We start from the raw sequence: 86058 nt of genomic DNA on the forward strand, positions 1-86058 counted from the left end.
GACCTCGTCCTCTCCGACATGGCGGCCAATACGGTCGGCCATCCGCAGACCGATCACCTGCGCACCATGGCGCTGGTCGAGGCGGCGGTGATGTTCGCCTGCGAAGTGCTGCGTCCCGGCGGCGATTTCGTGGCGAAGGTACTGGCGGGCGGTGCCGACAACGAACTGGTCGCGGAGCTGAAGCGCAATTTCCAGACGGTGAAGCACGCCAAGCCCCCGGCCAGCCGCAAGGATTCGTCGGAATGGTACGTCATTGCGACGAACTTCAAGGGGCGGCGGGAGAGCGAAGAATCGACAAAACGTCCGTCCGACGAATGATGGACGATCCCCTAGCCGTCCGATAGGATGGCGACGGCTTCGGGGGAGGTTGCTCGATGGGCTGGTGGGCGCTTGTGGGCATGGTCGCCATGGCGGGGCAGGCGGGGAGCGACGCCGACCGCGTCCGAGCCGATCCCTATTGCCGCGACATTTTCGGCATCGTCGCCGCCAGCGGGCAGGGTTTCGCGCCGATCAAGGGCGCGTGGCGCACCGATGACGACGAATGGGTCTCGCTCATCACTCTGCCAGGCGCCGATGAATGCAGCATCCGGCCCTGGACCGAACAGGATCTGGAATTCGCTTGCAAATGGGCGGTTGCCGACACCGCGACCGCCAATGCCACCGCCCGCACGATGGCGGACAAGCTGCGATGGTGCGCCTGGCATGGTCTGGATTCGCCGTCCGGTCCGCTGGCCGACATGCGGTCCCCGACCGCGCGCGGCGTGACCTTTCTGTGGGAATTGTGGCTGTCGCGAACCATGACGAAGGTCACCGTCGAGGCGCGCCAGAGCCCGCGTTCCGGCGCGGCCAGCGTGCAGTTCCGCGTGGAGCGGCGGCGATGATCGCGCGGCGGACAGTCGTCGGCGGGCTTGCCCTATGCGGATCGGGACTGGGATGCGCGGTGCATGCGCAATGGCCGAACAGCGGTGCGGGTGCGGCACCCACGACGCGGGTCGACGTGCCGGTCGGTGGCTGCGGCATGAACCTGGCGGAAGCGCGGCAATTCGCTCAACAATGGCGGATCAGCGAGGACCTGGACGCCGACCCCGATGACGAGGCGGCATCGCGTGCCGCGCTCGTGCTGGAGCGATATTTTGCGCAGTGCTCGTTCGCGGGCGAGGACTGGTTCGGGGTGAAGCCGCGCTTCGGCTTCTTCGACGACGGCAAAAGCCCCAATGCGTTCGCCACGCCGTTTCCCTTGTTCGGCAACCGCGCCGATGTCGACGGGACGGTGGTGTTCGGTCGCCGCCTGCTGGCTCAGCAACTCCAGCGCGGCAACGCGGCGTTCGCCGCGATCATGGTCATCGTCGCGCACGAATATGCCCATGCCTACCAGTTCCGCCAGCGTCGTGGCGGCAAATGCCCCGAAATCGAACTGGAAGCCGATTTTCTTGCCGGATGGTCGCTCGCCTGCGAAGCGGGCAAGCGACAGGGGCGGCGGTTGAGCGTCGATCTGGCATCGTCCGCTGCGACGATGTTCGAATTCGGCAGCTATGATTTCAACAATCCGAGTTTTCACGGCACGCCCGAACAACGGCGCGACGCGTTGCTCGCCGGCTATCGCGCCGGTGACTCGGGCATGTCGCTGGCCGACGCCTATCGCACCAGCATCCGTTCGACCGCATAGCAAAAGGGCGGCCCCGCAGGACCGCCCTCTTCGCATCAGAAAGACCCGACAGCCTCAGCCGTCATAATCCCCACCGACATTCTGGTTGCGCGGCGGGGCGGCGGCGGTGAGGCGGAGCGCCTCTGCCGATGCGGCCAGCGAGCCCAGTTCGTCCGGTGCTTCCTCATCGTCGATCTGCACCTTCTGCATCGAGGTGATCACCGCCTCGCGCAGATGGTCCGGCGTGATGTTTTCCTCGGCGATTTCACGCAGCGCCACGACCGGGTTCTTGTCGCGGTCGCGATCGAGGGTGAGTTCGGCACCGCCCGAAATCTGGCGGGCGCGCTGGGCGGCCATCAACACCAGGTCGAAACGGTTGGGGATCTTGTCGACGCAATCCTCGACGGTGACGCGCGCCATGAAACGCCTTCCTTGCAAAACGGAGGGTATCGGAAAGCCCGCTGCCTACGCGGGGACGGGCGGAAAGTCAATGAAACTTGGGTGCCGCCCGGCCGTTACGCCATGGCAACGGATGGGAGCGGGCATGCACGACGGCCAGGAGCCGACCTTCACCGTCGCCGGAAACCGGCTGACGCTGTTGACGGAAGGGCCGGAGCGGCTGTCCGCGCTGCTGGCGCTGATCGACGGCGCGCGCCATTCGCTGCGCTTCCTGTTCTATATCTGGGAAGAGGATGCGTCCGGCGTCCGCGTCCGCGATGCGCTGGTCGATGCCGCCAGGCGCGGGGTACAGGTGTCGCTGATCGTCGACGGGCTGGGTGCGGAGGCGGCAGCCAATCGCCGTTTCTTCGAACCGCTGCGCGCGGCGGGCGGCGATGTCTGCGTGTTCGTGCCGCGCATCGGCCGGCGCTATCTGCTGCGCAATCACCAGAAGCTGGCGCTGGCCGACGACGCACGGGTGATCGTCGGCGGTTTCAATATCGAGGACGCCTATTTCGGCACTATCGAGGATCAGGCGTGGCGCGACCTGGGGCTGATCGTCGAAGATCCCGCCGCCGGGCGGCTGGCCGGTTATTTTGATGCGCTGAAGGCATGGACCGCGCTGCCCGGCGCGCCGCTTCGCAAATTGTCGCGCCTGCTGAACGAATGGAGCGAGGATAGCGGCCCGATCCGCTGGCTGCTCGGCGGGCCGTCGCGGCGGCTGTCGCCCTGGGCGCGAATGGTGAAGTACGAAATCCGCCATAGCGAGCGGATCGACATGATCGCCGCCTATTTCGCGCCCGGCCCGCTGATGACCCGCCGGCTGGACCGGGCGGCGCGGCGGACGCGGCTGCGCATCGTGGTGCCGGCCAAGACCGATCATGCCATCGCGCTGCTGGCGGCGCGCTTCACCTATCGCAGCCTGCTGCGCCATGGCGCCGAACTCTATGAATATCGCCCGACCAAGCTGCACACCAAATTGTTTGTCGCCGACGATGCGGTGCATATCGGATCGGCCAATTTCGACATGCGTTCGATGTTCCTGAACATGGAACTGATGCTGCGGGTCGAGGATGCCGCCTTCGCTGCCCATCTGCGCGCCTATATGGACCGGGAGGTCGCGCAGTCGCAGCGGGTGACGCGCGAATTGAACCGCGCGCGCGCCGGCTGGTGGACGCGGACGAAGCAGGCCGGGGCCTATTTCGTGATGGCGGTGCTCGATCCCGAAATCACCGTCTGGCTCAACCGCGACTGATGCCGCTTGAGGTACGCGCGACGCTGGTCCATCGCGTAGCCGCATGGATATTCCCGCATTATACGCACAGCTGATTCAGGAAATCGGCGATGGCACCGGCATGGCGGACAGCCTGTTGCACGTCCATGCCGGCATGGCGGTGCTGCTGACCACCCGCGTGCTGACCGGGTATCGCCTGTCGACACCGGTGCCGCTGGCGGTGGTGGCGCTGGCCGAACTGGCCAACGAGGTGCTCGACCGGCTGCATTACGGGTCGTGGCGCTGGGACGATACGCTGCTCGATATCGTCAACACGATGTTCTGGCCGACGATGCTGTTCATCGGCCTGCGCCTGCGCAACCGGTTCGAACCGCGGGACGAGCCGGGGAACGCCGGCTGACCCGCAGCGGTTATATTGGCCAAGGAGAACCACCATGGCCGACACCCCCGCGCATCCCCAGGTCGATCCGAAGCGGACCGAGCCGCTCAACGCCTTCGACAACCCGATTGGCTATTCGGGCCAGGAATATGACCGCGAGCGGCAGGCACGACAGGCCGCCGCCGAAGCCGGTGCTCCCGGCTTCGTGCCATCCGACGACGGCCGCGAAATCCCGCCCGAGGCCGGCCACCGCGCCTCGATCGGCCCCGATGGCGAGGTCCATGGCAGCGGCGCCAATGCCGGCGGCGGCGCACAGGGCGAGAATTTCGACGACGACGCACCGGGCGAGGGGGCAGGGGTGCCGCCCGCAGAACGTGCGCCGGATCGGTGAGCAAGCCGCCCTCTAACCGTCACCCCGGACTTGATCCGGGGTCCCGCTTCTTCTGTTGCGGCGGTCAGTAGAAAGCGGGGCCTCGGGTCAAGTCCGGGGTGACGAGATAGGCCGGTAGCTTACCCTCGTGCCTCGCCGATCAGCTTCGCCGCGTTCGCCCCGGCCCAGTCCATCCCCCCGGTGACCCGCCACAATTCCTTGCCCGACGCATCATACAGGATCGTCGTCGGCAGGCTGACGCCCATGCCGGTCGAGAATTGCAGCTCCGGATCACGATAGGCAACCAGGTTCGCCAGCTTTCGCTCGGTCAGGAACGGCTGCACCTTCCCGGGCTCCATGTCCTGCGACACGGTCAGCACGTGCAGCGACGCCTTCTCCCGCGCCGCCAGCGCATCCAGCGTCGGCATCTCGCGCACGCACGGCGCGCACCACGTCGCCCACAGGTTCATCAGCACCGGCTTCCCCCGAAAATCGGCCAGTGTCACCGGCTTGCCTGCGCCGTCCTGAAAGGCGAACGCCGGCATCGCCTCGCCCTTGTGGCTGCGGTCGATCTTGCCCGCCGCTTCGGGCGCGGCGTCGTTGGCGGGCGTATCGACGTCGGGCACGGTGCCGTCGCCTTCCGCAGCCGCTTGCTCCGGCGCGGCCGCTCGCTTATCGCAAGCGCCGACGAACAGGCTCAGTCCAAGGAGAAGCGCGATTACCGGGCGCATGGAAGGCTCCAACAGCATGTGGGGCGGGCGCTTCGCCGAAGGCCCGTCGGCGGTGATGCGTGAGATAAACGCCTCGATCCCCTTCGACAAGCGGATGTGGCGACAGGATATCGCCGGGTCCAAGGCGCACGCAACGATGCTGGGCGCGCAGGGCATCGTCGACCAGGCCGATGTCGCGAAGATCCTCGACGGACTGGACGCGGTCGCGGCGGACTATGCCGAACAGGGCGTGCCCGACGATCTGACGCTCGAAGATATTCACATGCTGACCGAGGCGCGGCTGGCCGAAAAGATCGGTCCGGTCGCCGGGCGGCTGCATACCGCGCGCTCGCGCAACGATCAGGTCGCGACCGATTTCCGCCTGTGGACCCGCGATGCGATCGATGCGGTCGATGCGGCGCTGGGCCAGTTGCAGGCCGCGCTGCTGGTGCGCGCCGAGGAACATGCCGCCACCGTCATGCCCGGCTTCACGCACCTTCAGGTCGCGCAGCCGGTAACGCTCGGCCATCACCTGATGGCCTATCACAGCATGATCGCGCGCGATCGCGGGCGCTTTGCCGATTGCCGCGCGCGGCTCAACTACAACCCGCTCGGATCGGCGGCGCTGGCCGGGACCGGCTTCCCGCTCGATCGCCATGCGACGGCCAAGGCGCTGGGCTTTGCCGGGCCGACGGTTAATTCGCTTGATTCGGTGTCCGACCGCGACTTCGCGATCGAATATCTGACCGCCGCCGTACAATGCTCCCTGCACCTGTCGCGCCTGGCGGAAGAGTTCGTGATCTGGGCGTCGCAGATGTTCGGCTTCGTGTCCTTGAGCGACCAATGGTCGACCGGCAGCTCGATCATGCCGCAAAAGCGCAACCCCGACGCCGCCGAGCTGGTGCGCGGGCATAGCGGGCGGATCATGGGCTGCATGACGTCGCTGATGGTGACGATGAAGGGCCTGCCGCTCGCCTATTCCAAGGACATGCAGGACGACAAGCCGCCGGTGTTCGAGGCGACCGATCTGCTGGCGCTGTCGATCGCGGCGATGACCGGCATGGTCGAAAGCGCGACCTTCCGCCCCGATCGCATGCGCGCGGCGGCCGAAACCGGCTTTTCGACCGCGACCGATCTGGCCGACTGGCTGGTGCGCGAAGCGGGCGTGCCGTTCCGCGAGGCGCATCACATCACCGGCCGCGCGGTCAAGCTGGCTGAGGAAAAGGGCTGTCGCTTGGACGGCCTGACCATCGACGACCTGACCGGCATCGACGACCGCATCCATGCCGGCATCTTCGACGTGCTGAGCGTCGATGCCTCGGTCGCCAGCCGCAAGAGCTTCGGCGGCACCGCGCCCGATCGGGTCCGCGAAGCCATCGCCGCCGCGCGGGGGCAGGGGTGAGCCGCGCGCTCGCCCTCGCCGTCGTCACGCTGGCCCTCGCCGGCTGTGGCCAGCGCAGCGACCTGCGCCCGCGCGAGAATGCGTCGCTGCCGCCCGCGCCCTATGGCGCGACCGCGACGCCGACCCCGGCCGAACTGCTCGACCCGACGACGCAGCAGCGGCCGTCGCGCAGCGACGAATTGCTGACCGAATCGAAGGCGCGCGGCGACGATCCCTTCGCTCTGCCGCCACGCTGACCACGCGCTCCATCGTCACCCCCGCGCAGGCGGGGGTCCATACACGCTACCCGCGCGATGGAGTCGCCAAAGCCTGCGTCTATGGATTCCCGCCTTCGCGGGAATGACGAGCGGGGACCCATTCTCAACCCGCCCCCGTCGTTCTAAAGGGCCAGTCATGGATAATTTCACCCTTCGCGACGGCACGCTCCATGCCGAGGATGTCAGCCTGCCCGCCATCGCAGATGCGGTCGGCACGCCGGTCTATGTCTATTCGACAGCGACGCTCGAACGGCATGTCCATGTGTTCCGCGATGCCGTCGCGGGCCTCGGCAAGGGCGAACCGCTGGTCGCCTTCGCGGTGAAGGCCAATCCGAACAAGGCGGTGCTGGCCACGCTTGCCCGCGCCGGCATGGGCGCGGACGTGGTGTCGGGCGGCGAGCTGTACCGCGCGCTCGACGCCGGCATGGACCCCAACAAGGTCGTATTCTCCGGCGTCGGCAAGACCGCGGACGAAATGGCGCAGGCGCTGAACGCCGGCATCGGCCAGTTCAACATCGAATCCGAACCCGAACTCGACATGCTGTCGGCGGTGGCGACCCGGCTGGGCAAGGTCGCGCAGATCGCCATCCGCGTGAACCCCGACGTGATAGCCGGCACCCATGCGAAGATCTCGACCGGCGGCAAGGAGAACAAGTTCGGCATCGACTATCACGCCGCCCCCGCCGCCTATGCCCATGCCGCATCGCTGCCGGGGATCAGGGTACGCGGCGTCGCGGTGCATATCGGCAGCCAGCTGACCGACCTGCTGCCGCTCGAAGCCGCGTTCGGCCGGGTCGGTGCGCTGATCCGCGACCTTCGCGCCGCGGGGCACGACATCACCCACGCCGATCTCGGTGGTGGCCTCGGCGTCCCCTACGACCCCGCCAGGCCGCTGCCGCCCAGCCCGGCCGAATACGGCGCGATGGTCGCCCGCGCGACCGCCGGCTGGGATGCGCGGCTGATGTTCGAACCCGGCCGGCTGATCGTCGCCAATGCCGGCGTGCTGGTGTCGCGCGTCATCCGCGTGAAGCAGGGCGCGACCGCGCCGTTCGTCGTCGTCGACGCGGCGATGAACGACCTGCTGCGCCCCAGCCTCTACGACGCCTATCACGACATCCGCGCGGTGACCCCGACCGGCGAGCGGGCGGTGACCAACATCGTCGGCCCGGTGTGCGAGACCGGCGATACCTTTGCCCTGGGCCGCGAGATGGACGTGGTGGCCGCCGACGATCTGGTCGCGTTCATGACCGCCGGCGCTTACGGCGCGACCATGGCCTCGACCTACAACTCACGCGCTTTGGTGCCCGAGGTACTGGTGGCCGGCGACCGGTTCGCGGTGGTGCGCGAACGTCCCCCGATCGAGGCGCTGGCCCAGGCCGACCGCCTGCCGCCCTGGTTGTGAACGGGCTGCCGATCCTGCTGCGCACCGCCGGGCGCAGCGTGATCCTGGTGGGGGAGGGTGAGGCGGCCGATGCCAAGCGCCGCCTGCTCGAACGCACCGGCCTGACCGTCGTCGCCGATGCCGCCGACGCCCGCATTGCCGTCGTCGCCGTCGAGGATGACGGCGAAGCGCGCACCGCGATCGATGCGCTGAAGGCCCGCGGCATCCTCGTCAACGCGGTCGATCGCCTGGCCGATTGCGACTTCACCCTGCCGGCGATCGTCGACCGTTCGCCGATCCTGATCGCGATATCGACCGGCGGCGTGTCGGCGGGGCTGGCGGCGGCGATCCGCCAGCGGCTGGAAGCGATCCTGCCCGCCGGGGTCGGGCGACTGGCCGAAGGGCTGGGCGCCGCCCGCGCCGCCCTGCGCACGCGCTTCCCCGACGGAGGCGACCGCCGTCGCGCCATTGGTGCTGCCATCGCCGCAAATGGTCCGCTCGACCCGATGATCCCGCATCCCGACGATGCGGTCGAACGGTGGCTCGACGGCGCCGCCCCGGTCGCCGGCCGCGTCGAGACAATTCGCCTGCGCTCGCCCGATCCCGACGATCTGAGCTTACGCGAAGCCCGCTGGCTGGGGCAGGCCGACCGCATCCACCACACTGCGGACGTTCCCGCAGCGATCCTCGACCGCGCCCGCGCCGATGCGGTGCGGATCATGGGGCCGCTGCCCGCCGATCCGCTTCCCGGCCTGACGATCGACCTCGCATGACCTGTCGCGCGTGGCATATCGAGGGCGGGCGGGCGACGCCGATCGATCCGCTGGCGGCGGTCGATGCGACCGGCGGCTTCACCTGGATCCATCTGCATGGCGAGGGGGAGGTGGTCGCCAAATGGCTGCGCGACCATGCCCATCTGCCCGATTACGTCATCGACCCGCTGACCGCGGTCGAGACCCGCCCGCGCTGCGATGCGATCGGCAAGGGGGCGTTCGTCAACCTGCGCGGCCTGTCCGACGATGTGCTCAGCAGCGCCGATCCGCTCGCCTCGGTCCGCCTCTATGCCAGCGCGGGCCGCGTCCATTCGGTCACCCGGCGCAAGCTGACCGCGTTCCACACCGTCGTCGACCGGGTCGAGCGTGGCGAGGTGGCCGATCCCGGCGACCTGATCGTCGCCTTCGCCAGCGCGATCACCGAACAGCTCGACCCGCTGATCGCCGATCTCGGCGACACGCTCGACGAATGCGAGGAGGCGCTGGACCCCACCCGCATCTTCGAACAGCGCCGTGCCGTCACCCATACCCGCGTCCGCGCGATTGGCTATCGCCGCTTCCTCGTGCCGCAGCGTTCGGCGCTCGAAAAGCTGGGGCAACTGCCCGGCGACTGGCTGCAGGCCGACGACCGCCTCCACCTCGCCGCCGCCGCCGACCGCGCCGCGCGCATGGCAGAGGAGGTCGATTCGATCCGCGAACGCGCCGCGCTGGTCCACGAAACGCTGACCGACCTGCGCGCCGAACAGCTCGACCAGCGCTCGCTCCAGATCGCGATCGTGGCGATGGTGTTCCTGCCGCTGACCTTTCTGACCGGCCTGCTCGGCATGAACGTGAAGGGGATCCCCTTTGCCGACGAACCCTGGGCGTTCGCCGGGGTCGTCGGTCTGTGCGTGGCGATGAGCGCAGGGATCGTGGCGTGGTTCGTCCGGAAACACTGGATCGGGCGGTAGGGCAACCGTTGCGCCACCCACTACGTCACCCCGGACTTGTTCCGGGGTCCACCGGGCGGCTGGGCGATGGCAGGGGTTCGAAGCCCAATCCTATCGCAAGGTCGTTCCAAGCGGGGTTGTCCCGTTCGATCAGGTTGCGCTTCCAGTCCCGCCGCCACCGTTTGACAGTTTTCTCACGATAGATGGCAGCTTCCATCGTGGCGGCGATTTCCCAATAGACGAGCCGTTTGATGTTTTTCTCGGCAGTAAACCCGCCAAAAGTGCCTTCGCGATGCTGCGCTATCCGGCGCACCAAGTCGGACGTGACCTCGGTGTAGAGCGTTCCATTTCGGGCGCTGGCGAGAATATAGACGCAAGGTAGGCGTTCGACCATGAACGACTTCCTTATTCTTGCGGTGGGCCCCGGAACAAGTCCGGGGTAACAAGAAAAAGCGCCCTACCGCGCCACGAAGCCGATCATCTGCTCGACCATCAGCCGCAGCTGCCCGTCGGCCTTGTCGATCGCGCCGTCCTCGACGGTGTTGATCGCCACCCCGACCGGCGTCGGCCAGCCGCGCAGCGCGTGGGCGACGGTGCGCAGGGTGGTCATCGTCGCCACCGCTGCCTGCCACCCGGCCGCCGTCGCGACGATGCCGACCGGCATCCCGTCGAAATAGACGCGGTCGTCGCGGCGCAGCAGTTCGACATGGTCCAGCGCGTTCTTCACCAGCCCCGACAGCGTCCCGTGATAGCCCGGCGACCCGATGATGATCCCGTCGGCATCGCGCAGCGCGCGCAGGAACGACTGGATGCGCGGATTGCCGCCTGCCGCCTCGGGTTCGTAGTTCGGGAAGTCGATCGCCGGCCCGGTCAGCAGCGTGGTGCGCGCGCCCAGCGCCTTGGCATGGGTCAGCGCCCGTTCCAGCGCGGCGGCGGTGCCCGAAGTCGGGCGCAGCGTGCCCCCCAGCGCGACGATATGCGGTTGCTTCATGCGCGCACCGCTAGCGGATCACGGGGCGCGATGCCACCGTTGAGAAGGGGCGGTCGGGGAGGGATGCGAGTGCCACCGCCTGCCAAAACGTCACCCCGGGCTTGACCCGGGGTCCCGCTTCTTCTTCTGCGGGTGACCGATAGCGGGACCCCGGATCAAGTCCGGGGTGACCAAGAACGTTGCGATCCGAGCCGTCCGCCCTATCGCGGCCGGACCGCTTCCCACGCCTCGGCAATGTCGGTCAGCGACGCGGCGGCGTTCAGGAACGGCTGGGCATCCTGCCCGATGCTCGCATTGACGATCTGCTCGCGCAGGCCGGTGTAGAGCCGCGACAGCGTCTGCGACAGGTCGCCGCCCTTTTCGTAATCCAGGCCGGCTTCGAGCGCGAACAGGATCGCGGTCGCGCGGGTCACCCGTTCGCCCTTCATCGCATATTGGCGATTATTGGTCGCCCAGGCGGCGGAGCGCAGCGCGCGGATCGCTTCCTCGTACAGCAGCGACACCAAAGCATGCGGATCGGCGCCGCCGGTGCGGGCGGCCAGGTCGACCGAGCGATAGGTCTGGGCGGGATCGCCCGCCAGAGCGGTGGCATAGCGGGTCATTATTCGCTCCGCGTCCACATCTTGATCTGGTTTTCCATGAAGGTCTGCTGTGCCTTGTACGCGGCGACCCGCGCTTCCGACGCCGCGAATTGCTGCGTCATGCGGGTGGAGGTCGCCTCGGTCTGTTCGGCGACCTTGGCCTGTTCCTTGGCGAGCGCGCCCTGCGCCTCGGCATAGCGCTTGTCGCTGGCGCCCAGCCCCAGCGTGGTGCTCTTGGCGGTGGCCGCGATCCGGTTGAGCGCGGCGGGCAGGCTCTTGCCGGTGGTGCCGTCGCTGCCGGTCGCGGCGGCGAACATCGCCTCGACCGCATCGGGATTGTTGGCGATGGCGGAGGCGAGCAGCGTCTTGTCGACCCGCAGCGTCCCGTCATTGTTCGTCGCCACGCCGATCGCCGCCAGCGTGGTCGGGGTGCCGTCGGTCTTGCCGGTCAGGTCGGCGCTGGTCAGCTTCTGCAACGACCGCTTCATCGCCTGCGCCGCCGGGTCGGCGCGCAGGTCGCCGGTGATCGCATCGGTCGCCTTGTTCACCGACGCCAGCATCTCGTTATATGCCGCGACGACATTGTTCACCGCTTCGGTCAGCGCCTCGGTCGGCTTGGACGAACTCAGCGTCACCGGGCCATCGGTCGTCACCGCCTTCAATTCCAGCGTGACGCCGTCCGCGCCGGTGATCTTGTTGGACGCGCTGACCATCGGCACGCCGTCGATGCTGAACACCGCGTTGCCCGCCCGGGTCACCACTTCGGCACCATCGGTCGTGCTGCTGTCGAAATCGACGTTCAGCCGTTCGAGGCCCGGCGAGACGCTGCCGCTGTCGGGTGTCGCGGTCAGGGTGAATGCCTGGTTCGCGCCATCGGTGCTGCGCAGCACGAGCCGCTGGCCATTGGCGTCGGTCACGACGCTGGCGGTGACGCCCGCCTTGGCGGCGGTGATCTTGTCGGCGACCTTCTGCAGCGACGCCGCGTCGCTCGACGTGATGGTGATCGGCGGGATGGTCGTGCCGTTCGCGGCGAAGGTGCCGTCCTCCTTCACGCTGCCCAGTTTCAGCTGGAGCGTGCCGGTGCCGACCGATCCGGTGGTGCTGAACGATTCCTTGGTCACTGCGACCTGCGGCGTGGCGAGCCGGGCGACGCTGACGCTGGCGTTCAGGCTTGCGACCGTCGCACCCTTGGCGGTCGACACCTTCACCGCCGCGCTGCTGCTGGTCAGCTGGGTGGTCAGCCCGCCGCTTTCGGACAGGGTGGTGAGCGCGCTGGCAAATCCGGTGATGCCCGATTTCAGTTCGGACACGGCGGACACCTGCGCGGTCAGCGTTTCGGCCTGCCGGGTCAGCCGGGCGTTCTTGTTGGCGAACTGCGCCTCGACCAGGCTCTTGACCAGCGCGGCGGTGTCGACGCCCGATCCCGCGCCCAATGCGTTGGCGAGGTTGGGGGTGGTCGCCTTGGTCGTGGTCGTCGTCTTGGCCGTGGTGGCGGTGGCCGTCGCACTGCTCGTCGTGATCGCCATCGTGGGTCCCCGGTCCGTCTCCCCCATCGAACGGCACCGTGGCCTGAATCTTTAGGGGTTTTTTACCGCAAGATTGCCGTTCTCGTCATAGCGCGCCTCGGGCGGCACGGTCACCGGCGGCTGGATGCCGCCCGCCTGCCGGTTGACCCCCATGACGAAGGCGAGGACGGTGGCGATCGCAAGGTACAGGTCGTCGCGGATCTCCTGCCCCTGGCGGCTGGTGTAATAGACGGCGCGGGCGAGCTGCGGATATTCAAGCATCGGCACCTTGGCCTCCGCCGCCAGCTCGCGAATGGCGAGGGCGGTCGCCCCGCGTCCCTTGGCCACCACCACCGGCACCTGGTCGCGGCCATGGTCGTAGCGCAGCGCGACCGCGAAGTGCGTCGGGTTGGTCAGAACGACCTGCGCCTCGCCCACCGCCTGCCGGAAGCCGCCCTTCAGGATCTCGTGGCGGCGTTGGCGGATCTGCGCCTTCACATGCGGATCGCCATCGCTTTCCTTATGCTCGTCGCGCACTTCCTGCTTGGTCATCTGCAGGCGCTGCATCCGCTGGAAGATCGCCAGCGGCACGTCGAGGCCCGCGATCAGCACCAGTCCGCCCGCCATCACGAACAGCAGCGTCAGGAACGTGCCGCCGAGATCGCCGACCGCCTGGTCGACATTCGACGACACGAGGCCCACCGAGCTGACGGCCGCTTTCTTCAGCATGACATAGCCGATGGCGCCGAGCAGGACGACCTTCAGCAGCGACTTGCCGAGTTCGATCCAGCCCTGTGTGCCGAAGATGCGCTTCATCCCCGATGCCGGGTTGATCCGCGATCCCTTGGGCGCCAGCGCGCCGCCGTTGAAGCGGATGCCGGTCAGCCCCGCCTGCGCAAGGATGCTGGCCGAGACGGCGAGCGCGAGGATACCGCCCAGCGACGGCAGCAATTTCCACCCCGCCTCGACCAGCGGGCGCCAGGGCTGGAAATCCTCCACATCGGCGCGGCCGAAACTGAAACTGGCGGTCATGATCGCCTTGCAGGCGCCCACCAGCGAGGGGCCGAGCAGCGCGAGCCATGCACAGCCGGCCAGGATGACGAGCGCCGCGCCCAGTTCCTTGGACTTGAGGATGTCGCCGTCTTCGCGCGCCTTGTCGAGGCGCTTCTGGGTTGGGCTTTCGGTTTTGTCCTCGCTCACCGCACGCCTCCCAGCACCAGCGTATTGGCGGCGTCCAGCGCCTCCTGCACGATGACCAGCATATAGTCGGTCATCGCCGGCAAGGCGACGAACAAGGCGACGACCCCGACGAACAGGCTGGCGGGCAGGCCGACCGCGAACAGGTTGAGCGCGGGCGCCGAGCGCGACAGCATCCCCATGACGAGGTTGAGGCACAGCAGCAGGAAGCCAACGGGCAGGGCGAGGAGCAACCCCGACAGGAACGCATAGCCGCCGAAGATCGCGATATTCTCCAGCTTGGCGGGCGACAGCCACGCGGCACCCGGCGGCAACAGCTCATAGGAGCGCACGATCAGGTCGATCAGCAGCAGATGCCCGTCGAGCGAAAGGAACAGCAGCGTCAGCAGTACCGACAAAAAGGTGCCGAGCGCCGGGCTTTGCGCGCCGTTCTGCGGATCGACCATCGCCGCGAACCCGATGCCCATCGAGATGCCGATGATCTCGGCGGCGATGACGGGTGCGGCGAACGCGATCTGGAGGACGAGGCCGATGGCGAGGCCGACCAGCCCCTCGGCGGCGATGCTGAGGAAGGTGGTCAGCGAAAAGACTTCGGTCGGGATGGCGAAGGGCTGCGCCTTCAGCACCAGCACCGCGATCGCCCCCGACAGCAGCACCCGCACCTGCACCGGCATCGCCACCGCGCCGAACAGCGGCGCGACGATGAACGCCGCCCCGATGCGGACCATGGTGAACAGCAGCGCCCACAGCTGTGGCTCGACGGCGAGGCCGAAGCCTAGCATGGAGAGGATGCCCCCGACGCCATCCAAGCGCGCACCCGTGTCGCCGCGTAGGCGGGGGTACGCCAACGGTAGGTATCGCCCTTGAAGCGCACCCCGGCCTCCGCCGGGGTACGGCTATTTGAGGGCAGGCGAGCCGCCTCACCAAACCCGTCATTCCGGCGACGGCCAGAATCCATTGTGTCCCGCGCCGTCGAGTGACCGCAAACGTCCCTGCATCCATGGATTCCGGCCTCCGCCGGAATGACGGAAGGAGAGCGCGCAAACGTCACCGAACCAGATCCGGAATCCGCTCGAAGATGCTCGTCGTGAAATCGCTGAGCAGCCCGAGGATCATCCCCCCGAACACTGCCAGGCTGATGCCGACCACCGCCAGCTTCGGCACGAACGAAAGCGTCTGTTCGTTGATCGACGTCGCCGCCTGGATCATGCCGAGGATCAGACCCGACAACAGCGCCGGAATCAGGATGGGTGCCGCGACCAGCGCCAGCACCCACATCGCCTCGCGCGCGACGGTCATGAAATAGCCTGCGTCGACCATGGCGTTACGTCCCGAAAGAGGCGGCAAGGCTGCCCATCGTCAGCGCCCAGCCATCGACCAGCACGAACAGCAGCAGTTTGAACGGCAGCGAGATGATCGTCGGCGACAGCATCATCATGCCGAGCGACATGAGCACCGTCGCGACCACCAGATCGATGACGATGAACGGCAGGAAGATCAGGAAGGCGATCTGGAACGCGGTCTTGAGTTCCGATGTGACGAAGGCGGGCAGCAGGATGGTGAACGGCGTGTCGGCCGGCGTCGCGATCGGGCCGATCTTGGCCATCTGCGCGAACATCGTCACGTCCTTGGTCCGGGTCTGCTTCAGCATGAACGAATGGAGCGGCAGGCTGGCCGCCTCGATCATCTGCGTCGATGTGATCTGCCCGGCGGCATAGGGCTTGATCGCCGTCTCGTTGATGCGGCCGATCACCGGCGACATGACGAACAGCGACAGGAACAGCGACAGGCCGATCAGCACCTGGTTGGGCGGCGTCTGTTGCAGGCCCAGCGCCTGGCGCAGCACCGCCAGCACGATGATGATCCGGGTGAAGCTGGTCATCATCAGCAATATGCCGGGCAGGACCGACAACAGCCCCATGATGATGAGGATCTGCAGCGACAGCGCCATCGGCGCGTCGTTCGCCCCGCCCAGTTGCCCCAGCGCCCGGTCGAGCGCATCGGCCGCCCCCGGCGTCGGCGCAGGCGCGGCGGGCGCTCCCTGCGCCATTGCCGGCATGGCGAGGAACAGCATCAGCAAGATGCCCACCACCGCCAGCGCGACTTCGAACCGCCAGTGCGGCAGCGTGCGCGCCGGGCGACGGACCTTCACCGTGTGTGCCGGCACGGTCGCCATCGTCCGCCGGCGCGCGGCGGCGATCGGCGACGGGCGATACCGCATCCGCGCCAGGACCGGCGCGATCTTCCCCCCCGCGAAATTCACTTGTCGCCCCGGTCCAGCAGCGTGACCCCGTTACGGCCGACCGATACCAGCAGCAGCCGGTCGTCGAATTCCAGCACGGCCAGCTTGGTACCGGTCGACACCATCATCGTCTCGCGTACCTTGACCAGCCGTTCGCCCTGATTGCCCGGCATCCGGGCTTCCAGCCGACGCCACAGATACAGACAGCCGATCATCAGCCCGCAGACCAGCGGCAGCAGGATGACCAGCTTCAGGATGTACGACCACATCATCAGCGGCTGACCCGCTTGTCCGGGCTGACCAGTTCGGTCATGCGCACGCCGAAGCGGTCGCCGACGGTCACCACCTCGCCGCGCCCGATCAGCGTGCCGTTGACGAACACGTCGAGCAGTTCGTTGGCGGCGCGGTCCAGCTCGATCACGCTCGATTCGCTCAGCGCCAGCAGTTCGCGCAAGGTGAGCTGCGTCGACCCGATCTCGACGGTCAGGCGGACGTCGACATCCTGCAACAGCTTGAAATTGGCGGCGAGCGACGCTTCGGCGGGGAAGCCGCCGGTCATCTCGTTCATTGGAATTCCTCTTCGAAACCGGGGTCGATGGTGTTGAGCTTGATCGCGGCCTGTCCGTTGGCGGTGCCGACCGTGCCGGTGCCCAGCCGCCGGTTGGATACCCATACCGGCACCTGCGGGCCGAAGCTGATCGGGATGGTGTCGCCTTCCTTCAGCTCCAGCAGCATGGCGAGCGACACGACCGGTTCGGCCAGCACCGATCGCACCGGCAGCTTCACCGACATGACCGCACGGGTCAGGCCCGACAGCCATTTGGGATCGGGCGCGCTCTTGCCATGGACCTTGGTCGACAGCTGCGGCGCATGGGGCTTCAGCGCGGCGACGGGATAGAGGATATCGATGAAGGTCGGCTCCGCATCGCCCGCCGCGATGCCGAACCGGGTCGCGATCACCGCGTCCTCGCCATCGATCGCGCCCATCATCGCCGCGTTCGATTCGGGGTTGCCCGGTTCGAAGCTGATGCCCGCCAGCGGTCCCCACGCCTCGCTCAGCGGCTGGGCGATCGCGCCTGCCAGCCGGCGCAGCATCGCCTCGGCCGCCGGGGAAAACTCGATCGGCAGCGGGGAGGGGGCCTCGCCGAACCCGCCGAAGAAGATATCGAGCACTTCGAGCAGGAACGCGCCGTCCAACACGATGATCGCCGGGCTTCCCCCGGTCGACAGCGTAAGCGGCACCCAGCCGGTCAGCCGGTCCTTGCGCCGCGCGGCGATATAGCCCGCGAATCGATCCACCTCGACCGGCTCGGCCCAGCTGCGCACGCCCCGGCGCAGCAGCGGTTCGAACACCTGCCGCATCGACCGCGCCATCCGCGCCGACAGATGCTCCAGCGCGTGGAGATCGCCGAACGGATTGAGGTTCGCCGCGCCGAGCGTCGGGACGTGCGACGCCGCCGGACTCCGGCGGCTCCGTTCGCGGCGCTCGGGCGCGGAGGTGGATGGCGCGTTAACCATGCGCGTTTACTGAACGACAAATTGGGTAAAATAAACGTTACCGATGCCGCCAAAGCCCTCTTTCTGCTCAAGTGTGTCGTTGATGGCCTTTTTGATCCGCAGCGACAGCTGTTTCTTGCCCTCGGCAGTGAACACCTGATCCTCGGTCGTCTCGCCGAGCGCCAGCAGGATCGCCGAGCGAATCGCGATCTCGTGGGTCTTCAGATTGTCGAGGACCTTGTGATCGTAGGAGGTCGAGATGGCGACGCCGACCTGGATGAAATGCGTGCTGTCCGCCAGGTTGGAGGTGAACTCCTTTTCCATCGCGTAATAGCTCGATGCATAGCGGTCACCGCCTTCCATCTCCGGCGTCGGGCGGCCGCCTTCGCCGTTATTGGCCGCGGCCTCGCCGCCGCCTTCACCGCCCTCGCCGCCGCCATGGCCGCCGCCTTCGCCGCCACCCTCGCCGCCGCCGGCGCTCGCCTTCACTTCCTCGGACTTGGGGACCAGCTTGGGCAGGTCCTTCTTGACCTCCTCATGCTCGCCTTCCTTGCCATGCCCGCCGCCGATCAGGCCAGACGAACTGGCATACAGCCCGGCGCCGACGCCGCCGCCCAGCAGGACGATGACGCCCACCGCCATGACGATGATCTTGCCGAGCTTGCCCTTCTTCTTGGCCGGTTTTTCCTCCGGCGCGTCCTTGTCGCTCATGTCATGCTTCCTCAGGCGATACGATCATCGGATCGGGTGGTTTGCGTGTTTGCTTGTGTGGTGGCGGGGCGTGGCGCGCGGGGGGCGGGATTGCCCTGGTCCTGCGCCTGGCGCTGCGATTGCTGCGATCCGACATCGACCTGCATGCCGCCCAGCTTCAGCCCGCGCGCCTCGGCCATCTGGACCAGGCGCGGCTGCGCTTCGGCCAGCAGGCGTCCGGCATCGGCATTGTCGCTGGCGAAGTGGACATGCAGCTTGCCGTCATCACCCATCCGCACCGCCACCTCGACATCGCCCAGAGCGTCCGGCGACAGGCGGATGCGCGTTTCGCCGCTATTGCTGGCGCTCGATTCGCGCAGCGTCTGGATGCGGTCGATCATCCCCTCGACCCATTGCGGCTGGCAGGTGTCGAGCGTCGGCTGGGCGGCGTGCGACGTGGGCGCGACCGGACGCAGCACGGCGGCGTCGGCGGCTTGCGGCGCGCCGGTCGTCGGAACCGACAGGTCGTCGTCGCGCCGCGGGCGCGGGGCGAGCGTGTCGGCATCGACCGGTGCCACGTCGATCGCTGCCACGGCATCCGGCACCGGAGCGGGGGCGAGGCGGGTGATTGGCGTCGTCGCGGGTGCGGCGGCCGGCGCATCGACGGCATGGCGGACGGTCGTACCGTCGACCTTCGCCTCGACCACCGGAGCGGTATCGCTCGGCTGGGTCCGCGCGACGCGCATGACCGGGGGCGTTGCCGGCGCGACGGTCGGCGCATCGATCGCAGCGTGGACGGTCGTGCCATCGACCGTCACCCCAACCACCGGCGCGGTATCGCTCGGCTGGGCGGGCGCGAGGCGGGTGACCGGCGCGCTGTTCGGGACCGGCTGCGCTGCGGGCGCGGCGACCAGCGTGACCGAGGCGGCGGCTTCGCCGTTGATCGGCGCGCGATCGGCCTGCACGGCTTCGCGCGACGTAACCGGCGTGGCGTCCGGCAGCGATGCCGTTGCCGGCATAGCGGACCTGATCGGCTGCGATTCGGCACGTGCGACCGGCGGCACGGACGCGGGCGTCGTTTCCGCCAACGGGCGGAGGGTTGGGGCAGTGCGTCGGGCTTCAACGGCAATATCGGCGACAACGGCGTCAGTGACCACCGGACGAAGCTCCGGGGCATCCGGCAACGGAACCGATGCCACGATCGCCTCGCCCGCCGCAGTGCCCGCCGGTCGCACGGCTATCGCGATCGGATCAGCGACGAGGGACGGCGTCGGCCGTGGTTGGATCACGTCGCCCGGAACGGCTTGCGGAATGGCGACGGCCTCGCTCGGCAGCACGACCGGGCGAGCCGGGATCGATGCCGAACGCGCAGCCTCGGGCGGGCGACTGCCGTCGGTCGCGACCAACGGACGCGTGCGCGGTGCGGCGAGGTCGGCCGGCGGCTGGCGCAACGGCATCGACTCGACCGCGACCGCGACCATGTCCGCCGCGTCGGAAACGGGGGAGGCAACCGCTTGGGCGTCGGCAGAGGGCGCAGGCGACACGGCAGGCGCCGATGTTGCGGACACGACCGGCGACGCGACCGGTCGGGTATCGACGGCATCGCGCGATGCGACGGATTGCAGGGGCATCTGCGCTGCCGACACGCCCGGCCGCGCAGGCGGTGCGGCATCGCCGGCAACCGGCTTCGCCGCCATCGGTGCGGCGTCGTCGGTTGCTTGCGGCACGACGACATGGACCGGCACGACTCGGTCGGTGTCGAGCGGCGTCACAACGCCCACGGTCGGATCGGCGGTGCCGGTCGGTGGGGCAGGCACCTGCGCCATAGCGGGAGCCGCAGCGGCACCCCGTTTCGCCATCCGCATCGGTGGAGTCGCGGCAGCGGGTTCCGCCGCGACGACCTGCCCCTGTTCGATGACCACCGCCGCCGTTGCGTCCTGCCGCGCCGGCACTGGCCGTTCGGCGATCGGCGGGGCGGGCGGCAGGAGGATTGCCTCCCCCGGCTCGGGCGTCGGCTGGGGCGCGGGCAGAGCCACTTCGCCCTGTGCCGCCGGCTGGTCCGGTTCGTCCGCCTCGTCCTCGCCGGGAAGCGGCACTGCGTCGTGCGGCGGGGTTTCAGACCGCTTCACACGCGGCTGGGGTGCGGCGAAGCGGGTCGGCACCGGCATCGGCAGGGTACGCAGCGCGACATCCTCGGTACGCGGCGGGGCTTCGACCGTCTCTTCCTCAGGCAACACGCTCGCCAGCACGCCGATCGCTGCCGTCGCCGCCAGCACCGGCGCGACCGCCGGCTTGGCGACGGGCGCGTCCGCCTCGACCGGGAGCATCAGCACCGCCTCGGTCGCCGAGGCCGGCAGGGGCGGCGTGACCGCGGGTGCCGCGACGACGGGCATCTCGACCAAGGCGACCGGGGCGGCAATCGCCACCGGCAATCCGTTGCCGCCCAGGGCAGCCGCCTGCCGCTCGACCGGGCCGGTCGCAACTGCCGCATCCCCCGCCGGCACCATGTCCGCGATCAACGCGGCGAAGTCGCCCGCCGGCGATCCGACAAGCGGCATCACCTGCATCGCAAGCGGGGAGGTGGTGCTGGAAAGGGCCGAGAGAAGCTGCATAGGTCGATCCGTCAAGCGTTCGACCGGTCGATCAGCAAGGATCGTGCCGATTGGGCCGACGGACCGGCGGCGCGTTTTCCAGCGCGCGCAATTCCCGCAGCGCGCGGGCGGCATGGGCGCGCTCCAGCAGCTTTTCGACCGCGCTCTGGTCGCGCTTGGCGGCCATCGTCGCCGACCGGGCGCGGGTCAGGCCGTCATCGGCCTGCGCCACGCGATGCTCGACCACCCGCGCGGTCGCATGCAGCTTTTCGCGATAATGGGCGGCGGCGCCCAGCGTCTGTGCGCTGGCGCTCGGCGTCGGCACCGGCGACACCGCCTGCGCCAGATTGAGGATACGGTCGCGCAGCGCGATCTCTTCCGCCACGCGGGCGGCGGCGCGCGCCTCCTCGGCTTGCGTCAGGTTCAGCTGCATGGTGCGCACGCGCAGCACGCGGGCGAGGCGCTTGGCCTTTTCAGCCACCGAACACACCCACCAGCTCGGCGACGGCATCGTCCAGCGACACGACCTCGTCCGAATCCTGCTTCACATATTCCATGACCGCCGGATGCGCCGCCAGCGCCCCGTCGATCGCCGGATCGGTGCCGGGGCGATAGGCGCCCATCAGCACCAGATCGCGATTTTCCTCATACGTCGCCAGATGCCGGCGCAGCACCCGCGCGGCGGCCAGATGCGGCTTGTCGGCAATGTCGGTCATCACCCGGCTGACCGAGGGTCCCAGGTCGATCGCCGGATAGACGCCGCGCTCGGCCAGCTGACGGCTCAGCACGATATGCCCATCGAGGATCGAGCGCGCCGAATCGACCACCGGATCGCTGTTATCGTCGCCATCGGCCAGCACGGTATAGATCGCCGTGATCGACCCGCCGGTGCGCACGCAGGTGCCCGCCCGCTCGATCAGCCCCGGCAGCATCGCGATGGCCGAGGGCGGATAGCCGCGTGCCGACGCCGGCTCGCCCAGCGCCAGCCCGATCTCACGGCCGGCATGGGCGACGCGGGTCAGCGAATCGATGATGAGCAGGACCTTCTTGCCCTGTTCGCGAAACGCCTCGGCAATCGCGGTCGCGCGCAGCGCCCCGCGGATGCGCAGCACGGGCGAATGATTGGCCGGCACCGCGACCACGACCGACCGCGCCCGCGCATCGCCCTTCAGCTTGGTTTCGAGGAAGTCGGACACCTCGCGGCTGCGCTCGCCGATCAGCCCGACGACGATCACGTCGGCCTTGGCGGCGCGGACCATCATGCCCAGCAGCACCGACTTGCCGACGCCGGAGCCAGCCATGATGCCGACGCGCTGGCCCTGACCGATGGTCAGCAGCCCGTTGATCGCGCGCACGCCGACATCCATCGGCTCCAGCACGCGGCCCCGGTCCAGCGGCGACTGGATACGCCCCGCGAGCGGCCAGCGGCCCGCACCCCGGATCGGCCCCTTGCCGTCGATCGGCTTGCCCGCGCCATCGACCACCCGGCCGAGCATCGCGTCGCCGACCTCGGCCTCGCCCGGCTTGTCGCCCGGCCGCACCAGCGCACCGGGCAGCAGCGGTGCCGGGCCGCCCAGGTTCATCATCAGCGTCCGGCCGTTGCGGAAACCGATTGCCTCCGCCTCGACCATGCCGCCATCGCCGGTGCCGACCTGGCACACGGTCCCGACCGGTAGCGACAGCCCGACCGCTTCCATCAACAGCCCGTCATAGCTGGCGAGCTTGCCCGCCACCCGCGCGCGCGGACGGAAGTCGGTCGGGGCCAGCGCGCCCAGATAGTTTTCGGCGAAACGGTTCAGCATCAGCGGGGCACCGGTACGGTTTCGATTTCCGCGCCAAGCTGTTCCAGCCACAGCGACGGGCCATCCTCGACCACGGTCGAGGCGGATTCGAGGATGAAGCCGCCGCGCTCGACATGGGCGTCGGCGACCGGGAACACCGCCTTGGGCAGCTTGCCCTCGACCAGCGGCACATCCGCTTCGTGCATGCGCAGGATCGCGGATTCGGCGCCATCGGCCAGCAGGTCGGCGGCGGCGTCGATCCGTTCGATCAGGTGGTTGGCCGATACGCCGACCTCGCCCACGATCTGCCGCACCAGCGTCAGCACCGTCTCGCGCAGCCGCGCGGCCATCGCCTCGCGGTCGATATGGGTCGCGGCGCCCAGCGCTTCGGCCAGCTTCGCCAGCAGCGCATGGTCGCGCGCCGTGTCGGACTGGCTGGCAGCGGCCGCCGCGGCCAGCCCCTCGGCATAGCCCGCCGCATGCGCCTCTGCGACCGGATCGAGCGCGTGGACGCTGTCGTCCACCACCGCGCTGAACGGGTCCCATCCCTCGGTCGGGTTGGCATCGGGATCGGCCGGGCGGAAATGCTTCGGGCCGACCGGCTGCTGGGCAGCGGCGGTCGCGCCGGAATCGGCCGGACGAACCGGCACGACGCCGGTCGCCGCGAACGGATCGGGCGTACCGAAGGCGCGGGCCAGGATGTCCGCCGCCGCGACATGGCGGCTGGCGAAGCCGGCGACGAAGCCGTTGGCGGGGGCGGGGGAGGCGGCGCTCTCAAACATAATCGTCGTCGCCGCCGCCCATCATGATCGTCCCGTCCTTGGCCAGGTTGCGCGCGACGGTGATGACGCCTTTCTGCGCATCGAGCACCTCGGCCAGCTTCATCGGGCCGCGTGCCTCCATCTCGTCGCGAATGCCGTCGGCGGCGCGCGCCGACATGCAGCCGAGGAAGCGGTTGCGCGCATTCTCGTCCACGCCCTTGAGCGCCCGGACCAGCAGGTCGCTGTCGACGTTGCGGATCAGTACGCCCAGATTCTTGTCGTCCATCTCCAGCAGATTGTCGAAGACGAACAGCTGGTCCTCGATCTGGCGGGCGATGTCGCGGTCGATCTTGGCCAGCTTGGGCATGACCCGCGTCTCGGTCGCCTTGCGGCCCGACGACAGGATTTTCGCGGCATCCTTCGCCCCGCCCAGCTGCACGCCGGTGCCGCTGGTGCGACCGGTCGAGCGGCGCGCGACCATCGACTTCAGCGTATCGATCGCCTCGGGCGTGATCGGGCCCAGCTTGGCGATACGGTGCAGAATCTGCGGCTGCGACGCTTCGGGCAGTCCTTCGAGCACCTGCGCCGCGACGCTCGGGTCGAGGTTGGCGAGCAGGACGGCAGCGATCTGCGGATGCTCGTCCTTGATCAGGCTGACGATCTCGGCCGCATCCATCCAGTCGAGCAGCTCGATCTGGCACGCGGTCTCGACCGGCGTGATCTTGGCCAGCACGCTCTCCGCCTTGTCCTGGCCCAGCGCCTTGTTCATCACCGTTTCGATGTGCGGGCGCGGATCGAAGCCGACCGTGGTGCGCTCGCGCGCCTTCTCGACGAAATCGTCGAGCACCACCGACACCTCGTCCTCGCTGACATCGGCGACGCTGAACATCGCCTTGCCCAGCTGCTGCACCTCTTCGGGTTCCAGCTTCTGCAGGATGGCGGCGGCTTCCTCCTCGCCGACCAGCATCATCAGGACGGCGGCGCGCTCGACGCCGCTCTGGATACGGACGGGGGCGTTCACTGCTTGGTATCCGACTGGATCATGTCACGAATGGCGAGCGCGGCGCGCGTCGGATTGTCGCGCGTGAAGCCACGGACGAGGCCGACCCGGTCGTCGTAATTCTGCGCGGTTTCCAGCATCTCCATGCTGACCGGCGCTGGTCCGGCGGGGGCGTTGAGCGCGGCCTGCGCGGCAGCTTCGGCGGCGGCGACGCGGGCGGTCTCGGCGGCGGCATCGGCCTTGCGCCGCTCGTTGATCGCCTTGACCATCGGGCGGACGCCCATGAAAAGCACCAGCAGCGCGATGATGAGCGCGGTGCCGTTGCGCGCCGCCATCGGCACCCAGTCGGCATCGTACCACGGGCGGGCGACGTCGCCGGCGACCGCCTCGGGCGAGAACTTGCGGCTGATGACCGTCACCGTGTCCTGGCGCTGCTGGTTATAGCCGACCGCCGCCTTCACGAGGTCGTTGATCTGCTGGATTTCGGCCGGGGTACGCGGCTTGGCGCCTTCGGGTTCGCGCAGCAGCACGGCGACCGACAGGCGACGGATCGATCCCGGCGCGGCGCGGGTCACCGACACTTCCTTGCCCAGGTCATAGGCGCGGCTGAAATTCTCGGTGGTCTTGACCGGCGGGGTGGCGCCGGGCGCGGTGCCGGGCTGCACCGTCGCACCCGCCGGACCCGGGGTCGCGGTCGCCAGCGTGGAGGCGGCGGGCGGGGTGTTGCTCAGCGCGCCGGGCACGCCGCCGGGGGCGGTTTCGCCGGGCGTGTTGCCGGCCCAGTTGCCCTGTTCGGCGCGGACGACGCCCTGCTTGTCATAGCTTTCGCGCGTCGCCTGGCTCTGGTCCAGATCGACATCGGCCTGGATCTCGGCCGAGAAATTGCCGGCGCCCAGCAGCGGGGTCAGCAGCGTGTTGAGCTGCGCGCGATACTTGTCCTCGATACGGCGCTGATAATCGATCCGCTCGTCCGACAGGGTCGATCCTTCCGACCCGTCGGTCGGCTTGCTCAGCAGCGCGCCCATCTGGTCGATGATCGTCACCTGATCGGCCTTCATCCCCGGCATCGAGGAGGCGACGAGGTTGACGATCGAACGGACCTGCGCCTGGGTCAGGCTGCGGCCGGGTTCGAGGCGGACGATGACCGAGGCGGAGGGCTGCGCATTGTCGCGCACGAACACCGAGCTTTCGGGCATCGCCAGGTGGACGCGCGCATCCGCCACCGATTCGATCTCGCCGATCGACTTGGCCAGTTCGGTCTCGCGCGCCTGGCGCAGCCGCTCGCCCTCGACGGCGCGCGACACGCCCATCGGCAGCTGGTCGAGGATCGCATAGCCGCCCGGCGCCGCCTTGGGCAGGCCCTGTCCGGCCAGCAAAATCCGCGCGCGGTGATAATCGTCCTCGGCGACGGTGATGCCGCCCGAATCGTCCACGCTGCTGCTGATCTTCGCCGCGCCCAGCGCGTCGACGACCGCCTGCTTGTCGCTGTCGGGCAGCGACGGGAACAACGTGCGCTGCGGCGGAGTGGCGAGCGCCATCCACGCCAGCGCCGCCGACAGCACCAGCCCGACGACGAAGATCATCGGCAGGCTGCGCTTGACGGCGGGTTGCTTCATCAGCCCGCCGATCTGGGTCAGCGGGTTAGCGAATTTGGCGGGCGCTGCGGGGGCGGGGGCGGGAACGCCGCCTGCACCGGTGGTGGCGAGAGCGTTTTCCATATCAGACCGGCATGCTCATGATGTCCTTGTAGGCGGACAAGAGTTTGTTCCTGACCTGCATCGTGGCTTCGAAGCCGACCGATGCCTGCTGGCGCGCCATCATCACCTTGGCGATGTCCACGGTCTCGCCGCGTTCGTACATCGCCGACAATTCGCTCGCCTTGTTCTGCTGCGCGTTCACGCCCTTCAGCGCGTCGCCCATCGCCTCGACGAAGCTGGTCGGCTTCGCCGGTTCGGCCTGCACCGGGGCGGCCGCGACCTGCGCATTCGCCTTGGACAGCGCCTGGTTGCGCTCGAGGATCTGCGCGCGCAGCGCCATCACCCGGTCGACGCCCATCGCGCCGCCGACACCGCCGACGCCGCTCATGCCGACGCCGCCATCGACTGGGTCGCCGAAGCGGCCAGCAGCTCGCCGGCCTCACGCGCCTTGGCGAGGCGGTAGCGCAGCGTACGCTCCGAAATGCCCAGCCGGCGGGCGGTCTCGATCCGGTTGCCGCCGCATTCCTCCAGCGTGCGGCGGATCGCCGCGAACTCGTGGATCTGGACGATGTTGGTCAGCGTCGCCGCCACCGGCTCGACCGCGCGCGGGGCAGCGGCGGCGGCGGAGGTGCTGGCGCGATCGAACACGATATCGTGCGCCTCGATCCGGTCGCCCATGCCCAGCAGCAGCGCGCGCTGGATCACATTTTCCAGCTCGCGGGCATTGCCCGGCCAGTCGTGGCGGCCGAGCATCGCCAGCGCCTCGTCCGAAATCCACGGCAGCGTCGAACGCATGCCCGCATGGCGCACCACCATCGCGGCAGCGAGCGCAGCGATGTCGCCCGGCCGGTCGGCCAGCGCGCGGGTGGTCAGCGGGAAGACGCTGAGGCGGTAGTAAAGATCGGCGCGGAAGCGGCCGGCGGCGACTTCGTCCTGCAGGTCGCGATTGGCGCAGGCGACGACGCGGACATCGACCGCCTCGGCCTGGGTCGCGCCGATCGGCACGACTTCGCGTTCCTGCAACACGCGCAGCAGCTTCGCCTGCAGCGGCAGCGGCATTTCCGCGATCTCGTCGAGCAGCAGCGTGCCGCCATGGGCCGCGCGGAAAAAGCCTTCGCCCGCCGCACCCGCGCCGGTGAACGCGCCCTTCACATGGCCGAACAGCATCGCTTCGAGCATGGTTTCGGGCAGCGCCGCGCAGTTGATCGCGACGAACGGGCCGTCGGCGCGGGCGCTTTCGGCGTGGATGGTGCGGGCCAGCACTTCCTTGCCGGTGCCGGTCGGGCCGTTGACCAGCACGGTGATGTCGGCGCCGGCGACGCGGCGGGCCAGCGCCTGAAGGGCCAGGCTTTCCGGATCGGCGGCGACCGCCTCGTGCCGGCCGCACAGCAGGGCTGCGGCAAAGGCATGGGCCAGTTCGGTATCGGCATGCGAATAGGACAGGCGGGCCGGGCGGCCGTCCGCAAACGGCGTCGCGGCGGCGGGACCATCGGCCAGCACCAGCGTGCGCGCCGCGATCGGCGGCACTTCGCCTTCCATGACCAGGAACACGTCGTTCGGCCCCGGCTTCTGTCCGGCATTGGCCAGGGCGAAGCCCTGCGCACGCAGCGACGAAACCAGCGTGAACTTGGCGCCAAGCACGGCAGCGGATGGATAGATCGAGCGCATCGTTTCGGACATTCCCCCTGAACGGCACCCTTTTGCCGGCAAATGGTTAACGGCCGGTAAAATCCACCCCGATTCGGCTCTGTACTCCGCGTACGCCCTCGTGCGCGCGCGAGGGGCCGCAAAATGCCGGAACTTTTTTCCTTAACCCGGTCCGCTGCGTGCCGTTTCTCCGGGCAGCAGCTTCGATCCCGATCGCTTCAAGGGGGGACGCGGGGCGCTGGAAGTCAGACTGGAGGACACACCCAATGACCGTTATCGGATCCAACATCGGATCGCTCCGCGCCGCCAACGCCTCGTCCGCTGCCAACGACGCCCTGAAGGCTTCGATGGAGCGCCTGTCGACCGGCAAGCGTATCAACTCGGCCAAGGACGACGCCGCCGGCCTCGCCATCGCCAGCCGCATGACCAGCCAGATCAAGACCATGGCAGTCGCCGCACGCAACGCGAACGACGGCATCTCGATGGCGCAGACCGCCGAAGGCGCGCTGGGCGAAGTCACCAACATGCTGCAGCGCATGAAGGAACTGGCTGGGCAGGCGGCCAACGGCACGCTGGGTTCGGCGGAACGCAAGTCGCTCCAATCGGAAGTCGGTCAGCTGACCGCGCAGATCAACGACATCGCGAACAAGACCAACTTCAACGGCATCAACCTGCTCGACGGCACGGTGAAGGCCGTGACGCTGCAGACCGGTTCGCAGGCCGGCCAGACCACTTCGGTCAGCCTCACCAGCACCTCGGCCACCGCGCTCGGCCTGAACGGCTACCGTGTCGAAGGCCAGGCGACCACCGGCCGCATCAACGCCGCGTCCGTCGCGGTCGGCGACGTACAGTTCAACGGCAAGAACGCGCTCGGCACTGCCTTGACCACGGCTGACGCCGAAACGACCGCTGCCAGCATCAATGGCAACACCGGCCAGACCGGCGTGTCGGCCAAGGCATATAACACTCTGTCAGGCGGTCCGATCGCGGCGGGCGGCATCACCGCGACCGGCAGCCTGACCATCAAGGTCGGTGCGAACGCAGCCGTCGACATCACCGGCGCCAACGGCCAGGAACTGGTCGACAAGATCAACCGCGACGTGGGCGGCATCAGCGCGCAGCTCGACAGCGAAGGCAAGATCGTCCTGTCGAACGACACCGGAAAAACGATTGAAATCGCCGGTTCAGCAGCGGGCAAGGCGGGCTTCACCAACGGCACCTATGGCGGCTTCGTCGCCCTGCAGAGCTCGACCGGCGAAGCGATCGACATCAAGCGCAGCGCGACTGGCGCAGCGGCGAGCTTGACCGCGCTCGGCTTGAACGAAACCACCTCGAATGAAGGCGTAAAAGGTACCGCTGTCGGCGATACTGCACTCTCCGTTACCGACGACGTGAAGATCAACGGCGTTGCCGTGGGTGCCTCGAACGACGCATCGGCCGCATCGAAGGCCGCCGCGATCAACGCCGTCAGCGACAAGTCGGGTGTCACCGCAACCGCTACGACCAAGGCGACCGTTGCACTGGCAGCCGGGAAGATCGTTGCCTCCAACACCTTGGTTGTCAACGGTTCGACGGTGACGCTTAGCGACTCGGACGGTGTTAGCGGTATGTCGATGTCGGACGTGGTGAAGAACATCAACGGTGCCGGCATCAGCGGCCTGGTCGCGTCGAGTGACGAGAAGGGCAACCTGATCCTCACCTCGTCGACCGGCAACGACATCACGCTGAAGGACGGCACCGGCGGTACCTCGGCGGGCTTGGTCATCGACATGAAGGGCGATGACGGCGGTGCCTCGACCGGCGCGATCGCCACCGGCCTGACCCTGCGTGGTCGTGTCGAGCTGAAGTCGGACACCGGTGCGGAAATCCGCGTCGAAGGTTCGGGCGGTCCGACCGGCTCGCTCGCCAAGGTCGGCCTGTCGGCCCAGGGCGGCTCGGCCGATACGGTCGGCGGCGCGCTGAACGTCTCGACCCAGGCGAATGCCGCGGTGGCGATGAACGCCATCGACAAGGCGCTCGACAAGGTCTCGGCGATCCGCGGCGACCTCGGTGCGGTGCAGAACCGTCTGCAGGTCACCGTCAACAACCTGACGACCACCTCGTCGAACCTGCAGGAAGCGCGCAGCCGCATCGAAGACACCGACTTCTCGGCGGAATCGACGGCGCTCGCCAAGGCGCAGATCCTCGGCCAGGCCTCGACCGCGATGCTGGCGCAGGCCAACCAGTCGCAGCAGGGCGTGCTGAAGCTGCTCGGCTAATCGGGCTCCGCCGCCGCCGTTCCCCCTTGATGAAGGCGGCGGCGGCGGGACTCCCGGCAACGGGCCAGCCCCCGGTGACCATCACGGTCACCGGGGGTTTCGGCGTTCCGGAGCACGGCCGACAGACTCTATATATAGGGGCATCGACAGACGCGCCGCGGCCTGCACGTCGCGCAACCCCGATCCTCCCCGCTCCGCGGGAGGGGGACCGTCCGCAGGACGGTGGAGGGGGGCGTCCACGAACGCCCCGGCTTCCTTCGTATCCCTGCGAAGGCGCAAATCCGGAATGCAAGGCATTGCCCGTCCGGAAAAGCCTTGTCCGTATCCCCGCGTAGGCGGGGATCCAGAACCTCAAACGCAACGCCGGCGTCCAAAAACCCTGGCCCCCCGCCTGCGCGGGGGTACGTCCCAAGAGCAACGGCAACGGGCTAGCCCACTTTCCTACAACCAACCCGCTACGCTAAACTCAACGTCCCGATCCTTCCCATCCGCCAACCTCCCACGTCACCCCGGGCCAGACCCGGGGTCCCGCTTCTTCTTCTCCGACCATCTCCGACCCACCACCCAACGCCCAACGCAAAACGCGCACGAGTGTGAACTTAGTGAACTTTGGCCACGAAAAAGGGGCCGAACCCCTGGTCCGACCCCGCTCAAGCGTTTGGAAATAAAAGAAAACTACCCCGAAGCTCGCGCCAACGCCCGTTTCAGCTTCTCATGCGCCGCCTTCTTGATCTGGCAGATGCGCGCTGCGCCGACGCCCAGCACCTGCCCGATCTCCTCGAGGTTCAGTTCCTCGACATAATAAAGCTGGATCACCTGCGCCTCCCGCTCGGGCAGCGCGGCGATCGCGGCGATCAGCGTGCTCCGCAACTCACCCTCGGCCAGCGCCTCGAACGCGTCGGGGCCGTCGTCCATGAACCACGGCGCCTCGTCGGTATAGACGTCGTCGATCGAATCGAACTGCACCGACTGGACATCGGCATAATCGACCCGCAGCCGCCCCAGCGGCACGCCCAGCCGGTCGGCGATCTCCGCCGGCACCGGCGCGCGGCCCAGCTCCACCGTCAGGCTCGACACCGCCTTGGCATAGTCGCGCCGCCGCTTCATCGCCCCGCGGCTGATCGTCGCCTGTCGCCTGAGTTCGTCGATCATCGCCCCGCGCAGCCGGGTGGCGAGATACTGCTCGAACGTCACCGTGCCGCGATCCTCGAACATCGGCACCGCCTCGACCAGCGCGACGAGGCCGACCTGCACCAGGTCCTCGACATCGACCATCGTGCTCATGTGACCATGGACGTGCCACGCGATCCGGCGGACCAGCGGCAGGTGGCGGCGGACGATCGCGTCGCCGTCGTTCGGTTTCGCATGCCGGGTATAGACCGGCGTGCTCAGCTCGGGCTGGGGGAAGAAGGGGGCGTTCATGCTGCGATGGCCTCCGGGGCGCCGATGACGGCGACGACTTCGACTGCCTTGTCCTCGGGAACTTCGAAGAAGCTCATGACGGGGGTGTCGGGCAGGTAGGACTTGATCAGCTTGCGGATCGCGACGCGGATCGACGGCTGCACGACCAGCGCGAACGGCTTGGCCTCGGCCATCAGCGGCTGCGCAGCGTTGGTCAGCGCGTCGACGATGCGACGGCCCAGATCGGGTTCGATCGCGTGGCGGCGGCTGGGATCGTTCCGCATCGCCTGGCCCAGCAGCGCCTCCAGCTGCCCCTCGAGCGTCATCACCCGCAGCGGCTCGCGCACCCCGCACAGCTTCTGGATGATGAGGGCGCCCAGTTCCGGCCGGATCAGCTCGACGATCTCGTCGGCATCCTGCGTCCGCTGGGCGACCACGACGATCGCGGCGGCGATACGGCGGAATTCCTTGAGCGTGATATTCTCGGCCAGCAGCGCGCGCAGCACCTGCGTCAGCGTGGTGAGCGTCAGCGGGTTGGGGCACAAAGCCGCCACCAGATTGGCGGCACGGTCCTTGAGGCCGTCGAGCAGCGCCTGCACCTCGTCCGGACCCAGCAGCTCGGTCGCATTGACGGTCAGCACATGGTTCAGGTGCGTGGCGATGACGGTCCCGGCATCGACCACCAGATAGCCGGCACCCGTCGCTGCATCGGCGTCGCCCGGCTGGATCCACACCGCGTCCAATCCGAAGGTCGGGTCCTTGGCGGTTTTGCCGTTCAGCATGCCGACCGCCTGGCCCGTGTCGAGCGCCAGCATCTCGGTCGCCGACGCCATGTCCTCGCCGACGACCACGCCGCCGATCGAGATGCGATAGGTGTAGGGGGCGAGGTTGATATCGTCGCGCACCTTCACCTGCGGCACGACGAAGCCCAGTTCCTTGGACAGCTGGCGGCGGACCCCGGTGATCCGGCTCATCAGCGGCGCGCCCTTGCGCTCGTCGACCAGCGGCACCAGGCCATAGCCGATGTCGAGCATGATGTGGCAGGTGTCGGCCACTTCCTCCCAGCAGATCTTCGACAGGTCGGCTGCTTCGGGCAGCGCCTCGACCGGCGGCGGGGGCGGGGGGGCGTTCTTGATCTTGCCGAGTTTCCACGATGCGAAGCCCGCAATGCCGGCGGCGGGCGCCAGCACGAGGAACGGCATCCCCGGCAGCATCGCCAGCAGCCCCAGGATACCGGCGACCGGCGCCCAGGTGCGGTGCGACGCGAACTGCGTCCCGATCTGGCCGGCCAGATCCTGCGAAGACGTGGAGGTGACGCGGGTAACGATGGCGGCGGCGGCGATAGACAGCAGCAGCGAGGGCACCTGCGCGACCAGCGCGTCGCCGATCGCGAGCAGCACATAGGTCTGCGCCGCTTCGCCGACCGCCATCTGGTGGCTGACGACGCCGAGGATCAGGCCGCCGACGATGTTGATCGCCAGAATGAGCAGGCCGGCGACCGCGTCGCCCTTCACGAACTTCGACGAACCGTCCATCGCGCCGTAGAAATCGGCTTCGGCGCCGGTCTCGATCCGCTTGTTGCGGGCTTCGTCGGGGGTGATCAGGCCGGCGTTCAGGTCGGCGTCGATCGCCATCTGCTTGCCGGGCAGCGCGTCGAGGGTGAAGCGCGCCGACACTTCGGACACGCGGCCCGCACCCTTGGTCACAACGATCATGTTGATGATGATCAGGATCGAGAAGACGAAGAGGCCGACGACATAGTCGCCACCGATCAGGAACGTCCCGAACGCCTCGATGACATGGCCCGCCGCCGCTTCGCCCTCATGCCCGTGGACCAGCACGACGCGGGTCGATGCGACGTTGAGGCCCAGGCGGAACAGCGTCGCGAACAGCAGCACGGTCGGGAAGGCGGAGAAGTCGAGCGGCTTCTGCGCGTTGAGCGCGACCATCAACACCGCGATCGAGATCATGATGTTCATGACGAAGAAGATGTCGAGCATGAACGCCGGGATCGGCACGACCATCAGCAGCACGAGCAGCAGGATCGCGGCGGGCAGCGCCGACCCGCGCATCGCGGGCAACAGGCTCTTGGGATTGCTCAGGATCGCCTGCATCACGCGTTACCCAGATTGGCGAGGATCGAATAGGCGAGGCGCGCCGATTCAGGGGTCGGGCGGTAGAGCGAGGCCATCTGCACCTGCGGCGTCGTCGCGTCGCCGCTGCGGCTGCGCACGACGTTCAGATTGGCCAGCGTCGTCGCCAGCCACGCCTCGTCATTGCCCTGCGCCTCGTTGCCGAGGATGACGTCGCCGTCGAAGCCGTTCATCATTACCGCCGGCTGCATCCGGTTGACCGGAAAGCTGCCCATCATGTCGCCCAGGTCGACGCCGCTGCCGCCGCCGGCCTTCGCGCCGCGGTCCAGCTTGGTCGCCATCTTGTCATAGATTTCGGCGAGCGAGCGCGGCTGGCCGCCGGCGCCGTAGAAGATGGTCCGGTTCGCACGCGCCGCGGCGGGGAACATGGCCGCAGCGGAACGATCGGGATTGCTCTGCATCGTGGTCAGGAACTGGCGCGCACCGCCCAGCCCCAGGAAATGCGCCATGTACAGGTCGGTGCCGGTGGCCGAGCGGCCCAGTGCGGTCTCCAGCGCGGCCTTGTTGTCGGCGGCATGCTCTGCGGCCATCAGCGACGATGCCTGCGGGTCGTTGCGCATCTGCAGGATCGCGCGGCGAGTGCCCGGATCGGCGACATAATAGCGGCCGTTGCTGCCCTGGCGGATGCTGTCGGATGCCCAGCCCATGCCGTGTTCGGCGCCATGCGCCTTCACCACGCCCAGCCAGCTCTGCTCGACGAACTGGTACAGCCCGGTGGCCGACGACGTCCCGGCACGCGCATTGGCCTGCAGGCCGCTTTCGACCTGCGCCTGGCCCAGCAGGTAATTGAAATCGACACCGGTCCGCGCGCTCGCCTTCGCGATCGCGCTATGGACATAGGATCGGGCTTCTACCGGAACGACACTCATCGGGCTGTACTTCGCTTCCCCTGTTCAGGAGCGAGAAAAGCAAGCGGCGTGCCAGTTTGGGATCGGGTGCGCAGTCAGGCTCGCCACGAGCGTCATCCCGGCGAAGGCTGGGATCTCTCGGTTGCAGCGCGGGACAGGAACCGCAGCAGACCCCAGCCTGCGCGGGGGTGACGCTTTGAAGAGCGGGAACGAACCTACCGATACGCCGCCGCAGCCAAGCGCTGCGGGGTGCCGGCAATTCCCGGCCGGTAGGCCGGCAAACCGCCGCCGGCCAGCTGGTCGATCCGCCGGCGGACATTGGCCGCCATCAGGTTGACGTAGATGCGGGCGGTCTCGTTCAGCCGCTGTGCCTCGCGCGCCAACGTCTCCAGCTCGGCGTCAAGCGGCAGGTCGTCATTGGCGGCGACCGCCTCGATCCCCTGCAATTTCATTGCGGTGGCGGTCTCCAGCGCGGTGATGTCGTTGGCCTGCAACGCCGCGATCTCGGCATGCAGGCTGTCGATGATCTGGATCAGCGCATCACGCCGGTTCATTGCTGTTCCAATCGAGTTTCAGGGCGATGAGCCGGTCGGCGATGGTGGCGGGCGACAGGGGGAAGCGTCCTTCGGAAATCGCCTTGCGGATCGTCGCGACGCGGTCGGTATCGACCGGTGGCGACGACGCCATCGCCTGCGCGGTGGTCCCGCCGGACAGCAGCGCCACGCCGCTCTTGGGCGCGCCCGTATCCTGCGGCGCCTGTGCCGTTTCCGTGCGTGCCTGCCCCTCGGTCCGCGCGACACCGCGCCCACCGATCGACGTAACCAGCCTTGATCCGACAGAATCCACCATGTCCCCGTCCTTCACGAACTGCTGACATGAGGAGAAACGGCGGCACCGGCGACTTCTTTAGCAAAAATTACTGGGGGGTTATTTTTTCGGATTTCATGGGGGCGGGAACGCCCACCGGTCCGCATTTGAGCCGTACCCCCGCGCAGGCGGGGGTACGATGCGGATTGGGCGGACGTATCGGCTCAGCCTACCCTACCCCGTAAAACCCGGCAGCGCCGCCCGGCCCGATTCCAGCGCGATTGCCTGGATCGGCGGCCTGGCCGGATCGACCTTCACCATCAACCGACCGCCGACCGGGGCATCGCCCATCGCCACGCCGTCACGCGTGATCGAGAAGCCGGGCGCGCCGGCCTCGACCATGATCGGGTCGCCCCGGCGGATGACCGGTTCGGGCTTGGCGGCGACGACCGCGACCGGCGCTGCCGCCGGGCGTTCGGGGGCGACGCGGGTCATCCGGCGGACCGGCACATAGACTTTCCACGCCGGCGCCATGCAGCTGATGACCACCGCATCCTGCCGGTCGGACAGCCAGCCGAATTGCGGCATAGCACAGCGCGCGAGCTTCAGGCGCGGATCGACGGGCATCTGCGCGCCGCCGTCCATGCCGATGCTGGCACCGGTGAACTGCACCACCGCCTCGTCGAGCTGGGCGGTCGATTGAAAGGTCTGCGCGGTGGCAGGGACCGCGATCAGCATCGCGGCGAACAGGCTGTGGCGGATCATTTCGTCTCTGCTCCATCGGCAGGGGCGGCAAGCGGCGCTTGCCGGTCGGCAACGGCTTGCCGCTCACCGGCAAAGCCCAGATCGATGAATACGCCCCGCCCGCCGGTTCCCGGCGGTGCGAAGGCGATCTGCGCGGGCGTCGCCGCGCCTTCGCGCACCAGCAGCGCGGCGACGGCGCGCGCGCGGTCGGTGGCGAGGATCGCGGCGCTGCCGGTCGTCGGGTCGACGTCCTTGCCGGCTTCGGGGCCGTCGGTCCCGCCGGTCAGCGTGACGGCGATGCGCCGGTCGGCGGCGGCACCGCGTACGAACTCGACGCTGTTGGCGCTGCCGGCGGGCAGGGCGGCCGATCCGGGCGCAAAGCCGTCGATCACCGCGCGTTCCACCGTCATCGGGATCGGTTCGGCATCGAATCCGGCGCGGATGCCGGCAGTCAGCGCGCGTTTGTCGACGGCCTGCGCCGCCTGCAGGAACACGAAGAACCCGACCAGCAGCAGCGACAGGTCGGCCAGGGTGGTCAGCCATAGCGGGCGACCGGGGGCGGGGTCGAAACGTTGGATTCTCATTCTGCGGCCTCCCGGAATTGTGGTCGCTCCCGCCTGGCGAGCGCGACCAGAGGTGCCTCGAAACGGGCACGTTCGAATGCTTCGGCGCGACCCAGCCGGCGCAGCCGTCCGGCGATGGGCATGCCGACCAGCGCGGCCAGCACCGCGCCGTATAGGGTGGACAGCAACGCGACGGCCATCGCCTGCCCGATCGCGGTCGGATCGGTCATCGCCATGAACATCCGCACCAGGCCGACCAGCGTACCGATCATGCCCAGCGCGGGGGCCAGTTCGGCCATCGCCGTCCACATGTCGGCGGCGGCGAGGTGCCGTTCGGCGCGGGCTTCGTTGCGGTGGCGCAGCGTCGCCGCCACGCCGTCGGGGCCGACGCCGTCGACGATCGCTGCGATGGCGTCGGCGATGTCGGGATCGGTGATCCGCGACCGGTCGAGCGTCATCACGCCATGCCGCTTGGCGATGCGGCCCAGCGCGGCAATCTGGCCCAGTCCCTCCTCGGCCGAAAAAGGCGTGCGGCCCAGCGTGCCGAGCGCGCGGATCGCGCGGGCAAGATCGGCCGGCGGCGTGCGGATCAGCAGCGCGACGAAGGTGCCGCCGACCACGAAGGCGGCGGCGACCGGATCGGCATAGGGGGCGAACATGGATGCGTCCATGGCCGCTTCCCTGCAAACACGGTGCCAGTTTTCGTGCCGGCAATGGCTTGCCGGATGCGGTTGCCGCTTGCCGGTCGGCGGCGGCAAAAGCGGCAATTGGACCATGGGTCGCGGGTTTCGCGAAAACTGGCACGCCCTTTGCTGTGTTTCCGCGTGACGCGCAGCTGGCGCGCCGATTTGGGAACCGTCCGATGGCCGACAATGCTCTGTTCGGGATACACGGCGCCGCGCTGCAGGTGCGGGCGCAGCGCATGGGTATGCTCGCATCGAACATCGCCAATGCCTCGACGCCCGGCTTCAAGGCGAAGGACGTCGACTTCCGCGCGGCGCTGGCCGGCGCGCAGCAGAGCGGCAATGTCGACCGCTCGATCGACAGCAACACGCTCTACCGCCGTCCGCTCCAGCCTTCGCTCGACGGAAACACCGTCGAACTGGTCACCGAACAGACCGCCTTCGCCGAAAACGCGGTCGCGTATCAGACGACGCTCGCGTTCCTGAACGGCCGCATTTCCACCATCACCCGCGCGCTGAAGGGGGAATAAGCCCATGCCCGCACCAATGAGCATCTTCGAAGTATCAGGCCGCGCCATGTCCGCGCAGCTGGTGCGGATGAACACCACCGCCTCGAACCTCGCCAATGCCGGCGCGGTGTCGACGACCGAGGCCGGCGCCTATCGCACGATGAAGCCGGTGTTCCGCACCACTTTCGATGCAGCCAGCGGCCTCGCCACGGTCGATGCGGCGCAGGTCGTGACGGCGGGCGAGGCGCCGGCCAAGCGCCACGATCCCGGCAACCCGCTGGCCGATGCCGAAGGCAATGTGTGGGAAGCCGCCGTCGATGAACCGCGCGAGCTGGTCGACATGCTCGATGCCGCCCGCACCTATCAGAACAATGTCGAGGTGATGTCGACCGCCAAGTCGCTCATCACCGAAACGCTGCGCCTGGGACGCTGATCATGACCACCACCGCCATCCAGAACATCCCGACGGTAAAGGGCGCGAACGACGCCGCGGCCAAGGCGAAACTGGGCCAGCGCTCACTGGGGCAGGACGATTTCCTCCGCCTGATGACCGCACAGCTGCAATATCAGGACCCGTTCAACCCGACCGACAACGGCCAGATGGTCGCGCAGATGGCGCAGATGTCGTCGCTGTCGGGCATCACCGAAATGAGCTCGACCCTGAAGACGTTGTCCGCCCGCCTGGCCGGCAGCGGCACGAGCGACGCGGTGTCGTGGATCGGCAAGGCCGTCCTGACCGACAGCGCGACGGCCACCGCCGATACCAAGGGCAATGTCACCGGCGCGGTCGAACTCGACAAGGACGCCGCGCAGGTGAAGGTCGAGATCCGCGATGCCAACGGCAATCTCGCCCGTGCCGTATCGCTGGGTGCGCAGCCTGCCGGCATGGTCGATTACCAGTGGGACGGAAAGACCGAGGACGGCAGCGCCGCCGGCGCCGGCCCCTACACGATCAGCGTCGCGGCCAGCGATGCCAACGGACAGGTGGTGAAGGCTCGCAACCTTGCCTGGGCCGGGGTCTCCTCCGTCATGCCCAATGGCGGAAAACCGATGCTGACGCTGTCCGACGGTCAGCAGGTGCTGGCCGATACCGTTCGCAAGATCGCCTGAAATTCCAACCCTTTCATTTGAATTTTCGCAGGAGCAAATCCCATGTCCTTCTACACTTCGCTCTCCGGTCTGAAGGCTTCGCAGGTCGACATGGCGTCGATCTCGCACAACCTCGCCAACGTCGGCACCACCGGCTTCAAGAAGAGCCGCGCCGAATTCGCCGACGTGATCGCGTCCAACCTGTCGGTCGCGCCGACGCAGATGGTCGGGTCGGGTACCGTGGTGAAGGGCAATCGCCAGCAGTTCGGCGAAGGCAACCTCGTCCAGTCGTCCTCGTCGCTCGACATCGCGATCGCCGGCGACGGCTTCTTCGCGCTGAAGCCCGATCCCACGAAGGACGGCCTGACCTTCACCCGAAACGGCTCGCTGCGCGTCGATTCGAACCAGTTCGTCACCGATGCGCAGGGCGCGCGGCTGCAGGTCTATCCGGTCGACGGGTCGGGCAACGTCGTGTCGACCACCCGCGATTCGCTGGCCGACCTCGTGTTGTTCGAAACCTCGGGCAAGCCGACCGGCACCGAGGATGTGAAGCTCGGCCTCAACATGAACGCCCGCTCGGTCAAGCCGACGACGACCCCGTTCAACCGCTTCGATTCGACCAGCTACAACGAAGCGGTGACCACGACCGTCTATGACGGCGCCGGCAACCCGATGACCATGACCACCTATATGGTCCGCACCACCGCGCCGCAGGCGGACCCGACCGATCTGTCGAGCACCTGGGAAGCCTATAGCTTCGTCGGCGACAAGGCGATGGAAGTGGGCGGCACGCCTGCGACCGGCACGACCCCGGCGGTGCCGGGAACGCAGGCGGTGACGATCACCTTTGATGCCACCGGCAAGTTCACCACCCCGGTCGCGACGACCTTCGACTCGTTCATGCCGGCCAGCGGCGTGGCGCAGCAGCAGATCAAGCTGACCTTCCCGACCACCACCGTCGCGACGACCAAGCCGTTCAAGCTGGAAACGCAGCAGCAGGACGGCGTCGCCGTCGGCCGGTTGCAGGGCGTGACGATCAACGAAAAGGGTATCGTCACCGCCAGCTATTCGAACGGCGATACCAAGGCGCTGGGCCAGGTCGCGATCGTCAACTTCTCGAACTCGGCAGGCCTGCGCCAGATGGGCAACAGCAACTGGCAGGCGACCGGCCTGTCGGGCGACCCCAGCTTCGCCAGCTCGGGTGAGAACGGCGCCGGCTCGCTGATGTCGGGCATGATCGAAGGGTCGAACGTCGACATCACCGAGGAACTGGTCAGTCTGATCGCCGCACAGCGCAACTTCCAGGCGAACTCGAAGGCGCTCGACACCTCGAACCAGATCACGCGGTCGATCCTCGATCTGCGTGCGTAATAAGGCTGTTTGAAAACGCGCGAAAGAGCGCGTTTTGAGGCGGCACCAGCCCGCTCCCCCACCCGACCACCCATCGAGGATACCGTGTGGGTGGCCGGGTGGGGGAGCGGGCTGGTGCCGCAAAATGCGTCTCGACGCATTTTCGAACAGGCATAACCCATGAAACTGGCATGACCCTTGCTGTGTAGCGAGGGTCATACTTGGGAGGTTTCGATGGACCGGCTGGTCTATACCGCAATGTCGGGGTTGCGCGGCCACATGGCGTCGCAGGCGACGATCGCGAACAACATCGCGAACGCCTCGACCATCGGGTATCGCGCGGACAAGGTCGATTTCGAACAGTTGTTGCTGAAGGGCAAGAACGGCGAACTCGAATCCCGCTCGCCCTCGTCAGAGGAAGTGCGCGACATGGACCGGCGGGCCGGCGCGATCCTCGCGACCGGCCGCCCGCTCGACATCGCGATGGAAGGCGACAGCTGGATGGCGGTGCAGGCGCTGGACGGCACCGAAGCCTATACCCGCCGCGGCGACCTGCAGGTTTCTGCCGCCGGCACGCTGGAAACCGGCGATCGCTTGCCGGTCATGGGCGCGACCGGACCGATCACCGTGCCGCCCTACCAGGCGATTTCCGTCACCGCCGATGGCCGGGTGATGATCGTGCCGCAGGGCGCACCCGCCGGCACGCCGGACCAGGAAATCGGCCAGATCAAGCTGGCGAGCACGGCGGGCAGCCAGACGGTCAAGGGTATCGACAATCTGCTGCACGTCCGCGGCGGCGGCGTCCTGCCCGGCGACATGACCGCCAAGGTCCGTTCGGGTTCGCTCGAACAGTCGAACGTCAACATGACGCAGGCGCTGGTCGACATGATCGAGAACCAGCGGTCGTACGAAGTGCAGGCGGGCATGCTGAAGCAGGCGAAGGAGATGGATGAATCCTCCGCCAACCTGATGCGCGTCCAGAGTTAAGGAGAAGACACGATGGCCAATGCCGCACTCCATATCGCCCGCACCGGGCTGGACGCGCAGGACACGCGCATGCGTGTCATCTCGAACAACCTGGCGAACGTCAACACGACCGGGTTCAAGCGCGACCGCGCCTCGTTCGAGGCGCTGAGCTACCAGATCGTGACTGCACAGGGCGCCGCCTCGACCGCGGAATCGCGCTATGCCACCGGCCTGAACCTCGGCACCGGCGTCAAGATCCAGGGCACCGCCAGCATCCAGACGCAGGGATCGCTGTCGTCGACCGGCAACACGCTCGACATGGCACTCGAAGGCGACGGCTTCTTCCAGGTGCAGCTGCCCGGCGGCCAGCTCGGCTATACCCGCGCCGGCAATTTCAGCCGCTCGCCAGAGGGCATGCTGGTCACGACCGAGGGTTATCAGGTGATGCCCGGCATCACCCTGCCCGAGGGGGCGACCTCGATCACCATTGGCGGTGACGGCACGGTCAGCGCGACGATCCCGAACCAGACCGAAGCGACGCCGATCGGCCAGATCCAGGTGTCGACCTTCGCCAATCCGGCCGGTTTGCAGCCGATCGGCGACAATTTCCTGATCGAAACCGGTGCATCGGGTGCGGTGCAGACCGGCGTCGCCGGCCTCGATGGCCGGGCTCGCATCCGCCAGGGGATGCTGGAGGGTTCGAACGTCAACGTCGTCGAGGAACTCGTCGACATGATCGAGACGCAGCGCGCCTATGAGGTCAATTCGAAGATGATCTCGGCCACCGACGAGATGCTGAAATATGTCAACCAGAACATCTGAAGCCGTGCGCAGCCTCGCGCTCGCCGCGGTCGTGCTGGCGGCAATGCCGGCAACCGCCCGCCCCCTGTTCGGCAGGAAATTGCCGCCCGAGGATTATTCGGCATCGCGCCCCGCGCCGCCGGTGGCCACGGTCGTCGCGACCGGTGCGATCTTTCAGGCGGATCAGGGCTATGCCGCCCTGTACGAAGGCTGGCGCGCCAAGAAGGTCGGCGACCCGCTGACGATCGTGCTGGTCGAACGCACCAGCGCGTCCAAGTCGGCCGGTTCGAAGCTGGACAGCGGCGGCGGCTTCGGCATCACGCCGCCATCGGTCGGGCCGCTGTCGTTCGACCCGAACATCGCGTCGGCATCGGGCAAGCGCAACTTCAACGGCGGCGGATCGGCCGACCAGACGAACGCGCTGTCGGGCGAACTGTCGGTGACGATCGCCGAAGTCTATCCTAACGGCACGATGCTGGTGCAGGGCCGCAAGCAGGTGACGCTCAATCGCGGGGACGAATTCGTCGCGATCAGGGGCATCGTCCGCATGGCCGATGTCGATGCCAACAACCGCGTGCCGTCGACCCGCGTCGCCGATGCCCGCATTTCCTACACCGGCAAGGGCGATGTCGCCCGCGCCAGCCGGCAGGGGTGGCTCAGCCGCTTCTTCCAGGTCGTCAGCCCGTTCTAGGACAGCCCATGCGCCTCCTATTCGCCATCCTCGCCGCCGCCTTCCTGATGGTCCAGCCCGCTTCGGCGGAACGGGTCAAGGACCTCGGCCGCTTCCAGGGCATCCGGTCCAACCAGCTGACCGGCTATGGCATCGTCGTCGGGCTTCCCGGCACCGGTGACGACAATCTCGAATACACCGTACAGTCGGTGAAGGCGATCACGTCGCGCATGGGGCTGCAACTGCCGCAGGGGATCAACCCGGGGCTGAAGAATGCCGCGGTGGTGATGATCACCGCCGAACTGCCCGCCTTCGCCAAGCCCGGCCAGCGGATCGACGTCACCGTCGCCTCGATGGGCAAGGCCAAGTCGCTACGCGGCGGTGCGCTGGTGATGACCCCGCTGATGGGTGCCGACGGGCAGATTTATGCGATGGCGCAGGGCAATCTCGCGGTCGGCGGTCTGGGTGCCGAAGGCGCCGACGGGTCGAAGATCGTAGTCAACATCCCCTCGACCGGTCGCATCCCCGACGGGGCGACGGTCGAACGCACGGTCGACACTGGCTTCGCCACCGCGCCGACGCTGACCTTCAACCTGGCGCAGGCCGACTTCACGACGGCGCAGAATGTCGCGAGCGCGATCAACCGCCGCTTCGGCGCCGGCACCGCGACCGCGATCGACGCGGTATCGGTGGCGATGCGCGCGGCGCCGGGTGCCGATACCCGGTCGATGCTGATGAGCGAGGTCGAGAATCTTCCGGTCCAGCCGGCCGAAACGGCGGCACGCGTCATCGTCAACGCCCGTACCGGGACGATCGTCATCAGCTCTGCAGTCCGGCTGGCGCCATCCGCGGTCACGCATGGCAAGCTGACCGTGAAGATCGACGAGAACCAGCGCGTCAGCCAGCCCGCGCCGCTGAGCCAGGGTCAGACCGCGCTCGAACAGAAGAGCGGTGTGACCGTCGAGCAGGAAGTCAAGCCGATGTTCCTGCTGGCACCCGGACCGCAGCTCGCCGACGTCGTGAAGGCGATCAACGCGATCGGCGCGTCGCCGGCCGATCTGGTCGCGATCCTCGAGGCGCTCAAGGAGTCGGGTGCCCTGAAGGCCGAGCTGGTGGTCCTGTGAGCGTGATCGGCGCGACGACCGGCATCGGGGTCGACACCAGCCGCCTGGGCACCGACAGGAACCTGAAGGCCGCAGGCGAACGGTTCGAAGCGGTCTTCACCGGCATGATGCTGAAATCCATGCGGCAGGCGAAGCTCGCCGACGGCCTGTTCGAGAACAAGGCCGGTACCCAGTTCCGCGACATGTGGGACCAGAAGCTCGCCGAGAACATGGCGGTGACGACGCCGATGGGGATCGGGAAGGCGATGACCGAGTTTCTCGCGAAGGCAAACAAGGTTACCGAGGCGGATACCGTCAATTCGACGCAAGCCGCACCGCAATCTGCCGTTAACCCCTCTGAAGGGAAGAGCGGATGAGCGACCTGCTGTCGATCGGGGCGAGCGGCGTCAGGGCCTATCAGTCGGCGCTGACCACCACGTCGGATAACATCGCGAACGCCGGCACCCCCGGCTATGTGCGCCGCACGACCACGCTCGCCGAAATCGGCGTGGGGTCGTCGGTGCAGCTGACCGGCAGCGGCGTGACCGTTGCCGGCATCGCGCGTTCCGCCGATGCCTTCCGATCGGCGGATGTCCGCCAGACGACCTCCGACGTGTCGCGCAGCGATGGCGGCATCGTATGGATGGAACGGATCGAGGATGCGCTGGGCAGCCGCGCGCTGACCACGCGCATGACCTCGTTCTTCAACGCCGCGACGACCCTGTCGTCCGACCCCTCGGCCGATGCACCGCGCCAGGCGATGATGGAGGAGGCCGAAAGCGTCGCTCAGTCCTTTTCCGGCACGATCAAGGCGCTGGACGATGCGGCGACCAATCTCGACGCGATGGCCGGCAACGTCGCCGAAAAGCTTTCGAACAACGCCGCCGCCCTTGCCCGCATCAACGACGGGCTGGCACGCGTCGCGCGCGGATCGGTCGGCGAGGCGCAGCTGCTCGACCAGCGCGACCGGACGCTCGACGAAATGAGCGAGATGATCGACATCGACGTCCAGTTCGATCCGGTCGGCCGCGTCACCGTCCGCGCGGGGGCGGGGGATACCCCGCCACTGGTCCACGGCATCCAGGCATCGACCGTGCGGGTGTGGCGTGACGACGACAGCGGCGTGCCGGTCTTTGCCGCGATGCGCGACGGGAAGGAAACCGTGCTCAGCCCGCGCGGCGGAACGACGGCCGGCATGATCGACGGTGCGCAGCGTATCAAGGAAATGCGCGCCGACGTCCGCGACCTCGCGCAGAAGTTCGTCGATGGCGTGAACGGCGCGCTGACCCAGGGCGAGGACCTCAAGGGCAATACCGGCGACGCCAACAAGATGTTCGCCATCGACGCGGATGGCCGCGTCACTCTGGCGTTCGACGATGCGAGCAGGATCGCGGCGGCACGGGTCGGCAAGGGGCCGCGCGACAGCGGCAACCTGGGCATATTGGCCGAGGCACGGCGCGCGGGTGCCTGGGAAACGCAGCTGGTCGCGTTGCAGTCGAGCAACGGGTCGGCGCTGGCCGCGCGCAAGACCGTGGCGGAGGCGCAGGGGTCGATCCGCGATTCCGCGATCGATGCCCGCGACATGTCGGCGGGCGTCAATCTCGATCAGGAAGCGGTCAACCTGATGAAGTTCCAGCAGGCGTACCAGGCGTCCAGCCGCGTGATCCAGGTCGCGCGCGAGACGCTCGATGCGATTCTCGCGATCCGATAGGACGTAGCATGCAGATCTCCACCGCCAGCTTCTATAACCGCTCCGCCGCGCAGATGTCGCGGCTGAACGCCGATCTGAACCGCTATACGAGCGAACTGGCGACGAAGAAGCTGAACGTCGCGTCGCAGGATTCGACCGCGTGGATGATGCTGGGCGGCATCAAGAAGGACGAGGCGGACGCGACGGCCTTTCGCGCCAACATTACCCTGTCGCGCGGCTTGCTGGCACAGGCCGACACGGCGCTCGGCAATGTCGACGACCGGCTGGTCCGCGTCCGCGAACTGGCGACCCGGGCCGGCACCGAAACGCTGAACGATGCCGATCGTATGTCGATCGCGACCGAACTGGGCCAGCTGCGCGAAGGGCTGCTGGCGCTTTCCAACACGCGCGACGTGCGCGGCCATGCGATTTTCGGCGGCCTGGGCGACGTCGCCTTTGCCAAGGATGCCGACGGCGCGATCAAATATACCGGCATCGATGCGACCGGCGCGACGGTGGTCGATGTCGAATCGACGGCGCAGATCCGCATCGGCGACGCCAGCCAGATCCAGGTCGGCATCGATGGCAGCCGCGTCTTCGGCGGCGCGACCGGCGCGACCGACATCTTCAAGCTGATCGACGACCTGAAGGCGGCGATGGAAATGCCGCTGACCGCCGCCGCCGCCGAAGCCGCCGGATCGACCGGGACGGGTGGGGCCGGCGGCACGACCGGCGGGACGGGTGGCACGGCCGGAGGTACGGGCGGCACGGCCGGAGGTACGGGCGGCACCGGTGGTACGACCGGAGGTGCCGGTACGACCGACCCCGCTACCCCCGTACCGTTCGACGCGGAGGCCGCGCGCAGCAAATATGCGCTGGCGATCAGCTCGGCACTGAACAAGCTCGATTCGGCCGAGGCGCAGGTCACCGCCGCCCGCGCCGCCAACGGCGCCCGCGCGGCGCGGCTGGAGATCGAATCGACTCAGCTGGAAACGGTCGGCATCGACCGCGAAGAGGCGCGCAGCTCGCTGGAGGACGTCGATATCGCGACGATGACGGTGCAGTTCCAGAAGACGCTGACGATCCTCAACGCGACCCAGGCGACCATCTCGAAGCTCGCGAACCTGTCGCTCTTCAACTATCTGAAGTGACCGATTTGCGCCGTGCGACCCCTGAATTCGGGCACGGTAACGATTTCTCGACGTCTCTCGCGCAAAAGGGGTTTCGTATGACGCGCCGCGACCGGCGGGGCGCCATTTAGTAACCCAGGGGCAAGCGCCATATGTTTCCGGCCATCGGCTTCGTCGTCCTTATCGCCATGGTGTTCGGCGGGTTCGCCTTCACCGGCGGTTCGCTCGGTCCCGTGCTGCACGCCCTGCCGCACGAAATGCTCATCATCGGCGGTGCGGCGGTCGGCGCGCTCATCATCGGCAATTCGGGCCGTGAGCTGAAGGGCATGGGCAGCGGCTTCATGAAGGTGCTGAAGGGGCCCAAATACAAGAAGCAGGATTATCTCGACGCGATCTTCCTGGTGTCCAAGCTGATGAAGATGCTGCGCGCCGAAGGGCCGATCGCGCTGGAACCGCATGTCGAGGACCCGAAATCGTCGTCGGTGTTCAGCGAATATCCGCGGCTGATGAAGGACCATACGCTCATCAACCTGATCGCCGACACGCTGCGCCTGATCGTCGTATCGTCGGGCACGCTGGACGTGCACGCTGTCGAGGAGGTCATGGACAACGCCATCAAGACCCACCATCACGAGGAACAGGGCCCGCAGGCGACGCTGCAGGGGCTGGCCGACGCGCTGCCCGCACTCGGCATCGTCGCCGCCGTGCTGGGCGTGGTGAAGACGATGGGGTCGATCGACAAGCCGCCCTCGATCCTGGGCGGCATGATCGGGTCGGCGCTGGTCGGCACCTTCCTCGGGATTCTGCTCGCTTATGGTCTGGTCGGGCCGCTGGCCGGCCGGTTGCAGCAGGTGATCGATGCCGACGCCGCCATCTATCACACCGTCAAGCAGATCATCATCGCCTCGCTCCACGGCCATCCGCAGCCGCTGGTGATCGAAGCGGCGCGCTCGGGCATTCCGCACCACAACCAGCCGGGGTTCGCCGAAGTCTTTGACGGCCTGCGCGGGCGTTGATCCATGGCGAAGGCACCGCACGGCAATAACCAGCCGCCCCCCGTCATCATCGTCAAGAAGATCATCGCCGAGGGCCATGGCGGCCATCACGGCGGTGCATGGAAGGTCGCCTATGCCGACTTCGTGACGGCGATGATGGCGTTCTTTCTGCTGATGTGGCTGCTGGGCGCGACCACCGAGAAGCAGCGCAAGGGGCTGGCCGACTTCTTCGCACCGACCCTGGTCGAGGTGAAGGCGGGCGCCGCCGGATCGAACGGGCTGTTCGGCGGCGAATCGATCGTCGACCAGGACAGCTATCCCCATCGCGCCGCGCAGACCGGCACCCGGTCGCTGACCATTCCCGTCGACGCCAATGGCGGTGCGAAGGAAGGGGCGGGCGACAAGGGCCGGTTGAAGAACAAGTCCGAACTGACCCAGTCCGACAAGAAGGCGTTCGAGCGCGTGAAGCGCGAACTGGCGCGCAAGCTCGCCACCAACGGCGAGTTGCGCAAGCTGGCACGCAACGTCCGCTTCGTGCCGACGCGCGACGGGGTGCGGATCGACCTGGTCGACAATGCCGATTATTCGATGTTCGCGCTGGGCACCACGGCAATGGCGCCCGAAGCGGCCAAGCTGATGGCGTTGATCGCGCAGACGGTCCGCGACCTGCCCAACACGATCATGATCCGGGGGCATACCGATGCCGTCGCCTATGGCCGGCCGCAGGACATGAACAACTGGATGCTGTCGTCGGGCCGGGCGGAGGCGACGCGTCGCCGCCTAGCCATGGGAGGCGTCGGCGAACGCCGCTTCGAACGGATCGAGGGCGTGGCCGACCGCGAGCCGATGATCGCCAAGGACCCGTACGACCCGCGCAACCGCCGCGTGGCAATCACGCTCCTCTATCAGGCGACCGAAGGCTTTGGCGGCTCGCGCATGGCCAGCATCGACAGCGGCCCCGCCGACCGCGCCGACGTGCCGCGGCCGGGCCGGGAGACGCCGGCGCATTGAGGGGGGCGTGCCGGGACAGGAATTTCCTTTAGTAGAACCTGACCCCCGTACCCCGGCGCAGGCGGGGGTCCAGGAGCGTCATAAGCGACGTTTGTCGCGCTTGGCCCTGGCCCCCCGCCTGCGCGGGGGTACGGTCTGTATGTCGACCCGACTTTAGAAGAACAGCTTCCGGAACGTCAGCCGTATGACGCGACCATTGGGGTCGAGATAGCCCGGCTGGTAATTGATCGGCACCACGCCACTGGCATCGGTCACACGCTGCCGCGCATTGAACAGATTGTCGATGCCCAGGCTGATCCGCGACCCCCGCAGCCAGCGATTGTTGCGGACCAATGCGGGCTGCTGGCCCAGATCGGCGAACAGCCGCAGCCCGACCGTGGCGAGGCTGCCGAAGTTCAACCGCTGCGTCGCGCCGGCCGCACCGCCATCGACCTCGGTTCCCGACTGCCAGTTGACCACCAGCCGCGAACCGATGCCATCGCGGGTATAGCCGCTATTGAACTGCACCTGATGGCGCGGCTGGCCACCGGTGTCGCTGATCGCCGATCCGTTGAGCAGGTCCAGCTCGGGCAGGCCCGGCCGGATCAGGATCGTGTTGGTGAGGGCGACCGTATGGTACAGGCTGGCCCAGATCCGCCCGCCGCCACCACCGCCGCCGCGTCCGCCGAAGCCTCCGCCGCCGGGACCGCCAAAGCCGCGTCCGCCACCCGGACCGCGGCCTTCACCACCCGGACCGCGGCCTTCACCACCCGGACCGCGGCCTTCGCCACCGGGGCCGCGACCTTCACCCGGCGGCGGCGGTGGCGGTGCATCGCCCGGCGGCGGCGCGCCATTGGCTTCCGCTGCTTCGCGTGCCGCACGGCGCTGTTCCATCCGCTGCTGGCGCAGTGCCTCGAACTGGCGCGAGCGCGCGGTCGTCACCCGCTTCGAGAAATTGATGCCCCAGCGCAGCTGGCTGCTGTCGGCGCGGGCGAAGTTGATCGGACGCGTGTCTACGCTCAACAGCGTGCCACCGCGCACGAACCGGTCGGGAAACGCCGCCTGGATATCGGCGGTGATCGCCGGGAAGCTCTGGATCGGATTGTCGATCCGGCTGTCGGTATAGTCGAACTGGAGCGAGATATCGCGCTCGGTCCACGGCTTCACGTTCAACCCCAGCTTGATGACCCGGCTGTCGCTCGACACCAGGTCGGGATTGCCGCCGGTGATGGTGGTAACGTCGACCGTCGTGCCGCTGACATAGTCGAACGTCCGGACGAAAGGCGTGGTGATGAGCGGGTTGCCCAGCTGCTGCTGCGTCGGGGCGTTCTCTTCGTGGCTGACCGACGCCAGCAGGCGGATCGCGGTGATCGGCTGCCAGTTGATGCCATAGCCGAGCGTCGTCAGCGTGCCGAAGTCCGACAGCTGCTCGACCTCCGCATTGGCGTTGAGCGACAGCCGGCCGAGCGCCGACAGCACGTCGCGTGCGGCATTGGCGATCGGCAGGTCGATATTGGCGCGGATCGACGCGGTATCGCGGCCGAGGCTGGTCGAATTGGCGATGCCGGCACGCAGCGAATCGCTGGTGAAGTCGGTCGTCGTCGCCGCCACCCGGATGCTGCTATTGGCGTCGCCGGCGGGCAGCGAGAAGGGGGACCCAGCGATCAGCGCGTTCAGCCCGGCCGCGCTCGACACCGATTTCGCGCGGTCGGCGGTGCGGATCAGGTTGCCCAGATCGCCGAACGGGCTGAACGCGCCGGCGGTCACCGCGCTCTGGACGTCCGACACATCGACGCCGCGTTCGGTGCGGGTGCTGGTTTCGGTCCGGTCGTAATTGCCGTTCACCGTCCAGCGCCACCGGCCGATATCGCCGTTCAGCGCCAGCGCGGCATTGGCCGTCGTCGTCTCGGCATTGCGCATCAGCGGATCGGTATCGGCGAAGCGCCGGACGATCACGTCGCTGGCAAAGGGCGAGAAGGGCGTATTGCCCGGCAATGTCAGCGAGACGCCGGGCAGGCCCAGCAGCGATTCCGTGCGGGTATGTTCGACCCGCGTCGTGACGGTCGCGGCGACATTGCCGAAGATGCTGCGCGCATAGACGCCGTTCGCCGAAAGCCGGTCGGTTGCGCCGGTCAGGGTGCGGAACGGCGTGGTGTCGGTGATGTTCGGATTGTTCGCCCCGGCCGCAAAGCCTGCCAGCGTCGGCGTGCCCGTCGGTACTGCCGCGACGATGACCGGCGTGCCCGCCAGCGCGCTGAGTGTCGGATCGACCGGCGCGCCGCTGACCGTCGAGGTCACGTTGCCGCGCAGGTCGAAGGGTGTGCCGCTGGTGTTCGGGATGATCCCGCGTTCGCTTTCCAGCAGGTTGGACGTGGTTTCGGCCTGCAGGTTCAGGTTGAAGCGCTTGTCCTGGTCGATGCGGACCAGACCGCCCTCGACCTCGAAGTTGCTCGACCCGCCATCGGTCGGCGCGCCGCCCTGCAACTCGCCGGTATAGCTGCGGAAGCGCGGGCGCAGCACGAAGTTGATGACCTTCTGGTCCGAGCGATAGCCATATTTGAGCGCGACTTCCTCGGGCAGGATGTCGACGCGCAGGATCGCTTCGGTCGGCAGGTCGCGAATTTCCTGGAAACCGGCCGAGCGGCGGCCATTGACGAGGAACACCGGCTGGCCGCCGCGGACCGACTGCAATTGCGGAGCGAGTTCGGTGACCAGTTCGGCGACCGAGCTGACACCATAGGAGCGGATGTCGGCAGGGGAGAGCTGCAATTCGGGCTTGATGTCGCCCGGCACCGTTCCGGGCGGCAGGCGGCCGGTGACGACGATCTCTTCCGCGTCGCTTTCGGTGTCGGTGCCGCCGGCGCCCCCCGATCCGGGTTCGACCGGTTCGGGGGTCTGGCTCTGCGCGGTTGCGGGGGCGGGGGTGGTGGGCGCGGTCTGTGCCGCCCATGCGCCGGGCGCGGTGCCCAGCGCCAGTATCAGTAACGTCCACCGCGCCATGCGCATTCCTTCCACACCCTGCCCGCCATCTGCGGTAACAGGGCCACTACGGTCCAAATGTCGCACAACTATCGCGGCCGGCGAAAATATCCGGGTAGATTCAGCGCTTCAGCAGATAGTTCAGCCGCGCTCCGGCGATCGGGCGGTCGCGGTCGTCCTGCCATGCGATCGCCGTGACATTGGCGATGCGCCCACCCAGCCGCGTCACCTCGCCGGCGGCGAAGGTCGTCCGCTCGCGCCCGCCGCGCATATAGTCGATGGTGACGTTGATCGGCTTGATGACCGTTTGCTCTTCACCCAGCGCGGCGCGGAGCGTGGCCCATGCCGCCATTTCCAGCATCCCGCCGATCGCGCCGCCATGCAGGAAGCCGGGGCGGCCGAGCAGGTCGTGGGCGAACTCCATCGTCACCAGCGGATGGCCGCGATTATCGGTGCCGAAGGTCAGGCCGAGCAGTTCGGCATAGGGCGACACGGTCATGCGAACGAGTCCAGCAACATGAAGGTGCCCGCGACATGCGCCACCGGATCGTCCGGGTCGCCGTCATGGGCAATGCCGCGCACGAACGCGACCTGCCGCGCGACGCGGTAGCATTCGCCGCGCCCGACGACGGTCCGCTCTGGCGTGGCCGGGCGCAGATAATCGATCCGCAGGTCGAGCGTGGCATGGGGCAGGAACGCGCCACGCTTCAGCCACACCCCGACGCTGGTCGCCATGTCCATCAGCGTCAGGATCGGTCCCGATGCCAGCACGCCGCGCGCCGGATCGCCGATCAGGTTGGGGCGGAACGGCAGCAGCAATTCGCACCAATCGGCGCCATGCGCCTGATATCCGATGCCCAGCCGCGTGCCATGCCCGCCGATCCGTGCGGAAAAGAAGCGGGCCGGATCGAAGCCGGGCGAAGGGGCGGGGGCAGTCATGCTCCGGTCCATAGGGCGGAACGCGGCCGGAATGAAGCGGCCTACCATAACAGCCTTGTAACTATGGCTTGGGCCGGCACGGCCATAGGATCCCGCTCGCGGCGCACGACCGTCGCGTCACGGGGGGAAGAACATGCCGATCGTCACCATCCCACTTGCCGAGATCGTCGATCTGGGAACGCAGGTTGCGACGACCGGCGCGATCCGCGTGGCGGAGGCGTCGGGCGATCAGGTGTTCGAATATATCATCGCCGTCGCGATGCTGGTGTACGAGATGTATCCGAACTGAGATGCCGGCACCGATCGATGGACAGTTGCGCGATGCGATCGCGGCGGCGCGGGAGCGGTCGCTCGCGGTGGCGCGCGACTGGACCGACGATGCGGCGGTTCGGGCGGTAACGGCGCGCTTCGCCGATGTGACGACGCTGGCCGAGGGAGAGGCCGCTGCGTGCGCATTGGTGCAGGATGCCGGCTGGGTCGGTGCCCTGCTCGCCCCGTGGATCGCAAGGCTGCGGGACGATCCCCTGCTTGAACCGCCGTTCAAGAGCCAGCGCGACGCATTGCGCACCGGCATGGTGCTGGTCGAGACGGCGGCTGCCAGCGTGACGATGGCGGTGATCGACCACCTTGCCCCGGCGGCCCGCGTCATGCCCGATACCGTCGTCGTTGGCGGGCGGGTGTCGTGGACGCGCTACCTGCGCGGGGGCGAGGCCCGGCTGTGGCGATGGCGGGCCGACGCGATCGACGATGGCTGGCACGGTGCCATCGCCGCACCGGCGCGGCCATTGGCGGTGCAGCCCCTGGCCGATGGCGCAGTGGTGCGGCTGGACGGACGGACCGACGCGATGTTGCTGGTCGAACCGGTCGGCCCCATCGTGTCGGTGACGATCACGCTGCGCCACGGTGCCGCGCCGTTCATGCGCGAATATGACCGGGCGGGCGGTGGGCTGGTGCGCGTGGCGACGCTGGACGACGCGGCGGCGCGCAGCACGATGCTGCTGACGCTGTTGCGCGAACTGGGACAGGCGGACGAAGAGGTGTTCGACGCGCTGTCGCGCGACCCCGCCTTCTTCGTGCGCTGGGACGCGATGCGCGAATGGCTGGCCTGCGATGCGCGTGCCGCCTTGCCCCGGCTGCGCGCGATGACCGACGATCCGCACCCCGACGTCCGATCAGCGGCCCAGGCGATGCTGCCGGTGGTGGAAGCGCGCATGGGGGCGGCATGGCACGGGTGATCGACCCGGGCAGTGGCGATGCGATCGGGCTGGACGATCTGGTCGACCTGCTCGCCACCGAACCGGTCGATGTGCGCGACGAGGAGGCGTTCGCGTCGCTTGGCCCGGCACTCGCCCGGCTCGGGCGCAACCGGACCTTCCTTGGCGAACTCGCGCTGGCCGAACTCAAACAGCGGTGCCGCGGGCAGGTCGACGGCAATGCCTATGGTGCACAGGTGTTGCTGCTGCGCCCGCCTGATGGCCGCTTCGTTCTGCGTGCGAATTTCTGGCCGGCGGCGCAGGATCGCGCGCTCCGGGCCGGCGGGCGGGGCGCCTATTTCTACGACCTGCCGCACGACCATAATTTCCCGTTCCTGACGGTCGGCTATCATGGGCCGGGCTATTGGAGCGACGATTACCGCTACGACGTCACCGCCATCGACGGCAGCATCGGCGAACCGGCGGGTCTGCGCCATGTCGGGCGCTCGCGGCTCGATCCGGGCAAGGTGCTGCTCTACCGGATGCGCGACGACGTGCATGTCCAGCTGCCGCCCGATGCCTTTTCGGTATCGCTCAACATCCTGGGCTATGACGCGGCTCAGCCCTGGCTCGACCAATATCGCTTCGACATTCGCAGCAACAGCATCGCGCAGGTGCTGACCTCGACGCCGGCGGAGGCGCTGGTGACGCTGGCCGTCGGGGCTGACCTGCCCGACGCGCTCGACCTCGCCGAGAGTTTTGCCACGCGCCACCCGTGCGACCGGATGCGGATCACCGTGCTCGACGCGCTGGTCCGGTCCGGACCCGATCCGCTGGCCGCGCTGGAGCGCGCGGCGGACGACCCGTCGCGGCGGATCGCCGGCCATGCCCGACAGCTGCTGGCACAGATCGATCCGGATCGGACGCGGTTGTCCTAAGCGGCTGGCGATGGGCGGGTAGGGTGTCGTCGATGCATGTCGTCGTCGCCCTTGATCCGGTTCCCGCGCTGGTCGTTCCGGCGCGTCGGCGGGGCATCGTGCTGCGCTCGCTGCCCGAGGCGCCCCATGCCCCGGTCCGGTTGGCGCGCTGGCACCGGGGGGAGGGGTGCGCGCCGGGGCGGCTGCGGACGGTACGTGGCGGCGAACGGTCGGTGCGCGCGATGCTGCTGGTCGAGGATGCCGATGCGCTGGCCGCCGGGCTGGATGCGGGCGCCGACGATGCGGTGCTGGAACGCGCGCACCCGGTCGAGATCGTCGCACGGATGCTGGCGCTGCTGCGCGACAGCCGCCGCGACGGGCTGCTGACCATCGGCGACCTGACTATCGACCGCGCCGCGCACCGGGTGTGGCGCGGAGGCACTAGACTGCATCTGTTGCCGCGCGAATATGCGGTGTTGCTGCATCTGGCCGAACATGCTGGCCGCGCGGTGTCGCGTACGGCGCTGTTGCGTGCGCTATGGGACCGGGATTTCGATCCCGGCACCAATGTCGTGCAGGTGCAGATGTCGCGGCTGCGCGCGAAGCTCGATGCGGCCGGTCCGCCGATGCTGCACACTGATCGCGGCCGGGGCTACCGGCTGGGGGACGTGTCGTGGCAACTATCGCCGGCCGGCGACGATCGATAGCATAGGTCCCGAAACAAAACGGGATGAGGGGTGCCGCATGACGCGGGTGACGATTTCGACGGTCGACGGCATTGCCGATGTGCGGCTGACGCGCGGCGACAGGATGAATGCGATCGATCTGGAAATGTTCGATGCGCTGATCGACGCAATCGATACGCTGCGCGATTCATCGATGCGCTGTGTGGTGTTGTCGGGGGAGGGGCGGGCATTTTGCGCCGGGCTGGACATGGCGAGCATGGCGGCCGGCGCGGCGGGCATCGACCTTGCGACGCGCAGCCATGGCATCGCCAATCGCGTGCAGCAGGTGGCCTGGGGCTGGCGGACGCTGCCCATGCCGGTGATCGCTGCGGTGCATGGCCTCGCCTTCGGCGGCGGGATGCAGATCATGGCCGGCGCCGATATACAGATCGCCGCACCCGACACCCGCTTCTCGATCCTCGAAGCCAAATGGGGCCTGGTCGCCGACATGGCCGGCTTTGCGCTGTGGCGTGACGTGCGGAGCGATCTGCTCAGGGAACTGGCCTTTTCCGCGCGCGAGTTCACGGCGGAAGAGGCGGTGCGTGCCGGCTTCGTCACGCGACTGGCCGACGACCCGCACGGGGCGGCTATAGTCCTCGCCCGCGCGATCGCCGCACGCAGCCCGGATGCGGCACGTGCGGCCAAGCGGATGGCGAACCTGGCCGACGAAGCGGATGCCGCGACGATCCTCGCTGCGGAGAGCGCCGAGCAACAGGCGCTGCTCGGCAAGCCCAATCAGGTGGAGGCGGTGCGCGCCGGCATGGAACGGCGCGCGCCATCGTTCCAGGATTGATCCGACCAAATTCGTCGCCCCAGCGAAGGCTGGGGCCTGGCGCGGCTCTTGTCCCGCCCATTCCCGAGAGATTCTAGCCTTCGCCGGGATGACGTCCAGTCAGACCGGACGGTTCAGATGTCCTGCACCAGCCGCCCGTACAGCTCCGGCCGGCGGTCGCGGAAGAATCCGAACGCCGCACGGTGGCGCTTTACCCGGTCGAGGTCGAAGGTCGCGGTGATGACGCCCTCCTCCTCGCGGTCGAGTTCGGCAACGATGTCGCCGCGCTCATCGGTGATGAACGACGTCCCGTAGAAGGTCTGGCCATGTTCGGTGCCGACCCGGTTGGCGGCGACGACCGGCACGACGTTCGACACGGCGTGGCCGACCATCGCCCGGCGCCACAGCCGCGCGGTGTCGAGGCTGGTGTCGTGCGGTTCGCTGCCGATCGCGGTCGGGAAGAACAGGACCTGCGCCCCCATCAGCATCAGCGCGCGCGCGGTTTCCGGGTACCATTGGTCCCAGCAGATGCCGACGCCCAGCTTCGCCGGGCCGTCCCACACCTTGAACCCGGTATTGCCGGGGCGGAAATAGAATTTTTCCTCGTACCCCGGCCCGTCGGGGATGTGGCTCTTGCGATACACGCCCTGGATGCGGCCATCGGGGTCGATCATCGCCAGGCTGTTGTAATGATGATGGCCGTCCAGTTCGAAGAAGCTGGTCGGGATCGCGATCTTCAGTTCGCCGGCGAGTTCCTGCATCGCGCGCACCGCCTTGTGCTCGGCCACCGGCTTGGCGTTGGCGAACAGCCCTTCGTCTTCGATGCGGCAGAAATATTCGCCTTCGAACAGTTCGGGCGGCAGCACGACCTGCGCGCCCCTGGCCGCGGCTTCGCGGACGAGCGCCGAGACATTGGCGATGTTGCGGTCGATATCGGCGGTGAAGCCGAGCTGGAGCGCGGCAACGGTGATGTCGGTCATGGACGGTCCTAAAGCGTGACGCCGAAACGGGCGGCAACGGGGATAATGGCCAGATACAGCAGGATCGTGACACCGCAACCGGCGACGAGCGCCCACCAGAAGCCGATGCCGTGCCGCAGCAGCGCGGGCACGATCAGGAACATGGGAAGCGAGGGCAGCACATACCAGAAGGTCGCCTCCGCATGGGTCGCCAGCCGCACCGCATCGCCCGTATCGCGCCACAGCCAGATCATGCCGAGCAGCGAGACCAGCGGCAGCGACGCGACCAGCGCCCCCGCCGCCGGACTGCGCCGGGCGATCAGCGCCACGGCGGCGACGATCAGCCCGGACAGCGCGGTGCGGAGCGCAAACGCGATCAAGCCGCCGGAATCTGCTGGCTGATGCAGTGGAAGCTGCCGCCGCCGGTCAGGATATGATCGGCGCGCAGGCCCACGACTTCGTGGTTCGGGAAGAGCTCGGCAAAGGCCGCGACGGCCGCATCGTCGGTCCCGGTGCCGTAGAGCGGTACGACCACCGCGGCATTGCCGATGTAGAAATTCATGTGGCTGCCCGGAATGATCTCCTCATCCGGCGACAGCACGCGGCCGGGCGAGGGAACCAGCACCACCTCCACGCCGAACGCCTTCGCGCGGGCGGCAGCGTCCTGATAGATGCGCCAGTTCGGGTCGTTCTCCGCCGCTTCCGGGATCGCCAGCCGGTTCGGCCCGACGAAGCGGGCGAGATTGTCGACATGGCCATCGGTATGGTCGTTGAGCAACCCGTCGCCCAGCCACAGCACCCGGTCATAGCCCAGATCCTCGCGCAGCCGCGTCTCGGCATCCGTGCGGTGGAAATCGACATTGCGGTTGCGGTTGAGCAGGCATTGTTCGGTCGTCACGACCAGCCCGGTGCCGTCACCGTCCAGCGCGCCGCCTTCGACGATCCAGTCATGCTCGGCGACCGGCAGGCCGCGCTCGCGCGCCAGCCGCAGGCCGATATCATCGTCGCCGGGCAGGTCGTATTTGCCGCCCCAGCCATTGAAGCCGAAGCAGCGCGCGGTGCCCTCGCCATCGATGATCGGGCCGGTATCGCGCAGCCAGATATCGCCGAACGGTTCGATGATGACCTCGGCGAACGGCGCGCGCTGCCGCGCATCGTCGGCGGCTTCGATATCGGCGGCGACCAGCAGCACCTTTTCACCCCGGCCGTCGGCATGGACGGCGCGGGCAAAGGCGACGACTTCGTCGCGGGCGGGGTCGAGGTCCTCCAGCCAGAGTTCGGCATGGCTGGGATAGCCGATCCATACGGCGGCGTGGGGGGCCCATTCGGGTTTCGGCGCGGTCATGCGCGCGCAAATACTGAATCGCGAGCGCTAGGAAAAGGGGCGGGCTCGTGCTGAGATGACACCAGTCGTTTTCGTTACCCCGGATCAAGTCCCGGGTGACGTAGCGTGTCTCCTTGTCATCCCCGGCAAACCTTGCCCCGGCGGCGGCGATGCGCGATGGGGCGCGCATCGCCTCCATCCGCCAGGAACCCGAGTCCCATGAAATTCTTCGTCGACACCGCCGATACCAACGACGTCCGCGAACTGGCCGATACCGGCCTGCTCGACGGCGTCACCACCAACCCGTCGCTGATCCACAAGTCGGGGCGCGACTTCCTCGAAGTGGTCGCCGAAATCTGCTCGATCACCCCCGGGCCGGTATCGGCCGAAGTGGTCGCGCTCGACCATGAAGGCATGATGCGCGAGGCCGAAATCCTGCGCAAGATCGCCGACAATGTCGCGGTGAAGGTGCCGCTGACCATCGATGGCCTGAAGACCTGCAAGGCACTGACCGACGACGGCACGATGGTCAATGTCACCCTGTGCTTCTCGGCCAACCAGGCGTTGCTGGCCGCCAAGGCCGGCGCGACCTTCGTCTCGCCCTTCGTCGGCCGTCACGACGATATCGGCTTCGACGGCATGGGGCTGATCAGCGACATCCGTCTGATCTATGACAATTACGACTTCGGCACCGAAATCCTCGTCGCCAGCGTCCGGCATCCGATCCACGTCCTCGAATCGGCCAAGCTCGGCGCCGATGTGATGACCGCCCCGCCGTCGGTCATCCGCGCGCTGGTCAAGCATCCGCTGACCGACAAGGGCATCGAAGGCTTCATGGCCGATTGGGCCAAGTCGGGCCAGAAGATCGGCTGATCCGGGTTCGACAGCGGCTGCGGCATGGCGCTATCATTCGGCCATGACGCAGCCGCTGCCGCTGGCTTTCGCCACCCATCTCGCCCGCGACCGTCGCCGATCGACGCATACCGTCCGGGCCTATGCCGCGACCGCCGAACGGCTGATCGCCTTCCTGCAGGGGCATTGGGGCGGGGCGGTTGATGCCGCCGCGCTGCATCACCTCACCGCCGCCGACCTGCGCGCCTTCCTCGCCCATCGCCGCGAGCAGGGCTTGGGTAATGCCGCCGCTGCGCGCGAATTGTCGGCGGTGCGGGCCTTCATCGCTTTTACCGGGGGCGAAGCACCGCCGCTGCGTGGTCCCCGCGTCGCGAAGAACGTTCCCCGCCCGATTTCGCCCGACGACGCCGTCGCGCTGGCTGAAGAAGTAGCCGATGCTGCCGCCGAGCCATGGATCGGCGCGCGCGATTGGGCGATCCTGCTGCTGCTCTACGGTGCCGGCCTGCGCATCGGCGAGGCGCTGTCGCTGACCGGTTGCGTGCTGCCGCTCGGCGAGACGCTGGTCGTGACCGGCAAGCGCGACAAGACGCGCATGGTGCCGCTGCTGCCGCCGGTCCGTGCGGCGGTAGAGGCTTATGTCGCGCAGCAACCATGGGGCACCGCGCGCGATGCGCCGCTGTTCCGGGGGGCGAAGGGCGGCCCGCTTGACGCAGGCGTGGTGCGCAAGGCGGTGCGCACCGCGCGCGTCGCGCTGGGGTTGGGCGACCGCACCAGTCCCCACGCGCTGCGCCACAGCTTCGCGACGCATCTGCTAGGGCGCGGCGCGGACCTGCGCTCGCTGCAGGCGTTGCTGGGCCATGCCAGCCTGTCGTCGACGCAGATTTATACGGCGGTCGATGCCGCGCATTTGCTGGACGTGTACCGGAATGCGCATCCGCGTGGGTAGGGCGGTGCGGGAAACCTGACGTCTGACCCATTCTCAACGTCACCCCGGACTTGATCCGGGGTCCCGCTTCTTCTTCGAGCCGCCGCAACAAAGCGGGAGCCCGGGTCAAGCCCGGGGTGACGAAGGGGGGCAATGTGTCCCTCGACCGCTAGCCCAAAACACGAACGCCGCGCCGAACCTCGGTCCGACGCGGCGTCCGCCTTAACCCGATACCGGAAAGCCGTTACCCGGCCTGTTCGGCGAGGATCGTCAGCCCCTTGGCGGTCACCTCCGCAAAGCCGCCACGGATCGCGATGCGTTCCGCCTCGCCCTTTTCGGAGCGCTGGATCAGGACGTCGCCGTCACGGATCGTCGACATGAACGGGGCATGGCCCTCCAGCACGCCGAAGTCGCCTTCGGTGCCCGGTACGGTGACCATATAGACCGATTCCGACCGCACCAGCTTTTCGGGGGTCACGAGTTCGAAGTGCAGCATAGTTAGAACCTCACTCCCTCTCCCCTTCAGGGGAGAGGGCAGGGGAGAGGGGGTTTCGGCCGAGAGGTTCCGACTGCCCCTCTCCCCGACCCTCTCCCCGCAAGCGGGGAGAGGGAGATCGAATTACGCGTCCTGCGCCATCTTCTGCGCCTTGGCGACGACCTCGTCGATGCCGCCGACCATGTAGAAGGCCGATTCCGGCAGATGGTCATATTCACCTTCGACGACCGCCTTGAACGACTTCACCGTGTCTTCCAGCGCGACGAACTTGCCGCTGATGCCGGTGAAGACTTCGGCGACGTGGAACGGCTGGCTGAGGAACTTCTGGATCTTGCGGGCGCGGGCGACCGTGACCTTATCCTCTTCGCTCAGCTCGTCCATGCCGAGGATGGCGATGATGTCCTGCAGCGACTTGTAGCGCTGGAGCAGCGACTGCACGGCGCGCGCCGTGTCGTAATGCTCCTGCCCGACCGTGCGCGGTTCGAGAACGCGGCTGGTCGAATCGAGCGGATCGACCGCCGGATAGATGCCGAGTTCCGAGATCGCGCGGTTGAGCACGGTCGTCGCGTCGAGGTGGGCGAACGAGGTCGCCGGCGCCGGATCGGTCAAATCGTCCGCGGGGACGTAGATCGCCTGCACCGAGGTGATCGAGCCCTTGTTGGTCGAAGTGATGCGTTCCTGCAGCGCGCCCATGTCGGTCGACAGCGTCGGCTGATAGCCCACCGCCGAGGGAATGCGGCCGAGCAGCGCCGACACTTCCGAGCCCGCCTGGGTGAAGCGGAAGATGTTGTCGACGAAGAACAGCACGTCCTGCCCTTCGACGTCGCGGAAATATTCGGCGATCGTCAGGCCCGACAGCGCGACGCGCGCGCGGGCGCCCGGCGGCTCGTTCATCTGGCCGTATACCAGCGCGACCTTCGACCCCTCGCTCGTCGGATTGCCCTCGGCATCCTTGGCGATGACGCCCGCGTCGAGGAATTCATGGTACAGGTCGTTGCCCTCGCGGGTACGCTCACCGACGCCCGCGAATACCGACGTGCCGCCATGGCCCTTGGCGATGTTGTTGATGAGTTCCTGAATGAGAACCGTCTTGCCGACGCCCGCGCCGCCGAACAGGCCGATCTTGCCGCCCTTCGCGTAGGGGGCGAGCAGGTCGATGACCTTGATGCCGGTGACGAGGATCGCGCTCTCGGTCGACTGGTCGACGAATTCCGGCGCCTTGGCATGGATCGGGGCGGTGGTTTCCGCGCCGACGGGCCCGCGCTCGTCGATCGGCTCGCCGACGACGTTCAGGATGCGGCCGAGCGTCTTCGGGCCGACCGGAACGCGGATCTGCGAACCGGTGTCCTTGACCGACTGACCGCGCGTCAGGCCTTCGGTCGCGTCCATCGCGATCGTGCGGACGGTGTTCTCGCCCAGATGCTGCGCGACTTCGAGGACCAGCCGGTTGCCGTTATTGTCGGTTTCGAGCGCCGACAGGATGGCGGGCAGTTCGCCGTCGAACGTCACGTCGACGACCGCGCCGATCACCTGGCTGATGCGGCCGGTATTGTTGGTGCTGCCCTGCGGGGCGTAGGTGTCTGCGGCGGTTGCCATTACGGGTTCCTCGGGTGGCTGTCCCCGGCTTGGCGGCCGGGACGGGTAAAGGTCACGATCAGGCGACGTCCGCCGTCGATCGGTTCACGGGTAACTGTATAGTCCGCGCCGGGCAGGTTGCCCGAGGCGGGGCTTTCGGTACGGATCGCCTTTTCGACGACATCCTGCCCCGGCAGCGCCATCGATGCCAGCGGCCGGTTCACCCAGCGGATGAACTGGTCCTTCGCGAACGGGCTGGAATCGAGGTTCACGATGTCGAGCGTGAAGCGCAATTCGCCGATCCGCTGGGCATCGCCGGTCACGCTCAGGTTGGCGGTATTGACCGGCTTGATCGACGGGTCGGCCATCGGCGTCGGCTGCGCCGTGGCGACGAAGGCGCCGCCCTCCGGCGCATAGGCCGACAGGCGGAAACCCATGCCGTTCAGCAGCTCGATCGTGCGCGGCGCGTCGCCGAGCACCGTCGCCCAGCCGCCGGTGACGAACGGCGTCGGCGTCGCGCGCGGCTTCTCCGCCGCCTTGTCGGCAGCAGGCTGACCGCAGCCGGCCAGCATGGCGACGAGCGCCAGCAGGACGGCACGGCGGATCACAGCGCTTCGGCGCCCGAGATGATCTCGACCAGTTCGGTCGTGATCGCGGCCTGGCGGGTGCGGTTATATTCGATGGTCAGGCGGTTGATGAGGTCGCCCGCATTGCGCGTGGCATTGTCCATGGCCGTCATCTTCGACCCCTGCTCCGACGCCGCATTCTCGCGGATCGCGCGATAGATCTGCACCGCGATGTTGGTCGGCAGCAGGCTGTCGAGAATTGCTTCCTCGCTCGGCTCATATTCGACCACCGCGTCGGCGGCCGGCGCCTTGGTCGCGTCGGGAATCTTGACCGGGATCAGCTGCTGCTCGGTCGGCTCCTGCGTCAGTACCGTCTTGAACGTGGCGTAGAACAGGTGCGCGACGTCGAACTCGCCCGCTTCGTAGCGGCGGATCAGGTCGTCGGCATAGCCCTTCGCATCGGCGAAGGTCAGCTTGCCCAGATCGCCCGGCTCGACCGCATGGACGAACCCGTCGCGGAACTGGCGGGCCAGCACCGCGCGACCCTTGCGACCGATGGTCAGGAACTTGACGGTCTTGCCCTCGGCCTGCAGCTCGAGCGCACGACGACGGGCGAGACGGGCGATGTTCGAATTGAACGCGCCGGCCAGCCCCTTGTCCGACGTCGCGACGACGAACAGGTGAACCTGATCGCGGCCGGTGCCGGCGAGCAGCGGCGAGCTGCCCTCGGTGATCTGCGCGGTGCTCGCCAGGCTGGCGACGACCTGTTCGACCCGCTGGGCATAGGGGCGACCGGCCTCGGCCGCCTCCTGCGCACGGCGCAGCTTGGCGGCGGCGACCATCTTCATCGCCTTGGTGATCTTCTGCGTCGACTTCACCGAGCCGATGCGCAGTTTCAGGGCCTTGAGACTAGCCATTTGTCTTCCCTACTCCCTCTCCCCGCCTGCGGGGAGAGGGTCGGGGAGAGGGGGCTGTCGCAACGACGGTCCCGCTCGCCCCTCTCCCAACCCTCTCCCCTGGAGGGGAGAGGGCCTGATGGTTACGCGAAGGTCTTCGCGAACTGGTCGAGCGCGGCCTTCAGCCCCGACTTCGCCTCGTCGCCCAGATCCTTGGTGTCGCGGATCTTGGCCAGCACCTGCGGGTGGTTCGCCTTCAGATCCGACAGCATCGCCTGTTCGTAGCGGACGACGTCGTTCACCGGAACGGTGTCGAGATAGCCCTGCGTGCCGGCGAAGATCGACGCGACCTGCTCCTCGAACGGCATCGGTGAGAACTGCGCCTGCTTGAGCAGCTCGGTCAGACGCGCACCGCGGTTCAGCAGCTTTTGCGTCGACGCGTCGAGGTCCGAGCCGAACTGCGCGAAGGCGGCCATTTCGCGATACTGGGCCAGCTCCAGCTTGATGCTGCCCGCGACCTTCTTCATCGCCTTGGTCTGCGCGGCCGAACCCACGCGGCTGACCGAGAGGCCGACGTTGATCGCGGGGCGGATGCCGGCGAAGAACAGGTCGGTTTCGAGGAAGATCTGGCCGTCGGTGATCGAGATCACGTTGGTCGGGATATAGGCCGACACGTCGCCCGCCTGGGTTTCGATGATCGGCAGCGCGGTCAGCGAGCCGCCGCCATTGGCGTCCGACATCTTGGCGGCGCGCTCCAGCAGGCGGCTGTGCAGGTAGAACACGTCACCCGGATAGGCTTCGCGACCCGGCGGACGGCGCAGCAACAGCGACATCTGGCGATAGGCGACCGCCTGCTTCGACAGATCGTCGAACACGATCAGGCCGTGCATCCCGTTGTCGCGGAAATATTCGCCCATCGCGGTGCCGGTGTAGGGCGCAAGGTACTGCAGCGGAGCCGGGTCCGACGCGGTTGCGGCGACGACGATCGAATATTCCATCGCGCCGTTTTCTTCGAGCGTGCGCACCAGCTGGGCGACGGTCGAGCGCTTCTGGCCGACCGCGACATAGACGCAGTACAGCTTCTTGGATTCATCCGAGCCGGCATTCGCCGTCTTCTGGTTGATGAAGGTGTCGATCGCGACCGCCGACTTGCCGGTCTGACGATCGCCGATGATGAGTTCGCGCTGGCCACGGCCGACCGGCACGAGGGCGTCGATCGCCTTCAGGCCCGACTGCATCGGTTCGCTGACCGACTGGCGCGGGATGATGCCCGGCGCCTTCACGTCGACGCGGGCGCGCTGTTCCGAAACGATCGGCCCCTTGCCGTCGATCGGGTTACCCAGACCATCGACCACGCGACCCAGCAGGCCCTTGCCGACCGGAACGTCGACGATGGTGCCGGTGCGCTTGACGGTGTCGCCTTCCTTGATCGACGAGTCCGATCCGAAGATCACGACGCCGACGTTATCGGCTTCGAGGTTCAGCGCCATGCCCTGGATGCCGCCGCCGAACTCGACCATTTCGCCCGCCTGGACGTTGTCGAGCCCGTGGATGCGGGCGATGCCGTCACCGACCGACAGCACCTGGCCGACTTCCGAAACCTGCGCTTCGGTGCCGAAATTGGCGATCTGGTCGCGGATGACCTTCGAGATTTCTGCGGCGCGGATATCCATGTTCAGCCTTTCATCGCGTGCGCGAGCGTGTTCAGTCGGGTCTTGATCGAGCTATCGATCATCTGGCTGCCGATCTTCACGACCAGTCCGCCAAGGAGAGTGGGGTCGACCTTCAGGTCGATCGCGACCTCGCGGCCGACGCGGTGACGCAGCTGCTGCTTGAGCGCGTCGACCTGAGAATCGTCCAGCGGGTGGGCCGAAACGACTTCCGCATTGGTCTCGCCCCGCGAACGGGCGGCGAGGTCGCGGAACGCGCGGATGATCGCGGGCAGGTCGCCCAGGCGACGATTCTGCGCCAGTACGCCGAGGAAATTGGCGGTCAGCGGGTCGAGGCCCAGCACCGGGACCAGCGCGGCAATGGCGCGGGCCGCGTCGTCGCGGCCGACCAGCGGGCTTTTCACCAGCGCCGACAGGTCCGCCGACTCGGTCATGGCCGACGACACCGTCTTCAGGCTCGATTCGACAGCCGTCAGCTGGCCCTGCTGCCGGGCGAGGTCAAACAGCGCGGTCGCATAGCGGCCGCCCAGGCTCGCCTGGATCGTACCGCCGCCACCAGTAGTTCCGCCGGATGTCTCCACGCGCGCGTCCTTGTCAGGGGTCAACTTCAAAATCCCATGCATGAAAGGGGGCCGCCATTCCAACCGCCGTCGCGACCGATGTCGCGCCGCTGACCGGCCCATGCGCCCCCGATGGGTCGTGGGGCCGCTAGCATCGGTGTCACGATTTCGCAAGCTTTGTGGGAGGTCGGTTCGCTCAATCCGATTCGAACCCAAGCTGAACGGGGAATGACATGTCCCGATTTCGGGTCAGCTCGTATCCCCGCGCAGGCGGGGATCCAGAGCCGCGACCGGCAGCGCTTGTAACGCTGGACCCCCGCCTACGCGGGGGTACGGTAATGCCCGGAGAAGGTTACTTCGCCGCCGTGCAGCGATACACCAGCCGTTCGTTCACCTGCGCGGGCAACGCCGTCCGAATCGCCGATTGCTGCGTCGCCAGCGCGGCGCGTCCGCCGGTGTCGGCGGCGCAGGCCTTTTGCTGTACCTGTCCGCGCAGCGTCCGCGCCCGCTCCATCGCGTCGGCCGACAACAGGTAACGGCTGTTGGTATAGCTGCCGCTGACCGGATCGAAGCGCAGAACCGACACCGTCGCATCCTCGTTCGGCACGAGAATCCGTTCCCAGCCGCCGCCCGGGGCCTCGGCATATTGGGTGCGGCCGTTCATGCACCCGTCCGCCCGCCAATCGAAGCGGACGGTTTCGACTGGCGGCTGGATGATCCGGCTGCGTTCGGGCACCAGCGCGCATTGCAGCGCGCCCGACAGCGGCGTCGCACGGGTCGCGGCGGTGCTGCCCGATTCGTCGGCGGGGGCAACCGATTCGGGATCGAAATCGGGCCGCAGCACGAACGTCGCGACCGCCGCGACGAAGAACACCCCGCCCGCGATCGCCGCCAGCCGCGCCTGCCGCTTCTGCTTCTTCAGCCGCCGCGTTGCCAGCATCCCGGCATAGCCGGCTGCCAGCACCGACAGCGCCAGCAGTACGGCGGCGATGGCGATCATGTTCTCGCGAGTCTCGGCATTGTCGGCGCGGGCCTTTTCCAGCGCGGCTTCGCGGTCGTCGCGGGCGCGTTCGGCGGCGGCACGGGCGCGCTCGCGATCCTCGATGCTCTGCCGTTCGGCATCGGCTCGGTCGCGCGCATCGGCATCGGCCAGCGTCAGGCAGGGGGTGGTGATGGTCGAGACGGGCTGGCTCGCCTCGCGCAGGAACGCGATTAGTTCGGCGTCCGCAATGGCGAAGGCGAAGCTCGCGTCACCCTCTTCGCCGCGGGTCAGCGCAGAATTGACGCCCAGCACCCGGCCGCACCGGTCGAGCAGCGGCCCGCCAGAATTGCCGCGCGCGATGCTGGCGGTGTGGACCAGCACGGCGGTCCCCTCCAGCGTGCGGTTGCCCGACATCACGCCCTGCGAGCGCACCGGCGCGGTCGGCGTTACGAAATCATCCGCTGACCGGGCGGTGGCGAGATCGACATTCCCCGGATAGCCGAGCGCGATCAGCGGATCGCTCTCGCCCAGCGGCCCGGTATAAAGGGTGAGCGGGGGCAGGCGCACGCCGCCGACCTCGATCAGCGCCAGGTCGCGCGACTTGTCGATGCGCAGCACGCGGCCCTCGAACGACTTGTCGCCCTCCGACGGGACCACGCCGACGACCGCTTCGCCGGGATAGCGTTCCAGCAGTTCGACGACATGCGCGTTGGTGACGATCCGGCCGGGCGCGATGGCGAAGCCGGTGCCGTGTTCGACATCGACCATTTCGCCATCGACGGTCGCGATCACCACGACCCGCACGACGCCGCGCGCCGCCGCCGACACATCGTCGGCGTGGGCCGGTGCGGTGAACACCAGCAACGCGGCCAGCGCCGCCAGCCAGCAGGTCAGCAATCGCATGATCGGCATCCCGTCTTTCCCCATGACGCCGCCGTTTCGGCGAAAGTAGGGCGCGGGGCAAGGGGGGGCTCGTTTCCGTATCCCCGCGCAGGCGGGGATCCAGAGTAACAAAGCGTGACGTGAGTGGCTCTGGACCCCCGCCTGCGCGGGGGCACGGATCACGCAGGAAGCTACACGAAACTATACGGATCGACGTCCACCGCCACCCGCACCTTCGTCCCCCATTCGACCCCGTCCAGCCAGTCGCGGATCACGTCCTGCACGTCGAGGCTGCGGGTGGCATGCACCAGCAGGCGGAAGCGGTGCCGCCCGCGCAGCATGGCGAGCGGCGCGGGGGCGGGGCCATAGACGTGACACCCCTCCACCTGCGGTGCGGCGCGGCCGATCGCGCGGGCGGTCGCCTCCGCCGCGCCCTTGTCCTCCGACGACACGATGATCGCGGCATAGCGGCCGAAGGGGGGCACGCCCGCCTCCTCGCGCGCTTCGGTCTCTGCGGCATAGAAGCTGTCGGCATCGCCCGAGATCAACGCCTGCATCACCGGCGCGCCCGGCTGCGTCGTCTGGATATAGACATGGCCGGGCTTGGTCCCGCGCCCCGCCCGACCCGCCACCTGCGCGATCTGCTGGAACGTCCGCTCCGACGCGCGCAGGTCGCCGCCCTGCAGCCCCAGATCGGCGTCGATCACCCCGACACAGGTCAGGTTGGGAAAATGATAACCCTTGGTCACCAGCTGCGTGCCGACGACGATGTCGATGTCACCCGCCTCCATCCGGCCCACGAACTCCGCCGCCTTGGCCGGGGACCAGATGGTGTCGGAGGTGACGATGGCGATCTTCGCGGTCGGCCACAGCGCCGCCGCCTCGTCCGCGATCCGCTCGACGCCGGGACCGCACGCGACCAGCGCGTCCTCCGCCTGGCATTCGGGGCAGGCGCGCGGCGTCGGAATGACATGCCCGCAATGATGGCACGACAGCCGGTGGATCAGCCGGTGCTCGACCATCCACGCCGTGCAATTGGGACATTGGAAGCGATGCCCGCACGAGCGGCACAAGGTCAGCGGCGCATAGCCGCGCCGGTTGAGGAACAGCAGCGCCTGTTCGTGTCGGCCCAGCGTCTCGTCGATCGCCTTGACCAAAGGTGCCGCGATCCAGCGACCGCGTTCGGGCGGTTGCTCGATCAGGTCGATCGCCTCGATCGTCGGCAGTTGCGCCTTGCCATAGCGACCGGGCAGCTTCACCTCGGTATAGCGGCCCTGCACCACCTGTTGCCGCGTCTCGATCGCCGGCGTGGCGCTGGCAAGGATCACCGGGCATTTCTCGAACAGCCCGCGCATCACCGCCACGTCGCGGGCGTGATAATGCACCCCTTCTTCCTGTTTGAAGCTCGTCTCGTGCGCTTCGTCGACGACGATCAGCCCGAGATTGGCATAGGGCAGGAACAGCGCCGAACGCGCGCCGACCACGACCTTCGCCTGTCCGCTGGCGATGGAGCGCCACGCCCGGCGCCGCTGGGTCGAGCGCAGGTCGCTGTGCCACGGCACCGGCTCGCAGCCGAAGCGCGCGGTGAAGCGCTTGAGGAACGGTTCGGTCAGCGCGATTTCGGGGAGCAGCACCAGCACCTGCCGATCCTGCCGGATCGCCGCCGCGACTGCTTCGAAATACACTTCGGTCTTGCCCGATCCGGTGACGCCGTCGAGCAGGAAGGGGTGGAAGGCGTGCGCATCGACCGCCCCGGTCAGCCGGTCGGCGGCCGCCTGCTGGTCATCGGAAAGTGCCGGCTGGTGATGGTCGGGGTCGGGGGTCGGATAGGGCTGGTCGATATCGACCGACACCGCCTCGATCGCGCCGAGCTTGACCAGCCCCCGAATCACCGCGTCGGACACATCGGCGATGGCAGCCAGTTCGCGCACCAGCCCGCGCCGCTCGCCGATCCGCTCCAGCGCCTGTTCGCGTTGTGCCGTCATGCGGTCGGGCACCACGCCGGTCGCACGATATTCGATGGCGAGCTTCGCCCCCTCCAGCGCCGAGGTGGAGGCAAGGCACATGCGCAGCACCGATGCCGGCGCGGCGAGATAATAGCCCGCCGTCCACTCCACCAACCGGCGAAGCGGCGCCGCGATCGGCGGCACGTCGGCGGCCGCCAGCAGCGGGCGCAGCCGGTTGTCGCCGACCTCTTCCGCCGCCAGCCGCTCGGCATCCCACACCACGCCCAGCAACTGCCGGGGGCCGAGCGGGGCGGTGACGATCGAGCCGGGTTCGACGGTCATGCCATGCGGCACGCGGTAGTCGAGCGGCCCGAGTGCAGCGTTGAGCAGGAGGACGCGGGCGCGGGACATGGACAGGTAGATAGGCGCGCGGCGGCGAATGGGGAACCATCGCCGGACCGTAAAGAGAACGTGCCCCCGCGAAGGCGGGGGCCCAGAGCCCAACCGAGCCGAAGCCTCGTGGCCATAACCCTGGACCCCCGCCTGCGCGGGGGTACGGATCGTTGTTGCCAGGCCTTACAGCGCCAGTCGCGCCGTCACCCGGATATCGCGCCCGGCCAGCGGAGCGAAGTCCTTGAGGAAGCTGGCATGCCGCCGCGCCTCGACGTCGAAGATATTGTTCGCCGACACCATCAGCGTCGTCTTGCTGTCGCGCCCGAACGGCCGCAGCGAGACCGAGGCGTTGACCATCGTATAGGCCGGCGTCACCGTCTCCAGCTCGGCGACACGGTCCTGCGCGGTCACATGCTCGACCTCGCCGCGCACCTGCACCAGCCGGCCCTGCGCCTCGACACCGCCCAGCACGCGCAGCGGCGGGATGCGCGGGGCGGGGCCGCGATCGACGATCGTCGCGCGGGTATAATCGGCCAGGCCGTCGATATTGATCGCCGTCTCGCCGAAGGTCGCGACGCGCGCCGATGCCTCCGCCTCGAACCCCCACAGCCGCGCATCCGCCTGCGAATATTGGAACACCGGCAGGTGATCTTCCTCCTCGCCGGTCGGGTTCTCGTAGATGAAGTTGCGGAACCAGTTGTGATAGGCCGACAACCCGAAGCTGTAGCCGTCGCCCGACCCCTTCAGCGTCGCTTCCAGCCCGTCGCTGATTTCCTTGGCAAAGCCCGGGTTGCCGATTTCGAACGCCTGCGTGCCGGCATGCGGGCCGTTGGCGAACAGTTCCTCGGCCGAGGGCGCACGTTCGGTATGGCTGGCGTTCAGGCCGAAACGGACATTGTCCGCCAGCCCGACACTGGCGCCGAGCGAGCCGGAAAAGCTGTTGAAGCGGCGGCGGATATTGTCGTTGCCGAGATCGATATCGGCCGCGGCGCGGGCGACCGAATATTCATAGCGCCCGCCCGCTTCGGCACGGAACGCGCCTAGGTCGAACGACTGGAGCGTGAACAGGCCGAATTGCTGCGTCTCGCTTTTGGGAATGAATTTCTCTTCGCCGATGATGTTCAGGTCGCGGATATACATCTGCCCGCCGAACGCGCCGCGCCATGCGCCGCGTGCCGCCTGCACCGCCTCGACACGCGCTTCCAGCCCGCGATTGTAGAAGCTGGTGCCGATCTCGCCGGTATCCTCGATCTCGTCATGGCGGTAATCGGCGATGCCGCCGCGCACGCGCAGCTTTTCGATGAAGCCGTCGCCGGTATTCACCTCGGCGCGCATGTCGGCGCGGGTCTGGCGGACGTGCAGCGTCACCTGCTCGTGGCCGTGACCCTCTTCCTCGCCCCCTTCTTCGCCTTCATGGTCGTGGTCATGCTCGGCGACGTCGAACCGCTCGGGCACGCCGTAGCGATTGTCGAGATGGCTGACCGAGAAGCCGAGATTGCCGGTATCGGTCACGATCGCGGCACCGCCGGCCACTTCCCACATCCGCGACTGCGAATTGGGCAGCCGCCCGCGCAGGTCGGCCAGCTCGCGCACCTCCGCCTCGTCGCTCGCCGCCGCCTGCGCCCGCAACGGGCGCGACAACAGGTAGCCGCCGGTGCGCAGGTCGTCGGTCTTGCCATAGGTGCCGTCGAGGTGGAACACGACCTTGTCGGTCACCGGCACGTCGACCGCCGCCGACGCATTGCGCTCGTTCGCGGCGGAGCCATAGGTGGCGATCGCGTCGACATGGATCGGTTCGTCGGGCACCCGGCGCGGGATGCGGCTGTCGATGACGTTGACCACGCCGCCGATCGCCGACGACCCGAACAGCAGCGCCGAGGGGCCACGCAGCACTTCGATCCGGTCGGCGGTCAGCGGATTGATCGCGACGGCGTGGTCGACCGAGGTGTTGGACACGTCGAAGCTGCCGATGCCGTCGGTCAGCACGCGCACGCGCTCGCCCTGCAGGCCGCGCAGCACCGGGCGCGACGCGTTGGGGCCGAAGCTGGTCGCCGATACGCCGGGCTGGCGGGCCAGCGTCTCACCGATGGTCGGGCGCAGTTCGCGGGTCAGATTCTCGCCGCTCAGCACGCTGGTGCCCGACAGGATATCGGCCTGGTTGCGCTGATAGGGGGCAGTGATGATGATCTCGGGCGGGGCCTCGCTATGATAGCCGTCGGTCGTCGTCGCGGTGCCCTGCGCGGTCGTGCTCTGGGCAAAGGCGGCGGCGGGCAGGGCCAGGGCGGTGGTCGACAGCCACAGGGCGGGACGGAACATTGCGAAGCACTCCAGTTTATCGAGACTCGATCCGGTAGCGTAATATGATACAACATACCACGACTTTGTGCATCGCAGCGGTGATGGCGTCGCGCACCCTCGGGTTGCGTACCCTTTCGTTTCCGGCAAAGGTCCGCGCCATGACGAGCAAGACCGCCGCGACGCCCGCCGACACCGCCGATGCCGAAGCCGCCGACGACCGCCGCTACCGCGCGCCCGCGCTGGAAAAGGGGCTCGACATCCTCGAACTGCTGGCCGGGGTGACGACCCCGCTGACGCTGACGCAGATCGTGCAGCGCTTGGGCCGATCGCATGGTGAGCTGTTCCGCATGGTGCAGGTGCTGGAATATCGCGGCTATCTGACGACCGAGGCGGGCGGGGACGGCTATACGCTCAGCGACCGATTGTTCTCGCTCGGCATGAACCAGCCGCGCACCCGCTATCTGATCGAGGTCGCGCTGCCCGAGATGCGGCAGCTGGCGCAGGAAACCGGCCAATCGTGCCATGTCGCGGTGCACACCATGGGCGACATGGCGGTCATCGCGCGGATGGAATCGGCCGACCAGCTCGGCTTCTCGGTCCGGGTCGGCTATCGCCGGCCGCTGTTGCAGGCGGCGTCGGGCGTCGTGCTCTACGCCTTCCAGCCCGACGATGTGCGCGCGCGGTGGGAAGCGATGCTCGACCCCAGGCCGACGCCCGAGGCGCTGGCGACCTTCCGCACCCATGCCGAGGAAGTCCGCGCCGCCGGGATCGAGCGCACCCCCAGCCGCTTCGTCAGCGGCGTGACCGACCTGTCGGCGCCGATCCTGCGCGGCGGCGTCGCGGCGGCGGCGCTGACCATGCCCTATCTGTCGAAACTGGGCGAGGCCGACACGACCGACGCGGCGGCGGCGGCGGTACAGGCGGCCGCAGCACGGATTTCGGAACAACTGGTCGACGATGACCATCATCCCTGAAGGGCGCCGACAACCGTTCCGTACCCCCGCGCAGGCGGGGGTCCAGAGCCGAGCAGAACAACAGGTTGCGTTTGCCGCCCTGGACCCCCGCCTGCGCGGGGGTACGGTCGGGCATAGGGCTATTCTCGCGGGCCAAGCCGTGACTCCTGGCTGCACGGGGGTACGGTGTTTGACGTGTGCCTCCCCGCCCACCACGCTTTCCAGTTGCATGAAAAACTACGTTCAAATATGAAAACACTTCGGCGTCGGGGATGACGACCGGAACGGGGCGGATCGAACATTCACGGGCGGCGCCCCATGGGGGCTGCGTATGACGATCATCACCCGGCTATCGGTCCACGACATCCGGTTTCCGACCTCTGCCTTTCTCGACGGCTCCGACGCGATGAATCCGGAGCCGGACTACTCGGCGGCCTATTGCATCCTCGAAACCGACACGCCGGGGCTGGAGGGGCACGGCCTGACCTTCACCATCGGGCGCGGCAACGACCTGTGCTGCGCGGCGATCGCGACGCTGGCGCCGTTGATCGAGGGGTTGGCGCTCGACGATATTCGCAAAGACGGTGCCGGCTTCTGGCGACGGATCACCGGCGACAGCCAGCTGCGCTGGGTCGGCCCGGAAAAGGGGATCATCCACCTCGCCACCGGCGCGGTCGTCAATGCGGTGTGGGATTTGCTGGCCAAGGCGGCGGGCCTGCCTTTGTGGGACTATATCGGGTCGATGACCCCGGCCGAGATCGTCGGGCTGATCGACTTCCGCTACATGACCGACTGCATCGCCCCCGACGAAGCGGTCGCGCTGCTGGAGGAACGCGCGATCGGCAAGGCGGAACGGCGGGCGACGCTGCTGGCGGAGGGTTATCCCGCCTATACCACCTCGCCCGGCTGGCTCGGCTATTCCGATGAAAAGCTGGTCCGCCTGTGCAAGGAAGCGGTCGCCGAGGGCTTCACCCACATCAAGCTGAAGGTCGGCGGCGATCCCGCCAACGATCGCCGCCGCGTGGCGCTGGCCCGCGAGACGGTCGGGGCGGACATCGACCTGATGATCGACGCCAATCAGGTCTGGGAAGTGTCGGAGGCGATCGCCCGCGTCAACGACCTCGCCTTCGCCAAGCCCCGCTTCATCGAGGAGCCAACTTCACCCGACGATGTCGAGGGGCATCGCGCGATCCGCGAGGGGGTGAAGCCGGTGCAGGTCGCCACCGGCGAGATGTGCCAGAACCGCATCGTCTTCAAACAGTTCATCATGCGCCACGCATTGGACGTGGTGCAGATCGACGCCTGTCGCCTGGGCGGCGTGAACGAGGTGCTGGCGGTGCTGCTGATGGCCGCGCGCTTCAACCTCGCCGTGTGGCCGCATGCCGGGGGCGTGGGGCTGTGCGAATATGTCCAGCACCTCTCGATGATCGACTATCTGTGCTTTTCGGGCGTGAAGCACGACCGCGCCGCCGAGTTCGTCGATCACCTGCACGAACATTTCCTCGACCCCTGCGTGGTCGAAAACGGCGCCTATCGCGCGCCGACGCGGCCGGGCTATTCGATCGAGATGAAGCCGGAATCGATGGCAGCGCATCGCTGGACGGGTTCGCGCTGACCTCAAGTCGTTCGCCGTCACCCCGGCCTTGAGCCGGGGTCCCGATTCTTCTTCTGCTAGGGGTGAAAAGCGGGATCCCGGGTCAGGCCCGGGGTGACGGTGGAGAGCGACACGCTTCTGTCGCAAATCGCGCTTCGTTGCCTGTCCGCGACAAATTGCGACAACCTTCGCATTGCGCCATTCGACGTGGCGCGTATGAAATTGCATCTGAAACTTTCGGATGTGGCGATGGTTGTGCGTCGGCGCACCCGCGCCGCTTTCCTGTCGCAAAGGTTGTCGCCTTGATCCGATCCGCGTCGCCGCGCGTCCGCCCGTTCCTGTTGCTGCCCGTCCTGATCGCGCTGTCTGCCTGCGGCGGTGGAGAGGAAAAGGCGACGAAGAACGGCCGCGGCAACCAGGGACCGGCACAGGTCGGCTTCGTCGTGGTGCAACCCACCAGCGTCGCCCAGACCGCCGATCTCGCCGCGCGGGTCGTCGCGTTCCAGCAGTCGGAGGTCCGTCCGCAGGTCGCCGGGCTGATCCGCAAACGCTATTTCACCGAAGGCGCGTTGGTCCGTGCCGGACAGACGCTCTACCAGATCGATCCGCGCCTCTATCGTGCGCAGGCCAATGAAGCGGTCGCCAACCTCAACAGCGCCCGCGCCAATGCCGAGGCGACCCGCGTCCGCGCCGAACGCTACCGCCCGCTGGCGGAGATCGAGGCGGTCAGCCGCCAGGACTATACCGACGCCGCCGCGCAGGCGCGTCAGGCCGCCGCCGCCGTCGAACAGAGCCGGGCGCAGTTGGAGACGGCGCGCGTGAACCTGTCCTTCACCAACGTCCCCGCACCGATCACCGGACGGATCGGGCGCAGCTATTTCACCGAAGGCGCGCTGGTCACCACCAACCAGGCCGATCCGCTGGCGGTGATCCAGCGGCTCGACCCGATCTTCGTCGATATCCAGCAATCTGCCGCCGACCTCCTTGCGCTGCGTCGCGAGCTGGCCAGCGGCGGGGTGGTCCCGGCATCGGCCGCTGTCCGCCTGAAACTGGAGGACGGCAGCGACTTCGGCCAGACCGGCACGGTCCAGTTCGCCGAGGTGATGGTCAATGCCCAGACCGGCACGGTGACGCTGCGCGCCCGCTTCCCCAATCCCCAGGGCATCTTGCTGCCCGGCATGTTCGTCCGCGCGCAATTCGCGCAAGCGATCGACCAGCGCGCGATCCTCGTGCCCCAACAGGCGGTGAAGCGCGATCCCAAGGGGCAGGCGACCGTCTTCGTCGTCGGCCCGAACGATACCGCCGTGCAAAAGACGGTGCAGGCCGACCGCACCCAGGGCGAATTCTGGGTCGTGACCGGTGGCCTCAACCCCGGCGACAAGGTGATTACGCAGGGGACCGCGAACCTGCGCCCTAACGCGAAGGTCCGGCCGGTCCCGGCCAATACCCCGCAACGCGTTCAACCCAAGCCGCAGGGCGACAAGGCTGCCACGTCACAGAAGGCGGGATAAGCCATGTCACGTATCTTCATCGACCGCCCGATCTTCGCATGGGTGATCGCGATCATCGTGATGCTGGGCGGGCTGGGCGCGATCCTGTCGCTGCCGATCGCCCAATATCCTGACGTCGCCCCGCCACAGGTCAATATCCGCGCGACCTATCCCGGTGCGAATGCGGAAACGATCCAGAACTCGGTCACCCAGATCATCGAACAGCAGCTGACCGGCATCGACGGCCTGCTCTATTTCAGCTCGCAAAGCAGCTCGCGCGGGCAGGTGACGATCAGCGCGACCTTCGACAAGGGCGTCGATCCCGATATCGCGCAGGTGCAGGTGCAGAACCAGGTGCAGCAGGCGCTCAGCCGCCTGCCGCAACAGGTCCAGCAGCAGGGCATCCGCGTCACCAAGTCGAACCCCGACTTCCTGATGATCGTCGGCATCTTCGACGAAACCGACCAACGCACCAATGGCGACGTGTCGGACTATATGGAGGCGAACCTCGTTGAGCCGCTGGCGCGGATCAACGGCGTCGGCGAAACCAATGTGTTCGGGTCGCAATATGCGATGCGCATCTGGCTCGATCCGGCGAAGCTCGCCTCCTTCTCGCTGATGCCCGGCGACGTCATCACCGCGATCCAGAACCAGAATACCGAAGTCGCCGCGGGCGAGCTGGGCGGGCAACCCTCCGGTCCCGAACAGCAGCTGAACGCCACCGTCACCGCCCAGTCGCGGCTCCAGACCCCGGCACAGTTTCAGGCGATCATCCTGAAGACGTTGCCCGACGGCTCGACCGTGCGGCTCGCCGATGTCGCGCGCATCGAACTGGGCCAGGAAAACTACGCGGCGCTGAGCCGGGTCAACGCCCATCCCGGCGCCGGCCTCGCCATCAGCCTCGCGCCCGGCGCCGACGCGCTGGAAACGGCGGAACTGGTCAAGGCGGAAGTCGAACGCCAATCGGCCAAATTCCCCGCCGGGCTGACCTTCGCCTATGCCAACGACACCACCGCCTTCATCAAGCTGTCGATCGAGGAAGTGGTCAAGACGCTGGTCGAGGCGGTGATCCTCGTCGTCATCGTCATGTTCGTGTTCCTGCAGAGCTGGCGCGCGACGCTGATCCCGACGATCGCGGTGCCCGTCGTGCTGCTCGGCACCTTCGGCATCTTCTATCTCTTCGGCTTTTCGATCAACACGCTGACGCTGTTCGGGCTGGTGCTCGCCATCGGCCTGCTGGTCGACGACGCGATTGTCGTGGTCGAGAATGTCGAGCGCCTGCTCGAAGAAAATCCCGACATGTCGCCGCGCGATGCGACGATTCAGTCGATGGAGGAAATCCAGGTCGCGCTGGTCGCGATCGGCATCGTGCTGTCGGCGGTTTTCCTGCCGATGGCGTTCTTCGGCGGGTCGACCGGGGTCATCTATCGCCAGTTTTCGGTGACGATCGTCGCGGCGATGGTGCTGTCGGTGCTGGTCGCGCTGATCCTGTCGCCGGCGCTGACCGCGACCCTGCTCAAGCAAAAGAAGCGCGGCGAGGACGGTAGCCTCGAAGGCGGCTGGCTGGAACGCAAATTCCCGCGCGTCGCACATTTCGGCGAGCGGTTGCGCATCGGCTTCAACACCCGGTTCGACCGGGGCGTGGCGAAATACGAACGCGGCGTCGTCCATGTCATCGACCGCAAATGGCTCTATCTCCTGCTCTATGCGGCGGTGCTCGCCATCCTCGCTTTGCTGTTCTTCCGCCTGCCGACCAGCTTCCTGCCGACCGAGGATCAGGGGGCGGCAACCGTCCGCTTCCAGCTCCCCGCCGGGTCGACGCGCGGCCGTACCGAAGAGGTACAGCGCGCGGTCGAGAAATATCTGCTGACCTATGAGAAGAACAATATCCGCACCATCCTGACCGTCGCGGGCGGCGGCGGCGGCAGTTCGGGGCAGAATACCGGGCAGGGGTTCATCAACTTCACCGATTGGGCGGAACGCAAGGGCAAGGAAAACAGCGCCGACGCGATCGTCGCCCGCGCCTCCGCCGCCTTCGGCGGCTTGCGCGATGCGCAGGTCTTCGCGCTGCTGCCTCCCGCGGTGCGCGGCCTGGGACAGGCGAACGGCTTCACCATGGAGCTGCAGAACGCCAGCGGCATGACCACCGCCGAATTTGCCGAAGCGCGCGACAAGCTGCTCGCCGCCGCCAATGCCGATCCGATGCTGACCGGGGTGCGCCTGTCCGAACTGCCCGACATCGCGACGCTGAACGTCGATATCGACCAGCAGCGGCTCTCCACGCTCGGCCTGACGCAGGGCGATGTGAACAACACGTTGTCGACCGCCTGGGGCGGACGCTACGTGAACGACTTCATCGATCGCGGCCGGGTGAAGCGCGTGTTCGTGCAGGGCGACGCGCCCTATCGCAGCGAACCGACCGACCTCAGCCAATGGTTCGTGCGGGGATCGAACGGGCAGATGGTGCCCTTCTCCTCCTTCTCGCGCACCGGCTGGACCGTCGCCCCGACCACCCTGTCGCGCTTTCAGGGCCTGCCCTCGTTCGAATTTCAGGGGCAGGCGGCACCCGGCGTCAGCTCGGGCGAGGCGATGGAGCGTATCGCCGAACTGGCCGGCCAGATTCCGGGCACCAGCGTCGCCTGGGCCGGGCTGTCGTTCCAGGAACGGCTGTCGTCGGGGCAGGCGCCGATCCTCTACGGCCTGTCGATCCTCGTCGTATTCCTGTGCCTTGCCGCGCTCTACGAAAGCTGGTCGATCCCGATCGCCGTGCTGCTGGTCATCCCGCTCGGGCTGATCGGGGCGATCGCCTTCGTCACGCTGCGTGGGCTGGAGAACGACGTCTATCTCCAGATCGGGTTGCTGACGACGATGGGCCTCGCCGCCAAGAATGCGATCCTGATGATCGAATTCGCCGAGCAGGCGGAAAAGAAGGGCGCACGCGTCATCGATGCCGCGCTGGAGGCGGCGCGCATCCGCCTGCGCCCGATCCTGATGACATCGCTCGCCTTCATCTTCGGTGTGCTGCCGCTCGCCATCTCGACCGGGGCGGGCGCCAACAGCCGCATCGCCATCGGCACGGCGGTGATCGGCGGCATGTTCACCGCGACGGTGCTGGCGATCTTCTACATCCCGCTGTTCTTCGTGCTGGTCCGGCGCGGGGTGCGCGACGGTCTCGCCAAGCTGCGTCACAAGCCGACCAAGGAGGCCGAGGCATGAAGCGGCTGACCATCCCGCTCGCCGCACTGCTCGCCGGCTGTTCGATGACCCCGGCCTATGAACGGCCGGCCGCCGTCGTGCCGCCGTCATGGCCGGTCGGCGACGCCTATCTGCGGCAGAGCGAGGCGAGCCTGCCCGCGCTGACCTTCGAACAGGTCTTCACTGCGCCGGGGCTGCGGACCCTCGTCCAGCAGGCGCTGGTCAACAACCGCGATCTGCGCATCGCCGCCGCCAATATCCGTGCGGCGCGGGCGCAATATCGCATCCAGCGCGCGGACCTGTTGCCGCAGGTCGATGCGTCGGCCCGCTACAGCTATCGCGGCACCGGCGATGGCGCGTCGACCATCACCGTGCCGGGCACCGGGACGGGCGGCGGCGGTACGGGCACCGGGACCGGACAGCCGGGAACCGGCACCGGCGGGACCGGGGGCACCGGCGGTACGGTCGTCACCAGCGGTCGTTCGCCCAGCAGCTTCTCGCTCGACGCCGGCGCGACCGCGTTCGAACTCGATCTGTTCGGCCGCATCCGCTCGCTGACCGAGGCCGAGCAGAATCGCTATTTCGCGACCGAGGCCGGCGCGCGGGCCACCCGCCTGACCTTGGTCGGCGACATTGCCGAAGCATGGGCGACCTATGGCGCCGATCGCAGCCTGATGGCGGTGGCGGAGGCGACGGCGGCCAGCGCGCGGCGCAGCGTCACGCTGACCCGCGCGCGGTTGCAGGGCGGTATCGCGCCGCGCACCGACCTGCGTCAGGCGGAACAGATCCTCGCCACCGCCGAAAGTGACCTCGCCGAACAGCGCACGCAGCTGGCGCAGGACATCAACGCGCTGCAACTGCTGGTCGGTGCGCCGATCGATCCCCGGCTGCTGCCCGCCTCGATCGATGTCGCGCTGCCGACCATCGCGAACCTGCCGGCGGGAATCGACTCCTCGATCCTGCTGCGCCGTCCCGACGTGGTGCAGGCGGAATATGAGCTGCTGGCGGCCAATGCCGATATCGGCGCGGCGCGCGCGGCGCTGTTCCCGCGCCTGTCGCTGACCGGGCTGGTCGGCTTCGCCAGCGACGCGCTGCGCACGCTCTTCACCGGCGGCGCGTTCAACTATTCGGTCGCGCCCTCGCTCAGCTATCCGATCTTCCGCGCCGGCGCCGGCCGGGCAGGGGTCGAGTTCAGCAAGGCGCAGCGCGACGCGCTGCTCGCCACCTATGAACGCACCATCCAGTCGGCGTTCCGCGACGTCGCCGACGCCCTCGCACGACAGGGGACCATCGCCGACCAGACCCGGGCCGAACAGGCCAATCTGGTCGCCGCGCAGGACACGTTCCGCCTGACCGAGGCCAGATACCGGGGCGGCATCGACACCTTCCTCACCAGCCTCGACGCGCAGCGCAGCTATTACAGCGCGCAACGCCGCCTCGTCGCGACGCAGCTGGTCGCGGCGACCAACCGCGTGACGCTGTACCGTTCGCTGGGCGGCGATTCGCTGCTGGAGGCGGGGCCAAACGGCCCGGTGCCGGTGACTCCCGCGACGTCCGCCCAAATGCGTTGACCGTACCCCCGCGTAGGCGGGGGTCCAGGGGCTAGAACGCAACGTCTGTTTGCGGGGCTCTGGACCCCCGCCTGCGCGGGGGTACGAGGTGGGCAGCTAACTTTAAGCCGCCGCCCCCCACCCCGCCGGCTCGTCATCATTCGCGGCCTTCCGCGCCACCCGCACCCGCCGCGTCCGCCGCCGCCGCGACCGGGGCAGCACCCGCGCCACCCACAACTTCACCGAAGCCCCCCGCACGGCGCCCGCCACCGCCAACGCCGCCAGCATCGCATCGAGATAGGCGGCGACATCCACCGCCATCAGCACGCCGGCCAGTTCGGGCGACCCCATCGCCGATACGATAATCATGTCGCCGCCCATCCAGACGATGGTCCCCGCCGCCGCCGACAGCATCGCGAACAGCAGCCAATGCCCCGGCGTCAGCGACGCGAACCGCCGCGCCACCGGCAGCACCAGCAGTCCGGCCAGCACCCGCGCCACCGGCAGCTCCGGCCACAACCGCAGCACGACGATACAGGCGATAAAGGTAGCAGCGACGATCGGCATATGTTTCCCCTCCGCAACGACATGGGGAGCCGACCACCGGCCGTAAAGATCAGCCGCCGTCGACGACCAGGTCGACCGACGTGCCCCGCCCCTCCGGCGACAGGAACACGGCATAGGCGGCGTTGCCGCGCGTACCGCCCAGCACATGCTGGCCGCCCTCGGCCTGATGCTCCGCCGAATAGCCGCCCTTCGTCGCCCGGGTGTAATACCAGTCGACCATGCGATCGACCGGCTGGGCGATGGTGAAGCTGACCACCCGCATCCGGCAGCCATCGGCATCGGTGCCGGCCGCTTCGGACAGCCGCGCATCGGGGTGGAGGGCAAAGGCGGCTGGCAGGCGGTTGGCCCAGACAGCGCTATAGGCGACCTTCGCCGCGCATTGCCGGTTGCCGGCCTTCTGCACCGCGGCCAGTTCCCCCAGCGTCAGCGCCTCGCGCCCGCCCTTGCACGACGGACAGGCGCCGGGCTTCGGCGCGGATTGCAGCGATTCGGCCTGCGCCCCGCTGCCCGACGCGACGTCGGCGGCGGGGGCGGCGGCGCTGTACGGCTTGTCGGCGGGACGCACCGCGCCATTGCCCGATTGCCCGGTCAGGCTGGGGTCAACCATGATCTGGTCCTGCAACGCCGCCCTCACCGCCGGATCGCCGGCATTGCCGCGCAACAGTTCGGCATCGAGCGCGTCGGTATCGTTCGCGCTCGGCGTGCTGCCTAGGTTACAGGCGGCCAGCAGCGTCAGTGGTAACAGGATCGAAACGGCACGGATCATCGACGACGCACTCCGGTGGGACAGGGCTGCGCGACGCTACGCCCGCCCGGTTAAGATTCCACCGTATCGGAAAAATGCGCCGCCGCCATTGCCCGACGCGGCATCCGGGGCCATGTCCTGTCCCACGTTGAACATCGTCTCGATCCTGATCGGTCTCGTCGCGCTGGTGATCGCCATCCCCGCGCTCATCCCCGTCGTCTCGCTGATGAACTGGATCGCCTTTCCGATCGCGCTGGTCGGGTTCGTAGTGGGTCTGCTGTCGTCGAAGAATACCGGCCGCAACCTCAACCTCGTGATCCTGATCGTCGCGGGTCTCCGCCTGTTCCTGACCGGCGGCCTGATCTAATCTCGATGGACGAGGGGGTGGACCGGCGCGGGCTGGCGTTCGGCATCGGCGCCTATGCGCTGTGGGGGCTGTTGCCGCTCTATTTCCGGCTGCTCGGGCCGATCGACGCGGGGGAGATCGTGGCGCAGCGCGTGCTGTGGTCGGCGCTGCTCGTCGCGATCATCGTCGTCGCGGTCGGGCGCGGCGCCCAGCTGCGCGCGGCCTTTGCCGACCGCCGCGCGCTCGCCAACCTCGTCGCCAGTGCGGCATTCATCGCGATCAACTGGCTGGTCTATGTCTGGGCGGTGCTCCACGGCGAAGTGCTCGCCGCCAGCCTCGCCTATTTCCTGAACCCGCTGCTCAACGTGCTGCTGGGCGTCGTTCTGCTCGGCGAACGCATGAACCGGACGCAGGCGGCGGCGGTGGCGCTGGCCGGGGCGGGGGTGGCGCTGTTCGCCTTCGGATCGTCGTGGATCGCGCTCGGCATCAGCCTCAGCCTCGCGATCAGCTTCGCGCTCTATGGCCTGATCCGCAAGACGGTATCGGTCGGCGCGCTCGAAGGGCTAATGGTGGAGACCACGCTGTTGGCACCCGTCGCGCTCGGTTATCTGCTGTTGCTCAGCACCACCCAGCCGCTGGCATTCGATCAGGGCGCGGGCATGGCCGCATTGCTGGTCGTTGCCGGAGCAGTCACCACCGCGCCGCTGCTGCTCTTTTCCGCCGCCGCGCGCCGGTTGCGGCTGGCGACGATGGGAATGCTGCAGTTCCTTGCGCCCTCGCTGCAGTTCCTGATCGCCATCTTCGTGTTCGGCGAAACGCTGACGCCGGTGCGCACGGGCTGTTTCGCGCTGATCTGGGCCGGCCTTGCCGTCTATGTCGTCGGCGGGCGCAGGCCGGGGCGGCGCGATGCCACCCCGACCCGGGCTTGAGGGCTTAGCGGCAGACCACCTGACCGCGATCGACCGAGCGGCCGAGCAGCGCACCCGCACCGCCGCCGATCAACGTGCCCAGCAGGCTCGACTGGCCGCCGGCAATGACATTGCCCAGCACGCCGCCACCCAGGCCACCGATGATGAGTCCAGTGGTGCCGTCGCTGCGGCGGCAATAATAGCGATTGTCCTGCCCGCGATAGATGCGGTCGTTCCGGGTCAGCCGGCGCGGCTGGTAATAGCGGCCGTCGCGATAGTAACGGTCGGCCCAATAGCGGTTCTGGCCCGGTTCGAACCGGTTGTAGTTATAGTTGCGATAGGCGCGCCAGTCGCGCTGGTCGCGACGCAGGTCGCGCCGGGCATCGTTCACGTCGCGGCGGTATTCGCGCTCGGCACGGCGCACGTCGCGGGGCTGTCGGCATTGCGCAGGTCGCGGCGATAGTCGCGGCGGGCGTCGCGCACTTCGTCGCGATATTCCTGGCGCGGGGTCTGCGCCATCGCGGGGGCGGCGGCGATCGTCGGCAGGGTCACGGCCGCAACCATCGCGGCGAGGATCGGGGTACGCATCATTCTACTCCTGTCCAGAGGATGGGCGGTAGAACGACGCGACCTCGATCGCGGTTGCGTGAACGGAAAACTACTTCCCGTTCATTTTCACGTCAGGCGTATTGCTGACCAGGATAGGCGAACAACAGGTCCGAGTCCTCGCTCGCCTGCAACTGCACTTCACCTTCGAAGGTCAGGCAGTCGCCGGCGGTCCATTTCGTACCGTCGGCCGTTCCATTGCCGGTAACGGGAACGAACCAGCCCTTTACGCCTGCCGGAACTTTGACGCTGCGGTCGCCACCGGTCCAGCGTTCCAGCACGAACTTCGGCCCGTTGACCAGGATCGCGCGGTTCTCCGCGATCTGGCCCGGCGCTTCCGGCGCCACGAACGGCCGCGCGTCCGACACCGCGACGCCATCCTCCAGATGCAGCTCGCGCGGGCGGCCATAATCGTACAACCGGTACGTCGTTTCCGAATTCTGCTGGATCTCGATCAGCGTGATGCCGGCGCCGATCGCATGGACCGTGCCCGACTTGGCATAGAAGAAATCGCCGGCCTTCACCGGCTTCCAGTCCAGCTTCTGCTCGATCGACCCGTCGAGCGCCGCATCGCGCAGCTGCTCGGCGGTCATCGGTTCGAGGGTGCCGAGCGCAATGGTCGAATCGGGCTCGGCCGCCAGCAGCGTCCAGCACTCGTCCTTGCCGCGCGGCAGGCCGCGGGCCTGCGCCTGGCGGTCGTCGGGATGGACCTGCACCGACAGTTTTTCCGAGGTGAAGAGATATTTCACCAGCAGGTCGGGGGTGTCGTCGCCCGGCGTCTTGTACCAGATCTCGCCGACCGGATCGGCATCGGCCGGCTGATCGGCGAAACCGAAGCCGAGGGAATGGCGGCCCCACGGCTTTTCGACGCGGTGCATTTCGAGCTTGGTGACGGGCATGGGATCGCTCCGGATCGTCGTTGAACGGGTCCGCGTGCTCATGCGCGAAAGGGACTGTTCGCGCTACCCCTGTGGCAGTAGAAGCATCGCCAATATGCGTACCGTATCGACCCGCGCGTCTGCGCTCATCCTCGTCGCCATCGCCGGTCTCGGCCTGTCCGCCTGCGCCCGTGGCGGCGGCGGCGCGGGCCGCGACCTGCCCTATGTCGCGCGCGACGTGGGCACGCTCTACACCGCCGCGAAGGACCGGCTCGACCGCCATCAGTACAAGGTCGCGGCGGCATTGTTCGACGAGGTCGAGCGCCAGCACCCCTATTCGGTCTGGGCCCGCCGGGCGCAGCTGATGGGCGCGTTCAGCTATTATCTGGACGCCGACTATACGAAGGCGATCGCCGGTGCGCAGCGTTTCCTGTCGGTCCATCCCGGCAACCGCGACGCGCCTTATGCCTATTATCTGATTGCGCTGAGCTATTACGAGCAGATCAGCGACGTGACCCGCGACCAGAAGATCACGATGCAGGCGATGGACGCGCTGGGCGAACTCTCGCGCCGCTATCCCAATACGCCCTATGCCGCCGATGCCCGGCTGAAGCTCGATCTGGTGCGCGATCACTTGGCCGGCAAGGAAATGGAGATCGGCCGCTTCTATCAGCAGCGCGGGCAATGGCTGGCGGCGTCGATGCGCTTCCGCTCGGTCGTCGATCAGTATCAGACGACCACCCACGCACCCGAGGCGCTGATGCGCCTGACCGAAACCTATCTGGCGCTGGGCGTGCCGGCAGAGGCGAAGAAGTCGGCCGCCGTGCTCGGCGCCAACTATCCGGGCACCGACTGGTATCAGCGCGCCTATGACCTGATCAACGACAAGACGCCCCCGCCGCCCAAGCCGATCCCGGTCAAATACGCCC

General features: G+C 67.9%; 88 protein-coding genes and 1 pseudogene (1 of these 89 only partly in view). 40 read left to right on the forward strand and 49 right to left on the reverse strand.

The window, feature by feature from the left end:
* The 3 genes in view from CA237_RS03805 to CA237_RS03815 are tightly spaced (at most 56 nt apart) and all read left to right on the forward strand, a layout consistent with a single transcriptional unit that may run on beyond the window.
* Positions 1-318, forward strand: the 3' end of a protein-coding gene (locus CA237_RS03805) for an RlmE family RNA methyltransferase (protein WP_066693824.1). Its footprint begins 384 nt before the window's first position; only the last 318 of its 702 coding nucleotides appear in the window; its start codon lies beyond the left edge, outside the window; it ends in the stop codon at positions 316-318.
* A 56-nt stretch (positions 319-374) separates the two neighbouring features.
* The gene (locus tag CA237_RS03810; RefSeq protein WP_066693821.1) at positions 375-881 is read left to right on the forward strand and encodes a hypothetical protein; all 507 of its coding nucleotides are present in this window, start codon (positions 375-377) and stop codon (positions 879-881) included.
* The gene (locus CA237_RS03815) at positions 878-1666 is read left to right on the forward strand and encodes a hypothetical protein (RefSeq protein WP_126012990.1); all 789 of its coding nucleotides are present in this window, start codon (positions 878-880) and stop codon (positions 1664-1666) included. Before CA237_RS03810 ends, CA237_RS03815 begins: the two co-directional genes overlap by 4 nt.
* A gap of 54 nt (positions 1667-1720) precedes the next feature.
* Here CA237_RS03815 and rpoZ read toward each other — a convergent pair whose 3' ends face one another.
* Positions 1721-2065: a DNA-directed RNA polymerase subunit omega gene (gene rpoZ / locus CA237_RS03820; protein WP_066693817.1), complete on the reverse strand. Its 345-nt coding sequence runs from the start codon at positions 2063-2065 to the stop codon at positions 1721-1723.
* Between the two features lie 124 nt (positions 2066-2189).
* On the opposite strand from rpoZ, the gene CA237_RS03825 reads away from it, so the two are divergent.
* The 3 genes from CA237_RS03825 to CA237_RS03835 are packed head-to-tail and all read left to right on the forward strand — an operon-like array spanning position 2190 to position 4087.
* A complete protein-coding gene (locus CA237_RS03825) occupies positions 2190-3338 on the forward strand; it encodes a phosphatidylserine/phosphatidylglycerophosphate/cardiolipin synthase family protein (RefSeq protein WP_126012993.1) in 1149 nt (382 codons plus the stop codon).
* A gap of 43 nt (positions 3339-3381) precedes the next feature.
* Positions 3382-3717 (forward strand): hypothetical protein, encoded by a 336-nt coding sequence (locus CA237_RS03830; RefSeq protein ID WP_066693811.1) that lies wholly within the window; start codon positions 3382-3384, stop codon positions 3715-3717.
* A 34-nt stretch (positions 3718-3751) separates the two neighbouring features.
* Complete coding sequence (locus CA237_RS03835) at positions 3752-4087, forward strand: hypothetical protein (RefSeq protein WP_066693809.1); 336 nt, start codon at positions 3752-3754, stop codon at positions 4085-4087.
* A gap of 119 nt (positions 4088-4206) precedes the next feature.
* Here CA237_RS03835 and CA237_RS03840 read toward each other — a convergent pair whose 3' ends face one another.
* Positions 4207-4692, reverse strand: coding sequence for a TlpA disulfide reductase family protein (locus CA237_RS03840; RefSeq protein ID WP_332307362.1), 486 nt, complete (start codon positions 4690-4692; stop codon positions 4207-4209).
* A 121-nt stretch (positions 4693-4813) separates the two neighbouring features.
* Here CA237_RS03840 and argH point away from each other — a divergent pair, with 121 nt between their 5' ends.
* The 5 genes from argH to CA237_RS03865 all read left to right on the forward strand — a co-directional run bounded on the left by argH (position 4814) and on the right by CA237_RS03865 (position 9539).
* Positions 4814-6178, forward strand: a complete 1365-nt coding sequence (gene argH / locus CA237_RS03845) for an argininosuccinate lyase (protein ID WP_066693805.1) — start codon at positions 4814-4816, stop codon at positions 6176-6178.
* The gene (locus CA237_RS03850) at positions 6175-6414 is read left to right on the forward strand and encodes a lipoprotein (protein ID WP_066693803.1); all 240 of its coding nucleotides are present in this window, start codon (positions 6175-6177) and stop codon (positions 6412-6414) included. The genes argH and CA237_RS03850 overlap by 4 nt, the downstream gene beginning before the upstream one ends.
* 157 nt (positions 6415-6571) lie before the next feature.
* A complete protein-coding gene (lysA, locus tag CA237_RS03855) occupies positions 6572-7837 on the forward strand; it encodes a diaminopimelate decarboxylase (RefSeq protein ID WP_066693801.1) in 1266 nt (421 codons plus the stop codon).
* Positions 7828-8589: an NAD(P)-dependent oxidoreductase gene (locus tag CA237_RS03860; protein ID WP_066693975.1), complete on the forward strand. Its 762-nt coding sequence runs from the start codon at positions 7828-7830 to the stop codon at positions 8587-8589. The genes lysA and CA237_RS03860 overlap by 10 nt, the downstream gene beginning before the upstream one ends.
* Complete coding sequence (locus CA237_RS03865) at positions 8586-9539, forward strand: zinc transporter ZntB (protein WP_066693790.1); 954 nt, start codon at positions 8586-8588, stop codon at positions 9537-9539. The genes CA237_RS03860 and CA237_RS03865 overlap by 4 nt, the downstream gene beginning before the upstream one ends.
* 25 nt (positions 9540-9564) lie before the next feature.
* Here the strand turns inward: CA237_RS03865 and CA237_RS03870 are convergent, their stop codons facing one another.
* The 20 genes from CA237_RS03870 to CA237_RS03965 all read right to left on the reverse strand — a co-directional run bounded on the left by CA237_RS03870 (position 9565) and on the right by CA237_RS03965 (position 27719).
* Positions 9565-9912: a GIY-YIG nuclease family protein gene (locus tag CA237_RS03870; RefSeq protein WP_084401807.1), complete on the reverse strand. Its 348-nt coding sequence runs from the start codon at positions 9910-9912 to the stop codon at positions 9565-9567.
* A gap of 63 nt (positions 9913-9975) precedes the next feature.
* On the reverse strand, positions 9976-10509 hold the full coding sequence (locus CA237_RS03875; RefSeq protein WP_066693788.1) for an NADPH-dependent FMN reductase: 534 nt from the start codon (positions 10507-10509) through the stop codon (positions 9976-9978).
* Between the two features lie 200 nt (positions 10510-10709).
* Positions 10710-11111, reverse strand: a complete 402-nt coding sequence (gene fliS / locus CA237_RS03880; protein WP_066693785.1) for a flagellar export chaperone FliS — start codon at positions 11109-11111, stop codon at positions 10710-10712.
* Positions 11111-12616, reverse strand: a complete 1506-nt coding sequence (fliD, locus tag CA237_RS03885; RefSeq protein ID WP_066693782.1) for a flagellar filament capping protein FliD — start codon at positions 12614-12616, stop codon at positions 11111-11113. Before fliD ends, fliS begins: the two co-directional genes overlap by 1 nt.
* A gap of 51 nt (positions 12617-12667) precedes the next feature.
* Entirely contained in the window at positions 12668-13795 is a 1128-nt protein-coding gene (locus CA237_RS03890) for a flagellar type III secretion system protein FlhB (protein WP_126012997.1), read from the reverse strand.
* Positions 13792-14574, reverse strand: coding sequence for a flagellar biosynthetic protein FliR (fliR, locus tag CA237_RS03895; RefSeq protein ID WP_066693777.1), 783 nt, complete (start codon positions 14572-14574; stop codon positions 13792-13794). Before fliR ends, CA237_RS03890 begins: the two co-directional genes overlap by 4 nt.
* 265 nt (positions 14575-14839) lie before the next feature.
* A complete protein-coding gene (fliQ, locus tag CA237_RS03900) occupies positions 14840-15112 on the reverse strand; it encodes a flagellar biosynthesis protein FliQ (RefSeq protein WP_055788675.1) in 273 nt (90 codons plus the stop codon).
* 4 nt (positions 15113-15116) lie between these two features.
* Complete coding sequence (gene fliP, locus CA237_RS03905; RefSeq protein WP_084401817.1) at positions 15117-15968, reverse strand: flagellar type III secretion system pore protein FliP; 852 nt, start codon at positions 15966-15968, stop codon at positions 15117-15119.
* An 83-nt stretch (positions 15969-16051) separates the two neighbouring features.
* Positions 16052-16306: a flagellar biosynthetic protein FliO gene (locus CA237_RS03910; RefSeq protein ID WP_066693775.1), complete on the reverse strand. Its 255-nt coding sequence runs from the start codon at positions 16304-16306 to the stop codon at positions 16052-16054.
* Positions 16306-16602 carry a flagellar motor switch protein FliN gene (gene fliN, locus CA237_RS03915; protein ID WP_055758402.1) on the reverse strand — a complete coding sequence of 99 codons (297 nt, stop codon included), beginning with the start codon at positions 16600-16602 and terminating at the stop codon, positions 16306-16308. Before fliN ends, CA237_RS03910 begins: the two co-directional genes overlap by 1 nt.
* Positions 16599-17552 (reverse strand): flagellar motor switch protein FliM, encoded by a 954-nt coding sequence (locus CA237_RS03920; protein WP_126013000.1) that lies wholly within the window; start codon positions 17550-17552, stop codon positions 16599-16601. Before CA237_RS03920 ends, fliN begins: the two co-directional genes overlap by 4 nt.
* Positions 17553-17558: 6 nt before the next feature.
* A complete protein-coding gene (locus CA237_RS03925; RefSeq protein ID WP_066693771.1) occupies positions 17559-18242 on the reverse strand; it encodes a flagellar basal body-associated FliL family protein in 684 nt (227 codons plus the stop codon).
* A gap of 11 nt (positions 18243-18253) precedes the next feature.
* A complete protein-coding gene (locus CA237_RS03930) occupies positions 18254-20833 on the reverse strand; it encodes a flagellar hook-length control protein FliK (protein ID WP_164523827.1) in 2580 nt (859 codons plus the stop codon).
* Positions 20834-20864: 31 nt separating this feature from the next.
* Entirely contained in the window at positions 20865-21293 is a 429-nt protein-coding gene (locus tag CA237_RS03935; RefSeq protein WP_232308057.1) for a hypothetical protein, read from the reverse strand.
* The gene (locus CA237_RS03940; protein WP_066693764.1) at positions 21286-22614 is read right to left on the reverse strand and encodes a FliI/YscN family ATPase; all 1329 of its coding nucleotides are present in this window, start codon (positions 22612-22614) and stop codon (positions 21286-21288) included. The genes CA237_RS03935 and CA237_RS03940 overlap by 8 nt, the downstream gene beginning before the upstream one ends.
* Complete coding sequence (locus CA237_RS03945) at positions 22614-23375, reverse strand: FliH/SctL family protein (protein ID WP_066693762.1); 762 nt, start codon at positions 23373-23375, stop codon at positions 22614-22616. The genes CA237_RS03940 and CA237_RS03945 overlap by 1 nt, the downstream gene beginning before the upstream one ends.
* The gene (fliG, locus tag CA237_RS03950) at positions 23368-24375 is read right to left on the reverse strand and encodes a flagellar motor switch protein FliG (RefSeq protein WP_066693760.1); all 1008 of its coding nucleotides are present in this window, start codon (positions 24373-24375) and stop codon (positions 23368-23370) included. Before fliG ends, CA237_RS03945 begins: the two co-directional genes overlap by 8 nt.
* A complete protein-coding gene (gene fliF / locus CA237_RS03955) occupies positions 24372-26072 on the reverse strand; it encodes a flagellar basal-body MS-ring/collar protein FliF (protein ID WP_066693758.1) in 1701 nt (566 codons plus the stop codon). Before fliF ends, fliG begins: the two co-directional genes overlap by 4 nt.
* A 1-nt stretch (position 26073) precedes the next feature.
* Positions 26074-26439: a flagellar hook-basal body complex protein FliE gene (gene fliE / locus CA237_RS03960; RefSeq protein WP_066693756.1), complete on the reverse strand. Its 366-nt coding sequence runs from the start codon at positions 26437-26439 to the stop codon at positions 26074-26076.
* Positions 26436-27719 carry a sigma 54-interacting transcriptional regulator gene (locus tag CA237_RS03965; RefSeq protein WP_066693967.1) on the reverse strand — a complete coding sequence of 428 codons (1284 nt, stop codon included), beginning with the start codon at positions 27717-27719 and terminating at the stop codon, positions 26436-26438. The genes fliE and CA237_RS03965 overlap by 4 nt, the downstream gene beginning before the upstream one ends.
* Positions 27720-27964: 245 nt before the next feature.
* Between CA237_RS03965 and CA237_RS03970 the strand changes: the two genes are divergently transcribed.
* On the forward strand, positions 27965-29956 hold the full coding sequence (locus CA237_RS03970) for a flagellin (protein ID WP_066693754.1): 1992 nt from the start codon (positions 27965-27967) through the stop codon (positions 29954-29956).
* Between the two features lie 675 nt (positions 29957-30631).
* On the opposite strand, the gene fliA is transcribed toward CA237_RS03970, so the two are convergent.
* The 8 genes from fliA to CA237_RS04010 all read right to left on the reverse strand — a co-directional run bounded on the left by fliA (position 30632) and on the right by CA237_RS04010 (position 37143).
* Positions 30632-31378 (reverse strand): RNA polymerase sigma factor FliA, encoded by a 747-nt coding sequence (gene fliA / locus CA237_RS03975; protein WP_066688139.1) that lies wholly within the window; start codon positions 31376-31378, stop codon positions 30632-30634.
* Entirely contained in the window at positions 31375-33471 is a 2097-nt protein-coding gene (gene flhA / locus CA237_RS03980) for a flagellar biosynthesis protein FlhA (protein ID WP_198158486.1), read from the reverse strand. Before flhA ends, fliA begins: the two co-directional genes overlap by 4 nt.
* Positions 33471-34379, reverse strand: coding sequence for a lytic transglycosylase domain-containing protein (locus CA237_RS03985; protein ID WP_126013007.1), 909 nt, complete (start codon positions 34377-34379; stop codon positions 33471-33473). The genes flhA and CA237_RS03985 overlap by 1 nt, the downstream gene beginning before the upstream one ends.
* Before the next feature lie 194 nt (positions 34380-34573).
* Entirely contained in the window at positions 34574-34912 is a 339-nt protein-coding gene (locus CA237_RS03990; RefSeq protein ID WP_241215429.1) for a flagellar protein FlgN, read from the reverse strand.
* A complete protein-coding gene (gene flgM, locus CA237_RS03995) occupies positions 34899-35207 on the reverse strand; it encodes a flagellar biosynthesis anti-sigma factor FlgM (RefSeq protein ID WP_066688144.1) in 309 nt (102 codons plus the stop codon). Before flgM ends, CA237_RS03990 begins: the two co-directional genes overlap by 14 nt.
* A 192-nt stretch (positions 35208-35399) precedes the next feature.
* Positions 35400-35930 carry a hypothetical protein gene (locus CA237_RS04000; protein ID WP_066688146.1) on the reverse strand — a complete coding sequence of 177 codons (531 nt, stop codon included), beginning with the start codon at positions 35928-35930 and terminating at the stop codon, positions 35400-35402.
* Positions 35927-36493 carry a flagellar motor protein MotB gene (locus CA237_RS04005; protein WP_126013010.1) on the reverse strand — a complete coding sequence of 189 codons (567 nt, stop codon included), beginning with the start codon at positions 36491-36493 and terminating at the stop codon, positions 35927-35929. The genes CA237_RS04000 and CA237_RS04005 overlap by 4 nt, the downstream gene beginning before the upstream one ends.
* On the reverse strand, positions 36490-37143 hold the full coding sequence (locus CA237_RS04010) for a MotA/TolQ/ExbB proton channel family protein (RefSeq protein ID WP_241215430.1): 654 nt from the start codon (positions 37141-37143) through the stop codon (positions 36490-36492). Before CA237_RS04010 ends, CA237_RS04005 begins: the two co-directional genes overlap by 4 nt.
* A 191-nt stretch (positions 37144-37334) precedes the next feature.
* On the opposite strand from CA237_RS04010, the gene flgB reads away from it, so the two are divergent.
* The 13 genes from flgB to CA237_RS04075 all read left to right on the forward strand — a co-directional run bounded on the left by flgB (position 37335) and on the right by CA237_RS04075 (position 48469).
* Positions 37335-37685 (forward strand): flagellar basal body rod protein FlgB, encoded by a 351-nt coding sequence (flgB, locus tag CA237_RS04015; RefSeq protein ID WP_066688150.1) that lies wholly within the window; start codon positions 37335-37337, stop codon positions 37683-37685.
* A gap of 4 nt (positions 37686-37689) precedes the next feature.
* Entirely contained in the window at positions 37690-38097 is a 408-nt protein-coding gene (gene flgC, locus CA237_RS04020; RefSeq protein ID WP_126013013.1) for a flagellar basal body rod protein FlgC, read from the forward strand.
* Positions 38098-38099: 2 nt separating this feature from the next.
* Positions 38100-38774, forward strand: coding sequence for a flagellar hook capping FlgD N-terminal domain-containing protein (locus tag CA237_RS04025; RefSeq protein WP_126013017.1), 675 nt, complete (start codon positions 38100-38102; stop codon positions 38772-38774).
* A gap of 42 nt (positions 38775-38816) precedes the next feature.
* Positions 38817-40124, forward strand: a complete 1308-nt coding sequence (locus tag CA237_RS04030; RefSeq protein WP_066688153.1) for a flagellar hook protein FlgE — start codon at positions 38817-38819, stop codon at positions 40122-40124.
* 213 nt (positions 40125-40337) lie between these two features.
* Positions 40338-41090 carry a flagellar basal body rod protein FlgF gene (gene flgF / locus CA237_RS04035; RefSeq protein WP_066688154.1) on the forward strand — a complete coding sequence of 251 codons (753 nt, stop codon included), beginning with the start codon at positions 40338-40340 and terminating at the stop codon, positions 41088-41090.
* A gap of 12 nt (positions 41091-41102) precedes the next feature.
* Complete coding sequence (gene flgG, locus CA237_RS04040; RefSeq protein ID WP_066688155.1) at positions 41103-41891, forward strand: flagellar basal-body rod protein FlgG; 789 nt, start codon at positions 41103-41105, stop codon at positions 41889-41891.
* A 43-nt stretch (positions 41892-41934) separates the two neighbouring features.
* Positions 41935-42561: a flagellar basal body L-ring protein FlgH gene (locus CA237_RS04045; RefSeq protein WP_066688318.1), complete on the forward strand. Its 627-nt coding sequence runs from the start codon at positions 41935-41937 to the stop codon at positions 42559-42561.
* A gap of 8 nt (positions 42562-42569) precedes the next feature.
* Complete coding sequence (locus CA237_RS04050; protein ID WP_066688156.1) at positions 42570-43664, forward strand: flagellar basal body P-ring protein FlgI; 1095 nt, start codon at positions 42570-42572, stop codon at positions 43662-43664.
* Between the two features lie 2 nt (positions 43665-43666).
* The gene (locus CA237_RS04055; RefSeq protein ID WP_232307850.1) at positions 43667-44020 is read left to right on the forward strand and encodes a rod-binding protein; all 354 of its coding nucleotides are present in this window, start codon (positions 43667-43669) and stop codon (positions 44018-44020) included.
* Positions 44017-45354 (forward strand): flagellar hook-associated protein FlgK, encoded by a 1338-nt coding sequence (gene flgK, locus CA237_RS04060; RefSeq protein ID WP_066688163.1) that lies wholly within the window; start codon positions 44017-44019, stop codon positions 45352-45354. The genes CA237_RS04055 and flgK overlap by 4 nt, the downstream gene beginning before the upstream one ends.
* Before the next feature lie 8 nt (positions 45355-45362).
* Positions 45363-46484 (forward strand): flagellin, encoded by a 1122-nt coding sequence (locus tag CA237_RS04065; RefSeq protein ID WP_066688165.1) that lies wholly within the window; start codon positions 45363-45365, stop codon positions 46482-46484.
* Between the two features lie 131 nt (positions 46485-46615).
* Positions 46616-47479 (forward strand): flagellar motor stator protein MotA, encoded by an 864-nt coding sequence (motA, locus tag CA237_RS04070; protein WP_066688170.1) that lies wholly within the window; start codon positions 46616-46618, stop codon positions 47477-47479.
* Positions 47480-47482: 3 nt separating this feature from the next.
* Positions 47483-48469 (forward strand): flagellar motor protein MotB, encoded by a 987-nt coding sequence (locus CA237_RS04075; protein ID WP_066688172.1) that lies wholly within the window; start codon positions 47483-47485, stop codon positions 48467-48469.
* A 153-nt stretch (positions 48470-48622) separates the two neighbouring features.
* On the opposite strand, the gene CA237_RS04080 is transcribed toward CA237_RS04075, so the two are convergent.
* The 3 genes from CA237_RS04080 to CA237_RS04090 form a co-directional block, all read right to left on the reverse strand.
* Positions 48623-51448, reverse strand: coding sequence for a TonB-dependent receptor (locus CA237_RS04080; protein ID WP_126013020.1), 2826 nt, complete (start codon positions 51446-51448; stop codon positions 48623-48625).
* Between the two features lie 100 nt (positions 51449-51548).
* On the reverse strand, positions 51549-51926 hold the full coding sequence (locus CA237_RS04085) for a PaaI family thioesterase (RefSeq protein ID WP_066688176.1): 378 nt from the start codon (positions 51924-51926) through the stop codon (positions 51549-51551).
* Positions 51923-52366: a PaaI family thioesterase gene (locus CA237_RS04090; protein WP_066688320.1), complete on the reverse strand. Its 444-nt coding sequence runs from the start codon at positions 52364-52366 to the stop codon at positions 51923-51925. Before CA237_RS04090 ends, CA237_RS04085 begins: the two co-directional genes overlap by 4 nt.
* Positions 52367-52499: 133 nt before the next feature.
* Between CA237_RS04090 and CA237_RS19570 the strand changes: the two genes are divergently transcribed.
* Genes CA237_RS19570 through CA237_RS04110 form a run of 5 tightly spaced genes read left to right on the forward strand, consistent with a single transcriptional unit; the run spans position 52500 to position 55994 of the window.
* Positions 52500-52655: a hypothetical protein gene (locus CA237_RS19570; RefSeq protein WP_157092671.1), complete on the forward strand. Its 156-nt coding sequence runs from the start codon at positions 52500-52502 to the stop codon at positions 52653-52655.
* 1 nt (position 52656) lies between these two features.
* Positions 52657-53601 (forward strand): hypothetical protein, encoded by a 945-nt coding sequence (locus tag CA237_RS04095; RefSeq protein ID WP_066688178.1) that lies wholly within the window; start codon positions 52657-52659, stop codon positions 53599-53601.
* Positions 53589-54497 carry a transposase gene (locus tag CA237_RS04100; protein WP_126013023.1) on the forward strand — a complete coding sequence of 303 codons (909 nt, stop codon included), beginning with the start codon at positions 53589-53591 and terminating at the stop codon, positions 54495-54497. Before CA237_RS04095 ends, CA237_RS04100 begins: the two co-directional genes overlap by 13 nt.
* 32 nt (positions 54498-54529) lie before the next feature.
* Positions 54530-55183, forward strand: coding sequence for a response regulator transcription factor (locus tag CA237_RS04105; protein WP_066688181.1), 654 nt, complete (start codon positions 54530-54532; stop codon positions 55181-55183).
* 37 nt (positions 55184-55220) lie between these two features.
* Complete coding sequence (locus tag CA237_RS04110) at positions 55221-55994, forward strand: crotonase/enoyl-CoA hydratase family protein (RefSeq protein WP_066688182.1); 774 nt, start codon at positions 55221-55223, stop codon at positions 55992-55994.
* A gap of 113 nt (positions 55995-56107) precedes the next feature.
* On the opposite strand, the gene aguB is transcribed toward CA237_RS04110, so the two are convergent.
* Genes aguB through CA237_RS04125 form a run of 3 tightly spaced genes read right to left on the reverse strand, consistent with a single transcriptional unit; the run spans position 56108 to position 58277 of the window.
* The gene (gene aguB, locus CA237_RS04115) at positions 56108-56953 is read right to left on the reverse strand and encodes an N-carbamoylputrescine amidase (protein ID WP_066688183.1); all 846 of its coding nucleotides are present in this window, start codon (positions 56951-56953) and stop codon (positions 56108-56110) included.
* Positions 56954-56961: 8 nt separating this feature from the next.
* Entirely contained in the window at positions 56962-57312 is a 351-nt protein-coding gene (locus CA237_RS04120; RefSeq protein WP_066688186.1) for a DUF3147 family protein, read from the reverse strand.
* On the reverse strand, positions 57309-58277 hold the full coding sequence (locus CA237_RS04125) for an agmatine deiminase family protein (RefSeq protein ID WP_066688191.1): 969 nt from the start codon (positions 58275-58277) through the stop codon (positions 57309-57311). Before CA237_RS04125 ends, CA237_RS04120 begins: the two co-directional genes overlap by 4 nt.
* A 198-nt stretch (positions 58278-58475) precedes the next feature.
* Here CA237_RS04125 and fsa point away from each other — a divergent pair, with 198 nt between their 5' ends.
* Both fsa and CA237_RS04135 read left to right on the forward strand, forming a co-directional pair.
* Positions 58476-59129, forward strand: a complete 654-nt coding sequence (gene fsa, locus CA237_RS04130) for a fructose-6-phosphate aldolase (protein ID WP_066688193.1) — start codon at positions 58476-58478, stop codon at positions 59127-59129.
* Between the two features lie 43 nt (positions 59130-59172).
* On the forward strand, positions 59173-60054 hold the full coding sequence (locus CA237_RS04135) for a tyrosine recombinase XerC (protein ID WP_066688195.1): 882 nt from the start codon (positions 59173-59175) through the stop codon (positions 60052-60054).
* 223 nt (positions 60055-60277) lie between these two features.
* Here the strand turns inward: CA237_RS04135 and CA237_RS04140 are convergent, their stop codons facing one another.
* From CA237_RS04140 to CA237_RS04180, 9 genes are all read right to left on the reverse strand, one after another.
* Positions 60278-60529, reverse strand: a complete 252-nt coding sequence (locus CA237_RS04140; RefSeq protein WP_066688197.1) for an ATP synthase F1 subunit epsilon — start codon at positions 60527-60529, stop codon at positions 60278-60280.
* A 123-nt stretch (positions 60530-60652) separates the two neighbouring features.
* The gene (atpD, locus tag CA237_RS04145; protein ID WP_066688199.1) at positions 60653-62125 is read right to left on the reverse strand and encodes a F0F1 ATP synthase subunit beta; all 1473 of its coding nucleotides are present in this window, start codon (positions 62123-62125) and stop codon (positions 60653-60655) included.
* Positions 62125-62712 (reverse strand): hypothetical protein, encoded by a 588-nt coding sequence (locus CA237_RS04150; protein ID WP_066688201.1) that lies wholly within the window; start codon positions 62710-62712, stop codon positions 62125-62127. Before CA237_RS04150 ends, atpD begins: the two co-directional genes overlap by 1 nt.
* Positions 62709-63587, reverse strand: coding sequence for a F0F1 ATP synthase subunit gamma (locus CA237_RS04155; protein ID WP_066688203.1), 879 nt, complete (start codon positions 63585-63587; stop codon positions 62709-62711). Before CA237_RS04155 ends, CA237_RS04150 begins: the two co-directional genes overlap by 4 nt.
* Positions 63588-63709: 122 nt before the next feature.
* The gene (atpA, locus tag CA237_RS04160) at positions 63710-65239 is read right to left on the reverse strand and encodes a F0F1 ATP synthase subunit alpha (protein ID WP_066688204.1); all 1530 of its coding nucleotides are present in this window, start codon (positions 65237-65239) and stop codon (positions 63710-63712) included.
* 2 nt (positions 65240-65241) lie between these two features.
* Positions 65242-65859 carry a F0F1 ATP synthase subunit delta gene (locus tag CA237_RS04165; protein ID WP_084401266.1) on the reverse strand — a complete coding sequence of 206 codons (618 nt, stop codon included), beginning with the start codon at positions 65857-65859 and terminating at the stop codon, positions 65242-65244.
* 289 nt (positions 65860-66148) lie between these two features.
* Entirely contained in the window at positions 66149-67681 is a 1533-nt protein-coding gene (locus CA237_RS04170; RefSeq protein ID WP_066688324.1) for a trypsin-like peptidase domain-containing protein, read from the reverse strand.
* Positions 67682-67851: 170 nt separating this feature from the next.
* Positions 67852-70017, reverse strand: coding sequence for a primosomal protein N' (locus CA237_RS04175; protein WP_066688209.1), 2166 nt, complete (start codon positions 70015-70017; stop codon positions 67852-67854).
* Between the two features lie 165 nt (positions 70018-70182).
* Positions 70183-72315 (reverse strand): TonB-dependent receptor, encoded by a 2133-nt coding sequence (locus CA237_RS04180; RefSeq protein ID WP_066688211.1) that lies wholly within the window; start codon positions 72313-72315, stop codon positions 70183-70185.
* Between the two features lie 140 nt (positions 72316-72455).
* On the opposite strand from CA237_RS04180, the gene CA237_RS04185 reads away from it, so the two are divergent.
* The 5 genes from CA237_RS04185 to CA237_RS04205 all read left to right on the forward strand — a co-directional run bounded on the left by CA237_RS04185 (position 72456) and on the right by CA237_RS04205 (position 81100).
* On the forward strand, positions 72456-73271 hold the full coding sequence (locus tag CA237_RS04185) for an IclR family transcriptional regulator (protein WP_066688326.1): 816 nt from the start codon (positions 72456-72458) through the stop codon (positions 73269-73271).
* 310 nt (positions 73272-73581) lie between these two features.
* Entirely contained in the window at positions 73582-74865 is a 1284-nt protein-coding gene (locus CA237_RS04190) for an L-fuconate dehydratase (RefSeq protein ID WP_066688212.1), read from the forward strand.
* A 281-nt stretch (positions 74866-75146) separates the two neighbouring features.
* Positions 75147-76355 (forward strand): efflux RND transporter periplasmic adaptor subunit, encoded by a 1209-nt coding sequence (locus CA237_RS04195; protein WP_232307851.1) that lies wholly within the window; start codon positions 75147-75149, stop codon positions 76353-76355.
* Positions 76356-76358: 3 nt separating this feature from the next.
* Positions 76359-79550: an efflux RND transporter permease subunit gene (locus CA237_RS04200; RefSeq protein WP_126013029.1), complete on the forward strand. Its 3192-nt coding sequence runs from the start codon at positions 76359-76361 to the stop codon at positions 79548-79550.
* Positions 79547-81100, forward strand: a complete 1554-nt coding sequence (locus tag CA237_RS04205; protein WP_126013032.1) for an efflux transporter outer membrane subunit — start codon at positions 79547-79549, stop codon at positions 81098-81100. Before CA237_RS04200 ends, CA237_RS04205 begins: the two co-directional genes overlap by 4 nt.
* 102 nt (positions 81101-81202) lie before the next feature.
* Here CA237_RS04205 and CA237_RS04210 read toward each other — a convergent pair whose 3' ends face one another.
* Together CA237_RS04210 and CA237_RS04215 are read right to left on the reverse strand one after the other, a co-directional pair.
* Entirely contained in the window at positions 81203-81646 is a 444-nt protein-coding gene (locus tag CA237_RS04210) for a hypothetical protein (protein ID WP_126013035.1), read from the reverse strand.
* Positions 81647-81695: 49 nt separating this feature from the next.
* Positions 81696-82412, reverse strand: a complete 717-nt coding sequence (locus CA237_RS04215; protein ID WP_126013038.1) for a hypothetical protein — start codon at positions 82410-82412, stop codon at positions 81696-81698.
* Positions 82413-82524: 112 nt separating this feature from the next.
* Here CA237_RS04215 and CA237_RS04220 point away from each other — a divergent pair, with 112 nt between their 5' ends.
* The gene (locus CA237_RS04220; protein ID WP_126013041.1) at positions 82525-82758 is read left to right on the forward strand and encodes a hypothetical protein; all 234 of its coding nucleotides are present in this window, start codon (positions 82525-82527) and stop codon (positions 82756-82758) included.
* A 5-nt stretch (positions 82759-82763) separates the two neighbouring features.
* Positions 82764-83666, forward strand: a complete 903-nt coding sequence (gene rarD, locus CA237_RS04225) for an EamA family transporter RarD (RefSeq protein WP_126013044.1) — start codon at positions 82764-82766, stop codon at positions 83664-83666.
* 4 nt (positions 83667-83670) lie between these two features.
* On the opposite strand, the pseudogene CA237_RS04230 reads toward rarD, so the two are convergent.
* Positions 83671-84233, reverse strand: a pseudogene (locus CA237_RS04230) (glycine zipper 2TM domain-containing protein).
* Positions 84234-84325: 92 nt separating this feature from the next.
* Positions 84326-85150, reverse strand: coding sequence for a class I mannose-6-phosphate isomerase (locus tag CA237_RS04240; protein ID WP_066688222.1), 825 nt, complete (start codon positions 85148-85150; stop codon positions 84326-84328).
* Between the two features lie 94 nt (positions 85151-85244).
* On the opposite strand from CA237_RS04240, the gene CA237_RS04245 reads away from it, so the two are divergent.
* Positions 85245-86058: outer membrane protein assembly factor BamD (locus CA237_RS04245; protein ID WP_164523828.1), on the forward strand; the 814-nt coding region annotated here is incomplete at its 3' end.

The sequence above is a fragment of the Sphingomonas sp. ABOLH genome, assembly GCF_003951715.1.
Classification (GTDB): Bacteria; Pseudomonadota; Alphaproteobacteria; order Sphingomonadales; family Sphingomonadaceae; genus Sphingomonas; species Sphingomonas hankookensis_A.

What these genes read in the sequence shown, in the direction of transcription:
- lysA (WP_066693801.1), top strand. Translation starts at nt 6,572, where the DNA reads ATGGATAATTTCACCCTTCGCGACGGCACGCTCCATGCCGAGGATGTC.
- CA237_RS04100 (WP_126013023.1), top strand. Translation starts at nt 53,589, where the DNA reads ATGGCACGGGTGATCGACCCGGGCAGTGGCGATGCGATCGGGCTGGAC.
- CA237_RS03940 (WP_066693764.1), bottom strand. Translation starts at nt 22,614, where the DNA reads ATGCTGAACCGTTTCGCCGAAAACTATCTGGGCGCGCTGGCCCCGACC.
- CA237_RS04090 (WP_066688320.1), bottom strand. Translation starts at nt 52,366, where the DNA reads ATGACTGCCCCCGCCCCTTCGCCCGGCTTCGATCCGGCCCGCTTCTTT.
- flgK (WP_066688163.1), top strand. Translation starts at nt 44,017, where the DNA reads ATGAGCGACCTGCTGTCGATCGGGGCGAGCGGCGTCAGGGCCTATCAG.
- fsa (WP_066688193.1), top strand. Translation starts at nt 58,476, where the DNA reads ATGAAATTCTTCGTCGACACCGCCGATACCAACGACGTCCGCGAACTG.
- CA237_RS04240 (WP_066688222.1), bottom strand. Translation starts at nt 85,150, where the DNA reads ATGCCCGTCACCAAGCTCGAAATGCACCGCGTCGAAAAGCCGTGGGGC.
- fliQ (WP_055788675.1), bottom strand. Translation starts at nt 15,112, where the DNA reads ATGGTCGACGCAGGCTATTTCATGACCGTCGCGCGCGAGGCGATGTGG.
- CA237_RS04095 (WP_066688178.1), top strand. Translation starts at nt 52,657, where the DNA reads ATGCCGGCACCGATCGATGGACAGTTGCGCGATGCGATCGCGGCGGCG.
- fliR (WP_066693777.1), bottom strand. Translation starts at nt 14,574, where the DNA reads ATGCTAGGCTTCGGCCTCGCCGTCGAGCCACAGCTGTGGGCGCTGCTG.
- CA237_RS04075 (WP_066688172.1), top strand. Translation starts at nt 47,483, where the DNA reads ATGGCGAAGGCACCGCACGGCAATAACCAGCCGCCCCCCGTCATCATC.
- CA237_RS03830 (WP_066693811.1), top strand. Translation starts at nt 3,382, where the DNA reads ATGGATATTCCCGCATTATACGCACAGCTGATTCAGGAAATCGGCGAT.
- argH (WP_066693805.1), top strand. Translation starts at nt 4,814, where the DNA reads ATGTGGGGCGGGCGCTTCGCCGAAGGCCCGTCGGCGGTGATGCGTGAG.
- CA237_RS04185 (WP_066688326.1), top strand. Translation starts at nt 72,456, where the DNA reads ATGACGAGCAAGACCGCCGCGACGCCCGCCGACACCGCCGATGCCGAA.
- CA237_RS04135 (WP_066688195.1), top strand. Translation starts at nt 59,173, where the DNA reads ATGACGCAGCCGCTGCCGCTGGCTTTCGCCACCCATCTCGCCCGCGAC.
- fliD (WP_066693782.1), bottom strand. Translation starts at nt 12,616, where the DNA reads ATGGCGATCACGACGAGCAGTGCGACGGCCACCGCCACCACGGCCAAG.
- CA237_RS04110 (WP_066688182.1), top strand. Translation starts at nt 55,221, where the DNA reads ATGACGCGGGTGACGATTTCGACGGTCGACGGCATTGCCGATGTGCGG.
- CA237_RS04065 (WP_066688165.1), top strand. Translation starts at nt 45,363, where the DNA reads ATGCAGATCTCCACCGCCAGCTTCTATAACCGCTCCGCCGCGCAGATG.
- CA237_RS03965 (WP_066693967.1), bottom strand. Translation starts at nt 27,719, where the DNA reads ATGCGCTCGATCTATCCATCCGCTGCCGTGCTTGGCGCCAAGTTCACG.
- CA237_RS04025 (WP_126013017.1), top strand. Translation starts at nt 38,100, where the DNA reads ATGACCACCACCGCCATCCAGAACATCCCGACGGTAAAGGGCGCGAAC.
- flgM (WP_066688144.1), bottom strand. Translation starts at nt 35,207, where the DNA reads ATGGTGGATTCTGTCGGATCAAGGCTGGTTACGTCGATCGGTGGGCGC.
- CA237_RS03925 (WP_066693771.1), bottom strand. Translation starts at nt 18,242, where the DNA reads ATGAGCGACAAGGACGCGCCGGAGGAAAAACCGGCCAAGAAGAAGGGC.
- rarD (WP_126013044.1), top strand. Translation starts at nt 82,764, where the DNA reads ATGGACGAGGGGGTGGACCGGCGCGGGCTGGCGTTCGGCATCGGCGCC.
- flhA (WP_198158486.1), bottom strand. Translation starts at nt 33,471, where the DNA reads ATGCAGGCGATCCTGAGCAATCCCAAGAGCCTGTTGCCCGCGATGCGC.
- CA237_RS03865 (WP_066693790.1), top strand. Translation starts at nt 8,586, where the DNA reads ATGACCTGTCGCGCGTGGCATATCGAGGGCGGGCGGGCGACGCCGATC.
- CA237_RS04200 (WP_126013029.1), top strand. Translation starts at nt 76,359, where the DNA reads ATGTCACGTATCTTCATCGACCGCCCGATCTTCGCATGGGTGATCGCG.
- CA237_RS04190 (WP_066688212.1), top strand. Translation starts at nt 73,582, where the DNA reads ATGACGATCATCACCCGGCTATCGGTCCACGACATCCGGTTTCCGACC.
- CA237_RS03920 (WP_126013000.1), bottom strand. Translation starts at nt 17,552, where the DNA reads ATGGTTAACGCGCCATCCACCTCCGCGCCCGAGCGCCGCGAACGGAGC.
- CA237_RS03910 (WP_066693775.1), bottom strand. Translation starts at nt 16,306, where the DNA reads ATGATGTGGTCGTACATCCTGAAGCTGGTCATCCTGCTGCCGCTGGTC.
- atpD (WP_066688199.1), bottom strand. Translation starts at nt 62,125, where the DNA reads ATGGCAACCGCCGCAGACACCTACGCCCCGCAGGGCAGCACCAACAAT.
- CA237_RS04140 (WP_066688197.1), bottom strand. Translation starts at nt 60,529, where the DNA reads ATGCTGCACTTCGAACTCGTGACCCCCGAAAAGCTGGTGCGGTCGGAA.
- rpoZ (WP_066693817.1), bottom strand. Translation starts at nt 2,065, where the DNA reads ATGGCGCGCGTCACCGTCGAGGATTGCGTCGACAAGATCCCCAACCGT.
- CA237_RS04080 (WP_126013020.1), bottom strand. Translation starts at nt 51,448, where the DNA reads ATGGCGCGGTGGACGTTACTGATACTGGCGCTGGGCACCGCGCCCGGC.
- CA237_RS03945 (WP_066693762.1), bottom strand. Translation starts at nt 23,375, where the DNA reads ATGTTTGAGAGCGCCGCCTCCCCCGCCCCCGCCAACGGCTTCGTCGCC.
- CA237_RS03875 (WP_066693788.1), bottom strand. Translation starts at nt 10,509, where the DNA reads ATGAAGCAACCGCATATCGTCGCGCTGGGGGGCACGCTGCGCCCGACT.
- CA237_RS04085 (WP_066688176.1), bottom strand. Translation starts at nt 51,926, where the DNA reads ATGACCGTGTCGCCCTATGCCGAACTGCTCGGCCTGACCTTCGGCACC.
- CA237_RS03985 (WP_126013007.1), bottom strand. Translation starts at nt 34,379, where the DNA reads ATGAGTGTCGTTCCGGTAGAAGCCCGATCCTATGTCCATAGCGCGATC.
- flgG (WP_066688155.1), top strand. Translation starts at nt 41,103, where the DNA reads ATGGCCAATGCCGCACTCCATATCGCCCGCACCGGGCTGGACGCGCAG.
- CA237_RS04180 (WP_066688211.1), bottom strand. Translation starts at nt 72,315, where the DNA reads ATGTTCCGTCCCGCCCTGTGGCTGTCGACCACCGCCCTGGCCCTGCCC.
- CA237_RS03990 (WP_241215429.1), bottom strand. Translation starts at nt 34,912, where the DNA reads ATGAACCGGCGTGATGCGCTGATCCAGATCATCGACAGCCTGCATGCC.
- CA237_RS04170 (WP_066688324.1), bottom strand. Translation starts at nt 67,681, where the DNA reads ATGCGATTGCTGACCTGCTGGCTGGCGGCGCTGGCCGCGTTGCTGGTG.
- CA237_RS03870 (WP_084401807.1), bottom strand. Translation starts at nt 9,912, where the DNA reads ATGGTCGAACGCCTACCTTGCGTCTATATTCTCGCCAGCGCCCGAAAT.
- CA237_RS03815 (WP_126012990.1), top strand. Translation starts at nt 878, where the DNA reads ATGATCGCGCGGCGGACAGTCGTCGGCGGGCTTGCCCTATGCGGATCG.
- CA237_RS04125 (WP_066688191.1), bottom strand. Translation starts at nt 58,277, where the DNA reads ATGACCGCGCCGAAACCCGAATGGGCCCCCCACGCCGCCGTATGGATC.
- CA237_RS04050 (WP_066688156.1), top strand. Translation starts at nt 42,570, where the DNA reads ATGCGCCTCCTATTCGCCATCCTCGCCGCCGCCTTCCTGATGGTCCAG.
- CA237_RS03930 (WP_164523827.1), bottom strand. Translation starts at nt 20,833, where the DNA reads ATGCAGCTTCTCTCGGCCCTTTCCAGCACCACCTCCCCGCTTGCGATG.
- CA237_RS04205 (WP_126013032.1), top strand. Translation starts at nt 79,547, where the DNA reads ATGAAGCGGCTGACCATCCCGCTCGCCGCACTGCTCGCCGGCTGTTCG.
- CA237_RS04165 (WP_084401266.1), bottom strand. Translation starts at nt 65,859, where the DNA reads ATGCATGGGATTTTGAAGTTGACCCCTGACAAGGACGCGCGCGTGGAG.
- CA237_RS04155 (WP_066688203.1), bottom strand. Translation starts at nt 63,587, where the DNA reads ATGGCTAGTCTCAAGGCCCTGAAACTGCGCATCGGCTCGGTGAAGTCG.
- atpA (WP_066688204.1), bottom strand. Translation starts at nt 65,239, where the DNA reads ATGGATATCCGCGCCGCAGAAATCTCGAAGGTCATCCGCGACCAGATC.
- fliN (WP_055758402.1), bottom strand. Translation starts at nt 16,602, where the DNA reads ATGAACGAGATGACCGGCGGCTTCCCCGCCGAAGCGTCGCTCGCCGCC.
- CA237_RS04030 (WP_066688153.1), top strand. Translation starts at nt 38,817, where the DNA reads ATGTCCTTCTACACTTCGCTCTCCGGTCTGAAGGCTTCGCAGGTCGAC.
- fliA (WP_066688139.1), bottom strand. Translation starts at nt 31,378, where the DNA reads ATGAACGCCCCCTTCTTCCCCCAGCCCGAGCTGAGCACGCCGGTCTAT.
- CA237_RS03810 (WP_066693821.1), top strand. Translation starts at nt 375, where the DNA reads ATGGGCTGGTGGGCGCTTGTGGGCATGGTCGCCATGGCGGGGCAGGCG.
- CA237_RS04005 (WP_126013010.1), bottom strand. Translation starts at nt 36,493, where the DNA reads ATGAGAATCCAACGTTTCGACCCCGCCCCCGGTCGCCCGCTATGGCTG.
- fliF (WP_066693758.1), bottom strand. Translation starts at nt 26,072, where the DNA reads ATGGAAAACGCTCTCGCCACCACCGGTGCAGGCGGCGTTCCCGCCCCC.
- CA237_RS03835 (WP_066693809.1), top strand. Translation starts at nt 3,752, where the DNA reads ATGGCCGACACCCCCGCGCATCCCCAGGTCGATCCGAAGCGGACCGAG.
- CA237_RS04045 (WP_066688318.1), top strand. Translation starts at nt 41,935, where the DNA reads ATGCCGGCAACCGCCCGCCCCCTGTTCGGCAGGAAATTGCCGCCCGAG.
- CA237_RS04175 (WP_066688209.1), bottom strand. Translation starts at nt 70,017, where the DNA reads ATGTCCCGCGCCCGCGTCCTCCTGCTCAACGCTGCACTCGGGCCGCTC.
- CA237_RS03825 (WP_126012993.1), top strand. Translation starts at nt 2,190, where the DNA reads ATGCACGACGGCCAGGAGCCGACCTTCACCGTCGCCGGAAACCGGCTG.
- CA237_RS04215 (WP_126013038.1), bottom strand. Translation starts at nt 82,412, where the DNA reads ATGATCCGTGCCGTTTCGATCCTGTTACCACTGACGCTGCTGGCCGCC.
- CA237_RS04010 (WP_241215430.1), bottom strand. Translation starts at nt 37,143, where the DNA reads ATGGACGCATCCATGTTCGCCCCCTATGCCGATCCGGTCGCCGCCGCC.
- fliP (WP_084401817.1), bottom strand. Translation starts at nt 15,968, where the DNA reads ATGGCGACCGTGCCGGCACACACGGTGAAGGTCCGTCGCCCGGCGCGC.
- CA237_RS04210 (WP_126013035.1), bottom strand. Translation starts at nt 81,646, where the DNA reads ATGCCGATCGTCGCTGCTACCTTTATCGCCTGTATCGTCGTGCTGCGG.
- CA237_RS04105 (WP_066688181.1), top strand. Translation starts at nt 54,530, where the DNA reads ATGCATGTCGTCGTCGCCCTTGATCCGGTTCCCGCGCTGGTCGTTCCG.
- motA (WP_066688170.1), top strand. Translation starts at nt 46,616, where the DNA reads ATGTTTCCGGCCATCGGCTTCGTCGTCCTTATCGCCATGGTGTTCGGC.
- CA237_RS04220 (WP_126013041.1), top strand. Translation starts at nt 82,525, where the DNA reads ATGTCCTGTCCCACGTTGAACATCGTCTCGATCCTGATCGGTCTCGTC.
- flgC (WP_126013013.1), top strand. Translation starts at nt 37,690, where the DNA reads ATGCCCGCACCAATGAGCATCTTCGAAGTATCAGGCCGCGCCATGTCC.
- fliS (WP_066693785.1), bottom strand. Translation starts at nt 11,111, where the DNA reads ATGACCCGCTATGCCACCGCTCTGGCGGGCGATCCCGCCCAGACCTAT.
- flgB (WP_066688150.1), top strand. Translation starts at nt 37,335, where the DNA reads ATGGCCGACAATGCTCTGTTCGGGATACACGGCGCCGCGCTGCAGGTG.
- fliE (WP_066693756.1), bottom strand. Translation starts at nt 26,439, where the DNA reads ATGAGCGGCGTCGGCGGTGTCGGCGGCGCGATGGGCGTCGACCGGGTG.
- flgF (WP_066688154.1), top strand. Translation starts at nt 40,338, where the DNA reads ATGGACCGGCTGGTCTATACCGCAATGTCGGGGTTGCGCGGCCACATG.
- aguB (WP_066688183.1), bottom strand. Translation starts at nt 56,953, where the DNA reads ATGACCGACATCACCGTTGCCGCGCTCCAGCTCGGCTTCACCGCCGAT.
- CA237_RS19570 (WP_157092671.1), top strand. Translation starts at nt 52,500, where the DNA reads ATGCCGATCGTCACCATCCCACTTGCCGAGATCGTCGATCTGGGAACG.
- CA237_RS03970 (WP_066693754.1), top strand. Translation starts at nt 27,965, where the DNA reads ATGACCGTTATCGGATCCAACATCGGATCGCTCCGCGCCGCCAACGCC.
- CA237_RS04000 (WP_066688146.1), bottom strand. Translation starts at nt 35,930, where the DNA reads ATGATCCGCCACAGCCTGTTCGCCGCGATGCTGATCGCGGTCCCTGCC.